The sequence below is a fragment of the Stenotrophomonas sp. PD6 genome, assembly GCF_049199305.1.
Lineage (GTDB): Bacteria > Pseudomonadota > Gammaproteobacteria > Xanthomonadales > Xanthomonadaceae > Stenotrophomonas.
Map to the genome: position 1 here is coordinate 1 of NZ_JBLZQD010000001.1, position 115,343 is coordinate 115,343.

Annotated in this window: 87 protein-coding genes; 42 read left to right on the top strand and 45 right to left on the bottom strand. The window is 67.7% G+C overall.

Annotated elements, in window-relative coordinates; genetic code table 11:
- Positions 1-229: 229 nt before the first annotated feature.
- The 6 genes from ACOZHM_RS00005 to ACOZHM_RS00030 all read right to left on the bottom strand — a co-directional run bounded on the left by ACOZHM_RS00005 (position 230) and on the right by ACOZHM_RS00030 (position 4,689).
- Entirely contained in the window at positions 230-526 is a 297-nt protein-coding gene (locus tag ACOZHM_RS00005; protein WP_421566831.1) for a hypothetical protein, read from the bottom strand.
- Between the two features lie 94 nt (positions 527-620).
- Positions 621-1,811 (bottom strand): methyl-accepting chemotaxis protein, encoded by a 1,191-nt coding sequence (locus tag ACOZHM_RS00010; RefSeq protein WP_421566833.1) that lies wholly within the window; start codon positions 1,809-1,811, stop codon positions 621-623.
- A 203-nt stretch (positions 1,812-2,014) separates the two neighbouring features.
- Entirely contained in the window at positions 2,015-2,629 is a 615-nt protein-coding gene (gene hflD, locus ACOZHM_RS00015) for a high frequency lysogenization protein HflD (RefSeq protein ID WP_421566835.1), read from the bottom strand.
- The gene (gene mnmA, locus ACOZHM_RS00020) at positions 2,626-3,765 is read right to left on the bottom strand and encodes a tRNA 2-thiouridine(34) synthase MnmA (RefSeq protein WP_421566837.1); all 1,140 of its coding nucleotides are present in this window, start codon (positions 3,763-3,765) and stop codon (positions 2,626-2,628) included. The genes hflD and mnmA overlap by 4 nt, the downstream gene beginning before the upstream one ends.
- A complete protein-coding gene (locus ACOZHM_RS00025) occupies positions 3,762-4,223 on the bottom strand; it encodes an NUDIX hydrolase (protein WP_421566839.1) in 462 nt (153 codons plus the stop codon). The genes mnmA and ACOZHM_RS00025 overlap by 4 nt, the downstream gene beginning before the upstream one ends.
- Position 4,224: 1 nt before the next feature.
- Positions 4,225-4,689, bottom strand: a complete 465-nt coding sequence (locus tag ACOZHM_RS00030; RefSeq protein WP_421566841.1) for a hypothetical protein — start codon at positions 4,687-4,689, stop codon at positions 4,225-4,227.
- A 94-nt stretch (positions 4,690-4,783) separates the two neighbouring features.
- Here ACOZHM_RS00030 and clpS point away from each other — a divergent pair, with 94 nt between their 5' ends.
- Positions 4,784-5,113, top strand: a complete 330-nt coding sequence (clpS, locus tag ACOZHM_RS00035) for an ATP-dependent Clp protease adapter ClpS (RefSeq protein ID WP_313341811.1) — start codon at positions 4,784-4,786, stop codon at positions 5,111-5,113.
- A gap of 325 nt (positions 5,114-5,438) precedes the next feature.
- Positions 5,439-7,721: an ATP-dependent Clp protease ATP-binding subunit ClpA gene (clpA, locus tag ACOZHM_RS00040; RefSeq protein WP_421566843.1), complete on the top strand. Its 2,283-nt coding sequence runs from the start codon at positions 5,439-5,441 to the stop codon at positions 7,719-7,721.
- Positions 7,722-7,774: 53 nt separating this feature from the next.
- Here clpA and ACOZHM_RS00045 read toward each other — a convergent pair whose 3' ends face one another.
- The 4 genes from ACOZHM_RS00045 to ACOZHM_RS00060 form a co-directional block, all read right to left on the bottom strand.
- Positions 7,775-8,152: a hypothetical protein gene (locus tag ACOZHM_RS00045; RefSeq protein ID WP_421566845.1), complete on the bottom strand. Its 378-nt coding sequence runs from the start codon at positions 8,150-8,152 to the stop codon at positions 7,775-7,777.
- A gap of 220 nt (positions 8,153-8,372) precedes the next feature.
- Complete coding sequence (infA, locus tag ACOZHM_RS00050) at positions 8,373-8,591, bottom strand: translation initiation factor IF-1 (protein ID WP_421566847.1); 219 nt, start codon at positions 8,589-8,591, stop codon at positions 8,373-8,375.
- Positions 8,592-8,736: 145 nt separating this feature from the next.
- Entirely contained in the window at positions 8,737-9,471 is a 735-nt protein-coding gene (gene aat, locus ACOZHM_RS00055) for a leucyl/phenylalanyl-tRNA--protein transferase (RefSeq protein WP_421566849.1), read from the bottom strand.
- On the bottom strand, positions 9,468-10,598 hold the full coding sequence (locus ACOZHM_RS00060; RefSeq protein WP_421566851.1) for a GNAT family N-acetyltransferase: 1,131 nt from the start codon (positions 10,596-10,598) through the stop codon (positions 9,468-9,470). Before ACOZHM_RS00060 ends, aat begins: the two co-directional genes overlap by 4 nt.
- Before the next feature lie 321 nt (positions 10,599-10,919).
- Here ACOZHM_RS00060 and ACOZHM_RS00065 point away from each other — a divergent pair, with 321 nt between their 5' ends.
- Positions 10,920-12,323: an N-acetylmuramoyl-L-alanine amidase family protein gene (locus ACOZHM_RS00065; protein ID WP_421566853.1), complete on the top strand. Its 1,404-nt coding sequence runs from the start codon at positions 10,920-10,922 to the stop codon at positions 12,321-12,323.
- Between the two features lie 70 nt (positions 12,324-12,393).
- On the opposite strand, the gene trxB is transcribed toward ACOZHM_RS00065, so the two are convergent.
- Complete coding sequence (gene trxB, locus ACOZHM_RS00070; protein WP_421566855.1) at positions 12,394-13,365, bottom strand: thioredoxin-disulfide reductase; 972 nt, start codon at positions 13,363-13,365, stop codon at positions 12,394-12,396.
- A 267-nt stretch (positions 13,366-13,632) separates the two neighbouring features.
- Between trxB and ACOZHM_RS00075 the strand changes: the two genes are divergently transcribed.
- The 6 genes from ACOZHM_RS00075 (at position 13,633) to ACOZHM_RS00100 (ending at position 21,012) form a co-directional block, all read left to right on the top strand.
- Entirely contained in the window at positions 13,633-15,999 is a 2,367-nt protein-coding gene (locus tag ACOZHM_RS00075; protein WP_421566857.1) for a DNA translocase FtsK, read from the top strand.
- 157 nt (positions 16,000-16,156) lie between these two features.
- Entirely contained in the window at positions 16,157-18,118 is a 1,962-nt protein-coding gene (locus ACOZHM_RS00080; protein ID WP_421567459.1) for a DUF3857 domain-containing protein, read from the top strand.
- A 64-nt stretch (positions 18,119-18,182) separates the two neighbouring features.
- Positions 18,183-18,821, top strand: coding sequence for an outer membrane lipoprotein chaperone LolA (gene lolA, locus ACOZHM_RS00085; protein ID WP_421566859.1), 639 nt, complete (start codon positions 18,183-18,185; stop codon positions 18,819-18,821).
- Between the two features lie 95 nt (positions 18,822-18,916).
- Positions 18,917-20,218 (top strand): replication-associated recombination protein A, encoded by a 1,302-nt coding sequence (locus ACOZHM_RS00090; protein ID WP_421566861.1) that lies wholly within the window; start codon positions 18,917-18,919, stop codon positions 20,216-20,218.
- Positions 20,215-20,622 carry a fluoride efflux transporter CrcB gene (gene crcB, locus ACOZHM_RS00095; RefSeq protein ID WP_421566863.1) on the top strand — a complete coding sequence of 136 codons (408 nt, stop codon included), beginning with the start codon at positions 20,215-20,217 and terminating at the stop codon, positions 20,620-20,622. The genes ACOZHM_RS00090 and crcB overlap by 4 nt, the downstream gene beginning before the upstream one ends.
- A gap of 117 nt (positions 20,623-20,739) precedes the next feature.
- Positions 20,740-21,012: a hypothetical protein gene (locus ACOZHM_RS00100; RefSeq protein WP_421566865.1), complete on the top strand. Its 273-nt coding sequence runs from the start codon at positions 20,740-20,742 to the stop codon at positions 21,010-21,012.
- Here the strand turns inward: ACOZHM_RS00100 and ACOZHM_RS00105 are convergent.
- From ACOZHM_RS00105 to ACOZHM_RS00120, 4 genes are all read right to left on the bottom strand, one after another.
- Positions 20,936-23,320, bottom strand: coding sequence for an ATP-binding protein (locus ACOZHM_RS00105; RefSeq protein WP_421566867.1), 2,385 nt, complete (start codon positions 23,318-23,320; stop codon positions 20,936-20,938). The genes ACOZHM_RS00100 and ACOZHM_RS00105 overlap by 77 nt on opposite strands.
- Positions 23,317-23,919, bottom strand: coding sequence for a response regulator (locus ACOZHM_RS00110; RefSeq protein ID WP_421566869.1), 603 nt, complete (start codon positions 23,917-23,919; stop codon positions 23,317-23,319). Before ACOZHM_RS00110 ends, ACOZHM_RS00105 begins: the two co-directional genes overlap by 4 nt.
- A 201-nt stretch (positions 23,920-24,120) precedes the next feature.
- Entirely contained in the window at positions 24,121-25,002 is an 882-nt protein-coding gene (locus ACOZHM_RS00115) for a LysR substrate-binding domain-containing protein (RefSeq protein WP_421566871.1), read from the bottom strand.
- Between the two features lie 68 nt (positions 25,003-25,070).
- The gene (locus ACOZHM_RS00120; protein ID WP_421566872.1) at positions 25,071-26,051 is read right to left on the bottom strand and encodes a helix-turn-helix transcriptional regulator; all 981 of its coding nucleotides are present in this window, start codon (positions 26,049-26,051) and stop codon (positions 25,071-25,073) included.
- 119 nt (positions 26,052-26,170) lie between these two features.
- Between ACOZHM_RS00120 and ACOZHM_RS00125 the strand changes: the two genes are divergently transcribed.
- From ACOZHM_RS00125 to ACOZHM_RS00185, 13 genes are all read left to right on the top strand, one after another.
- Positions 26,171-26,776 carry a glutathione S-transferase family protein gene (locus ACOZHM_RS00125; protein WP_421566874.1) on the top strand — a complete coding sequence of 202 codons (606 nt, stop codon included), beginning with the start codon at positions 26,171-26,173 and terminating at the stop codon, positions 26,774-26,776.
- A 113-nt stretch (positions 26,777-26,889) separates the two neighbouring features.
- Positions 26,890-28,326 (top strand): amidohydrolase family protein, encoded by a 1,437-nt coding sequence (locus ACOZHM_RS00130; RefSeq protein WP_421566876.1) that lies wholly within the window; start codon positions 26,890-26,892, stop codon positions 28,324-28,326.
- A gap of 228 nt (positions 28,327-28,554) precedes the next feature.
- On the top strand, positions 28,555-29,343 hold the full coding sequence (locus tag ACOZHM_RS00135) for a CS1 fimbrial subunit B flags: Precursor (protein WP_421566878.1): 789 nt from the start codon (positions 28,555-28,557) through the stop codon (positions 29,341-29,343).
- Between the two features lie 2 nt (positions 29,344-29,345).
- A complete protein-coding gene (locus ACOZHM_RS00140) occupies positions 29,346-29,840 on the top strand; it encodes a CS1 type fimbrial major subunit (RefSeq protein WP_421566880.1) in 495 nt (164 codons plus the stop codon).
- Between the two features lie 91 nt (positions 29,841-29,931).
- Positions 29,932-32,472 (top strand): CS1-pili formation C-terminal domain-containing protein, encoded by a 2,541-nt coding sequence (locus tag ACOZHM_RS00145; RefSeq protein WP_421566882.1) that lies wholly within the window; start codon positions 29,932-29,934, stop codon positions 32,470-32,472.
- Positions 32,469-33,707: a hypothetical protein gene (locus tag ACOZHM_RS00150; RefSeq protein WP_421566884.1), complete on the top strand. Its 1,239-nt coding sequence runs from the start codon at positions 32,469-32,471 to the stop codon at positions 33,705-33,707. The genes ACOZHM_RS00145 and ACOZHM_RS00150 overlap by 4 nt, the downstream gene beginning before the upstream one ends.
- A gap of 185 nt (positions 33,708-33,892) precedes the next feature.
- Positions 33,893-34,072: a hypothetical protein gene (locus tag ACOZHM_RS00155; protein WP_421566886.1), complete on the top strand. Its 180-nt coding sequence runs from the start codon at positions 33,893-33,895 to the stop codon at positions 34,070-34,072.
- 138 nt (positions 34,073-34,210) lie between these two features.
- Positions 34,211-34,972: a hypothetical protein gene (locus tag ACOZHM_RS00160; RefSeq protein WP_421566888.1), complete on the top strand. Its 762-nt coding sequence runs from the start codon at positions 34,211-34,213 to the stop codon at positions 34,970-34,972.
- A gap of 127 nt (positions 34,973-35,099) precedes the next feature.
- On the top strand, positions 35,100-36,044 hold the full coding sequence (locus tag ACOZHM_RS00165; protein ID WP_421567460.1) for an alpha/beta hydrolase: 945 nt from the start codon (positions 35,100-35,102) through the stop codon (positions 36,042-36,044).
- A 118-nt stretch (positions 36,045-36,162) separates the two neighbouring features.
- Positions 36,163-37,545 (top strand): YncE family protein, encoded by a 1,383-nt coding sequence (locus ACOZHM_RS00170; protein ID WP_421566890.1) that lies wholly within the window; start codon positions 36,163-36,165, stop codon positions 37,543-37,545.
- Positions 37,546-37,598: 53 nt separating this feature from the next.
- Positions 37,599-38,651 carry a heme/hemin ABC transporter substrate-binding protein gene (locus tag ACOZHM_RS00175; RefSeq protein ID WP_421566892.1) on the top strand — a complete coding sequence of 351 codons (1,053 nt, stop codon included), beginning with the start codon at positions 37,599-37,601 and terminating at the stop codon, positions 38,649-38,651.
- Between the two features lie 58 nt (positions 38,652-38,709).
- The gene (locus ACOZHM_RS00180) at positions 38,710-39,702 is read left to right on the top strand and encodes a FecCD family ABC transporter permease (RefSeq protein WP_421566894.1); all 993 of its coding nucleotides are present in this window, start codon (positions 38,710-38,712) and stop codon (positions 39,700-39,702) included.
- A complete protein-coding gene (locus ACOZHM_RS00185; protein ID WP_421566896.1) occupies positions 39,699-40,475 on the top strand; it encodes a heme ABC transporter ATP-binding protein in 777 nt (258 codons plus the stop codon). Before ACOZHM_RS00180 ends, ACOZHM_RS00185 begins: the two co-directional genes overlap by 4 nt.
- 140 nt (positions 40,476-40,615) lie before the next feature.
- Here ACOZHM_RS00185 and ACOZHM_RS00190 read toward each other — a convergent pair whose 3' ends face one another.
- On the bottom strand, positions 40,616-42,817 hold the full coding sequence (locus ACOZHM_RS00190; RefSeq protein WP_421566898.1) for a TonB-dependent siderophore receptor: 2,202 nt from the start codon (positions 42,815-42,817) through the stop codon (positions 40,616-40,618).
- A gap of 580 nt (positions 42,818-43,397) precedes the next feature.
- Between ACOZHM_RS00190 and fusA the strand changes: the two genes are divergently transcribed.
- The 5 genes from fusA to ACOZHM_RS00215 all read left to right on the top strand — a co-directional run bounded on the left by fusA (position 43,398) and on the right by ACOZHM_RS00215 (position 51,512).
- Entirely contained in the window at positions 43,398-45,434 is a 2,037-nt protein-coding gene (gene fusA, locus ACOZHM_RS00195; protein ID WP_421566900.1) for an elongation factor G, read from the top strand.
- A gap of 302 nt (positions 45,435-45,736) precedes the next feature.
- Entirely contained in the window at positions 45,737-46,657 is a 921-nt protein-coding gene (locus ACOZHM_RS00200) for a peptidase (protein ID WP_421566902.1), read from the top strand.
- 248 nt (positions 46,658-46,905) lie between these two features.
- Complete coding sequence (locus tag ACOZHM_RS00205) at positions 46,906-48,330, top strand: basic amino acid/polyamine antiporter (RefSeq protein WP_421566904.1); 1,425 nt, start codon at positions 46,906-46,908, stop codon at positions 48,328-48,330.
- A 33-nt stretch (positions 48,331-48,363) separates the two neighbouring features.
- A complete protein-coding gene (locus tag ACOZHM_RS00210) occupies positions 48,364-49,791 on the top strand; it encodes a basic amino acid/polyamine antiporter (protein ID WP_421566906.1) in 1,428 nt (475 codons plus the stop codon).
- Entirely contained in the window at positions 49,776-51,512 is a 1,737-nt protein-coding gene (locus tag ACOZHM_RS00215; protein ID WP_421566908.1) for an alpha/beta hydrolase, read from the top strand. The genes ACOZHM_RS00210 and ACOZHM_RS00215 overlap by 16 nt, the downstream gene beginning before the upstream one ends.
- 7 nt (positions 51,513-51,519) lie before the next feature.
- Here ACOZHM_RS00215 and ACOZHM_RS00220 read toward each other — a convergent pair whose 3' ends face one another.
- The 3 genes from ACOZHM_RS00220 to ACOZHM_RS00230 form a co-directional block, all read right to left on the bottom strand.
- A complete protein-coding gene (locus tag ACOZHM_RS00220) occupies positions 51,520-52,071 on the bottom strand; it encodes a TIGR00645 family protein (protein WP_421566910.1) in 552 nt (183 codons plus the stop codon).
- A gap of 13 nt (positions 52,072-52,084) precedes the next feature.
- Entirely contained in the window at positions 52,085-52,579 is a 495-nt protein-coding gene (locus tag ACOZHM_RS00225; RefSeq protein ID WP_421566912.1) for a DUF6491 family protein, read from the bottom strand.
- A gap of 78 nt (positions 52,580-52,657) precedes the next feature.
- On the bottom strand, positions 52,658-53,119 hold the full coding sequence (locus ACOZHM_RS00230; RefSeq protein WP_421566914.1) for a glycine zipper 2TM domain-containing protein: 462 nt from the start codon (positions 53,117-53,119) through the stop codon (positions 52,658-52,660).
- A gap of 310 nt (positions 53,120-53,429) precedes the next feature.
- Here ACOZHM_RS00230 and arcA point away from each other — a divergent pair, with 310 nt between their 5' ends.
- From arcA to ACOZHM_RS00260, 6 genes are all read left to right on the top strand, one after another.
- A complete protein-coding gene (gene arcA, locus ACOZHM_RS00235) occupies positions 53,430-54,680 on the top strand; it encodes an arginine deiminase (protein WP_421566916.1) in 1,251 nt (416 codons plus the stop codon).
- Between the two features lie 79 nt (positions 54,681-54,759).
- Entirely contained in the window at positions 54,760-55,920 is a 1,161-nt protein-coding gene (locus ACOZHM_RS00240; RefSeq protein WP_421566918.1) for an efflux RND transporter periplasmic adaptor subunit, read from the top strand.
- Complete coding sequence (locus ACOZHM_RS00245) at positions 55,917-59,072, top strand: multidrug efflux RND transporter permease subunit (protein ID WP_421566920.1); 3,156 nt, start codon at positions 55,917-55,919, stop codon at positions 59,070-59,072. The genes ACOZHM_RS00240 and ACOZHM_RS00245 overlap by 4 nt, the downstream gene beginning before the upstream one ends.
- A complete protein-coding gene (locus ACOZHM_RS00250; protein WP_421566922.1) occupies positions 59,065-60,483 on the top strand; it encodes an efflux transporter outer membrane subunit in 1,419 nt (472 codons plus the stop codon). Before ACOZHM_RS00245 ends, ACOZHM_RS00250 begins: the two co-directional genes overlap by 8 nt.
- A 37-nt stretch (positions 60,484-60,520) precedes the next feature.
- Complete coding sequence (locus ACOZHM_RS00255; protein ID WP_421566924.1) at positions 60,521-61,987, top strand: DcaP family trimeric outer membrane transporter; 1,467 nt, start codon at positions 60,521-60,523, stop codon at positions 61,985-61,987.
- Between the two features lie 9 nt (positions 61,988-61,996).
- Positions 61,997-63,406, top strand: coding sequence for a MipA/OmpV family protein (locus tag ACOZHM_RS00260; protein WP_421566926.1), 1,410 nt, complete (start codon positions 61,997-61,999; stop codon positions 63,404-63,406).
- On the opposite strand, the gene ACOZHM_RS00265 is transcribed toward ACOZHM_RS00260, so the two are convergent.
- Positions 63,403-63,990: an HdeD family acid-resistance protein gene (locus tag ACOZHM_RS00265; RefSeq protein WP_421566928.1), complete on the bottom strand. Its 588-nt coding sequence runs from the start codon at positions 63,988-63,990 to the stop codon at positions 63,403-63,405. The two genes, ACOZHM_RS00260 and ACOZHM_RS00265, sit on opposite strands and share 4 nt — an antisense overlap.
- 210 nt (positions 63,991-64,200) lie before the next feature.
- On the opposite strand from ACOZHM_RS00265, the gene ACOZHM_RS00270 reads away from it, so the two are divergent.
- Complete coding sequence (locus tag ACOZHM_RS00270; RefSeq protein WP_421566930.1) at positions 64,201-65,529, top strand: amidohydrolase family protein; 1,329 nt, start codon at positions 64,201-64,203, stop codon at positions 65,527-65,529.
- A 67-nt stretch (positions 65,530-65,596) separates the two neighbouring features.
- Here the strand turns inward: ACOZHM_RS00270 and ACOZHM_RS00275 are convergent, their stop codons facing one another.
- Entirely contained in the window at positions 65,597-69,874 is a 4,278-nt protein-coding gene (locus ACOZHM_RS00275) for an ATP-binding protein (protein WP_421566932.1), read from the bottom strand.
- Between the two features lie 9 nt (positions 69,875-69,883).
- Complete coding sequence (locus ACOZHM_RS00280) at positions 69,884-70,522, bottom strand: response regulator (protein WP_421566934.1); 639 nt, start codon at positions 70,520-70,522, stop codon at positions 69,884-69,886.
- A 753-nt stretch (positions 70,523-71,275) separates the two neighbouring features.
- On the opposite strand from ACOZHM_RS00280, the gene ACOZHM_RS00285 reads away from it, so the two are divergent.
- The 4 genes from ACOZHM_RS00285 (at position 71,276) to ACOZHM_RS00300 (ending at position 76,372) form a co-directional block, all read left to right on the top strand.
- On the top strand, positions 71,276-71,818 hold the full coding sequence (locus ACOZHM_RS00285; RefSeq protein ID WP_421566936.1) for a fimbrial protein: 543 nt from the start codon (positions 71,276-71,278) through the stop codon (positions 71,816-71,818).
- Positions 71,819-71,918: 100 nt separating this feature from the next.
- Positions 71,919-72,692, top strand: a complete 774-nt coding sequence (locus ACOZHM_RS00290) for a molecular chaperone (RefSeq protein ID WP_421566938.1) — start codon at positions 71,919-71,921, stop codon at positions 72,690-72,692.
- Positions 72,693-72,758: 66 nt separating this feature from the next.
- Positions 72,759-75,323, top strand: a complete 2,565-nt coding sequence (locus ACOZHM_RS00295) for a fimbria/pilus outer membrane usher protein (RefSeq protein WP_421566940.1) — start codon at positions 72,759-72,761, stop codon at positions 75,321-75,323.
- Positions 75,314-76,372: a fimbrial protein gene (locus tag ACOZHM_RS00300; protein ID WP_421566942.1), complete on the top strand. Its 1,059-nt coding sequence runs from the start codon at positions 75,314-75,316 to the stop codon at positions 76,370-76,372. Before ACOZHM_RS00295 ends, ACOZHM_RS00300 begins: the two co-directional genes overlap by 10 nt.
- On the opposite strand, the gene ACOZHM_RS00305 is transcribed toward ACOZHM_RS00300, so the two are convergent.
- A complete protein-coding gene (locus ACOZHM_RS00305; RefSeq protein WP_421566944.1) occupies positions 76,373-76,747 on the bottom strand; it encodes a hypothetical protein in 375 nt (124 codons plus the stop codon).
- A 202-nt stretch (positions 76,748-76,949) separates the two neighbouring features.
- On the opposite strand from ACOZHM_RS00305, the gene ACOZHM_RS00310 reads away from it, so the two are divergent.
- From ACOZHM_RS00310 to ACOZHM_RS00320, 3 genes are all read left to right on the top strand, one after another.
- Entirely contained in the window at positions 76,950-77,387 is a 438-nt protein-coding gene (locus tag ACOZHM_RS00310) for a hypothetical protein (RefSeq protein WP_421566946.1), read from the top strand.
- Positions 77,388-77,524: 137 nt separating this feature from the next.
- Positions 77,525-82,984 carry an autotransporter outer membrane beta-barrel domain-containing protein gene (locus ACOZHM_RS00315; RefSeq protein ID WP_421566948.1) on the top strand — a complete coding sequence of 1,820 codons (5,460 nt, stop codon included), beginning with the start codon at positions 77,525-77,527 and terminating at the stop codon, positions 82,982-82,984.
- A 544-nt stretch (positions 82,985-83,528) separates the two neighbouring features.
- Positions 83,529-86,723: an autotransporter outer membrane beta-barrel domain-containing protein gene (locus ACOZHM_RS00320; RefSeq protein WP_421566949.1), complete on the top strand. Its 3,195-nt coding sequence runs from the start codon at positions 83,529-83,531 to the stop codon at positions 86,721-86,723.
- A gap of 259 nt (positions 86,724-86,982) precedes the next feature.
- Here ACOZHM_RS00320 and ACOZHM_RS00325 read toward each other — a convergent pair whose 3' ends face one another.
- Together ACOZHM_RS00325 and pgaC are read right to left on the bottom strand one after the other, a co-directional pair.
- A complete protein-coding gene (locus ACOZHM_RS00325; RefSeq protein ID WP_421566951.1) occupies positions 86,983-87,390 on the bottom strand; it encodes a hypothetical protein in 408 nt (135 codons plus the stop codon).
- A 47-nt stretch (positions 87,391-87,437) separates the two neighbouring features.
- On the bottom strand, positions 87,438-88,694 hold the full coding sequence (gene pgaC / locus ACOZHM_RS00330; protein WP_421566953.1) for a poly-beta-1,6-N-acetyl-D-glucosamine synthase: 1,257 nt from the start codon (positions 88,692-88,694) through the stop codon (positions 87,438-87,440).
- A 156-nt stretch (positions 88,695-88,850) separates the two neighbouring features.
- On the opposite strand from pgaC, the gene ACOZHM_RS00335 reads away from it, so the two are divergent.
- Entirely contained in the window at positions 88,851-89,633 is a 783-nt protein-coding gene (locus ACOZHM_RS00335) for a CHAD domain-containing protein (RefSeq protein WP_421566955.1), read from the top strand.
- Between the two features lie 44 nt (positions 89,634-89,677).
- On the opposite strand, the gene ACOZHM_RS00340 is transcribed toward ACOZHM_RS00335, so the two are convergent.
- The 20 genes from ACOZHM_RS00340 to ACOZHM_RS00435 are packed head-to-tail and all read right to left on the bottom strand — an operon-like array spanning position 89,678 to position 115,318.
- Entirely contained in the window at positions 89,678-91,171 is a 1,494-nt protein-coding gene (locus tag ACOZHM_RS00340) for a DUF6519 domain-containing protein (RefSeq protein WP_421566957.1), read from the bottom strand.
- 19 nt (positions 91,172-91,190) lie between these two features.
- Positions 91,191-93,404, bottom strand: a complete 2,214-nt coding sequence (locus ACOZHM_RS00345; RefSeq protein WP_421566959.1) for a hypothetical protein — start codon at positions 93,402-93,404, stop codon at positions 91,191-91,193.
- 8 nt (positions 93,405-93,412) lie between these two features.
- The gene (locus ACOZHM_RS00350) at positions 93,413-96,577 is read right to left on the bottom strand and encodes a putative baseplate assembly protein (RefSeq protein ID WP_421566961.1); all 3,165 of its coding nucleotides are present in this window, start codon (positions 96,575-96,577) and stop codon (positions 93,413-93,415) included.
- Positions 96,574-99,075 (bottom strand): putative baseplate assembly protein, encoded by a 2,502-nt coding sequence (locus ACOZHM_RS00355; RefSeq protein WP_421566963.1) that lies wholly within the window; start codon positions 99,073-99,075, stop codon positions 96,574-96,576. The genes ACOZHM_RS00350 and ACOZHM_RS00355 overlap by 4 nt, the downstream gene beginning before the upstream one ends.
- A 22-nt stretch (positions 99,076-99,097) precedes the next feature.
- Positions 99,098-99,460 carry a GPW/gp25 family protein gene (locus ACOZHM_RS00360; protein WP_421566965.1) on the bottom strand — a complete coding sequence of 121 codons (363 nt, stop codon included), beginning with the start codon at positions 99,458-99,460 and terminating at the stop codon, positions 99,098-99,100.
- Between the two features lie 17 nt (positions 99,461-99,477).
- A complete protein-coding gene (locus ACOZHM_RS00365) occupies positions 99,478-99,840 on the bottom strand; it encodes a hypothetical protein (protein ID WP_421566967.1) in 363 nt (120 codons plus the stop codon).
- Positions 99,841-99,851: 11 nt separating this feature from the next.
- The gene (locus tag ACOZHM_RS00370) at positions 99,852-100,391 is read right to left on the bottom strand and encodes a phage baseplate assembly protein V (RefSeq protein ID WP_421566969.1); all 540 of its coding nucleotides are present in this window, start codon (positions 100,389-100,391) and stop codon (positions 99,852-99,854) included.
- Positions 100,388-101,515 (bottom strand): hypothetical protein, encoded by a 1,128-nt coding sequence (locus tag ACOZHM_RS00375; protein ID WP_421566971.1) that lies wholly within the window; start codon positions 101,513-101,515, stop codon positions 100,388-100,390. Before ACOZHM_RS00375 ends, ACOZHM_RS00370 begins: the two co-directional genes overlap by 4 nt.
- A 3-nt stretch (positions 101,516-101,518) precedes the next feature.
- Entirely contained in the window at positions 101,519-101,842 is a 324-nt protein-coding gene (locus ACOZHM_RS00380; protein WP_421566973.1) for a LysM domain-containing protein, read from the bottom strand.
- A gap of 10 nt (positions 101,843-101,852) precedes the next feature.
- On the bottom strand, positions 101,853-102,506 hold the full coding sequence (locus ACOZHM_RS00385) for a hypothetical protein (RefSeq protein ID WP_421566975.1): 654 nt from the start codon (positions 102,504-102,506) through the stop codon (positions 101,853-101,855).
- A 7-nt stretch (positions 102,507-102,513) separates the two neighbouring features.
- Positions 102,514-102,942: a hypothetical protein gene (locus ACOZHM_RS00390; RefSeq protein WP_421566977.1), complete on the bottom strand. Its 429-nt coding sequence runs from the start codon at positions 102,940-102,942 to the stop codon at positions 102,514-102,516.
- Between the two features lie 29 nt (positions 102,943-102,971).
- Positions 102,972-107,408, bottom strand: a complete 4,437-nt coding sequence (locus ACOZHM_RS00395; protein WP_421566979.1) for an eCIS core domain-containing protein — start codon at positions 107,406-107,408, stop codon at positions 102,972-102,974.
- Complete coding sequence (locus tag ACOZHM_RS00400) at positions 107,405-107,650, bottom strand: hypothetical protein (RefSeq protein ID WP_421566981.1); 246 nt, start codon at positions 107,648-107,650, stop codon at positions 107,405-107,407. The genes ACOZHM_RS00395 and ACOZHM_RS00400 overlap by 4 nt, the downstream gene beginning before the upstream one ends.
- A complete protein-coding gene (locus ACOZHM_RS00405; protein ID WP_421566983.1) occupies positions 107,647-109,710 on the bottom strand; it encodes an ATP-binding protein in 2,064 nt (687 codons plus the stop codon). The genes ACOZHM_RS00400 and ACOZHM_RS00405 overlap by 4 nt, the downstream gene beginning before the upstream one ends.
- 4 nt (positions 109,711-109,714) lie before the next feature.
- On the bottom strand, positions 109,715-110,998 hold the full coding sequence (locus tag ACOZHM_RS00410; RefSeq protein WP_421566985.1) for a DUF4255 domain-containing protein: 1,284 nt from the start codon (positions 110,996-110,998) through the stop codon (positions 109,715-109,717).
- On the bottom strand, positions 110,995-111,798 hold the full coding sequence (locus ACOZHM_RS00415; RefSeq protein ID WP_421566987.1) for a hypothetical protein: 804 nt from the start codon (positions 111,796-111,798) through the stop codon (positions 110,995-110,997). The genes ACOZHM_RS00410 and ACOZHM_RS00415 overlap by 4 nt, the downstream gene beginning before the upstream one ends.
- On the bottom strand, positions 111,795-112,550 hold the full coding sequence (locus ACOZHM_RS00420; protein WP_421566989.1) for a hypothetical protein: 756 nt from the start codon (positions 112,548-112,550) through the stop codon (positions 111,795-111,797). The genes ACOZHM_RS00415 and ACOZHM_RS00420 overlap by 4 nt, the downstream gene beginning before the upstream one ends.
- A gap of 11 nt (positions 112,551-112,561) precedes the next feature.
- Positions 112,562-113,086 (bottom strand): phage tail protein, encoded by a 525-nt coding sequence (locus tag ACOZHM_RS00425; RefSeq protein ID WP_421566991.1) that lies wholly within the window; start codon positions 113,084-113,086, stop codon positions 112,562-112,564.
- A 24-nt stretch (positions 113,087-113,110) separates the two neighbouring features.
- Complete coding sequence (locus tag ACOZHM_RS00430) at positions 113,111-115,015, bottom strand: phage tail sheath family protein (protein WP_421566993.1); 1,905 nt, start codon at positions 115,013-115,015, stop codon at positions 113,111-113,113.
- Between the two features lie 21 nt (positions 115,016-115,036).
- Entirely contained in the window at positions 115,037-115,318 is a 282-nt protein-coding gene (locus ACOZHM_RS00435; RefSeq protein ID WP_421566995.1) for a hypothetical protein, read from the bottom strand.
- Positions 115,319-115,343: the final 25 nt, after the last annotated feature.

The following is a 115,343-nucleotide window of genomic DNA, read 5'->3' on the forward strand; positions in this document are numbered from 1 at the left end:
GTGTTCATGACCCCTGAACGGAGAGCCGCCGGGCAGAGCCCGGCGCTACCGTTGGCTTCGGTACGTCCAAACGTCGGTAGGTTGGTCGCGAGCCGTCATCGAGCGGCTTCGGATGCTTGTGCCGCGCTGCGCGCGGTTTCCGGCCAACGTTATGCCCGCCGTCCTGGCGGGCACCCTTCGGGCCGGCGCGATGCGCCGAAGAGAACGGCTCCTGCCGTTCTCTTCGGGGCTACGAACCGTTACGGGCCCATTGGGATCGGGATCTGTCGACCTCGTCTCCGCTCAATCCCAAATCCCACGCCAATGCCGCGAACGCGGGGTCTGGATGCGGCGCGGCCATTGCCGGCTGCGTGGCGACAAGGGCGGCCAGCTCCCGTTGCGCCAGTTGCTCCAATGCCACCAGCAGCGCGCGCCCCTTGGGCGGCGTGAGCGGTGCCGCAGGCGCCCGAACAACATCGGCCACGCCGTCGGACGCCAGGCTGTTGCTGGCGGTTGCGGCATGGCTGGAAAGGGTGTTCAACAGCATGAGGCGGTCATCTGCGGCGGGGGCGGGGTGAACGCACGAAAGCCCCGGGAGTGCCGGGGCCGTCGTGGATGCCGTTGCCGGCACGCATCAAGGGTCAGAACAGTTCGACCGCGCCAGCGGCCATGCTCTGCTGGCTCACCGGCTTGTGCGGCGGGCGCTCCCATTCGCTGCGCATTTCACGCAGGCGGCTGCCGGTGCGCTGCAGGGCGCTGGCGACCTCGGCGTCGAACACGCCGCCATTGCGGTGCAGCAGTTCCTGCAGGGCCACGGCTTCGCGGTTGATCGAGGTCAGGCGGTCCAGGTGGGTGTGCACGCCGCCCAGGGCCTGGGTAGCGATGTCCTCGAACTGCAGGGCGCGCACCGCTTCGGCCACGCTGCTGTCGATGGAACGGCCGCACTCGGAAATCTCGCGCATGCCGTCGCCCAGCGACGCGTTGATCTGGGCCACGTTGTCCAGCATCTGCGCCGCTTCGTGGCGGGCTTCGCGGGAGCGGTCCATGTCGCGGGAGGCCATGTTGGAGACCGTCTCGCGCACCTTGGCGATGGCGTCCTTGGAGCTGTGCGCCAGCTTGCGGATCTGCTCGTTGAAGGTGGTGGAACGCTCGGACAGGTTGCGGACCTCGTCGGCGACCACGGCGAAGCCTCGGCCTGCCTCACCGGCACGCGCGGCTTCGATGGCGGCGTTCAGGGCCAGCAGGTTGGTCTGGTCGGCGATCGACTTGACGTCTTCCAGCAGCGCGAAGATGCCATCCAGGTGCTGCGCCATCTGGTCGATGTGCTGCACGGTGGTGCTGCTCTGGCCGCTGACCTGTTCCAGCGCCTCCACCAGCTGTTCCATGCGGTGGCTGGCATGCTGGGCGAAGCGGGCCACGTCGACCCCGGCGCCGCCGTCATCACCGGCGCGGTCCACGATGCGGGCCAATGCCTGGCTCTGCTGGCGGGACTTGCGGTTCATGGCCTCGAAGCTGCCACCCAGGCCGGCCACGGCCTGGCGGATCAGGTCACGGGCGCGTTCGATCTCGCCGCGCGACCCATCGATTTCGTTGCCGACAAAGGCGCGCAGATCGGTCAGCAGCTGGTCCTGCTCCCGCATCATGCGGGCATGCTCGGGCGAGCGCTGGGTCTGGGCGCGGGCGGTCCACCACGCGAACCCCAGCCAACTGAGCGTCATCGTGGTCAGGATCGCCCAGCGCAGAGCGGCGGGCCACTCGAAGCCGATGGCGAAGGGGAGCAGCAGGGTCAGGACCAGGGGGGCGGCCAGACTAGTGAAAATGCGTGAGTACATGGACGTTCTCGGGGAGGTGCACGGAGGATGTATCGGCCGTACCCCCGTTTGCTTTAGGCACAGCGCACATTTTTCGTGCACCTGCCGTCCGCAGCCACGCATGGCGTGGCTCTACCCCCAACGCGCGCGTAGTGCCACGCCATGCGTGGCAACCCGACACCGTCTCCCGGTAGGTGACGACCGTTGGTCGTCACTCCTTTCCGTCAGCGCAGCTGACGGTCAACAGCCTCGATCATCGCCTTGCGCGAAATCAGGAAATCCCAATACTGCCCGCCGGTCTGCCGCCACAGCACCGCCGAACGCACGGCGGCCAGCAGCAGGGCGCGGATCTCGGCGACCACGCCGGCCTGGCCCAGGTAGTGCGGGTTGCCCTGCACCATCACCCGCGGCTTGAGGTGGCTGATGGTGTCGGCATACAGGCCGCCCAGGGCGGCCAGCACGTCCGGATGGGCGCTGTCGCCCAGCTCGATCGACTGGCGCCGGGCGCGTTCGATGCCCTGGCTGACCTGATCGACCACCGCCTGCTCACGGACGAAGCGTCGCTCCAGCTGCAGCACCGCCAGCGCCAGCCGCGGCAACATCTCGTCCTGGCCCTGGTTGCGGAAGTAGTTGTGCAGCAGGCGCAGGCCCGGCGCCACGTTGGTGGCGCTGCCGTAGATCGCCTGCGGGCTGTCGGCGTCGATCCTGAACACGCTGTCGATCGCCGTGCGGACCACGCTGGCCTCGGAATGGCCGGTTTCGGCGATGCGGCGCACCTGCTGCAGCGCCTGGGCGATGCCGGCCAGGGCAAGAACGCGGTCGTCGACGGAAAAACTCATGCAGCAGATACCTCAAAGGGGGAAGGGGTGGTGCGCAGGCGCTGCTCCAGCGGCGCGTCGGTGGCGGCGATCACCGCGCCACCCAGGCAGACCTCGTCGTCATACAGCACCAGGGATTGACCGGGGGTGACGGCACGCTGCGGCCGCGCGAAGCGCACCTCCAGCGTGCCGTCGTCGCGCACGCGCACCGTGCAGGGCTCGTCGGGCTGGCGGTAGCGGGTCTGCGCGGTGCACTCGAACTGCCGCGCGGGCGGGGCGCCGGCGATCCAGTGGGCGGTCTCCGAGTGCAGCCGGGTGGACTGCAGCCACGGGCTCTCGCGGTCCTGGTCCACATACAGCACGTTGCTGGCCACGTCCTTGCCCACCACATACCACGGCGCCGCCGGACGGCCGCGCACGCCGCCGATGTTCAAGCCCTCGCGCTGGCCCAGGGTGAAATAGAACACGCCGGGGTGTTCGGCGATGCGGTTGCCGTCCGGGTCCTGGATCTCGCCGGTACGGGCCGGCAGGTAGCGGCCCAGGAACTCGCGGAAGTCGCGCTCGCCGATGAAGCAGATGCCGGTGGAATCCTTCTTGGCATGGGTCGGCAGGCGCGCATCGCGGGCGATCCGGCGCAGGTCGTTCTTCTGCAGGTCGCCGATCGGGAACAGGGTGGCGGCCAGCTGGGTCTGGCCCAGCTGGTGCAGGAAGTAGCTCTGGTCCTTGCTGCGGTCGGCGCCGCGCAGCAGCGCCCAGCGCCCGCCCAGCTGCGCCACGCGGGCGTAATGGCCGGTGGCGATGCGCTCGGCACCCAGTTCACGCGCGGCATCCAGGAAGTGCTTGAACTTGACCTCGCGGTTGCACAGCACGTCCGGGTTGGGGGTGCGCCCGGCCGCGTATTCGGCCAGGAAGTGCTCGAACACGCCCGCCCAGTACTCGCCGGAGAAATCGCGGAAATGGAACGGGATGCCGAGCAGGCCGCAGACCGCCACGGCGTCGCGGCGGTCGTCCTCGGCACGGCAGTCGCCGCTGCCGTCATCGGCCCAGTTCTGCATGAACAAGCCGGCTACGGGCTCGCCCTGCTGCACCAGCCGCCAGGCCGCCACCGACGAATCCACGCCGCCGGAGACGCCCACCATGATCCGCGGCGTGCTCATGCGGTCTCCCTCACCAGCGACAGCGGGTGGCGCTGGCCGGCCAGATAGTCGGCCACCACCGCCCACACCAGCGGGCTGCGAAGGCGCGCGGCCTCGGCCTTCAGGGCGTCGGGTGCCAGCCACAGGGCGCGCAGGATCCCGGCGTCCAGCGCGCGCGCCGGGTCGTGCGAGACCGGTTCGGCCGCGTAGGCGAAGCGCAGGAAGGGCGTGCCGTCCGGGGCGGTCCACTGGTAGGTGCCGATGAAGGCGGTCAACGCCACCGTCCAGCCGGTCTCTTCCAGGGTCTCGCGCACGGCCGCCGCCGCCAGGCTTTCACCCGGTTCGAGGTGGCCGGCCGGCTGATTGAGCACGGCACGGCCGTCAATGGATTCCTCCACCAGCAACAGCTGACCGTCGCGCACCACCACGGTGGCCACGGTGACGTGCGGTGCCCAGCGCGGGTCCTGCGCGGCGTTCACCTCAGTATTCGTCCGTCTTGGTGAGCTCGGCTTCCATTGCGTCGGCGGTGCGCATGGCCGCGTCGATCGCGTCGCTGAGCGCGTCGGCGCTGGCATTGGCATCGACCTTGACCACGAACATGGCCATCTGGTCCTGCTTGACCCATGCGCCCAGCTTGGCGTCCTGGGAGTCTTCCAGCAGGCGGTTGGCCACGGCGGCCGAGAACTGCTTGCCCGGCGCGTTGTAGCCCGGCGACCAGATCTCGCGGATCTTGTGCTTGCCGTATTCCTCGACCGTCGAGCGCACGAACACCAGCTGGGTGCGGTCGCCTTCGACGTCGAAGACCATCTTGTAGTCGCCGTCCTCGTCCACCTCATAGGGGTACTTCAGCGTGTCCAGCACGCGGCCGACGGCCTTGTCGGGCGCAGCGGCCTGGGCCCCGAAGACGGTGGCGGTCAGCAGCAGCGCGGTGGCGATCCTTTTCATGAAATCCCTGTGAAAGTGTGTACGGATGAGTGGATTGTGACGGGGGCAGGGGGGCAACGTCCAATCTGGCCGGTCCGGCGTTTATAATGTCCGGATGCCCCGCGAGCCCTCCCAAGAACCTCATCACGACCACGGCGTAGCGCTGGAACCGGCCCGGCCGGAGGTCGCGCCGCCGCCGTTCTACCAGGTGATGCTGTTGAACGACGACTACACCCCGATGGATTTCGTGGTGACCGTGCTGCAGAGCTTCTTCGCCATGGACCTGGACAAGGCCACCCAGGTGATGCTCCACGTCCACACCCGTGGCCGCGGCGTATGCGGGGTGTTTACCCGCGAAGTGGCCGAATCCAAGGTCGCCCAGGTCAACGAATTCTCGCGCATGAACCAGCATCCGCTGCTGTGCACGATGGAAAAGACCGGATAGAACGGGTTCCTGCCGTCCGGTTGATTGATCCCGGATCAACGGGTGGGACAATCCATCCGACGTGTAGACCCGCCGAAGCCCACCGGTGGCCGTTCCCGGCCCTTCAGGCCGTCCATGATGGGAAAGAGCACCCGGGGGCCGCCTGCGGGCGGGGGTGCTTGCAATGGGGCGATGACGTCGCCATCACGGGTGGGCTGCCAATGCTGGCGGTGTCTGGGGCATGATCGTGGAAGTGATAACGCCATCTGAACGCACCGATCCGCTAGGGTGATGGAAATTGCGCTGCAAGGCCGCATATTGTTCTCAACTGCCGCCGGAGTAGAACATGTTCAGTAAAGACCTCGAACACACCATCGGTCAGTGCTACAAGCGCGCCCGTGAGGCCCGGCATGAGTTCATGACGGTGGAACACCTGCTCTTGGCACTGCTCGACAACCCGTCCGCCCAGGCCGTGCTCAAGGCCTGCGGGGCGGACGCCGAACGCCTGCGCCAGGAACTGGAGCAGGCCATCGAGGCCTCGGTCTCGCGCCTGGCTGAAGACGATGGCCGCGACACCCAGCCCACGCTGGGGTTCCAGCGCGTGCTGCAGCGGGCCGTGTACCACGTGCAGTCCTCGGGCAAGAAGGAGGTCACCGGCGCCAATGTGCTGGTCGCCATCTTCGGCGAAAAGGACTCTCATGCCGTCTATTACCTGAACCAGCAGGATGTGACCCGGCTGGATATCGTCAATTACCTCTCCCACGGCATCGCCAAGCTGGGTGAGGACGGAGAGGTGCCGCCGTCGGCCGATGCCGAGGGGCGCGCCGAAGGGGGCGATGGCGAAGGCAAGGGCGATGCCCTGGCCGAGTTCGCCAGCAACCTCAACGAGGCCGCGCGCAATGGCCGGATCGACCCGCTGGTCGGCCGCCGCGACGAGATCGAGCGCACCATCCAGGTGCTGTGCCGCCGCCGCAAGAACAACCCGCTGTACGTGGGTGAGGCCGGCGTGGGCAAGACCGCCATCGCCGAAGGCCTGGCCAAGCGCATTGTGGAAGGCTCCGTGCCCGACGTGCTGGCCGATGCGGTCATCTACTCGCTCGACCTGGGCGCGCTGGTGGCGGGCACCAAGTACCGCGGCGACTTCGAGAAGCGGCTCAAGGGCGTGCTCACCGCGCTGAAGAAGATGCCCAACGCGGTGCTGTTCATCGACGAGATCCACACCATCATCGGCGCCGGCTCGGCGTCGGGTGGCACCATGGACGCCTCCAACCTGATCAAGCCGGCGCTGGCGTCGGGCGAGCTGCGCTGCATCGGCTCCACCACGTTCCAGGAATACCGCGGCATCTTCGAGAAGGACCGGGCCCTTGCCCGTCGCTTCCAGAAGATCGACATCGTCGAGCCGACGGTCGGCGAGACCTACGAAATCCTGCAGGGCCTCAAGCCCCGCTACGAGGCGCACCACGGCGTGACCTACGCCGACGATGCGCTGCAGGCGGCGGTGGACCTGTCGGTCAAGCACATCGGCGACCGCCTGCTGCCGGACAAGGCCATCGACGTGATCGACGAAGCCGGCGCGCGCCAGCGGCTGCTGCCCGAGGGTGAGCGCAAGGAACTGATCGACATCGAGGAAATCGAGACGATCGTGGCCAAGATGGCGCGCATTCCGGCCAAGCAGGTCAGCGCCACCGACAAGGATGTGCTGCAGCACCTCGAGCGCAACCTGAAGATGGTGATCTTCGGTCAGGATCCGGCGATCGAGACCCTGGCGTCGGCGATCAAGCTGGCGCGTTCCGGGCTGGCCAACCCCGAAAAGCCGATCGGCAACTTCCTGTTCGCCGGCCCCACCGGCGTGGGCAAGACCGAGGTGACCAAGCAGCTGGCGCTGCAGCTGGGCATCGAACTGGTCCGCTTCGACATGAGCGAGTACATGGAGCCGCATTCGATCAGTCGCCTGATCGGTGCGCCCCCGGGCTATGTCGGCTTCGACCAGGGCGGCCTGCTCACCGAGAAGATCGTCAAGACCCCGCACTGCGTGCTGTTGCTGGACGAGGTGGAGAAGGCCCACCCGGACATCTTCAACATCCTGCTGCAGGTCATGGACCGTGGCGTGCTGACCGACACCAACGGGCGTGAGGCCAACTTCAAGAACGTGGTGCTGGTGATGACCACCAATGCCGGCGCGGCCCAGGCCTCGCGGCGTTCGATCGGCTTTACCCGGCAGGACCACGCCACCGACGCGATGGAGATCATCCGCAAGAGCTTCACGCCGGAATTCCGCAACCGCCTCGATGCGGTGGTGCAGTTCCAGCCGCTGGGCTTCGAGCACATCCTGCGCGTGGTGGACAAGTTCCTGATCGAGCTGGAGATGCTGCTCCAGGAAAAGCACGTCAGCCTGTCGGCGACCCCGACCGCGCGCGACTGGCTGGCCCGCCACGGCTTCGACCCGCTGATGGGCGCCCGCCCGATGGCGCGTGTGATCCAGGACAAGGTCAAGCGTCCGTTGGCCGACGAGCTGCTGTTCGGCAAGCTGGTCAATGGCGGGCGCGTCAGCATCGACGTGCGCGACGACGAGCTGTTCGTCGAGACCCAGGCCGAGCCGGAGCGCCGCCTGCCGGCCACCGTGGAATAAGGGCAGGTCACCACATCAAAAAAAGCGCCCCAAGGGGCGCTTTTTTCATGCGCTCAACGCCGCGCGCGGCTCGCGAATGCGTCGGCCGTGATCGGCTCCAGAGCGGTTACATCGCAGAACTGCGTGTCGGTGCGCAGCTTGCTGGCGCGGGCGCCGCACAGCTGGTCTTCCCGGCCGGGCGTGACGAATTTCAGCTTTTTCGAAGTGCTTGCGCTGCCGCAGGAGTTGGCGAAACGCACGATGTAGTGGTCGCTGCCATTGCGCAACAGGATGCTGCGATCGGCGTCCTTGCGGACCACCTGCTGGTCGCTCGAGAGCGCGATGCAGTCCGACCCCGGCTGTGCTGCCGGTGCCGCGGGTGCGGTCTGGGCCGATGCCGCGCCGGCAAGGCAGGCGGCGGCAAGCAGGCCAATGGTAAACAAATTCTTCATGACGGGGCCAGGCGATGACGATCCGGAGTGGACCGGACGTCACAATGCGCCCCCTGGGTCACGGGCGAATCTGCACCAAGGCAGCCTGACCGTCGGCAGGGTGTGGAGGGTCAGGGTGCCGCTTGGCAGGGGGAGCCAGGCTGAATGGCGCCCACGCAAAAAGGCCAGCGTATAGCCGGCCTTCTGGCGTGACTTCTGTTGGGAAGCCGCCCCGTACCGCTTACTTCATGCGGTAGGTGATGCGGCCCTTGGTCAGGTCGTAGGGCGTCATTTCGACCTTGACCTTGTCGCCCGTCAGAATACGGATGTAGTTCTTGCGCATGCGGCCGGAAATATGGGCGACGATGATGTGCCCGTTTTCCAGTTGGACGCGGAAAGTGGTGTTAGGCAGCGTCTCTTTGACGGTGCCTTCGAACTCGATGGAGTCGTCTTTCGACATGTAGTCCTGTGCAGTTCAATAAACGGCCGAGCTGGCCTTAAGAGCGGGCATTTTACGCGCACTTCCCTTTGGATGCAAAGTTTGTGTTAACCGCCCGTGCGGCGGGCGCGCCGGCCGTTGGCCGGCCTTCACGATATCGGGCGACTCAGGCCAACGATGCGGCGGAAAGCGCCCCGAACCGCTCCGTCCATGCGCCGACCGGCTCAACGGCATTTACCTGTTCGCGCACCACCCCCAGGAACCGCTCCCGCGCCCAGTGTTCCGCCCCCATCCGCAACAGGTGGTCGTTCTCCACCTGCGCATCGATCAATGGCCAGCCCCAGTCGCGTAAACGATGGGCGAGCCCGGCCAGTGCCACCTTGGAGCCGCCGCTGGCGGCGCTGAACATGCTTTCGCCGAAGAACATCCGGCCGATGGCCACGCCGTAGATCCCACCCACCAGCCTGTCGCCGTCGAATGCCTCGACCGAATGCGCGTAGCCCAACGCATGCAGCGCCACATAGGCCTCGACCATGGTGTCGGTGATCCACGTGCCGTCCTGGCCGGGCCGGGGGCTGGCGGCGCAGGCCTGCATGACCTGTTCGAAGCAGGTGTCGGCGCGCAGGGTCCAGGTGCTGGAGCGCAGGCTGCGCCGAAACCGTGCCGACAGGTGCACGCCGTCGGTGCGGAACACCATGCGCGGGTCCGGCGACCACCACAGCAGCGGCTGCCCGGCAGAGAACCACGGAAACACGCCGCCGGCGTAGGCGTTGAGCAGCCGCACCGAGGAAAGGTCGCCGCCTATCGCCAGCAGCCCATCCGGATCACGCAGCGCGGTTTCCGCCGGGGGGAACGGGGCGTCGGGGCGTTCGTCCAGCAGCCAGGGCAGGTGCCGGCTCATGCGGCGTCCGGGGCCTTGAAGGGGCTGTGCGCGGCCAGTGCGTTGGCATACTGCGCGACCTCTTCGCGTTCCTGGCGGCACCAGCCGGCCAGTGCGCCTGCGAAGTCCGGCTCGGCGATCCAGTGGCGACTGCGCACGGTATGTGGCAGGAAGCCACGCGCCAGCTTGTGCTCGCCCTGGGCGCCGGGTTCAAACCGGCTCAGCCCTTCGCGCAGGCAGTACGCGATGCCCTGGTAGTAACAGGTTTCAAAGTGCAGCCCGGGCAGGGTCGCGCCGCCCCAGTAGCGGCCATACAGCGTATCGCCGCCGCGCAGGCACAGCGCGCCGGCCACGGGCGCGTCGTCGAGCATCGCCAGGAAGATCACCAGTTGGCGCGGCATCGTCGTGGCCAGGTGGCGCAGGAAAGGCAGGGTCAGCGCCGGCGAGTTGCCGTACTCGCTGAAGGTCTGCAGGTAGAACTGATGCATGGCCAGCAGGTCGGCCTCGGTGGCCTCATCGCCATGCACGATCCGATAGGTGACCCCGGTGCGGGCCAGCTTGGCGCGTTCCTGGCGGATGTTCTTGCGGTGCTTGTGGTCCATCGCGGCCAGGAAGCCGTCGAAGTCCTGCCAGTGGCCCGGGTTGTGCCACTGGAACTGGATGTCCTCGCGCAGCAGCCAGTCGGCGCCGAACGCCGGGTCGTCGGTGGCCGGATGGAAGTTGATGTGCGCCGACGACCAGCCCCTCCGTGCGACCTCGCTGCGCAGTGCCTGGACCAGTTGCGACCGGCCGGCGTCGTCGGCCGCCAGCAGGCGCGGCCCGGTCACCGGCGAGTACGGCACCGCCCCCAGCCACTTCGGGAAGTACGCCAGCCCGTGCCGCTCGTAGGCATGGGCCCAGGCGTGGTCGAACACGAACTCGCCGTGCGAGTTGTCCTTCAGGTAGCCGGGGATGGCCGCCCGCAGCGTCTCGCCGTCCCACAGCGTGAAGTGGCGCGGCCGCCAGCCCCATTCCGCACGCAGACACCCGTACTCCTCCAGCCCCGAAAGAAAGGCGTGGCTCACAAACGGGTTGCGGCCGTCGTGCAGGGCGTCCCAGTCGGCGGCGGGGATGTCGGACAGGCGATGGAGAAAACGTGGATCGGGCATGGCTAGAGGATAGGGCAGGGCGATCGGAAAGGGGTGATTTCAGACGTGGTCGATGGGGTTCTGGAATGCGATCAGAACGTTGTTCCGCGACGAGGAAGAAGCGTGCGTTGGCGCGCCTCGCCAAGGGCGTGAAGCGCGCAGATTGCGCGAACGCATCCGGTGATGCGCCAACGACATTCAAGGAGAAGCACGATGGTAAGAAAACACCTGCCGCTGATTGCGGCGAGTTTTGGAGTGATGCTGGTGGCCAGTGGCGCCGCTCGGTCAGAGGCAGGTTCAGCGCTTGGAGGTGAAGGTTGGCGGCCCACGGCAGGGGCTGAGATGTCCTCGACGACGTGGCATGTCGATGCCGAGCTGATCCATGTGCTCGAAAAGGAGGCATCAAGAAAGGTGTCGGCCTATCTGCAGGATCGTGGAAGGCTTCGCGTTGTCGATGTCAGCGTTTCCATCAATATGATCGACAGGATGATCCTCGCGGATTTTGGTCCGGGATTTCTGCCCGGTCCTGATGAGGCGGACCTGTTCCTCCATGAGCTGGCCGTAACGCTTCGGCACTACGCGGAGCAGGCGGGGTTGCCCATCACCGGTGTGGATTTTCACTATCAGGGAAAGCCGCTCAAGTACTACTACCCAGTGGAGCTTGCCGTGCCGCCCCGGGCCCGCATCGACGCGCGAAATCAGGCCGTGCTTGTGTCATCCAGTCATGGCTTGATCCGGGTTCATCCGGCGCTGAATTGGGACTATCAACGCCCGGACGCGTTCGGCTTTCGCGAGGACATGATTACGCCAGCTTACGGTGACGCGCTGCAGCTGCTGTTGGAGGAACGAGGTGGTTCAACTGTCACGCGGGCACGAAACCGCTCGCAGGATCTTCACTCGGAATCGAACCGGCCGTGGGAATACCTGTCCTCGCGATATCACTTGAAAGCGCTGATGCCAGATCGTACCGACATCTGGAACTCGCTTCCAAACGACACCGACAATGATCGCGAGGTAAAAGAAGACATCCGGACCCGGCCGCTGTACGCCAATCATCTTGGCGTTGGCACTCTGATCAGCCTGCATACCAACGGCCACGAACTTGGTACGGTTCGGGGCGTCGAGGTCTATTACCACGGTGACAAGCCAGATGACCGTCCTCTGGCAGAAAACGTCCTGTGCGGAATGCGTGAATTGATTCGAGCGCAACCGGGCTACGAGAGTTTCCCCGCGAGGCAGACGGCCAGTCCGGGCCGTCATGGCGAAAATCGCATCGGCACCATGCCCTCGGTTCTGGTGGAGATTGCCTACCACTCCAATGCGGAAGACTCGGCCGCCTTGCAGGATCCGGTATTTCGGGCGGCTTCCATGAAGGGGGTGGAGAAGGGCGTCCGCCTGTTCCGCGCGGGCAAAACCTGCGAGCCCTTCGTGCTGCAGCCCATTCCCGATGTCTCGCTGGCTACCGGCGCGTCGCAGCAGATTACGCTGCCCTTTGCCGGCCATCCGCAGTTTCCGGTCACGATGGAGTTTACGACGGCCAACTGCAGCAGTCCGGGCGCCTGCACGCCCAGCAGGACCACATTCGCTGATCCGAATGCACCCATCACCGTAGTAATGCGCTGCGCGGGCAACCTGGCCGGCACGGCGCGCTGGAGCGTGGTGCTGCGCGATGGGGACGGCGTGGCCACGGCGCCGGTCGAGTTTCAGCAGACCTGTTCCCGGCCCGGCGCGTCGCCGGCGGCGTAGGTGGCATTGGAGCGAAAGAAAGGCCGGCGATCGCTCGCCGGCCTTTCGGGTCGAAACGGAGCCTGTGGTCTCAGCCCAGCTCGCCCTTCGCATCCAGGTAGCGCTCGGCATCCAGCGCGGCCATGCAGCCGAAGCCGGCCGAGGTGATCGCCTGGCGGTAATGCTGGTCGGCCACGTCGCCGGCCGCGAACACGCCTTCCACCGAGGTCTCGGTGGCGTTGCCGCCCAGGCCCGAGCGAATGTCCAGGTAGCCGTTGTTCATGGTCAGCTGGCCGTCGAACAGGCTGGTGTTGGGGTGGTGGCCGATGGCCACGAAGAAGCCGTGGGCGTCGATGTCGCGGGTGCTGCCGTCCAGGGTGGACTTCACGCGCACGCCGGTGACGCCGGCGTCGTTGCCCAGCACTTCCTCGACCTGGTAGTGCCACACCGTTTCGATCTTGCCGGACGCGACCTTGGCGAACAGCTTGTCCTGCATGATCTTTTCCGCCTTGAGCGTGTCGCGGCGGTGGACCAGGTAGACCTTGCGGGCGATGTTGGACAGGTACAGCGCCTCTTCCACGGCGGTGTTGCCACCGCCGACCACGACCACGTCCTGGTCGCGGTAGAAGAAGCCGTCGCACGTGGCGCAGGCCGACACGCCGCGGCCCTTGAAGGCCTCTTCGGTCGGAATGCCCAGGTACTTCGCCGTGGCGCCGGTGGCGATGATGAGCGCGTCGCAGGTGTACTCGGCGCTGTCGCCGATCAGCGTGAACGGGCGCTTGGACAGGTCGGCAGTGTGGATGTGGTCGAAGATCACCTCGGTCTCGAAGCGCTCGGCATGGGCCTGCATGCGTGCCATCAGGTCCGGGCCCATCAGGCCGTGCGCGTCGCCCGGCCAGTTGTCCACCTCGGTGGTGGTCATCAGCTGGCCGCCCTGCTGCAGGCCGGTGATGACGACCGGCTTCAGGTTGGCACGCGCGGCATAGACCGCGGCGGTCCAGCCGGCGGGGCCGGAGCCGAGGATGACGAGCTTCTGGTGGCGGGAAGGCTTGGAATTGCTCATGTAGACTCGCAAAGAGATGGCGGGGCGGGGCGCTGGCGGAGGATTGCCGGGCGTCCAAGACAGGTCATAGAGTGGCGGCAGGGGCGGGCCGATTCAAGGCGAGCGGTGGAACGGCGCAACCCGACGGGGTGGTCGATCGCCAGCGCGCCGGGGATTTGACGCTTGCCGGCGCCTTCGGGCGTACCGACCAAGGTCGGTACCTACCTTGGGGGGCGTCAGTCGTTTATTATCAAGCACTAACAGTGCATTCCCAAGGTCTGGTCTAAGGTGGCGAAGCAGGTCCCGGAACGAACCAAGTCTCCCGACGGCAAAGCGGCGTCGCGCCGTGCTGCGGCTGCGGCGCCGGTCGAAAACCCGCGCAAGCAGCGGCTGTGGCGCGATCTTGGGCTGATCGCCATTGCGCCGGCGCTGCTGTACCTGGTGGCCAGTCTGTTCACCTATTCGGCCGCAGATCCGGGCTGGTCGCACACCGGCAGCGTGGTTGCGCCGATCCACAACATGGGCGGACGGGTCGGAGCATGGATCGCCGACGTGCTGCTGCAGCTGTTTGGCTACATCGCGTTCGTGCTGCCCATCGTGCTTGGCGCGTTGGCCTGGTTCGCGATGTTTGGCCTCAAGCGCGAGAGCAAGGGCGAGCATGATCTGGATCCGGCGCTGCGCCTGGTGGGTCTGGTCGGCTTCCTCATTGCCGGCACCGGTTTCCTGCACCTGCGCCTGTTCAGTGGTGACGTCGCGCATGCCGGCGGCATCCTGGGGCGGCTGGTGGGCAACTCGCTCAGTGCTGGCTTCGGCGCGCTGGGCGCCAACATGTTCGTGCTGGTGCTGTTGCTGGCGTCGATCACCCTGGCCACCGGCATTTCGTGGTTCGTGGTGATGGAGAAGATCGGCCGAGCGGTGCTGGCCTTGCCGCCCTTGCTCAACAAAAAGAAGGAGCAGGCCAGCGAATGGCAGCAGACCCGCGCGATGCGCGAGGAGCGCCAGGAAGTGCGCAAGGTCGATGCCGAGGTCCGCGCCAAGCGCGAGCCGGTCAAGATCGAGCCGCGCCCCGAACCGGTGCTGGAGAAGAGCGACCGTGCCAAGCGCGAGACCCAGATTCCGATGTTCCGTGGGGTCAATGGCGATGGCTCGGACCTGCCGCCGTTGGCGCTGCTGGACGATCCCAAGCCGCAGCCCAAGGGCTACGACGAAGAAACGCTGGAAACGCTGTCGCGCCAGATCGAATTCAAGCTGAAGGACTTCCGCATCGAGGCCCAGGTGGTCGGCGCCTATCCGGGTCCGGTGATCACCCGGTTCGAGATCGAGCCTGCGCCGGGCATCAAGGTCAGCCAGATCAGCTCGCTGGACAAGGATATCGCCCGCGGCCTGTCGGTGAAGTCGGTGCGCGTGGTCGACGTGATTCCGGGCAAGTCGGTGGTGGGTCTGGAAATCCCGAACGTCACCCGCGAGATGATCTACCTCTCCGAACTGCTGCGTTCGAAGGAATACGACAAGTCGACCAGCCCGCTGACCCTGGCGCTGGGCAAGGACATCGCCGGCCGGCCGACCGTGGCCGACCTGGCCCGCATGCCGCACCTGCTGGTGGCCGGTACCACCGGCTCGGGCAAGTCCGTGGCGGTCAACGCGATGGTGCTGAGCCTGCTGTACAAGGCCTCGCCGAAAGACCTGCGGATGCTGATGATCGACCCGAAGATGCTCGAACTGAGCGTCTACCAGGGCATTCCGCACCTGCTGGCGCCGGTGGTCACCGACATGAAGGAGGCCGCCAACGGCCTGCGCTGGTGCGTGGCCGAGATGGAGCGGCGCTACAAGCTGATGAGCGCGGTGGGCGTGCGCAACCTGGCCGGCTTCAACAAGAAGGTGAAGGACGCCGAGGACGCCGGCCAGCCGCTGATGGACCCGCTGTTCAAGCCGAACCCGGAACTGGGTGAGGCGCCGCGCCCGCTGGAGACCCTGCCGTTCATCGTGATCTTCATCGACGAATTCGCCGACATGATGATGATCGTCGGCAAGAAGGTCGAAGAGCTCATCGCGCGCCTGGCACAGAAGGCACGTGCGGCCGGCATCCACCTCATCCTGGCCACCCAGCGCCCGTCGGTGGACGTCATCACCGGCCTGATCAAGGCCAATATCCCGACGCGTATCGGCTTCCAGGTCAGTTCGAAGATCGACTCGCGCACCATCCTGGACCAGTCCGGCGCCGAAACGCTGCTGGGCCACGGCGACATGCTGTACCTGCCGCCGGGCACCGCGCTGCCGGACCGTGTCCACGGCGCGTTCGTGTCGGACGAGGAAGTGCACCGCGTGGTCGAGCACCTCAAGGCCAGCGGGCCGGCCGATTACATCAGCGGTGTGCTGGATGAAGTGCAGATGATGGGCGATGGCGTCGTGGTCGGCGCCGGTGGCCTGCCGGAGGCCAGTGGCGGGGCAGGCGACGAGTCCGACCCGCTGTATGACGAGGCGCTGCGCATCGTCACCGAGACCCGCCGCGCGTCGATCTCCGGCGTGCAGCGCCGGCTCAAGATCGGCTACAACCGCGCCGCGCGCCTGATCGAGGCGATGGAAGCGGCCGGCGTGGTCAGTCCGCCCGAGCACAACGGCGACCGCAGCGTGCTGGCCCCGCCGCCGCCCAAATAAGTGCATACGCCACGCCCGCGTGGCGGCACAATCCGTAACGCCACGCCCTGCGTGGCCACGCACTCCGTAACGCCACGCCCTGCGTGGCTGAACAACTTGTAGAGCCACGCCATGCGTGGCTGCGCACCCAGGGAACGACATGAACCGCTTGATAGGGATGACGTTGTGCGCACTGGCATGGCTCCCGCTGCAGGCCCACGCCCAGACGCCCGCACCGGCGCAGGTGCCCGTACCGGCCATGACCCCGCCGGCCACGCCACCCGCACCACCCGCAGCAACGCCCGCCAGCGACACCCAGGCCAGCAACAACTACAGCTTCGTGCGCTACCGGGCCGATTACGTGGTGCGGCCGGATGCCGGCAACGTGCAGACCGAGGAATACGAGATCCTGCTCAAGACCAAGGCCGCGGTCGAGCAGTTCAGCCAGGTGCGGCTGAGCTACAGCGAGAAGATGGAAACGCTGGAGGTGCTGTCGGCCTACACGCTCACGGCCGACGGGCAACGCCGCGACGTGCCGGCCGACCGCATCTACACCCAGGAAAGCTATTCCAGCGCGGCCGCGGCCATGTATGCCGACCGCAAGGTGCGGGTGGTGGTGTTCCCGAACCTGGCGCCGGGCACGCGGGTGGTCTACCAGACCCGCCGCACCCAGACCACGCCTTACTTCCCGGGCTACTTCGGCCTGTGGGAAACCTTCAGCGTGTTTGCCCAGTACGACGATGCACAGGTGACCCTGACCGCACCATTGAACCTGCCCATGTACGTGCAGGCACGCGGCGTGGAGGGCGGCACATCGCCCAGGCGCCATGACGGCCAGGCGAGCTGGACCTGGCGCTACCGCCGTCCGGATCCGATGCAGGTGCAGAACTGGTCGGCGGCCGCGTGGGAATTCAGTCCCACCATCATGGCCAGCACCTACCGCGACTGGTCACAGGTGGCGCGCGCCTACCAGGTGAAGGGGGGCGAGGCGGCGCGCGTGACGCCGGGCATCCAGGCGCTGGCCGACGAGGTCACCCGCGGCATCGACGACCGCCGCGAGCAGGCTGCCGCGCTGTACCGCTGGGTCTCGCAGAACATCCGCTATGTGGCGGTGTATCTCGGCAACGGCGGGCTGGAGCCCAACCCGGCGCAGAGCATCCTCGACAACCACTACGGCGACTGCAAGGACCATGTGGTGATCCTGGAGGCGCTGCTGGCCGCCCGTGGCATCGACAGCACCCCGGTGCTGATCGGCGCCGGCGGCGGGCCGACCCTGCCGGCCATTCCGCTGTTGGGGCGCTTCAATCACGCCATCACCTATGTGCCCGAGTTCGACCTGTATCTGGACTCCACCAGTGCCTATGCGCGGTTCGGCCAGCTGCCCGAAGGGGATCTGGGCGCGCCGGTGCTGCACACCCGCCAGGCTGTCGTGGCCCGCACGCCGGACAGTGACGGGGCGCGCAATGGCAGCGGTTTCGAGGTCACGTTCCGCTTCGACCCCAGCGGCAGCCTGGCCGGCCAGACCGTGCAGCAGCCGCGCGAGGTCGCCGAGATCGGCCTGCGCGGCTCGTTCGCACGGCTCAACGCGCAGAACCGGGCGCGCGTGGAGGAGTCGATCATGGCCTCGTCGGGCTTCGATGGCAGCGGCACGCTCACCCTGTTGGGCGACCCGCAGGACCTGACCCAGCCCTTCAACTACCGCTACGACTTCCACGCCAGCGACTACGTGGACTTCGGCGTGGTGGGCGGGATGACGCTGCCGGATGCGCCGGGCGGCGACTCTTTCCGTGACATCTACACCACGGCCTCCGCGCCCGAGAACGGCACCCCGTTCTACTGCAACGACAACGAGCGCGAGGAGACCTACCGGTTGGAGTTCCCGGCCGGCGTGCCGATCGTGGCAATGCCGCGCAACCTGCAGTTCCGCAACGCGGCCGGCGAATACGCGCTGACCTGGTCGCGCGAGGGGCAGGCGATTGTCGCCCGTCACCGCCTGCACCAGCGCGCCGTGCGTGGTGCGCAGGCGCTGTGCGAGCCGGCCGATTACCCGGCCTTCCGCGAGCTGTACCAGCAGGTCCGCCGCGGCTTCCGGGGGCAGGTGGTGTACGGCGACCTGCGCACGGTTCAGGCCGGCCCCTGATTGCCCATTCAGGATGGCATCGGCACACTGTCGGCCATCTCCAACTTCGTCACTGGATCCCCGCATGCACAGCTCCCTTCGCCGCTATCTCGTTGCCGCCACCCTGGTCTGCGCCAGCGTGGGTTCGGCCAGTGCATGGGCCGGCGCCCGCGACGAGCTGAATCGTTTCAGCCAGGGCCTGAAGGGCCTGGACGGGCAGTTCAGCCAGCAGGTGTTCGACAGCAAGGGCAAGGTGAAGGAAACCACCAGTGGCCGTGTGGCGCTGTCGGCGCCGCGCCAGTTCCGCTGGGAGTACCTCAAGCCGCACGAACAGCTGATCATTGCCGACGGCAAGAACGTGTGGGTGTACGAGAAGGACCTGGAACAGGCCACCAAGCGCCCGCAGGGGGCCGAAGAGCAGAACAGCCCGCTGACCGCGCTGATCAACCCGAAGCTGCTGGACCAGCAGTACGACGTGAGCGAAGAAGCGGCTGCCCGTGATGGCCTGCAGTGGCTGTCACTCAGCCCCAAGCGTGAGACCGAGACCTCGTTCCAGTACGCGGCGCTGGGCTTCAATGCCCAGGGGCTGGCGCGGATGGAAGTGGTGGATGCGGTCGGCCAGCGCACGGTCATCAACTTCAGTGGCTGGAAGCGCAACCCGGGCTTCGCGGCCGGGACCTTCAGCTTCGCGCCGCCGAAGGGCACCGACGTCATCGGGGAATAAGTGCAGCCGGGCATGGCCCGGCTCTACAATGACGCGTGGCTAGAAACCGAACGACATTCAACGGGCCGGATCTGCTGGCGGTGGATCGGGACAGCATGCGCCCGCTCGCCGAGCGGATGCGCCCGCAGACCCTGGACGAGATGGTGGGACAGAAGCGCCTGCTGGCACCGGGCAGCGCGCTGCGCCGCGCGGTCGAATCCGGGCATGTCCACTCGATGATCCTGTGGGGTCCGCCGGGCTGCGGCAAGACCACGCTGTCGCTGTTGCTGGCCCATTACGCCGACGCCGAATTCCGCGCGATCTCGGCCGTGCTGTCCGGACTGCCGGAGGTGCGCGTGGTGCTGGCCGAGGCCGCGCAGCGCTTCGCCGAAGGGCGCCGCACAGTGCTGTTCGTGGACGAGGTGCACCGGTTCAACAAGGCCCAGCAGGATGCGTTCCTGCCGCATATCGAGCGCGGCACGATTGTATTTGTCGGTGCGACCACCGAAAACCCGTCGTTCGAACTGAACTCGGCGCTGCTGTCGCGCTGCCGCGTGCACGTGCTGGAATCGGTATCGCCGGCCGACATCGTCGAGGCACTGGAGCGTGCCCTGCAGGATCCGGAGCGCGGCTTGGGCGGCGAATCGCTGCAGGTCAGCGCCGAGGCGCTGCTGGAGATCGCGACTGCCGCCGACGGCGACGTCCGTCGCGGCCTGACCCTGCTGGAGATCGCCGCAGAACTGGCCGGCGGCGAAGGCGGGCGGATCAGTCCGGAGATGCTGGTGCAGGTGCTGGCCGACCGCACGCGCCGCTTCGACAAGGGTGGCGAACAGTTCTACGACCAGATCTCGGCACTGCACAAGTCGGTGCGCAGCTCCAATCCCGATGCCGCGCTGTACTGGCTCACGCGCATGCTCGACGGCGGCTGCGATCCGTCCTACCTGGCCCGGCGGCTCACCCGCATGGCCATCGAGGACATCGGCCTGGCCGATCCGCGCGCGCAGTCGATGGCGCTGGAGGCGTGGGACATCTATGAGCGGCTGGGCAGTCCGGAAGGCGAGCTGGCCTTCGCCCAGCTGGTGCTGTACCTGGCCAGCACCGCCAAGTCCAACGCCGGCTATGCGGCCTTCAACCAGGCCAAGCAGGAAGTGCGCGAGACCGGCACCCAGGAGGTGCCGCTGCATCTGCGCAACGCGCCGACCAAGCTGATGAAAGAGCTGGGCTACGGCAAGACCTACCAGTACGACCACGACGCCGAGGGCGGCATCGCGCTGGACCAGACCGGCTTCCCGGACGCGATGGGCGAGCGCGTGTACTACCAGCCGGTGGCACGTGGGCTGGAGATCAAACTCAAGGAAAAGCTCGACCGGCTGCGTGCCGAGCGCGAGCAGGCGCGGGCGCGCAAGGGGCAGCAATGAGCGGTGGTTTCGGTGCGTGGTGGCAGCAGTTGGGGCTGGTGATGGCCGGAGGTGCACTGGGCGCCGCGCTGCGTTTCATTATCGGCGACGCCATGCTGCGCCAGTTCGGCAACGGCTTCCCGTGGGGCACGCTCACCGTGAACCTGATCGGCGCGCTGGCGGTCGGCTATGTCGTGGTGTGGTTGCAGACCCGGGGCAGCGCAGCGCCGTATTGGCGCGCCTTTGCCATCGTCGGCATCATCGGTGGCCTGACCACGTTCTCCTCGATGATGCTGGAAGCGGTGCTGCTGGTCCGCAACGGACGCGGCTGGGTCATGCCCACCTATCTCGGCATCAGCCTGTTTGCCGGCTTTGCGCTGGTGTGGCTGGGCGCAAGGTTGGCGGAGTGGCAGATCGCCCGGTGAAGGTCGGTTGAGGTTGCCAGGCAGAGCCTGGCACTACGATCTCACGTAAATCCGCTGGATTTCCGTGAGATCTCACGATATTGTTCCGGCCCCCGTTTTGCGTTCCCCCCGTCTGTCATGCGTGATGAAGAAGACCCCGGCACCCTGGAGCTGATGCTGCCGCGCAAGCGCGGTCGGCCGCCCACGTTCGGCTACGCCATGACCGATGCGCAGCGTGCGGCCCGCTACCGTAAGCGGCGCGCGGGCCAGACCGGCAAGGCGGATGTGCGTACCTGCAGCGACATGGTGCTGCTGGACAAGATCCGTGCGGCGATCAGTGGAAAGGATCCGGAGTTGACCGGGTTTCTGGTGCATGTGCTGTGGCAGCGGTATCCGTTGCAGCTGAAGTAACCTCGCCACGCACCATCAGCGCCACCGCCGGACGCAGGTAGCCCAGCAGGCGCTCGGCCTCCTGCCAGTCGCTCGGGCGGTCCAATTCGAGTTCGTACAGGTCACCGGCGATCGCCGCCAGCGCAGGCTGTCCCAGCATGCGCAGAATGCCGGCCAGGCGATGCGCATGGTGGCGCAGGGTCTCGGCGGCCTGTTGTCGCAGGGCGTCGTGCAGGGCGGTCTGCTCCTCCTGCAGCGACTGCAGGAACTGCAGCCACATGGGATCCGCGCCGGGCTCGGCACCGATGGCCGCCGTCGACACGGCCGGTGCGGTGTCGTCCACCCGTAACACCTCCAGCAACTGGCGGGTATCGAGCGGCTTGCACAGTACGGCATCCATGCCGCAGGCGCGGCAGCGTTCCACATGGGCGGTCGAGTCGTTGGCCGACAACGCAATCAGCAGGGCCGGGATCGCGCCGCGCTGCTGCTCCAGTTGGCGCAGCAGCACCGCCAGCTCGTAGCCGCTCATGTCGTCCAGCACGCAGTCCAGCAGCACGACGCCGCACGGCTCGCTGGCCTGGCTGCGCAGCGCGGTGGCGCCGTCGGCGCAGCTGGTGACCGACGCACCGAGCGCCGCCAGGTGGCGGCTGACCATGCTGCGATTGAGTGCATGGTCTTCCACCAGCAGCAGGGTGCGCCCGGCCAGCGGCTGCCCCGCCGGGCGGGCGCCGGCACCTTCAATGACGACGGGCATGCATGCCTCGAAACAGCTGCCCTGACCCGGTGCGCTGCGCAGCGTGATCTGCCCGCCGAGGGCGCGGACCAGATCCGCGCAGATCGACAGCCCCAGGCCGGCCCCGCCCGCGTGTCGCGAATGCGAGCCATGCGCCTGCGCGAACGGCTTGAATACCGTGTCCTGGTGTTCGCTGGCGATGCCGATCCCGGAGTCGCGCACCGCCACCCGCAGGTGCGCGCTGTTCGTGCCCAGCTGCAGGCCGACACTGACCTCGATGTACCCCTGGTCGGTGAACTTCAGCGCATTGCCGAGCAGGTTGCTCACCACCTGGCGCAGGGCATCGCCGTCGATCCATACCCGTGGCATCGGGTCGGTGGTCTGCTTGAGCACCAGCACCAGACCCTTGCCTTCCGCCGCCGGACGCACGACCGACAGGCACTCGCGGGCCAGCTGCCGCACGTCTTCCCAGCCCGGGGTGGGGTGGTACTGGCCCGCGGCCAGGCGCGAATAATCCAGCGCGTGGCCCAGCAGGTGGCGCAGTCCGTTGCCAGCCGCGCGCGCGGCGTTCACCAGTTGCCGCTGGCCCTGGTCGAGCCCGGAGTGGTGGAGCAGGTCCACCGAGGTCACCAATGCCTGCGCGGCATTGCGCACCTCATGGCTCATCATGGCAATGAACTGGGCCTGCTGGCGCTCGCTGCGCCGGGCTGACTGCTGCGCGCGCCGCAACCAGAATCCGGCCACCAGCAGCGCCGCCAGGATCACACCCATCGCCAGCAGTTCCCAGCCGAAATGCCGCGAGAGCACCGCAAGCGACGGCCCGCTGAGATACGTCGCCTTGGTCCAGCGCTGCATCAGCACGGCGTGTTCCTGCGGGCTGATCGAACGCATGGCCTGGTGGATCTGTTCCAGCAGCGGCCGGTCCTGGTGGCGCACGACCAGGTGCAGGCTGCCCGGCAGGGTGCTGGGGCCGCCGTGCAGCAGCAGGCTGTCGCCGTGGTCGCGGCGGACCAGGGGCCGCATCGCCACGTCCAGCCCCACGGCCACGTCCACCACGCCGGTTTCCACCGCCGCAAGCGCCTCGCGCAGGGTCGGCAGCGCCACCACCTGCAGGTGCGGGTAGTAGGCCGCCATCCATTCATCGTGGCGGCTGCCGCGGACCACGGCCACCCGGCGCAGGTCGGCCAGATCCGGCGGGTTGGGCACGGTGTGGCGGCTGGCCAGCAGGGTCTGCCCCCGGTAGTAGGCGGGCGAGGTCGCCAGCGCGGCGCAGGGCGCATTGTCGAGCGGGCCCAGCAGCAGCATCAGGTCGGCACGCCCATCGCACAGGTCCTGCAATGCGGCCTGGGTGGACTCCACCTGCCGCTCGCGGAACTGCAGGCCGGTCTGCTCCGCGACCAGTGCCGAGTAGCCGCTGATGAGGTTGGAATCGCGCGCGGCGCGGCTTTCGGTGGCCAGCAGGCGGTGCTGTGAGGGATCGGTCGCCACCCGGACCACCCGCGGGGTCGGTGCTGCTGCCGTGGTCGCCGCCGGTGGCAGTACGGCGGCCAGCATCACCAGCAGCGTGCTGGCGCGCGCCCAGTCGCTTCGACTCACAGAACCGCCAGTTGATGGCGCAGGGTAAACAGGTCGCGATCGGTGCGCAGGCCCAGCTTGCGGAACGCCGCGTGCTTCTGCGTGCTGATGGTCTTGATGCTGCGGTGCCGTTTCAGCGCGATGTCGGTGACGGTCATCCCGCTCAGGCACATCTGCAGCACTTCGCGTTCGCTCGGCGACAGGCGATGGGCTTCGTGTTCGTCGCGGTAGTTGATCGGCAGGTGGATGTGGCCCGCCGCGACACGGCTCACCGCCCGGGCCAGTGCCTCCAGCGACTCGCCCTTGGACACCACGCCGGCGGCACCTGCGGCGATGGTGTTGGAGATCATTACGTGATGCACATTGGCCGAAAACATCAGCAGCTTCACGCGGGGGAACCGGCGGCGCAGCAGACGCAGCAGTTCCATGCCCTGCAGGTCGCCCTCGGCCAGCGCGTAGTCGATCACGGCCACGTCCACCGTGTGCTGCATGAGGGTGTTGATCAGCGCCCGGCTGCGGGCGTGGTTGCCCACCACCTGCAGGCGCGCATCGGTGGCAAGGTGCATGACGCTGCCGCGCCGGACGACATCATGGTCGTCCAGCAGGGCGATCTTCAGCACCGGTGGGCGGACCGGTCCGAGCAGGGGGCCTGGAGGGCGTGGAGACAAAGTAGGCACGCAGTCATGGGGTCTGCGCCATTCTCTCCGGTTCGCCGTGCGCGGAAGATGCCCTGACGTCAGATTAGGACTATTCCTATAACCGGGACGAGAGACGCGTCACTCTCTGAGGTCGCTGACACGCGCCGGTTGCCGTGGCGCGGGTCAGCGCCGCTCGCGGTGGAGCAGGCGCATGAACTGTGACGCCAGTTCAAGTACCAGCGGTTCGGCGTTGCTTCGATGCAGCATCGCGATCTCGATGCTGTCTATCGGTGGCAGGCCTTGGCGCGCGGTCAGGGCGCGATGCTCGCGGGTCATGGCGCGGGCCGGCAGCAGGCTGATGCCCATGCCGTCGGCCACCGCGCCCTGGATGCCGCTGAGGCTGGAACTGGTGAAGCTGATCCGCCAGCGGCGGCCCATGCCTTCGACGGCGGCGATCAGCTCGTCGCGGTACAGGCCGCGCGGCGGGAAGGTCACCAGCGGCACCGGGTCCAGGCCGATGCAGGGGGTGCGGGCGCTGTCCACCCAGCGCATCGGCTCGGGCCAGCACGCCACACCCTGGCGGCTGTTGCGGCGCTGCTTGACCAGCACCAGGTCCAGTTCGCCATGGTCGTAGGCCGCGGCAAGGTCGCGGCTGAGGCCGCTGGTCACTTCCAGCTTCACCTGGGGATGGCGGCGGTTGAAGCGCCCCAGCAGCTCGCTGGTGCGTGCGTTGACGAAATCCTCCGGCACGCCCAGGCGCACGGTCACCGCGACGGTGGCGCCGGCCAATGCTTCGCGCATCTGGTCGTTGAGCGACAGCATCTGCCGCGCGATGCCGAGCAGGGTCTGGCCGGCGTCGGTCGGATGCACGTCGCGGTTGCCGCGTACCAGCAGCGGCCGGCCGGCAATGGCTTCCAGTCGCCGGATCTTCTGGCTGATGGTGGACTGGGTGGAATGCAGGCGCGCCGCGGCAGTGGTGAAGCTGCCGCAGTCGGCCACCATCACCATTGCACGCAGCAGATCCAGCTCGAACAGCGTGCGATTGGTATTGCCACTGGTGGGCATTGCAGTATCCGGAAAACGAATGCTGACCGTTGTAGCACGCGCCCATGCGCGCGACAAAATCCCTCGGTTCAATCGGCAACGGCCGCCTCGGCGCGTGCCAGGCTGCGCCCCAATCGCGCGCCCGCATCGCGCATCATCACGTGCAGGGCCGGCGGCCCCAGAATCTCGAATTCCAGTTCCAATGCCAGCAGCCAGTACACCACGGCCCCCTGCGGATGGCCGCCACACCGCAACAGGCAACGCTGTGCGTCCACCACCTCCAGCAGCCCCGCCGAACTCGGCATGCGCTCGCGCACCGTCTCGATCGGGGCGTGCAGGATCACGCGCGCCTCGTCACCGTAAGGGCCGAGCGACAGCGACTGGCTCACGAATGCACGCAGGTCGCCATTGGCCGGCGAGGGGCGGGGGCGGAAGTGCGCGCCCACCTCGGGCGTGCTGGTCATGCGGTCGATGCGGAAGGTGCGCCAATCCACCCGCAGCGTGTCCCACGCCACCAGATACCAGCGGCGTTCGGCATGCACCACGCCCTGCGGCTCCACCTGCCGGTGGCTGGGCTGCCCCTGGCGGTCGGCGTAGTCGAAACGCAGCTGCAGCTGGTCGCGGCACGCGTTGGCCAGCGTGGCCAGCAGCCGGGCGTCTACCAGCGGCCCGCCCTGGTCGATCGGCAGGATCGCGGTGCGCAGTGCATCCAGCCGTTTCCGCAGCCGCGCGGGCATCACCTGCTCCAGCTTCACCAGCGCGGTGATGGCGGTCTGCTCGATGCCGCTGATGGTGCCGCTCACCGCCATGCGCAGTGCGAGTGCGGCGGCCAACGCCTCTTCGTCGTCCAGCAGCAGCGGCGGCAATGCGCGCCCGGCGCGGAACGCGTAGCCGCCGGCCACGCCGCTGCTGGCCTGGATCGGGTAACCGAGTTCGCGCAGGCGTTCGATGTCCCGGCGCAGCGTGCGCGGGTGCACGCCGATGTCGGTGGCCAGCGTGTTGCCGGGCCAGTGTGGTCGGGATTGCAGCAGCGAGAGCAGCCGCAGCAGGCGGGCAGAGGTGGTGAGCATGGGTGCAGGGTCGCGCCTGTCGAGGACAGGATCTGTCCGCAATGGTGGCTAGCCTGTGTCCACGGTGCAAGGCCCCCGGCGGCGCACCTTTCCACACCGACAACCACAAGGAGTTCCACATGTCCGTCGTCTTTTACTGGCACCCGATGTCCAGCGCCACCCCCGTCGCCTGCGCACTGGCCGAGCTGGGTGTTCCCCACGACCGGGTGAGGATCGACATCCGCAACGGCGAGCAGCGCACGCCGGAATACCTGGCCATCAATCCCAACGGCAAGGTGCCGTGCCTGGTGGTGGACGGCACGCCCATCTTCGAAGGCCTGGCCATCCATCTGTGGCTGGGCGAGCGCTTCGGGGTTGCCCGCGGGCTATGGCCGGCGGCCGACACACCGGAGCGTCTGCAGGCGATGTCGTGGTGTGCGTGGGCCTACGTGACCTACATGGCCGTGATCGGCCGACTGCGCCTGGCGACCGCCGATGAAACGCTAAGTGACGCGCGGCACGCCGCAGCGGCGGCTGCGGACGCCAAGGGCCTGCTGGATGTACTTGAGGGGCGCCTGGCTGGCCGGGCGTGGATGCTGGGTACGGAGTACTCGCTGGTCGATCTGGTGGTTGCGCAGGTGGTCGGCTACGGCACCTACGTCGGGGCCGGGGTCGAGGGGCATCCCGCCGTCGCGGCCTGGCTGGCGCAGGTGCAGGCCAGGCCGGCCATGCAGGGCGAGGTGTGACATGCATTTGAATAATGAATGCAGTACATGATGAAATTTAACTGGTGAATGCCAACCGCCGCACCGTAAGGTGCGGTGGTCTTTCCTGTTCTGCGGTTGCCATGAAATCCATCGTGCTTTCCACCGTCCCACTGCTGCTTGCGCTGGCGCCCGTCGCCCTGGCTGCCGAGCAGGCCGACCTGATCATCCGCCATGCCACCGTGGTCGACGTCGAACATGCCACCACGCACGCCGACCAGGCGGTGGTGGTGCGTGGCAACGACATTGTGGCGGTCGGCGAGGACCGGGTGATTGCGAAGGCGTGGAGCGCGTCTCAGCGCATCGATGGCAAGGGCCGCTTCCTGATTCCGGGCCTGTGGGACATGCACGTGCACTTCGGCGGCGGCCCGGAGCTGATCGAGGAAAACAAGGCGCTGCTGCCGCTGTACATCGCGCACGGCATCACCAGCATCCGCGACTGCTCCGGCGACCTGCCCGAGCAGGTGCTGCAATGGCGCGGCGAGATCGCCGACGGCACGCTTGAGGGCCCGCAGCTGTTCAGTTCCGGCGCGAAGATCGAAGGCATCAAACCGGTCTGGAAGGGCACGATGGAAGTCGGCAGCCAGGCGGACCTGGATGCGGCGCTGGCGCGCCTGAAGCGCGACCGGGTGGACTTCGTCAAGATCACCGACAGCACCCTGTCGCCGGCGTTGTTCCTGTCGGCGGTACGCGGCGCGCGCGAGAATGGCCTGCGCGCGTCCGGGCACATTCCGATGGCGCTGACGGTGCAGCAGGCAGTGGATGCGGGCATCAGCTCGATCGAGCACCTGGACTACGCCTACAAGGCGGGGGTGAAGGACGAGGCCGCCATCGCGGCGGATTTTGCCGCCAAGCGGATCGACCGCGCCGAGGCCAATCGGCGGCTGGACGCCGGCTTCGACCACGACACGGCGATGAATGCCTATCGTGGCTTCGCCGCCAAGGGCGTGTACGTCACACCCACCCTCAACGGCGGCCGCATCCTCGACTTCCTCGACCAGGACAGCCATGCGCAGGATCCGTACCTGGCCTACATCGGCCCGAAGCTGCAGGCGACCTATGCCTGGCGGGTGGAGCGTGCGGCCAAGGCAACGCCGGAACAGATCGCCGCACGGCACCAGAACTACCACCAGGTGGCGGCCGTGCTGCCGATGCTGCAGCAGGCCGGCGTGACGATCATGGCCGGCACCGATGCGGGGTTTCTCAATTCGTACAACTATCCCGGTATCGGGCTGCATGACGAGCTCAGCCTGTTCGTCAAGGAAGGCCTGACGCCGGCGCAGGCGCTGTCGGCGGCAACCCGTGCGGGTCCGGCATGGTTCGGCACGCTGGACCGCTACGGCGGCATCGCCGAGGGCAGGGCGGCCGACCTGGTGTTGCTGGACGCCAACCCGCTGCAGGACATCCAGGCAACGCGCGCGATCAACACCGTGGTGCTGCGCGGCCAGGTATACGACCGCAAGGCGCTGGATGCGCTGCTTTCGCAGACGCGCGCCAAGGTGGCCGCGTGGCAGGCGGCCACGACGAAGTAGATGGCCGTAGTGCATCGCATCGATTGAACAGGACGCCCCGCATTGCGGGGCGTTTTCATTTGTAGCCGGCGCGGCGATCCGAATGCGGATGGCCGCAATTTGTTGCAGTGACCATTGAAGCGAATTGCATTCGGTGGCTCCAGACGTGGGCGTATGTTCGCAGTCCTCGGCGACGGGCCGGTGCGATGCGCCGGACGCAGCGCCGCCGTCCCGTCGTGGAGTCCTGCAATGAAGTGTCTTCTGCTGCTTTCAGCGGCCGTTCTTCTTCCCGCCGTATGCAGTGCCGCCGCGCCGTCGATCCACGTCGGCGCCATGTACGAATACGCAGCGCCCGGCACGCGGGCGCTGCTCAAGCGCGTTCGAAACACAGGTGAGGCCACGGCGTTCGTACGTGTGCAGATCGCGGAAGTGCGCTACGCCGCAGACGGCACGTTTCAGGAAGTGCCTGTCGATACGGCCGCCTCGGGTGCGGCCGCAGGCCTGATCGCCAGCCCCTCGCGCCTGATCGTGCCGGCGCAGGGGCAGCAGGCCACCCGCCTGCTCGTGCAGGGCGACCGGAGCGCGGAGCGCTACTACCGCGTGCGCTTCGTTCCCGTGCTGCCGCGTTCCGAAGACGAGTTCGCCTTGACCGATGCGCAGCGCGACGACTACCGCAAGGAATTGTCGGCCGGCGTCAACGTGCTGACCGGGTACGGCGTGTTCGTGATCGTGCATCCCGATCAGGCGCATTACAGCGTGCAGACCGAGACCCGCGACGGGCACGTGAAGCTGCGCAATGCCGGCAACACCACCGTGGTGCTCGACGACGTGCGTCAGTGCAGTGCGACGGCCAAGGCGGCCGGGTGCTCGCCAGCGCGAAAGATCCACCTGTTGCCGCAGCGTACCGAACGCTTCACGCGGCATGCGGACCAGGTGTACCGCTTCCAGATCATTGAGGGGGATGCCCGCAAGGACGTCCTGCTCAGCCCCCTGGCTCCCTCCGGAGCCGATTCCACCCTCGGAGATGTACTGCAATGACCTTGAAAACCACCCTTCTGGCCGCCGCTGCCGCCTTGATGCTCACCCCGGGTGCCGCGATCGCCGCCACCGAGCAGTTTCCGCTGCAGGTCACCGTGGAAGCGGTTGTGCCGTCGGCCACCGGCCTGCAGATCTCGCCGGTCGGTGACTGGGCCGGCCAGACCCAGAGCATGCGCTGGAACATTGCCACCCAGCGCCTCGACCCGATCCAGCAGCAGGTCGACATGAAGAGCGGGTTGGGCGCGATCACTGCCTACCTCACCACCGACGCCATGCTGACCAGCGCCGGCAATGCGATCGACCTGACGGTCAATGTGGCCGGCCAGGCGCTGCAGGTCGGTGCCAGCAATGCCGTGGAAGTGGCCACCCCGGTCGAAGCCGCCGCCAGCAAGCGCGCGGCCGTGACCATCGTCGCCGCTGACGCCGATGCGGGCGGTTACGCGCACGGCACCTACCAGGGCAACGTTTTCATGATGTTCGAAAGCGGCACGCCGTAAGCGCGCACAGCGGCTGACAGTGCCACGGCAGCGCCTGCTGCCCCCGGAGGGGCGCCCGCGCGCCCCTCTCTTCATGCAGAGGAATGTTCACTTGCCGCGTCTGCTTCCCCTCGCCAGCGCCGTCATGCTCCAGTGCGCCAGCGCCGCCGTGCTGGCCGCGCCTGCCGCGCTGGAAAGCCTCACCCTGCTTGACCAGGCGGGCGGCTTGCCGGATGACTTTCGTGATCACTTCTTCGACGTACCGCTCGTGGTACGTGTCGAACGCGATGGCCGGTATCTCGGCGATGCCCGGGCCGTGCTCTCGCGCAGCAATACCCTGTCGCTGTTGGAATTCACCGACAGCCACGGCAGCGACCAGCCCGCCGGCGAGCGCGAGCGCTGGCTGAAGGTACTGGCGACGCCACATGCGTTGGGTGCCTGTAGGCAGGCCTGTGAGCAGGGTCTGGTTCGGCTGCACTACAGTCTCGAGAACTCGCTGTTGTCCCTCGCCACCGACACCGGCGGCCGGGCCGTGGCCGAGGTGCGCCACCATGCGCTGCCCGAAGGCGGAAGCCGCGGCCTCATCCTGCGCCACCAGCTCAATGCGTATGCGGGCGAGGGCATCGACGCGGCGGGCCGCTACGCGGTCGACGCGCTGGGCAGCCTGGGCGGGTGGACCCTGGTGGGCAACTACCAGGTGGACCGCGGTAGCGACGCAGGCGCCGAGCTGCGTCACTCCCTGCAGAACGTGTATGCGCAGCGCGAACTGCGTGACCACTTCCTGCGCGTCGGCTACTTCCTGCCGAATTTCCAGGGTGTGACCCGGCAGCCGCGCGGCGCCGGGTCTGTCAGTCGTACCGCGGTGGGCATGATGGCCGGTTCCTCCGACAGCCTTGCACGGGATTCCCGTACGCCCAGCCTGTATCCGGTCTACGTGACTGCCAATCGCGAGGGCAGCGTGGAGGTGTTCCGCGACGGCAGCCTGATCCTGACCCAGCCGCTGCAGCCTGGCCTGCAGCAGCTCGACACCCGGCGGCTGCCGGGCGGCATCTACGAGGTGGAGCTCCGGGTGATGGAAGACGGCCGCGAGAGCGCGCGCGAGACCACCGTGATCCACAAGCCGGGCAACTGGCGCGATCCGAGCCGACGCTGGCGGTACAGCGCATACGCCGGCCTGCAGCACACCCTGCTGGACGGAATTGGCGATCCGGGTGCGGGCGGCGTCGCCGCAGGTGGCATCCTCAACTACCTTGCCCATCCGCGTGCGGTGGTCGGACTGTCCGGGCAGCATCTGGAGGGGGCGCGTTCGTTTGCCGGCTCGGTCGACTGGCAGATCGATGGCAGGTCGAACCTCTACACCAATGCGTACACGGGGGGCCATGGCAGCGGGGTGGACCTGCAGGGAGTGTGGCGCTATCGCCATGGCAACGCGATCGTCTCGCACAATCGCAGCTGGCAGGAGCGTCGGCGGCCCGGCGACGACACGCTTCTGCCGATGCCGCCAGGCGCGCCGCCGCCGAAGACCCGCTCGGGTTGGTTGCGGACAAGTGCGCTGGGCATCAACCATCGGCTGAGCGACAGCAGCCATCTCGCGGCACGCATCTCGCATCACACGGGTATCAGCGAGGGCGTTGGCGTGGACCTCTCGTTCAGCCGCCGCCAGCGCCTGTTCGGCAGCGATGCCAGTTGGCGTGCCTCCGTGTTCGACCGCCCGGCCAACGCGAGCAGCGGCATGCAACGCAACCGGGGAATCGACTTCACCCTGAATATCGCGCTTGGCCGCGAGGGGCGTCGGTACACCGGCAGCCTCGGCAGTCGTGGCACCACCGATGGTGGGCGCACCCTGTACGCCAGCGCGGGCGCGCAGCAAAGCCATGCGCGCGGCCTGCTGCGCAGCGTGGCCGGCCAAGCCACGCTCGACAGCGACGGGTTGGGATTCAGCTCAACCACGCTGTTCGAGCACCCGGCATTGCGAGGCGACGTGCATGCGCAGCGATCCTCGCTGGGCGGCACCCTGAGTGGTGGCCTGAATCTCGACAGCACCCTGGCCATCGGCGGGGGCAGGCTGGCCATGGCCGGCGGGGGGCAGGTGGGCGGCGTCGATACCGGGATGATCGTGGACGTCAGTTCGGAGCTCGTCGGTGTCGCCCTGCGCGCGTACGACACGCGCGGGGGCGCTTACCCGCTGCTGCCGGGGCGCAACTTCCTCCCGGTCTCCGCCTACCGTAGCGGGGCACTGCAGCTCGACTTCGAGGGGCGGGAGGCGCCCGCCGCGACGATCCAGCCCACGACGCTGGACTACCACCTCAACAAGGGCGGAGTCGCCTACGGCACGGTCGAGGTGCTGCAGACCTTCACCGTTATGGGGCACCTAAGGGATGCGGCGGGTCAGCCATTGGCGGGGGCGCACGTGATCAACCACGCCGGACGCAGCGTTGCCGAGGCCGATGGGTTCTTTGCGCTGGAGATGAGTGCGCGGCAGCCGACCCTGGAGGTGCGCCACCCGCGCGTGGCCACGTGCAGCTTCGAGCTCGACGGCACCACCACGCGCCCGCAGGGTGATACGTGGCTGGCCGGCATCCTGCAGTGCCCACCGTCCCCGACCACCGTGCAGCGCGGCCTGGCCGCACCGGCTGCTGGAGCAACACCATGATCCGTCACCTATGTTCAACCGTCGCGCGACATCGCCTGCAGTTCGGGCTGGGAGTGCTGGCCCTGCTTGCCGGCCTCGCCAGTGCGCAGGCGGCCGACATCTACATCACGGCCGACTTCAAGCCTGACATCGACAACTCGAACCAGCGCGAGTTCGTCAATACCACCCCGTGGTCCGGTGTGTGCGTGGGCACCCACCAGGCGGCGTGCATCAACAACAACTGGTGGAGTATCGATACGAAGGTCCGCGGCACCAAGCAGGGGATCCGCGAGGCAACCTACGGCCCGAACGGTTTCTACATCGGCATGCCCGCGCCACGCACGGTACGCGTCACCTCGGAGGATGGGCTGCACACGTTCGACCTCGGCTTCAACATCATCGGCGCGGCGATGCGGTTGGTGGACGCGGACGGTGACGGACCCCGCGAGCCGGCCTCGTCGGGGAATCCCAGCAACTGCGACCTGGGGCTGAAGAATACCAGCGCCCTCAATCGCACCGTCATGCGCATGTTCCTGCGCCGCGACGGTGGGGACGGTGTCGTGGCCTGTGCACTGCACTGGATTTCCACCAACAACTATCTGATCACCGAGTTCGACTTCACCTACAAGCTGACCACGCCGGCGCCGCTGGCGATGCGCAGTGGGCTGTACACCGGCATGACGACGTTTCGCGTGGGCGGCACCGGCGAGGGCGCGGATTTCGATCTTGGCAACGGCGTGGCACTGGACGACAACCTGGTGAACGTCCACTTCCGGCTCGATGTGGAGCACGCCTTCCAGCTCGACCTTCCGCCCGGCAGCGATCGCGCCGTGCTCGCGCCGAAGAGCGGGTGGACCCAGTGGAGCGATCACGGCATCGTGCCGACGCGGCTGGAACGCGAGCTGCCGTTCGCGCTGAGCAGTTCGGGGCAGTTCAGCGTGTCGCTGCAGTGCCAGCATCCGCTTGCGGACGGGCGTTGCGCGATTCGCAACATGACGGTGGATGCCGAGGATGCGCCGTTGGATATCCGGCTCACGCTGCCGGGGTTCCACGATGCGGTGACCGGGGCGGATGCGCTGGGGGTGGCATTGACCACGACCATGGTCCCGCCCGTGCTGACCGCGGATGCATTCGTCATTCGCCGTCCCTCGCGTCTGCACTTCGCGGTCAACGGCGAGGCAGTCACCACCATGTTGGCGCATCCGGGCAGTCATTACCGGGGTGATGTCACCGTGATCTTCGACGCCACGCCATGATCACGCTCGCCCGCATGTCCACGCTGCGACAGTGATGTGACGACAGCAAGCCAGGTAATGAACTGTTTACCGACATGTGTGAGGTGTCTATGCGCTGGTCGCTTGAACGCACGCTGCGGTAACGCGGCGTTGCCTAGTGTGGGTTCACCGGCATCACTCTCGACGCCGAACATTCGGAGACAGTCATGGGTAACCAGCAGAATCCGCAGCAGGGCCAGCAGAATCCGCAGCAAGGCCAGCAGAACCAGCAGAACCAGAAAGACCAGCAGGGCGACAAGCAGCGGCAGGGCCAGCAGCAACAGCAGGACGCTGACCAGAAGCGCGAGCGCAACCAGCAGGGCGGCCAGCAGGAAGAAGAAGAATAAGCTCCTGCCAAGATGGAATAACCAACGTCCGGCCCGTGGCCGGACGTTTCGTTTGTGGGAGGTGGTGGCGTGGCCGCTGGCGTATCATTCGGCTCCCTGTGGCGCGCCTCTGGCGTCGCCGTCCGCAAAGGAATGTTGATGAAGTCTGCTTCGTTGTCGTGCGTGCTGGTTGCCGGTGTCGCGTTCTCGTCCAGTGCTGTTGCTTCTGACAGGCCCGAGACCCTCGAGGCGCTGATCGAGCGGAGCGCGCGCATCACCATCACCCAGGCCTTGCCTTCCGGCGGTGCGGCGGATCATGCGGTGATCGAGCAGTTCGCCAATGGCGACATGCTGGTGCGGCACGGCAGCGGGGGCGGCGTGCCGATCGTGCTCACGATCTGCAAGCGCGCCACCTTCCTCAACACGGCGCCGGACAAGGCGGGCGCTGCACCGCTGGCGGGCAACCAGCTGCGGGCCATCCGCGGCGCCCAGTACATGGGAGCGCTTGCCGGGATGGCGATGCTGACCGGCGTGGCGGGCAGGGAGGCCGAACTTCCGGCCGCCGGGGCGTCGATCCGCACGGAGAAGACGACGTCATGGGCGTACGGCAAGGAGCGATATGCGCTCGAGGTTTCCCGCGACGCCGACGGTCAGGTCCGGGTGCAGGCGACCAAGATCGCGACCGAGACCACAACGCCAGCGTCCGGCCCCGGTGATCTGTTCAGTACCGACGACGATCGCGCGGCGCGGCTGGCCGAGCTGGAGCCGGTGGGGACCCGGCGCGAGATGGTGGTGTCCCCGCAGGCGCGTGCTGCGGAACTGTCGGCGACACTGCCGCTGCTTGGCTGGGTGGACGCCAGCGGTGACACGTACGCCAGCGTGGCCGAGGCGCGGGACGGAGAGTCGGGTTGCGGCAAGTGATACCCATTCGCATTTACGGTACACTGGGCTGATCGCCTTGCCGTGAGTCTTGCCTGTCGTGCTTTCCTGCCTGATACCTTCGTTGTCCCCCTGGCTTCGCACCGTTGGCGTGGCGGCGGCACTTGGCATGGTCGCGGCGGCACCGGTCGCCGCGCAGCAGCGCAATCCGTTGCAGAAAGTGGGTGAGACGGTCCTCGACCAGCCCGCGCAGAGTTACCGCTTCGAGCGTTTCGTGATCGAAAGCGGTACGCCGGCACGCCGTTGGCGGGTGAACGTTGGGGTGCCCACGCAGAAAGCCGCCAAGGCAGCGCCGGTGCTGTACATGCTGGATGGCAACGCGGCGGCCATGGTCTTCGACCAGGCGCTGCTCGCCGACCTCGCCGCGCATGCGGCACCGGTCCTGGTGTTCATCGGCTACGACAACGACCTGCGCATCGATTCCCCGGCGCGCACGATCGACTACACCGCCTGGGTGGATACCGCCGACGATGAGAACGGCGCGCCGCAGTCCAGCGGTGGCGGTGCGCAGGCCTTCCTGGACGTGATCCAGCAGCGCATCCAGCCGGAAGTGGAACGCCGTGCCCGGGTGGACCTGAAGCAGCAATCGCTGTGGGGCCACTCGCTGGGCGGGCTGTTCGTGCTGAGCACGCTGTATACCCGACCGACGGCATTCCAGAATTATGTGAGCGCCAGTCCGTCGCTGTGGTGGAGCCAGGGTGCGCCGCAGGGCGCGATGGAACACCACTTCATTGCCGAACCATCGCCGGCACGCGTGTGGCTGATGCTGGGCGGCGACGAGCGCAGCGGCAACCGCGGCGTGCGCGACATGACCAACCCGCGTGTCGTGGCGCATCTGCGCCGGATCGCGGGCGCAACGCCGGATGCCGCGTACACGTTGAGCCAACGCCTGGCGCGCGTGCCCGGCGTGCAGGTCAGCTACCGCGAATTCCCCGGGCTCGGCCACGGGCCGATGCTGCCGGCGTCGCTGAAGGCGACCCTGGCCGCGCTGTATGGCGCGGCCGACCGCAGTGCCGCGCCGTCCGCTACGGCGGCGGACGCACCTGCCGATTGATCGAGTTCCTCTTACCCAGGCAATGCGTGGCCACGCGCCACCGCCGCAGCGATGCGGCCACGCCAAGGCAACCCTTGTGACACGCGCCGCTGGCGCGCCCCTACAGAAGGAGTCTGCTATGTCCCGATTCGTTTCCCTCCCGCGCGTTGCCGCGTTGAGCCTTGCACTGTCGCTGCTCACCGGTGCGGTGTCCGCCCAGCCGGTGTTCGACGCGCCGGCCAATGGCTTCCGCGGCACGGTCAGTGCCCGCAATGAGAACGTGGTGGCCGGCAGCACCGCCGAAGTCACCGGGCGCGCGTTCGTGCCTGGCCAGCAGGTGACGCTGCTGCGCGGCGAGACCGTGCTCAACGCCACGCCCTATGTGGTCGACGCGCAGGGCAACTTCAAGGCCAGCGTGGTCGTGCCGCTCGACGCCGTTCCCGGCCAGCACCCGCTGGTGGTGCGCGCCAGCCAGCCGGCGGCCGCCACGGTGGTGGCGCTGCGGGTGTCGCCGAATCTGCCGCTGAGCGGGCAGCAGGACTTCAGCCAGCGCTCCGCAAAGCTGGTGCAGGGGCTGTACCAGAGCAGCTACAGCGCTGCCAGCAACGCGTTGTTCGTGACCTCGGCGGTGGGTCGTCCGCCGGTAACGCAGTCGCAGTTGCTGAAGGTGGACCCGAAGACGCTGAAGGTGATGAAGGCGATCACTCCGGCGCAGGTGCCCGATGCGAAGGGCGGCAGCGTGTTCGCGGTCTACGGCGTCGGCGTGGACGACGCCAACGGCAACGTGTGGGTCAGCAACACCCGCCAGGACACGGTGGCGGTGTATCGCCAGTCGGACCTGTCGCTGGTGCACCAGTTCCCGGTCGGCGCGGTGCCGCATGCCCGTGACGTGGTGGTGGATGCCAGGCGTGGCAAGGTGTTCGCCTCGGCGGCCGGTGAAGACCATCTGTCGGTGTTCGATGCGAAGACCTTCGCGGCGCTGACCCCGATCCCCCTGGCCTCGGGCGTGGACGGCGAGAAGTTCGTGCCGATGAGCCTGGTCCTGGACGAGGCCGGCGGCAAGCTGTTCACCGTGAGCATCGGTACGCCCGAGGCGGCCGTGATCGACGTCGCCAGCGGTCAGGTGGACAAGGTGATCGACCTCGGCAACGCGATCAGCGCGTCCGGCGTTGCCTTCGATGCGAAGCACAACCGCCTGTACGTGGCCTCGCAGGGCACCGACAACCTGCTGATCGTGGACGTGGCCAGCGGCAAGGTGCTGCACGATGTCGCGGTGGGCGCGGGCGCACTGAACGTGGCCTTCGATCCGGTCGCCGGCCTGGCCTACGTCACCAACCGCGGCGCCGGCACGGTGACGGTGGTGGATGGCGCCGGCAAGGTGGTCGGCAACCTCGACGGCGGCACGTTCCCGAACCACGTCCGTGAGGACGGGAAGGGCAATGTGTTCGCGGTCAACAAGTCGCGCGGCGCGGAAGACCCCAAGGGCGACCGCATCACCCGCATCACGCCGACCCGCCGTTGAGGGTCCCTGCGCGCGCGGCAACCGTGCTGCGCGCGCGCCAGTGGAGAGGTTTTATGTTGAGTCTTTCGTCCGCACACCGGAGCGTGCTCGTGCTGGCCTTGGCGGGTGTGCTCGCCGGCTGTGGTGGCAAGCCCGCCGATGAAGTTGCGCCCGGTGCCGCGGTTGATGCGCCGGCTGCTGCGGCGGGATCCACTCCCGCGGCGTTGCCACAGGGCTGGCTGCATCTGGTCGGCACCGATGTGCCCGCCAGCACGGGCCTGACGCCGGTGCTGCCGGTGACGGTGCGCTCCGACGATGGCGAGCAGGTCACCGTCACCGATACCGCGCGGATCGTGGCCGGTGGCGACGATGTGATCGCGGTGATCGAGGCATTGGGCATGGGCGGGCAGGTGTATGCGGCACCGATGCGCTCGGCCACCGAGGCCGGCCGCAAGGCGCCGAAGCAGTTCCTGTTCAACCGTACCACCGGCGTGGAGGGCGTGCTCAGCCTGGAAGGCTCGCTGTTCCTCGGCAACAGCCTGCGCCGCCACACCGAACTCGCGAAGAAGCTGCGCGGTGCGGGCGAGGCGGCGGTCGTGATTGATGATCTGCAGCCGGCGCCGGACAAGGTGCGCAAGGTGGCCGCGGCACTGGGTGTCGCGGCGGCGGGTGAGGCGCTGGCGACGAAGGTGCAGGCGCAGCTGGATGAGGCGGCGGCGATTGCGGCCGCCAGCACACGCCATCCGCGCGTGATCCATCTTTCGGCGACCGGTGCCGGCGGCGCGCCCACAGTGGCCGGCGCCGACAGTGCGTCCGGTGCACTGATCGCACTCGCCGGTGGCGTCAACATCGGCACCGAAGCGGGCGTGGCCAATTACTCCGCGCTGAGCAACGAAGGCGTGGTGGCGGCGGCACCGGAGGTGATCCTGGTGACGGAGAACGATCTGCAGCTGTTCGGCGGCGAGGCGGGGCTGTGGAAGGCCTACCCGACGCTGAAGCAGACGCCGGCGGGCGCGGCCAACCGGGTGTGGGTGATGCCGGACGTGCAGCTGAAGTCGGCCAGTGTCGGCTCGGGCAGCGGTGCGGTGGTGTTGGCGACGGCGCTGGCGGCGCTGCCGACGCCGTGAGGGGGCGGCAGTGAGGGCGCGCAACAGGCGCCGCGCAGGTGGCTGGGTGCTGGGGATGATGGCACTGGCACTGCTGGGCGCAATCCTGGCCTCGTTCGCGGTCGGGCCGCTGCGCTTGCCGCCGCTGGAGGTGGTGCAGGCGATGGCGGTCAAGCTGGGGATGCTGGATCCGTCGCAGGTGAGCCAGCGCGATATGGCGGTGGTCTGGAACCTGCGCATTCCGCGGGCGCTGTTGGGCGCGTTGGTGGGGGCGTCGCTGGCGATGGCCGGGGCGAGCCTGCAGGGCCTGTTCGGCAATCCGCTGGCCGATCCGGGCATCGTGGGGGTGACGCAGGGGGCGGCGCTCGGCGCGGTGGCGGCGATCGTGCTCGGTGCGGGCAGCGTGGGTGGCTTGACCCTGCCGCTGGCGGCGTTCGCCGGGGGCGCGGCGGCGATCAGCCTGACCTATGCGCTGGCGCGGCCCGGGCGCAACGGCGGCACGGCGACGCTGCTGCTGGTGGGGATCGCGATGGCGGCATTTTGTTCGGCGGCGATCGGGTTCCTGACCTACATTGCGAGCGAGAGCGAGCTGCAGTCGCTGGTGTTCTGGCAGATGGGATCACTCGCGCAGGCGGATTGGGCGGACGTGGCGGCGGCGTTGCCGGTGTTCGTTCTGGGCACGTTCGCGCTGCTGCGGCTGGCGACGCCGCTGGACATGCTGGCGCTCGGGGAGCGCCAGGCGCAGCACCTGGGGCTGGATGTGCGCCGCACGCGGCTGAAGCTGATTGCGTTCAGTGCGCTCCTGGTCGGGGCGGCGGTGGCGTTTGCCGGCTCGATCGGTTTCGTGGGGCTGGTGGTGCCGCACGTGGTGCGGATGCTCGTGGGGCCGGGGCACCGCTGGTTGCTGCCGGTGTCGGCGGTGACCGGTGCATTGTTGATCGTGGTGGCCGATACGGCGGCACGTACGCTGGATCCGCCCGCGGAGATTCCGCTGGGGCTGTTCTCGGCGGCGTTGGGGGCGCCGTTCTTCCTGTGGCTGGTGCTGCACCAGCGCCGGCGTGGTGCGGTATGACGGCACCCTTTCTTCAGCTGGACGGAGTGGGGGTGCGCTATGGAGAGCGCGACATCCTTCATGACATCCATCTGGGTTTCGTGCCTGGGACGCTGACGGCGTTGGTGGGGCCGAACGGGGCAGGCAAGTCGACGCTGCTGGCGGTGGCCAGTGGCGATGTGGTGGCCGATGCCGGCAGGGTGGTGCTGCACGACCGGCCCATCGCGCAGTGGAAAGCGATGCTGCTGGCACGCGAGCGCGCGGTAATGCCGCAGGACCATGCGGTGCGTTTTGCCTTCACGGTGGAAGAAGTGGTGGCGATGGGGAGGCTGCCGCATCCGGCCGATGCGACGCGTGATGCGGCGCTGGTCGAACACGCGCTTGGCCAGGCAGAGATGCACGCGCTGCGCCAGCGCGAGGTGCAGACGCTGTCCGGTGGCGAGGCAGCACGGGCAACGTTCGCGCGGGTGCTTGCACAGGACACGCCGTTGCTGCTGCTGGACGAGCCGACGGCGGCGCTGGACCTTCGCCACCAGGAGCGCACGCTGCGCGCGGTACGCGGGCTGGCCGATGCGGGCGCGTGCGTGATCGTGGTGGTGCACGACCTCAACCTGGCCGCAGGCTATGCGGACCGTATCGTGCTGCTGGAGCAGGGCAGGGTGGCGGCCGATGGCACGCCGGACGAGGTGTTGACGCGCGAGCACATCGAGCGCGTATACCAGCAGCCGGTGCTGGTGCTGCGACATCCGCAGCGCAACGTACCGCTGGTGGTGGTGGCTGACCCGGCGTTGTAACGCCGTCTGGCTATCGCCGACTGGGTAGAGCCGACTGTTAGTCGGCTGCTGCTCCTTGGTTGCCACGCATGGCGTGGCACTACGGGCTTTCGTTCGGCACTGCTTGGTTGCCACGCATGGCGTGGCACTACGCGCGCGGATTACCAGCCGAAGGTGGCCGTGGCCGTCACGGTACGGCCGCTGCCGTAATAGCACGACGACACACCGGTGCAGGTCGACACATACCGCTTGTCCGCCAGGTTGCTGGCGTTGAGCGCCAGCTGTACATGGGTGTTGCCGTGCTGGCCGAGGTCATAGCGCAGGGCGGCGTCGAACAGGGTGTAGGACGGAATGCGGTACAGGTTGGCGCTGTCGCCGTAGCTGACGCCGTTGTAGCGCGCGCCCGCAGCCAGGCTTAGGCCACGCAACGCGCCGGCCTGGAAGGTGTAGTCGGCCCAGAACGAGGCGCTGTAGTCGGGCACCATGGCCAGCTGCTTTCCCCTGTATGCCGCTGATTCCAGCATTTCGGAGTCCATGCGCGAGGCAGCGCCGATCAGGCTCAGGCCATCGATGGGGGTGATGCGGCCTTCCAGTTCAATGCCGCGCACGCGGCCCTCATCGCCCTGGATGGAGCAGGTGGCGGTGCCGGTGGCGCCGCAGTTGCGATGGCTGGCGACGGGGTCGTCGACGATCATGTTCTCCTGGCGCAGGTCGTACACGGCCAGGGTCACGAGGCCGTCAACGCTGGCCGGCTGATACTTCAGGCCGGCCTCCCATTGCGAACCGGTGACCGGGTCGAACGCGGTCTGAGTGAAGCTGTCCAGTGGCGATTTGGTGGAGGGCTGGAAGGATTCGGCGTAGCTGACGTACGGGGTGAGGCCGTTCTCGAACACGTACAGCACGCCCGCGCGGCCGGTGAACGCTTCGTTCTTGATCACGCTGTGCGCACCCGGCTGGGAGATGCCGGTGGCGATGTTGCGGGTGGCGCTCAGGGTATCGTCCTTGGTCCAGTCGTAACGACCGCCCAGGGTCAGCCGCCAGTTGCCGGCGGCCAGCTGGTCCTGCAGGTACACGCCGCTCTGCCGGTTGATGCCGGCGGTGGGTGTTTCGGTGGTGACGGTGGGCTGGTAGGGGGAGTAGACCGGGTCGAAGATGTCGATGGCGCGCGGGTTGGTCATCGCGCTGCGCACGCCTTCCCAGTCCGCCCGCTGCCAGTCCCAGCCGAGCAGGACGGTGTGGTCGACGGCACCGGTGCTGAAGCGCGCCTGCAGGCGGGTGTCGAAGGTGTCGCCGTCGGAATCGCCGGTGCCCTGTACGCCGCGGCGGTTCTGGGTGCGGCCGTCGGCGTTGAGCGCGCCGAAGGTCACTACACCGCGGTAGAGCGAATCGACGTGGGTGCGGCGTGCGTTCTGGGTCAGGGTGAGATGGTCGTTGAACTGGTGTTCGAACATCCAGCCGGCGGTCCACAGGGTGCGGTCGAAGGTGTTCCAGTCCGGCTGGCCGATGAAGGTGCTGTTCTTCATGTGGCCGTAGGGCGTGGCGTTGAGGGTGCCGGCCATGGGCAGGAACTGGTAGGTCGAGCCGCCGTTGTCCTTCTGGTACATGCCGAGCAGGGTCAGGCGGGTGCGTTCGGCGATCTGCCAGGTGTAGCTGGGCGCCAGGAACCAGTGTTCCTGCGCGGTGTGCTTGATCTGGGTATCGCCGTCGCGATACAGGCCGACCAGCCGCAGGAGATGGGCGTTGTCGGCGGTGCCGGTGCCGACGTCGAACGCGGCGTTGTACTGGCCGTTGGCATCCACGCCCAGTCGCAGCAGCTGCTGCTGGTCCGGGGTGGGGGTCTTGCTGACCTGGTTGACCATGCCACCGGGTGCGACCTGGCCGTACATCACGGCGGAAGGGCCCTTGAGCACTTCGACCCGCTCGAGGTTCCAACTGTCGAACATGCTGCGGTTCCACTGGCTGCCCTGCGGTGCGCGCATGCCATCCAGGGTTACGTTGTTGGCCCAGCTGCCCGCATCGAAACCGCGGATCCGGAAGTCATCCACGCGGTTGTCGATACCACTGCTTTCCAGGCTCACACCCGCCAAATAGCGCATGGCGTCGTTGAGCGACTGCACGCCACGCGCATCCAGTTCGGCGCGTTCGATCACGGCGACGGATTGGGGCGTTTCCGCGATGCTGGTGCTGGTCTTGGTGGCGCCGCTGGTGCTGTTGGCGGCGCGGTAGGCGTTGACCTGTACGGCATCCAGCGCAGTGGCGTTCTGCGCGAGGACGGCCGGTGCCGCGGTGGCGCTGGCGATGCAGCAGGCGAGAGCGAGCAGGTTGGGGCGCAACCGGCGGGGCGAAACGGGGAAGGCAGTCATGGGGGATCCGGTACCAAAAGAACGTTGGCGCTGGCCAACCGCACGTGGCCCGGGCCACTGCCAGCGTCGTTGTTGTCGCGAAGCGACGTTGGCTGGGTATTCTAGGGACTTTCGGGCGCAATGCAATTGCGACCTATTCGCATATACGAGACTGGAACGGGCAGGGTTTGTTGCTCCAGGTGTGGGTTTTCGTCGGCGGTGGCCGTCAGTGTTCCATCTGTGTGGCGCAAAACCGCTTGCAAGCGACGATAAGAGGTCTAGAATTCGCCGCAGATCCTCTCAACCACCGCCATGAACTCGATGCCGCTCCTGACGTTTTTTACCCTTACCCGCGCTTTCGCGGGACGGGCGCGTCTGCCTCGCGGCTCCTCTGGCGGCTGATCGATACCGATCACCGCAGGACCCCAGACAGAGCGCCCATCGGGCGCTCTTTTCGTTTCCGGGCTTCACGGCCCACCGTTGCACAACCGCATGAAGGAGAACGTGCCATGCACCAGATCGCCGAGCCCCAAACCTGGCCGCACGCCCGTTAGCCAACGGCGGCGTGCGGCTCCCTGATGTTGGCAGCGAGATCCAAATCATGAACACCCAGACCCAGAACCTTCGTCGCAACCTCGGCATCATTGCCCATATCGACGCCGGCAAGACCACCCTTACCGAACGCCTGCTGTGGAAAACCGGCGAGATCCATCGCGTCGGCGAAGTCCACGATGGCGCAGCGACCACCGACTTTTCGGCGATCGAGCGCGAGCGCGGCATCACCATCGGCGCAGCAGCCGTGCAGGCGCATTGGGCGCCGCGTGGCGAGGCCATCCATCACCTCACCCTGATCGACACCCCGGGCCATATCGACTTCGCCATCGAGGTCGAGCGCTCGCTGCGTGTGCTCGACGGCGCGGTGGCGGTGTTCTCCGCCGTCGATGGCGTACAACCGCAGTCCGAGACGGTATGGCACCAGGCGCGCCGCCACGGGGTGCCGATGATCGCGTTCGTCAACAAGATGGACCGCATCGGCGCCTCCTTCGACCGCGTGCTGGCGCAACTTGAAGACAAGCTGCAGGCGCGGCCATGGGCGCTGGGCGTGCCGTTGGGCGCCGAAAGCCAGTTCAGCGGCTGGGTCGACCTGGTCGACCGCATGACCGTGCGCTGGGACGATGCCGGTACGCCGACGCGTTCGCCGTGGACCGACGACGAGCGGGCCGAGTGGGAGCCGCGTCGGCTGCTGCTGGTCGAAGCCGTTGGCAATCACGACGACGCGCTGGCCGAGGCGTGGCTGGACGGCGCCGACATCGACGCCAGCACGCTGCGCGCTGCGTTGCGTCGGGCAACGCTGGCCGGTGCAGGCGTGCCGGTGCTGGCCGGCGCCGCGTTCAAGAGCAAGGGCATCGAGACGCTGCTGGACGCCGTGGTGGATTATCTGCCGGCACCGGAAGATCGGCCGGCGGTAGTGGCGGCTGCGGCGGACGGCGAGGTGAGCCTGCCGCCGGACCCAGCCGGTCCGCTGGCGGCACTGCTGTTCAAGATCACCCACCAGAACCACGGTGCGTTGAGCTTCGTGCGGGTGTACTCGGGCACGTTGCGGGTCGGCGATGCGTTGGCCAGTTCGCAGCATGCGCAGGGTCGCCGGGTCAGCCGGCTGGTGCGCGTGCAGGCCGACCAGACGCACGACATCAAGCAGGCGGTGGCCGGCGACATCGTGGCGGTGCTGGGCTGGAAGGACGCGGTGAGCGGTGAAACGCTGAGTGCGCCCTCACGCCCGCTGCTGCTGGACACCATCCAGGCGCAGCAGGCGGTGTTGGCGTGGCGGTTGACGGCGGAGAAGTCGGCCGACCTGATCCGGATCAGCCAGGGTCTGTCGAGCCTGGCCCAGGAAGATCCGTCGTTCCGTGTCGACACCGATCCGGACAGCGGTGAAACCCTGGTCTGGGGCATGGGCGAATTGCACCTGGAGGTGATGGTCGAGCGGTTGCGCACGGAATGGAACGTCAACGTCACCACCGGCGCGCCGCGCGTGGCCTACCAGGAAACCCTGCGGCAGGCGTTGCGCGGGGTGGAAGGCAAGGTGGTCAAGCAGACCGGCGGCCAGGGCCAGTTCGCCCGGGTGCTGATCGACGTGACGCCGCGCGAGGACGGCGAGGTGCACTTCGTGGACCGTACCGTGGGCGGGGTGATTCCGCGCGGTTTCGTGGCAGCGGTGGAGAAGGGCGTCCGTGCGGCGTTGTCGGAAGGGCCGAAGGGCCATCCGGTGGTCGGTATCGAGGTGACCCTGGTCGACGGGCAGACCCATGCCAAGGACTCGTCGGACATGGCCTTCCACCGCGCCGGCAGCGAGGCCGTCAAAGCCGCGTTGCTGCAGGCCGGTACGCGCCTGCTGGAGCCGGTGATGGAAGTGCAGATCCACGTGCCGTCGGTGAATGTCGGCGACGTGGTCGGCGACCTCAACCGCCGCAGCGGCCGCATCGCGTCCATCGAGGACCAGGGCGGCCGTGCCGAGGTGGTGGGCTACGCGCCGTTGGCGCAGTTGTCGGGCTACACCACCTCGCTGCGCTCGCTGACCCAGGGCCGCGCATCGAGCGACATGCGCCTGAACGGCTACGAAGAGGTACAAGCCGCTTGAGATAGAAGGAAAAGGCAGGGGAGCCGGTTTACCGGCTCCCCAACGCAGCCACCCATGGGGTGGCTCTACGGAGGTTGATTGAAATCCCGATGGGCCCGTAACAATTCGTAGTGCCACGCCATGCGTGGCAACCGCGCGCAGCGTGGCACAAGCGCCCGAAGACGATTCCCAACCGTCTGCGTCATTGCAACCAACGTTTAGACCAACCGAAGCCACCCCACAGACCTTCATGACCGCGGCCAAGGCAAACATCCCAAACAACCGGTCAATTACACTACGTGCATCTGTTTCAGGAGCACGTCATGACCACCCCCCATTTCTATCCTGTCGGCACCCCCGGCCAGCCCTGGGGCGACACCGAACGCGCGGCCTGGCGCTCGCGCCAGGTGGTGCAGCGTCATTACGCCGCCGATGTGGTCGCGGTACTGAACGCGCTGCCCAATACGCTGGACGTGGTCCAGTACGGCCAGCTCGAATCCATCACCGACACCTATCCGCTGTTGCTGGCCATGAGCCGCGACTGGGACCCTGCATTGCCGACCGCCCTGGTCACCGGCGGCGTGCACGGCTACGAAACCAGTGGCGTGCACGGCGCGCTGCAGTTCCTGCGCGAACACGCCCACGAATATGCCGGTCGCCTGAATCTGATCGTCGCCCCGTGCGTATGCCCCTGGGGCTACGAGCGCATCCAGCGCTGGAACCGCGATGCATTCGATCCCAACCGCAGCTTCCGTGACGGTGGCCTGATCGTCGAGTCCGCCTCGCTGATGAACTGGATCGCCGCGCGCGATGACCAGTTGCTGGTGCATCTGGACCTGCATGAGACCACCGACAGCGATGCCAACGAATTCGATCCCGCACTGGCCTCGCGCGACGGCAAGGCGTGGGTGCCGGAATCCATCCCCGACGGTTTCTATGTGGTCGGCAACAGCGAAAACCCGGAACCGGCGTTCCAGAAGGCGCTGATCGACGCAGTGGCGCCGATCACCCACGTTGCCCCGGCCGATGCGCACGGCAACCTGGTCGGCCTGCCGCTGCAGTCGCCGGGCGTGGTGTGGGGCGAATCGCGTTCGATCGGCGCCTGCGCCGGCTTCACCCATGCGCGCTTTGCCACCACCACCGAGGTGTACCCGGACAGCCCGCGCACGACCCCGGCACAGTGCAACGCGGCCCAGGTGGCGGCGGTGCGGGCGGGACTGGATTTCGCACTGGCAAACGGCTGAGCCGGCGCAACGGCGACCGGCAGCATCGCCGGCGCCGACACTGTCCAGGATCCGACCTGGCAGGGCTTTGCCGGTCGTTGTCTGGGCAGTAGGGGGTGCCTGCAACAGGATGAACAGGGCTGTTTGACGGATATCGGATAGTCGCTCCGCAAGTGCGCAGATATGCGGGAAATACTGAGCCGCATCTCACGTCGACGTTACGATTTATTCGCCATCCTGAATGCCCAACCTGCATGCGGACGCTGGCCATGTCCTCGAACGTCGTGAAGATGACGCGCACGCAACTGACCGCCATGGTGGTAGGCGGCATGATCGGCGCAGGCATATTTTCCCTTCCCCGCACCTTCGCCAGCGCTACCGGGCCCCTGGGCGCGGTCGTCGCCTGGACCATCGCCGGCCTGGGCATGTACACGCTGGCCCGCGTCTTCCAGATGCTGGCCGAACGCAAACCCGACCTGGACGCGGGCGTGTTCGCCTACGCCAAGGAAGGGTTCGGCAACTACCCGGGCTTCCTTTCCGCATTCGGTTACTGGATCGGCAGCTGTATCGGCAACGTTTCGTACTGGGTGCTGATCAAGTCCACGCTCGGCGCGTTCTTCCCGATCTTCGGCGACGGCAATACCGTGGTGGCGATCCTGGTGGCATCGGCGGGCATCTGGCTGTTCCACTTCATGATCCTGCGCGGCGTGCAGCAGGCCGCCGCCATCAACAAGATCGTCACCATCGCCAAGGTGATTCCCATCGTGGTGTTCCTGGTCATCATGGCCTTCGCGATGAAGATGGACGTGTTCCAGTTCAACTTCTACGGCGGTGGCCTGGAGGGCGGCATCTTCGAGCAGGTCCGCGCGACGATGCTGGTCACCGTCTTCGTGTTCCTGGGCATCGAGGGGGCCAGCGTGTACTCGCGCTACGCCAAGGAGCGCAAGGACGTGGGCGCCGCCACCATCACCGGCTTCCTGGTGGTGACCACGCTGATGGTGCTGGTGACCCTGCTTCCGTTCGCGGTGCTGGAGCGGGCCGACATCGCCGGCATGCGCCAGCCGTCCATGGCCACCGTGCTTGAAGCCGTGGTGGGCCATTGGGGCGCGGTGTTCGTCAGCGTCGGGTTGATGGTGTCGGTGCTGGGCGCGTACCTGGCGTGGTCGCTGATCTGCGCCGAGGTGCTGTCGGCGGCGGCACGCACCAAGGACATGCCCGCGATCTTCGCGCGGGAAAACGCCAACGGGGTGCCGTCGGCGGCGCTGTGGGCGACCAACATCATCATCCAGCTGATCGTGATCAGTACCTACTGGTCACGCGATGCGTTCTCGCTGATGCTCAACCTGACGAGTGCCATGTCGCTGATTCCGTTCCTGCTGGTGGCCGCCTACGGCCTGCAGCTCACGCGGCGCGGCGAGACCTACAACGAACGGCCCAACGAGCGCGGGCGCGACCTTACCCTGGCGGTGCTGGCCACGATCTACACCACATTCCTGCTGTATGCCGGTGGCATCAAGTTCATCGTGCTGTCGGCGGTGCTGTACGCGCCCGGCAGCCTGCTGTACTTCTGGGCGCGCCATGAGCAGGGCCAGAAGATCTTCACCAAGGCATCGGACTGGATCATCCTGATCGTGGCGGTGGTCGCGGCCGTGGTGGGCGTGTACTGGATCGCGACCGGGTATATCCAGATCTGATGCGTTTCCCGCCCGAATGAGGATCGAGCCGCGATGAGCCCCGCCGTGGGAAGCCGCAAGCTGTCGCTGCTGGAGCTGACCGCGCTGGTGGTCGGCTCCATGATCGGGTCGGGCATCTTCGCGCTGCCCGCGGCGTTTGCCGCCAATACCGGCGTCAACGGTGCGCTGCTGGCATGGGCCATCGCGGGCACCGGCATGCTGATGCTGGCGTTCGTGTTCCAGTCGCTGTCCCGGCTGAAGCCGGAGCTCGACACCGGCATCTACGCCTACGCCCGCGCCGGCTTCGGCGACTACGCCGGCCTGCTTTCCGCGGTCGGTTACTGGCTGGGCTGCTGCCTGGCCGACGTGGCCTGCCTCATCCTGATCAAGGCCACGCTGGGGCAGTACTTTCCTGCCCTGGGCGACGGCACCACGGTCGCGGCGATCATCTCTGCGTCGGTGCTGCTGTGGGGGTTCCACTTCCTGATCCTGCGCGGCATCAAGGAGGCCGCGCTGATCAACACCATCGCAACCGTGGCAAAGCTGGTGCCGCTGGCGGTGTTCATCGTGTTCCTGTTCATCGGCTTCCGTGCCGACGTGTTCGCGCTGAACCTGTGGGGCGGCGAACCGCCCGGCATCGGCACCTTGTGGGATCAGACCCGCGGCACGCTGCTGCTGACGGTGTTCGTGTTCGTTGGTATCGAGGGTGCCAGCGTGTATTCGCGGCACGCGCGCCGGCGCGAGGACGTGGGCATCGCCACGATCGCCGGCTTCCTGGGCGTGCTCTGCCTGCTGGTGATGGTCACCATCCTGTCGTACGGCGTATTGCTGCGCCCGGACCTGGCCGCGTTGGCGACCCCGTCCATGGCCGGGGTGATGCAGGCCATCGCCGGGCGCTGGGGCGGACTGTTCATCAGTGTGGGCCTGCTGATATCGGTGCTGGGCAACTACCTGTCCTGGTCGCTGCTGGCGGCCGAGGTACTGCATTCGGCCGCGCTGAACGACGCCATGCCGCGCGCCCTGGCCCGCGAGAATCGCGCCGGGGTGCCGGACGCGGCGCTGTGGCTGACCAACGGCGTGATCCAGGCGTTCCTGCTGGTGAGCTGGTTTGCCGACTACGCCTTTACGCTGGCGTTGAAGATGACCAGTGCGATGACGCTGGTGCCGTACCTGCTGGTGGCGGCTTACCAGCTCAAGTTGTCGTTCGGCGCGGGGGGCGGGCCAGATGTCGCGGCGCACGCACGGATGCGCTGGATCGCCGGCATCGCCACGCTCTACGCCATTGCCATGCTGCTGGCCGGCGGCAGCCGCTACCTGCTGCTGTCGAGCCTGCTGTATGTGCCCGGCTCGCTCCTGTTCTGGGCGTGGCAGCGCCACCGCGGCATCGCCTTCCGACCGCTGGAATGGGCGGTGCTGGTTCTGCTGTGTGCGATGGCGGCCACCGCCGTGGTCGGGCTCGCCAGCGGATGGCTGCGTCTGTGAGTGCGGTGCTCGGCTATTCGCCGCTGCGCTCCCTGCTGGCCCGCCTGACCGCGCCGTATCGCGGCCCGCTCTGCCGGACCGGGCAGGTGATCGGCTCGCTGTGCTTCATCGCCTCGCTCACGCCCAGCCTGGTGCCGCGCGGCTACGTCGCGCAGGGGCTGCTTTCCGGGGTGTGCTTCGCGGCGGGCTACCTGATCGGCGTCGGCTTGGCCGCGCTGTGGCGCCGTCTGCAGCTGCCCGAGCTGGGCACCGGCCGCCTGCAGCGGGTGCTGCGCTGGTTGCCTTGGGTGAGCCTGCTGGCGTGCGCGCTGACCGCGTGGTGGGTACGGCCCTGGCAGGACTCCGTGCGCGGCGTGATGGGGCTGCCGCCGATGGACGAGGGCTTCTCGCTGCGGCTGCTGACCATCGCCTTGCTGGTGTTCCTGCTGCTGCTGGTGGTCGGGCGCGCGTTCGCCTGGGTGGCCCGCCGCGTGGGTGCGCTGTCGCGGCGGATCATGCCGGCACCGGTGGCGCGGCTGCTGGGCCTGGTGGTCGCCGCCGTGCTGTTCTTCAACATCGCCAACGGCGTGCTGCTGCGCGGTGCGCTGCATGCCGCCGATGCGTCGTTCCGCAAGGCCGATGCGCTCATTCCGCCTGACGCACTAGCGCCCACCCGTCCCGGCAGCACCGGCGGCCCTGGGTCGCTGGTGGTCTGGGAGCAGATGGGCAGGGCAGGGCGCGACTATGTGTGCGCCGGGCCGGACGCGGCGCAGATCGCGGCGTTCACCGGCCGCCCGGCGCTGCAGCCGATCCGGGTCTACGCAGGCCTGCCGGCTGCCGGCGATGCACGCGCCCGTGCACGCCTCGCGCTGCGCGAACTGCAGCGGCAAGGTGGCTTCGAGCGTTCGACGCTGGTGGTGATCACCCCCACCGGTACCGGCTGGGTGGACCCTGCCGCGGTGGACAGCCTTGAATACCTGCTGCACGGCGACGTCGCCAGCGTGGCGGTGCAGTACTCGTACCTGTCCAGTCCGCTGTCGCTGCTGGTCGAGCCGGAGTATGGCGAGGAGACCTCGCGGCTGCTGTTCGCCGAGGTGTACGCGTACTGGCGCACGCTGCCGGTGGCGGCGCGGCCAAAGCTGTACGTGCACGGCTTGAGCCTGGGGGCGATGAACTCCGAACGCTCGGTCAACCTGTTCGACATGATCGACACCCCGATCGACGGCGCGCTGTGGAGCGGGCCACCGTTCGCCACGCGCACCTGGCGGCAGACCACCGACCAGCGCAACGCCGGCTCACCCGAATGGCTGCCGGTGTTCCGTGACAGCCGCGCGGTGCGTTTCATGAACCAGACCGGGACGCCCGTACCCGCGGATGCGCCGTGGGGGCGGATGCGGGTGGTCTACCTGCAGTACGCCAGTGACCCGATCACGTTCTTCACCCCCTACGATGCGTGGCGCCAGCCCGACTGGATGGCCGAGCCCCGCGCGCCGGACGTCTCCCCGGCCGTGCGCTGGTACCCGCTGGTGAGCATGCTGCAGCTGGCGCTGGACATGCTGCTGGCCGACCGCACCCCGATGGGCTACGGGCATGTATTCGCGCCCGCGCACTACGTGGCGGGGTGGCAGGCCGTGCTGGGCACGCAGGACTGGAGCGCGGTGGATACGCGGCGCCTGCAGGACCTGCTGGACCCGCTGCGTCGCCAGGAGATCGAACGGCGGCGCAGCGCTGCCGGCGGCTGAGCGGCGCTCAGGGCTCGCGTGGCGGCCGCGGCGTCCGGGTCTGCTGTGACAGGCGTTCGATGATCGCCAGGATGAGCGCCGACAGCAGCAGCATGCCGTGGATGACCGACATCCAGCGCAATATCTCCGGGTCGACCACCAGCCCTTCTTCCAGCTTCATGAAGATCCGCAGCAGCGCGATGGCCGAGATGGCAATGATCGATCCCATCAACTTGGTCTTCATCGCGCCGAAGTCGACGGTGCCCATCCAGGCCGGGCGGCGTTCCTGGCCGGAATCGATCCGGGTCACGAAGTTCTCGTAGCCGGCCAGGGTGACGATCAGCAGCAGGTTGGCCACCAGCGACATGTCGATCAGCGACAGCGCCAGCAGCACCGCGTCGGACGGTCCCAGATCGGCAATGTGCATTACGTAGGTGGCCAGCTGACGCAGGAACACGAACAACAGCAGCAGCAATGCCACCACCAGCCCGAAGTAGAAGGGCGCCATGATCCATCGCGCATCGAACAGACTGCGCGATACGTTGCGGCGGAAAAGGCCGCGTAGGCGTTCCAGCGGCATGGCGGCTCAGCCCTCAGTCTTCGAAGCGATCGGAGACATCCGGCCCGGTATCCTCCACCAGGTCGGCGGGACGGTTGCCGTAGATCGTGTTGCGCATTTCGCGGCGTGCGTCGCGGATCGCGGTGCCGTCGAGGGGACGAATCCGGATGATGCGGCAGGACTGTGGCATGGCCACGCTCATCGTGCGCGGAATCACGCTGTCCCAGCGCGCGTTGACCGTGCCGAACGAATTGGTGATCTCCACCGTGTGTACGATCCCCAGACCCGTGCAGCGCCCGCGCAGCTCCAGCAGATGGCCACGGCTCTGGCTGGTCCACACCGCCAGCGCGCGATCACCGAGCGGCGTCCATTGCGTCTGGCGTACGAAACGGGCGAGCTGGAACGACTGCACCGGCGGCCCGGCGTGCTGCACGTAAAGATTGAAGCGCTCCTGGGTTGACATGGAGGGCGTAGTGGCGCACCCGGCCAGGGCGGCCACGGCAAGCAGGGTCATCAGCAGGGATCGCATGGCGTTTCCTTGGGCTGAACTGCGCGGTGACGTGCCCGTCCACGGGGGACGGGGCAGGTCGTCAAAGGCGTGCCCGGGTCAGCGGGTGACGCGGGTCGTCGTGCCATCGCTGGAAACGCGGACGCGGTCGCCCACGCGGTAGTCGGTCGGGTTGCCGTCCTGTACCACGGCGACGGTGCGGCCGTTCTCCAGCTGGACGGTGATCTCCACCCCATTGCGTGCACCGCGTGCCATGGCGTTGCCCGCCGCGCCACCGGCCGCCGCACCGGCGATCGCGCCGATGGTGTTGGCCCGGCTGCCGCCGCCGATAGAGCTGCCGGCGACGCCGCCGATGCCCGCGCCGACCAGGGTTGCCACACCGCGCGAGTCATTCTGGATCTGCACGCCACGGATGGACTGCACCGTGCCCATCTGCACGTCCTGGGCCCGGCCTACCTCGGAGCGGTTGAACGTGCTGGGGGTGGTGTGGGTGGCGCAGCCGCCCAACAACAGGGCAGACGCCAGCAGCGCCGTTGCGGTGCCTGCATGTCGAAATTTCATCGTATTTCTCCATCGAATGAATGCGAGGTAGTGCGGACTGGACCGCCGTCCTGGCTGAAAAAACCTGCTCCATGAGGCAGCGATTAACTACGCGACCGGTAACGGCGATGTGAAAGCTGTCGCGGTGCGAGCAGGCGCAAGACGCGCCGGGTTTTCAGGGGTTTGCAGCGACTATCCAGATTCCGACGTTCACGTGCGCATTACCTTTTTGGGAATAGTTCTGCACGCATCGACGACGCATCCGGTGGCCCCCGCGCGACAGGCGGAGGCCGTGCTTTCCCTGTTTATTCTCGTGAAAGAGAGGTCCGCAATGTCCAGTTCAACTGTCTATGGCGTTCATTCCGAAGTCGGCGTCCTGAAGAAAGTGATGGTGTGTGCTCCTGGCATGGCGCATAGCCGGCTGACGCCTCGCAACAAGGACGACCTGCTGTTCGATGACGTGATCTGGGTCGACAACGCCAAACGTGATCACTACGACTTCATGACCAAGATGCGCGCACGCGGCGTGGATGTGGTTGAAATGCACGACCTGCTCGCCGAAACCCTCGAGAATGTCGAGGCACGCAACTGGATCCTCGACCATCAGATCAACGCCAACGAGGTCGGCGTGGAGTTCATGGCCGAGGTGCGCGCCTACCTGGAGTCGCTGACGCCACGCCAGCTGGCCGAGACCCTGATCGGCGGGTTGAGCGTGTTCGACCTGCCGGACGATTTCGCGGGCGAGACGCTGAAGGCGGCGCGGGCGCAGCCCGATATCGTCGGCTATCTGCTGCCGCCGCTGCCGAACACCCTGTACACCCGCGACACCACCTGCTGGATCTACCAGGGCGTGACCTTGAATCCGCTGTACTGGCCGGCGCGGCACGAGGAGACCATCCTCACCACGGCGATCTACAAGTTCCATCCCGATTTCGCCAAGGCCGACTTCCCGATCTGGTTCGGCGACCCCACGGCCGACCATGGCAACGCCACGCTGGAAGGCGGCGACGTGCTGATTCCCGGCAACGGCGTGGTGTTGATCGGCATGAGCGAACGCACCTCGCGCACGGCCATCACCCAGTTGGCGCAGTCGCTGTTCAAGAACGGCGCGGCCAAGCGCGTGATCGTGGCGGTGATGCCCAAGCTGCGTTCGGCGATGCACCTGGACACGGTGTTCACCTTCGCCGACCGCGATGTGGTGACGGTGTTCCCCGGTATCGTCGACCAGATCCACACGGTGTCGCTGCATCCCAGCGACAAGGCCCCCGGCTTCGAGATCGTGTTCGAGAAGAAGCACTTCAACGACGTGGTCGCCGAGGCGCTCGGCTTCAAGAAACTGCGCATCGTCGAGTCGGGCGGGGACCGTTATGCGGCCGAGCGTTCGCAATGGGACAGCGGCAACAACCTGGTGGCGATGGCGCCCGGCGTTGTCGTCGCCTACGACCGCAGCACGCAGACCAATACCGATCTGCGCAAGCAGGGGATCGAAGTGATCAGCATCGTCGGGGCCGAGCTGGGGCGTGGTCGTGGCGGCGGGCACTGCATGACGTGTCCGTTGATCCGCGACCCGGTGTCTTTCTAGGCACGGCGTTACCGACACTTCCTCGTACTGCGGCCGGCCCCGTGCCGTGCCGCCGTACGACACCGCGGAGGCCAGAAGGATGCAATCCATTGGGTGGATGGCGCGTGCATGGCTGCTGGCGGCGGTTGCGCTGGCGGCGGGCTGCGGGCGCGGCAGTGGGCCGGACGGCGGCGGGCGGCCCCCGACGTTGGTGGCGGTGGAAGTGGTCAAGGCGCAGGTCGTGCCCAACCTGGTGGAATTGCCGGGCAGGGTAGAGGCCAGCCGCTCGGCCGAGGTGCGTGCGCGCGCCGACGGCATCGTCGAGCGCCAGCTGTATGTGGACGGCACCGAGGTTGAGGCCAACGCGCCGCTGTTCCAGATCGACCCCCGCGATCTGCAGGCGCGCGTGCAGCAGGCCCGCGCCTCACTCGCCTCTGCAAAGGCCGCGCGTGCGCAGACCTCGTCGATGCGGGCGCGGTTGTCCATGCTGGTACAGCGCAAGGCGGTGAGCGTGCAGGAGTACGAATCGGCGCAGGCCTCGTTCCGCCAGGCCGACGCCGCGCTGATGGAGGCGCAGGCGGCGGTGGACCGTGCCACGCTGCAGCTCGACCACGCCACGGTGCGGGCGCCGATCAAGGGGCGCACCGGGCGTGCGCAGGTCAGCGAAGGCGCCCTGGTCAGTGCCGCCGCCGCGACGCTGCTGACCCGCATCGACCAGGTCGACCCGGCATTCGTCATCTTCAACCCCTCCAACATCGCCATGAACGAGTTGGAGCGCGGCGTCGCCGACGGCCGCATCGACGTGGGTGACGACAAGCATGTGCAGGTGACCATCCTGCTGGAGGGCGGCGAACGCCTGCCGGAGACGGGTGTGGTGGACTTCAGCGAGACCGCCATCGACCCGGCCACCGGCAGCCGCACGCTGCGTGCCCGCTTCGCCAACCCCGATGGCCGGCTGCTGCCGGGTCAGTTCGTGCGCGGCATCCTGGCCATGGGCAGCATCCGCAATGGCACCAGCCTGCCCGAGCGCGCCATCCAGGTCGGCGACGATGAGGCGTCCGTCATGCTGGTCAACGACGAGAACGTGGCCGTGCGTCGCGCCGTCACCCTGGCGGGCCAGGCCGGTGGGCGCTGGGTGGTGCAGTCCGGGTTGACGCCGGGAGACAAGGTGATCGTCGATGGCTGGCACAAGATCCAGCCCGGCCAATCCGTGGCGATCCAGCCGCAAACGGACGCAAAGGCCAAGGCCAAAGCCCCATGAGTGGCTATTTCGTCTACCGGCCGGTGCTGGCGTGGGTCATCGCGCTGTTCGCCATCCTGTTTGGTGGCATCGCGTTGAGCACCTTGCCGGTGGAGCAGTACCCGGACGTGGCGCCGCCCTCGCTGAGCATCTCGGCCACCTTCGTCGGTGCCGATGCGCAGACGCTGGACCGCACCGTCACCTCGGTGATCGAGAACGAGCTGAGCGGCGTGGACGATTTCCTGTTCATGACCTCCACCAGCCGCGCCAATGGCACCGCGCAGATCCGGGTGACCTTCCGCAGCGGCACCGACCTGGACATCGCCCGTTCGCAGGTGCAGGACCGCCTGGCCCGCGTGGAGCCGCGCCTGCCCGATGAGGTGCGGCAGATGGGGGTGCGGGTCACGCAGGCCAGCAACGGCTTCCTGATGCTGATCTCGCTGCAGTCCGACAAGGGCCGCTATTCGGCCCTCGAGCTGGGCGACTACGCCAACAGCAACATCGCCGACGAACTGCGCCGCGTGCACGGCGTGGGCGACGTGACGCTGTTCGGCTCCAGCTACGCGATGCGGATCTGGCTCGACCGCGAGAAGCTGGTCAGCTACGGCATCTCGCCGGGCGAGGTGATGGCCGCGGTGCGCGAGCAGAACGCGCAGACCGCCGGCGGCGGCCTGGGCCTGCAGCCGACCACGCCGTCCACCGAAACCACCGCGCAGATCGTGATGCGCGGGCGCTTCAGCACCCCCGAGCAGTTCCGCCAGGTCATCATCCGCGCCACCCCCGGGGCGGCGACGGTGCGGCTGGGCGATGTGGCGCGGGTGGAACTGGGCAACGACAACTACGCGTTCAACCTGCGCTTGAATGGGCAGGAGACGGCTGGCCTGGCGGTCTCGCTGGCCACCGGCGCCAATGCGCTGTCCACCGCCACCGCCGTGCGCCAGCGCATGAAGGACCTGGAGGGCAGCTTCCCGGACGGCATGCACTGGACCACCCCCTTCGACACCACGCCGTTCATCACCGAATCGGTCAACGGCGTGGCCGTCACCATGGTGCAGTCGCTGGTGCTGGTCTCCATTGTGGTGCTGCTGTTCCTGCAGAGCTGGCGTGCGGTGTTCGTGCCCACCATCGTGGTGCCGGTGTCGCTGCTCGGCGCGTGCCTCGGGTTGCTCGCGTTTGGCGTGTCGATCAACCTGCTGTCGCTGTTCGCCATGGTCGTGGCCATCGGCATCCTCAACGACGATGCCATCGTGATCGTCGAGAGCGTCGAGCGGATCATGCGCGAGGAGGAGCTTCCGCCGCGCGAGGCCACCGCCAAGGCGATGGGGCAGCTCACCGGCGCCATCATCGCCACCACGCTGGTGCTGCTGGCGGTGTTCATTCCGATGGGCTTCTTCCCGGGTTCGGCCGGTGGCATCTACCGCCAGTTCGCGGTCACCCTGAGCGTGTCGCTGGTGGTGTCCACCATTCTCTCGCTGACCCTGGCGCCGGCGATCTGCGGTGCCATGCTGCGTCCGGCCACGGAGCAGGTCGGCAAGGGCGGCCCCGGCCGCCGCCTGTTCGGCGCCATCAACAGCGGCCTGGACACCAGCACCCGCCGCTACACCGGGTGGGTGGGCAGCATGCTGCTGCGGCCCTGGCTATGGATCGGCGTGTTCGTGGGGGTGACGCTGCTCACCGGCGTACTGTACGCGCGCCTGCCCGGCGGCTTCCTGCCCACCGAGGACCAGGGTTACATCTTCGTGGCCTACAACGCCGCGCCGGGCGCGACGATGGACCGCACGCGCGCGGCAGCGGAGCAGGCCGAGGCGATCCTGCGCCAGCAGCCGGAAGTGCGCAACGTAGCCACCGTGATCGGCTTCAGCTTCTTCGGTCAGGGCCAGGCGGTCGGCATGTCCTTCGTCGACCTGCACCCCTGGGCAGAGCGCAGCGGCAGTGAGCGCAGCGCCATGTCACTGGCCGCGCGCATGAGCGCGGCCTTCACCCGCATCCCGCAGGCGCAGGTATTTGCGCTCAATCCACCGGCGATCCAGTCGCTGGGCAATGCCTCGGGCTTCAGCATGAAGATCGAGGACCGCAGCGGCATCGGTGGGCCGGGCCTGAACGCGGCGGCGATGGGCATCACCGCCCGCGCGGCGGCCAGCGACCGCCTCACCGGCGTGCGCCCGGAAGGCATGCCGCGCGCCCCGCAGCTGTTCGTGGACATCGACCGCACCCAGGCGCGGGCGCTGGGCGTGCAGCTGTCGCAGGTCAACCAGGCGCTGGGCATCATGTTCGGCTCGGCCTACGTCAACGACTTCGTGCGCCAGGGCAACGTGCTGCGGGTGTTCATCCAGGGCGACGCCGAGCAGCGCATGCGTGCCGAGGATGTGTCCGACCTGCGGGTGATCGGCAACAACGGCCAGTCGGTGCCGTTCTCCGCGTTCGCCACCACGCGCTGGACGGTGGGTGAGCAACAGGTGGAGCGCTACAACGGGTTCCTGTCGGCCACGGTGTCGGGGCAGGGCGCGCCGGGCGTGGCCAGTGGTGCGGCCCTGCAGGAGATGGAGCGCATCGCTGACGACGTGCTGCCACCTGGCATGCGCCACGAGTGGACCGGCACCGCACGCGAGGAGCGTGAGGCCGCCGGGCAGGTCGGCATGCTGCTGGGCCTGGCCTTCATCGTCGCCTTCCTGCTGTTGGCGGCGCTGTACGAGAGCTGGGTGACGCCGGCGATCGTGCTGCTGGTGGTGCCGCTGGGCATTCTGGGCGCCGTGGTGTTCACCGGGGCGCGCGGCATGTCTGCCGATGTGTACTTCACGGTGGGCCTGGTCACCATCATCGGCCTGGCCGCCAAGAACGCGATCATGATCGTGCAGTTCGGCCTGGATGAGGAGGCGCGCGGGGTGCCGGTCAAGGACGCGATCCTGCAGGCGGCAAAGCAGCGGCTTCGCCCGATCCTGATGACCAGCCTGACCTTCATCGTGGGCATGGTGCCGCTGGTGATCGCCACCGGTGCCGGCGCCGCCAGCCGCCAGGCGGTGGGTACCGGCGTGCTGGGCAGCATGCTAAGCGCCACCCTGTTCGGCATCTTCTTCACCCCGCTGTTCTACTTCCTGCTACGCCGCCGCGCGCGTGCCCGCACCGTCGATCCAGCATCCACGGCACCCGTACCGAAGGAGGGCGCCGATGGCTAGGCGCGTGCTCTGGTGCACGGGTGCGGTGCTGGTGGCCTGCCAGCTGTGCGGCTGCAACCTGGCGCCGGACTATGTACGCCCGGACGCACCGGTGCCTGCGCAGTTTCCGCCGGGTTCCGCCGCGGGTGCGGCCGCACCGACGATCGCGTGGCAGAACTTTTTCCATGATCCGGCACTGCGCGACCTGATCGGCCAGGCGCTGGTCTACAACCGCGACCTGGCCGGCGCGGCAGCGCGCATCGAACAGGCCCGCGCGCAGTTCCGTATCCAGCGCAGCCAGCGGCTGCCGGGCCTGGATGCCAGTGCGTCCGGGCAGCGGCTGCGCACGCCGCTCAGCTCGGCCGACGGCGCGCCCCGGGTCACGGTGGACAGCTACGCGGTGCAGGTGGGCATTCCATCGTTCGAGCTGGACTTCTGGGGCCGCGTGGCCAATCTCAACGAAGTGGCGCGGCGCCAGTATCTGGCCACCGTGGAAGCGCGCAACACGGCCGAGCTTTCGCTGGTGTCCAACGTGGCGGCGACCTACTACGCGGTGCGGGCGAGCGAGGAAGGCATCGTACTGGCCGAGCGCTCGCTGGCCAGCCGCAAGGAAACGCTGGAGCTGGCGCAGCTGCGCATGGACGCCGGGCTGACCTCGTCCATCGATTTCAATCAATCCTATGCGCTGGTCACCCAGACCGAGCTGCAGTTGGCGCAGCTGCGGCGCAGCCAGGGGCAGGCACTGCAGCTGCTGCAGTTCCTGGTCGGCACGCCGCTGCCGCCAACGATGCCGCCCGGGCTGCCGCTGGACCCGGACGCGCAGCTCACCCAGCTCGATCCTGGCCTGCCGTCGGCGCTGCTGGAAGCGCGCCCGGACGTGCGCCTGGCCGAACACCAGCTGCGCGCGGCCAACGCCAATATCGGCGTGGCGCGTGCGTTGTACTTTCCCATCATCGCCCTGACCGGGGCCGGGGGATACGCCTCCAGCGATCTGTCGGGACTGGTGTCGGACAGCAACCGGGTGTGGTCGTTCGGTGCCGGCGCCGTGCTGCCGCTGCTCGACTGGGGCGCGCGGCGCGCGCGCGTGGACGGCGCCAACGCTGGGCGCGACGAACGCGAAGTGGCCTACCAGTCCACCGTACAGAACGCGTTCCGCGAGGTCGCCAGCGGGCTGGTGGCCGCCGAGCAGAATGACCGCCAGATCGCCGCGCAGATGCGCGCCGTCGAGGTGCAGCAGGCGCTGGTAGTGACCGCGCACGACCGCTACGACGTCGGCCTGACCCCGTACCTGGAAGTGCTGGATGCCGAGCGGAACCACTTCGCCGCCGAACAGAACCTGCTGCAGCTGCGTGCCGCTGCATTGCAGGACGCCGTGAACCTGTACGCCGCACTGGGCGGTGGCCAGGACCAGCGGGACCTTCCCGCGGACTGATTTTCCTTTTGCATTCCATCCCAGCGAGGGCCGCCCCATGCGCATTCCCACCCGATCCATCTGCCTGGCCGCCGCGCTCCTGCCCGGCGCTGTAGCCGCGCAGAACCGCGATGCCAGCCAGGACGCCGAGATCCAGCGCCTGCGGCAGACCGTGGAGATGCTCACCGCCCGCATCCAGGCGCTGGAGACGGGGCAGGCCAGTGCCGCAACGGGCGTACCCGCCACGGCGGCGCCCGCCCAGCCTGCCACCAGCGTTGCCGGCTCGCCCGGCGCGGTCGTGGTGCCCGCGGCGCCGCTGGTGGCCGCCACGCCGGCCGCGTTGCAGGTGTCGCCTTCACCGTTGCCGGCGCGTGACACCTTCGATGAAGACGACCAAGCGACGGCGCGCATGGACAACGAGGTACCTCCGGGCGACGAACTGGACGGGTTCTTCCTGATACCAGGCACAGGCACCTGGCTGCGGCTGGGTGGCTACGCCAAGCTGGATGCGATGGTCGACAGCGGCGATGCCGGCGACAGCGACCAGTTCATCACGTCGGACATTCCCGTCGATGGGGGGCGCGACAGCACCCGCTTCAACATGCATGCCCGCCAGACCCGGCTGACCATCGAAGGTCGCCGCGACACCGGCGCCGGCCAGCTGCGGTTCCTGATCCAGAATGACTTCTTCGGCTCCGGCGGTACCTATGGCTACCGGCTGCGGCACGCATGGGGGCAACTAGGCAACACCTATGTGGGCTTCGGCTGGTCGGCGTTCATGGACCTCGACTCCGGCCCCGACACGCTGGATTTCGCCGGTCCCGGCGCGTCGCCGTCGGCCCGTGTGGCCAGTGTCCGCCAGTACGTCCCGCTCGGTGGCGGCAACCAGCTGATTCTTGCAGCCGAACAGCGGGCGCCCGAACTCCAGTTCACCGGCGCCACCCAGCGCTCGCGTACGGCCGCCCCCAACCTGGTGCTGGCTGCACGCCACGAAGCGGGCTGGGGCAACGTGCAGGCGTCGGGTCTGCTGCGCTACCTGGCTTACGATTCGGCGAAGGACAGCAACGAGGGCAGCGGCAGCGCCACGGCCGGCGGGCTGGCCCTCAGCGGTACCTGGGGCTGGGGCGACAACGGGGACTATCTCGTGTTCGGTGCGTTGGGCGGGCAGGGCATCGCCGCCTTCATCGGCGACCTCGGTGGCCTGAACGTCGATGGCGTGGTCGATCCGCAGGGCGACCTGCAGGTGCTGCAGCAATACGGCGGTTGGGTCGGCTATACCCACCACTGGACGCAGCGCTGGCGCTCCACCCTGGCCTACAGCCGCCTGTACCTGGAGCGCGACCCGTTGCTTGACCCGTCGGTGTTCCGCCGCAGCGACTACGCCGCCGCGAACATCGTCTGGCAGCCGGCGCCGAGCTGGAGCTGGGGTGCCGAACTGCTCTACGGCAAGCTGCAGGAACAGAGTGGCGCCAGCGGCGATGTATTCCGCCTGCAGACCTCGCTCAAGTACGACTTCGTGAAGTAGGAGGGGGTCATGGCCACACGCTCGAGACACCGCCGTTCCGTACCGCGCCGGCTGCGGCCCGCATTGCTGTGCGTGGCACTGGCCGTGGCCGGGCCATTGGCCGCGCAGGATGCCATGCTCGGCAACATCCTGGAGGAGCCCGGCAGCGCCGGCCTGGGGTTCCTGAGCCGCATCGAATCGTCCCCCTACAAAGGCGCCGACGACCGCATCGATCTGATGCCGTTGTACCTGTACGAGGGCGATCGTTTCTTCCTGCGCTCCAACGCTGCGGGCGTGCGCTTTGCTCCGCGCGAGAACCAGGGGCTGGAGTTGTTCGTCGAGCGGCGGCTGGAAGGCTACCCGGAGGATGAAACCCCGGACATCCTTGAAGGCATGGAGACGCGCAACAGCGAGGCCGATATCGGGGCGCGCTATTACTTCAAGCACGACAGCCATGCGCTCGATCTCACGGTCCGCCAGGACATCTCCAACACCTCCAACGGCACCGAAGTACGCGCCGCCTACGGCTACACCTGGCGGGGCGACCGCTGGGCCCTGCAGCCGGTACTGACCGTGGGCTGGCGCAGCGCCAAGCTCAACGACTACTACTTCGGCGTGGAGGACGATGAAGTCACGCCGGAGCGCAGCGCCTATTCGGCCGGCAGCGGCGTGGATGTCACCGCCGGACTGTATGGGCGCTATCGCATCCTGCAGAACTGGAGCCTCGTGGGCGGCGTGTTCGCCAAGCGCTATTCCAGTGCGATCCGCAACAGCCCGCTGGTGGACAGCGACATGCAGTGGGGTGGCATGGTGGGCGCCGCCTACGACTTCGGCAATGGCCAGGTGCGCTGGGACAAGGAAGACACCCCCACCTATGTGAAGGTGTTCTACGGCCGCGATTCGGCCGACGGCTGCCACCTGGTCAAGATCATGACCTTCAGCTGCATCAACTTGAATGACGATGACCCCACCGATATCTGGGGCGTGCACGTTGGCCGTCCGTTCGTGTCGGGCCTAAACGGCTGGCCACTTGACCTGGTCGGCTACGTGGGCGTGCTCCGTCATGAGGAAAAGGGCTACCAGCCCGATGCATGGCAGATCGACGCGTACATGAAGGGGTTCTACTACGGCTTCCCGTGGTCGCACCGGGTCAAGACCCGCATCGGCTTCGGCTTCGGTGTCTCGTATGCAGAACGCGTGCCCTATACAGAGGTGCAGTCGCAGGCGCAGCGGGAACGCAATACCTCCAAGCTGCTCAATTACCTGGACCCCAGCATCGACGTGAGCCTGGGCGACATCTTCGGCAGCGAACGCTGGCATGAGCTCTACTTCGGCTTCGGCGTCTCGCACCGTTCCGGCATCTTCGGTTCGGCCCAGATGCTGGGCACCGTCGACGGCGGCTCCAACTACATCTACGCGTACCTGGAAGGCGCGCTCTAGCGCGCCACAGGGGGATCGCGGTCCTGGCGGAACAGCAGGGCGATGGCGATGTAGGCCGCGCCCATCGCCAGCAGCGCCAGGCCCACGCCCCACGACGCCGACGCACGACCGGCCCAGGCCACGCCGCTTACGCTGATCGCCGCCGCGCCCAGTGCCACCACGCCGGAGGCCAGCGAGATCCAGCGCTTGCCGCCGGGCTTGAAGCGGAACGCCAGGCTGATCTGCGCGATCGCCTGCACCACCAGGACGGCCGCCACCGTGGCGGCCACCGCATACCCCGCCCAGCCGGGATGGGTATAGATGGCGATGCCGCCGATGACCTGTGCCGTGCCCAGCAGGATGGTCATGGCGAAACTGGGCAGCCCGCGCACCAGGAAGGCCTCCGTCAGCTGGATAGCGCCGGCGATTACCAGCACCCCGGCCACCAGTGCCGTCATGGTGCGCAGCATCAGCGATGAGGCATAGATGCCGAATGCGCCCACGGCCAGCAGCAGGATGCCGACGATCAGCAGACGTGGCCAACTGGACTTCATTGCCACGCCGATGGAGTCGCGATCATTGCCAAAACGGGAGAACACGGTCATGACAGGCCACTCCTGGAGAGACCCTCCAATTACCCACCCGGCGTCGTTATGCAGCGGTGAATCCGGCACCAGTAATTCCCGCAAACACATGGCACTCACGCGCACGCTCCTATACCAGCGCAACAACCGCTATGGGGGCGTAGTGCCATGTTGCAGCGACTGACGGTTCGACTCCTGACTGCCGTGGTTTCCCTGGGTCTGGCTGCTTCAGTGGGCGCGCATTCCGTGATCCAGGACGAGATGGGCGGCAGTGAGCCGAGCGCCGCTCCCGCGGGTGCGCCAGCGCCCCCCACGCTCTTCACCAACGTGCGCATCTTCGACGGCACCCACGGCCGCCTGTCCGCGCCCAGCAACGTGCTGGTGCAGGGCAACATCATTGCGCGTATTTCCGCCGGTGCCATCGATGCTCCCGGCGCGCGGCGCATAGACGGCCGCGGCCGCACCCTGATGCCTGGCCTGATCGACATGCACTGGCACAGCATGTTCGCCGGCATCCCGATCCAGACGCTGATGACCGCCGACACCGGCTACATCAACATCGTCGCCGGCGCCGAATCGCGCAAGACCCTGCTGCGCGGCTTTACCACCGTGCGCGATGTGGGTGGCGCGGTATGGGGCCTGAAGGCCGCCATCGACGCCGGGCATGCCGAGGGGCCCCGCATCTGGCCTTCGGGCGCGATGATCACCGTCACCAGCGGGCACGGGGACTTCCGTGAGGCGTCCGACCTGCCGCGCACGGTCGGCCAGCCCGGTTCCCGCCACGACGTCATCGGCGACAGCGCCATTGCCGATACGCCCGACGAGCTGCGCGTGCGCGTGCGCGAGCAGCTGATGCGCGGCGCGAGCCAGATCAAACTCACCGCCGGTGGCGGCGTCTCCTCGCCGCACAGTCCGCTGGATGTGGTGACCTTTACCGAGCCGGAGCTGCGCGCGGCGGTGGACGCGGCGACCGACTGGGGCACCTACGTGACGGTGCATGCCTACACCCCCGAGGCGATCCAGCGCTCCATCCGCGCCGGGGTGAAGTGCATCGAGCACGGCAGCCTGATGGACGACGCCACCGCGCGGCGCATTCGTGATACCGGCACGTGGCTGAGCACCCAGCCGTTCCCGCCGGAGCTGGCCAACGCCTTCCCGAAGGGCTCGGAGCAGTGGCAGAAGGCGCAGGAAGTGTTTGCCGGTACCGACCAGACCTACCGCTTCGCCATCAAGTACAAGCTCAAGACCGCCTTCGGCACCGACGTGCTGTTCTCCAGCGCGCTGGCCTCCCAGCAGAACCGCATCCTGGCCAGCCTGACCCGCTGGTACACCCCCGCCGAGGCAATGATCATGGCCACCGGCACCAACGCCCAGTTGCTGGCGCTGTCGGGCAAGCGCAGCCCGTATGCCGGGCGCGTGGGCGTGGTGGAGGAGGGCGCGCTGGCCGACCTGCTGCTGGTCAACGGGGACCCGCTGGCAGACATCAACGTCATCGCCAACCCGGAGGCCAACTTCAACGTGATCATGAAGGACGGCAGGATCTTCAAGGACGAGCGTTGAGAGCGGTGCCACGCTGATCGATGAAGCAGGTGAGCTGGCGCACTGAACGCAAGGTGCGTAAACGGAGCTAAGCCCCAAATACCAGCGCTTTGAGCGCGGCCACGCCATCCAGCACGGACTGGCGTCTAACGCTGATTTCCACCTTGTCGCTGGCCATGTTGGACGGGCGACCGGTGAGCATCAGCAACACCCCCTCCATGCTGTGCAGCAGCTCGCGCTGCCCGTCCCTGTCGCCACCGGATTCCAACTGGTCCAGTCGGTGCATGTCGCGGTCCACTTCGGCAAACCATTCCGTGAGGTGCATCCGTGCCGCATCCATGCCGCCAAACAGGGTCAGGAGATGCGCTACGTGTGAGCCGCTCGCCGGCGGGCCAGGGAGCGCAGAGGGTGTCGCCTCTGCTGCCGGGATCCGCGACAGCGTCTGCATGATCTTCTCGTCGAGTGCGGCGATGCGAACGGGCTTGGCAATGAAATCATCCATGCCGGCTTCTCGGCAGCGTTCAACCTGTTCCGGGAGCGCCGCGGCGGACAGGGCAATGATGGGGAGATGGCGCCCGGTCGTACGCTCCATCCCGCGCACACGCCTGGCCAGCGCATACCCGTCCATCTTGGGCATCTGGCAGTCGGTCAACAGCAGGTCGTAGCCGGCACCCGCGAGTTCCTGCAGCGCTTCTTCACCCCCTGCGACCAGGGTGAATGCGTAGCCGAGACGTTCGAGCTGCCGACCGATCACCAGCCGGTTGATGGATTGATCCTCCGCAACCAGGATGCGCGCCCGCGGCTGCCTATGCGTAGCCCCAGGCAACCGCCGCACGGAGGGCGCGAGCGAGTCCATGCCGAACGCCGCGCGGCAGGCATTGGCGGTGGCACGTACCCGCAGGGGCTGTGTGTGCAGGACCAGGCGTGGATCAACGCCTTTCGGATCGCGTGATTCCGCGCCCCCTATCAGGTGCAGGGTTGGCACGCCCGGCGGTAACGCGGCAAGGTCCTCCGTGGCATCCACCACCAGCAGCTCCGGGGCCCATGCAGCGTCAGCGGTAGTGCACGTTGCGGTGCCAACGTCGAAGCCAAGCGCTGCCAGCGCCTGTACGACTTCGCGCCGTGATCGCTCGTTTTCGCTGCACACCAATGCCTTCTTTCCAGCAAACGGTGAATCGCCGGTGGTCGCTGCAACGACCGGCAGTGCAACGGACAGCGTTGCCACCGTGCCTGATCCTGCTTCACTCGTCAGGTCGATCCGCCCACCCATCAGTGTCGCCAGGCGGCGGCAGATGGTCAGTCCCAGGCCGGTTCCACCGTGGCGGCGGGATGTGGAAACATCGGCCTGAACGAACGGGCTGAACAGGTTGCCAAGCTGTTCCGCCGCGATACCGATGCCCGTGTCGTGTACGGAGAACACCAGGTGATCCCGGTCGCCGTCGCGCTGGCGCCGCTCCACCTGCAATTCCACGCCACCCGACTGGGTGAACTTGAGCGCGTTGCTGATCAGATTCGTGACAATCTGGCGGATGCGCATCGCGTCGCCGCTGTAGGTGTCGGCCAGACGCCCATCCAGTACGCAGGAAAACGCGAGCCCCTTGGTGCGGGCGCGGGTGGAGAACAAGCCGATGACCATATCCATTACCGCGCGCAGGTCGAACGCCTGCACGTCCAGCTCGACCAGTCCCGACTCGATCCGGGAGAAGTCCAGGATGTCATCCAGGATCTGCAGCAGCCCGTTCGCCGAATCCTGCACAAGTGCGAGCGTTTCGGCCTGCTCCGGGTCCTGCGCATCGGCGGTGGCAAGCTCCACCAGACCAATGATCTCGGCCATCGGCGTGCGGATTTCATGACTCATCATGGCGAGGAACGCGCTTCGCGCCGCAACCGCCGCCTCGGCCTGGAGCTTGGCCTGCTGCAGCACCTCGGCCTGCTGGTGCGCGCGGGTGACGTCAATCCAGTAACCGCTCCATTCCACGCTTCCATCGTCGGTTCGACGGGGTTGTCCGCCGGCAGTGCGTATCCATTTGAGGCCCTGGTTGGTGTACATCCTCAATTCAAACTCCGGGACCGGCGTCATGGTCCGGATGCCTTCCAGCAGCATCGCCTCGGTCAGTGCGCGGTCGTCGGGATGCACCTGCGCGAACGCAAGCATCTCATCACCGGTGATCTGTTCGGGCGTCAGACCGATGGTGGACAGGGTGTCGCCGGCGACGTAGGTAAAGATGCGGCGGCCTGAAGGGGGCGCACGCAACTGGAATACTACGGCCGGCAGCGTGCTGGTGATCTCGGCCAGCCGTTGCTCGTACAGCCGCGCCTTCGATTCGGCGACCTTGATCTTGGTGATGTCGACGGCAGCGCCGATCAGGCCCGGCTGTCCTGGCCGAAGCTCCAATCGCTTCAGCCAGAGCAGCTCGTGATGAAGCTGGCCGGTCACCGGCGACACGATGTTCAGTTCGGCAGCGATGGCCTCGCTCGTTCCCATCGCCTCGGCCTCGATCGCATCGAGCCTATCAAGGTCATCCGCGGGGTGATGGCCGACCTCGAACTTGGTCCGGCCGATCAGGTCTGCAGCGCGCACGCCGAAGCGCTGCTCATAGGCAGGGTTGACGGAGACGTAGTGGCCCAATGCGTCCTTCACGAAGAGTGGATAGGGGAGGGCATCCTGCAGGGCGCTCTGGAAGCGCAGCTGGCCTTCAAGCGCCGTTTCGGCGGCGCTGCGTGCACGCACTTCCCGGCGCGTCCGCCAGTAGGCCAATCCCAGCAGACCCACGACGGCCAGTGCGGCAAGGGCCACGGCTGCCGCCCATGGCCAGGGGAGCCCGTACTGGTAATCGATGGTCAGCCAACGCCGACGGATCTTCTGGCGCTCCGCATCGCCGATATTGCCCAGGGTGCGGTCGATCAACGGCATCAGGGGCGCGTACTGGGGACTCACACCGATGCTCAGCTCCTTGTCCAGCTCCGCAGGGCCGACCACACGCAGCTTTCCGGCGTATCGTCCGCGGATGAGGGGGTCGATCGCCGGCAAGGTGCCGATGTAGGCCTCGACGCTGCCGGCATCCAGCCGGGCCAACCCTTCCTCATTGGTCTGGACGTTCACCAGCGTGGTGCGCGGCAACGCCAGCCGCAGCTCGTCCAGCAACGAGGCTTCGGTACGCGTTGCCACGCGCAGTCCCTTGAGGTCCTCCGTGCCTGCGATGCCCGGTCCGCTCACGCGGGCCACGATGACCGTCGGGAAGCGCTCGTAAGGCCGGCTGATCAACATGGTCTTCGGCGAAAAATCCCCCGGTGCGGCCGCGGCAATCATGTCCACCTCGCCGTCAAGGACCATCTGCTGCAGGTGCCCCCAATCGCGCGCCGGGACCAGTTCCACCCGGATGCCCAGCGATACCTTCAGCAGGTTGACGTAGTCCGCAGCCAACCCGTCGAACTCGCCCGCGGAGTTGCTGAAGCTGAAGGGCGGGCGGTCGCTTTCGTAGCCCAGCCGCAGGGGCGGAAGGTGTGCCAGGAACGCTCGCTCCGTTGGGCTGACCACGGCCGTCGGCAGGGAAGACTCCACGCCGTCATACAACCCCCATCGGCCACGCAGGCGGGACAACTCATCCGGCTTGACGCTGCTCTCTGCATGCTTCAGCAGCTCGAACAATGCCGGCTGCTGGTTGGACACCGCCAGGCCGATCGGAAACGAGGGCAGCGAGAGCGGTGCGAGCATGACCAGATTGTTGGTGCTGCGCTGTCGCAGCAGCGTCTGGGTGCGCGCTGAGGTGGTCCCGACGTAGACGTCGGCCTCGCCCCGACTCAACATGTCCAATGCCTGCCTGCCGTCATCGGCAAGCAGCATGACGGCGTCGGGAAAGCGCCGGGCCAGATCGGCGGCGGTCTGACGGAAGTGCCGCTCCACGACGATGCGCGCGTGGGCCAGGTCTTTCTCGCGGCGGATTCGAAGGTCCCCTTGGCGCGCCACGATGTACAGGCGCCCGACCGCGTAGGGCAGCAGAAAGTGGTAGTCCGCACTACCCGCGGGCTGCTGCCGCTGACCGACCAGTACCGGATACTCCGCCGCCCGGGTTGCCGCCGGCATGTTCCAATCGTCGAAGGGGATGAAGGCGATCTTGAGCCCGGCGCGGCTCGCAAGCAGGCGGGCATAGTCCACCCCGAGCCCCTGCGGCTCACCGGCGATCCATGCCTCGAAGGGAAGGTGATCGCCAGAAAAGACCCCGACCCTGACCACGGGGTGCCGCTCCCGCCATGCGACAGCATCGTGCGAAATAGTCGCCGGTGCCGGATGGGCGGGCAGCATCGACGCGAACAGGACCAGCGCGCACGCGCACAGCGTTCGCCAACCCGGCAGCATGGCGATCATCACGCGCCCCTAGAGTTTCTCGCTTCGGAGTCGCTCGAACAGTTCGACCTCATTGCCGATTCCGAGCTTCCGCTTGGCATTGCTCTTCTGGCGGCTGATGGTGGTGATGCTGCGATGCAGTTTCGCGGCGATCTCGGTGACGGTCAGCCCGGACGCAAGCAGCCTGAGTACTTCCATCTCGCGGGGCGAGGGAATGCGATTGAGCAGGCCGGTCTCAGTGGCGCCGGAACTGCTGGCAAACCGGTCCTTGATGCCGGAGCCGATGTAGGGCAGGCCGCGGTACACCGTCTGGATCGCCGTGCTCAGCTCACTGGTCGTCGAGCCCTTGTCCAGCAGGCCCAGGACGCCCACCGAGCGGGCTGCGCGCAGCAGGCCCAGGTTGGTGGCCGCCGTGAGCAGCAGGATCGGAAGGTCGGGATGCCGCCTGCGCACCACCGTGATCATGGACAGGCCGTCGGCCTGTTGGCCATCCGGCATGGCAAGGTCGGTCACCAGGACGTCGCAGGGATGCTCCTTCAGGACATTCAGGAGCTCTTCGGCGCTACTGGCCTCGGCAACAATCGTGCCCACTCCACAGAGCTCGATGACGCGCCGGGTCCCAAGCCGGATCAGGGTGTGATCATCGGCGATGATGATTCGCAGGCTCACAGCGATTAACTCCCGGTCGATGCAACATTGGAAATAGGAAGCGTCGCGATTCGGGCTCGCACGGAAGCCCGAACGCCAGCCGGCCCTGCTGACAGTCCGTCATCGCGAATCTCATGTTACTGCCGCAATCAGAGCTGCGCACCGGAACGCACGAATCCCCGCCATGCTGGCCGGAATTCTCTTGTTTCTCCGTTTGGTCGCCACCGCCATTGGGCGGGCACCTGGGCGTTCACGGCGACCCAATCAGCACGCCCGCAGATGATGCGCAATGTCGCAGCATATGAGACATACAATAACTACGATAATGAAGGTTTCGCGCTTCGCGGGCGCGCATGCATTCATCTGTGGTGCGGATTGGCGGGCAAAAAAAATCGCCGACAAGGCCGGCGATTCAAGTTTCTCCCCCTGTCCGGGGTAGGCCGGGGAGAACCGCCGTGGCAGGGAGTCGGCCACGGAGACCAGATCATTGTTTTCTCGGTGACGCACGTCAGAGGCAAGGCGCATGGAGAAATGCGCGACCCCAGTCTGCTGAGCGCGCCGTTCCCATGCAATGCAATTCCTGTTGTTCTAACCAGCTGCTGAATGTGTTCGTGCCCATGGTGCAGTGCGCACACGTATCGTAGGTATTGCATGGTCTGTGTGGCGAACGATTGATAGCCTTGTTTTGGTTGCGGTGATACGGGTCACATATTCATCGGCCCGCGTCATTTCACGCACCACTTCCGCTATCTACAGAAACCAGGCAGGCCACCCATGAAGAAACACATCCTCGGCACTTTCGTACTGCTCACCGTTGGCGCGTTCGCTGCCCAGACCGCATCCGCCTCCGACGGCACCATTACCTTCACCGGCGCCGTCACGTCGCAGACGTGCGATATCGATGGTAATGGGGGTGGCGTCTCGGACTTCGAAGTCGCGCTTCCTACCGTGTCCATCGGCACGCTTGCGGGTACTGGCTCGACCGCGGGCGCGACGCCGTTCACGATCAAGCTGACGAACTGCACGCCGGGTACCGGCAACGTTCACACCTACTTCGAGCCCGGCGCCCTGACCAACGCGGCCACCGGCAACCTGGCGCTCGAAGCGGGCGGCGCGGTCGATGTGGAGATCGGGATCTTCGACAACAGCACGAAGATCATGATGGGTGCAACCGACGCGGACCAGAGCTCCCCGGCCGTCGCGCTCGTGGGCGGTGCCGCGTCGATCAACTACATCGCCAAGTATGTCTCCGTCGCCGACACTGTCAGCGCCGGTGCGGCCAATAGCCACGTGGCTTACACGATCGTTTACGAGTAAGCCCATCCCCTGATCGACCAAGGGCGACGAGACGCTGTGAATGCGCCCGTCGCCTGCGGTCGCGCCATGCCCAGGGATCGGGAAGGAATCCTGCTGATCCATGCATATGAACTGTAAGCCACGACTGCTTCTCCACGCGCTCGCGCTGACGCTCGGGCTGGCGACGATGCTCCCCGCGAACGCCTCCGTCGTGATCGCCAATACCCGGGTCATCTACAACGCGGAGGACCGCGAGACCACGATCAAGCTCAATAATGCGGGCAGGGCGCCGGCACTGACCCAGAGCTGGATCGATGCCGGCAACCCGAAGGCGTCGCCCTCGGATTCGAATGCCCCCTTTACTGTGACGCCACCGGTGGCACGTATCGACCCCGGCAAGGCGCAGACACTGCGCATCTTCTACACCGGTGAGCCATTGCCGAAGGACCGGGAGTCCGTGTTCTGGCTCAACGTGCTGGAGGTTCCGCCGAAGGCAACCGGTGCGGATGCCGACCACAACAAGCTGCAGATGGCATTCCGTTCCCGCATCAAACTCTTCTTCCGCCCCATGGGGCTGAGTGGAACCCCGGAGCTGGCTGCGCAGCAGCTCGAATGGCGTCTCGTGCGCGACGGCAAGCAGGTCGCGCTCGAGGGGCGTAATGCCGCTGCCTTCCACGTAACGGTCTCAGCGCTGAGCCTGGTGGGCGACGGCGGCACGGTGCAGGCCAGGGAGGGCGGCATGATTGGGCCGGGTGAAACGAAGCGCTTCTGGCTGACCGGGGCGTTGCCTGCTGCGACGCCGTCCAGCGTCCACTACGAAACGATCAATGACTACGGTGGCGCGACGAAAAGCGATGCCGCGCTCCACGCTTCGCCGTCGGCAGGCACCGACTGAGTTGCCTCCGTACTCCAGGACGAGACCGTCCCCACGCGCGCTCTTGACGGCTGGAAGGCTTGAAGAATGAAAAAGTTGCCGAAGTCACCGCCGGGCACCTGCTGGTTCAGGGCAACAGGCGCGGTGGTTCTGTCCATGTACGCCGGTGTCTGCGCGCAGGCCGAAGGCCTGCCGGACAATGACAGTGATGCGCCTGCGGAAGTGGAATTCAACACGGCCTTCATCCGGGAGTCCGACGACACTGCGATCGATCTTGCCCGCTTCAACAAGGGCAACCAGGCACCCGCCGGAACCTACCTGGCGGATGTGACGACCAATGGGAACTGGTCCGGCCGCGCGGACGTGGAACTTCGCGCACGAAGTGAACGAAACGCTGCTGTCGTCGCCTGTTTCGATCGAGCGCTGCTGGAGCTGGTCGGTGTGGACCTGGGCAAGATCGCAACGGGTGTCAATGTCCCCTCGGGCGGCGGCGCGTCGCCCTGCGTGCCCCTGGCCGACCTGGTGCCCGGTGCCTTCGCCACGTTCGACAACGGCGAGCAGCGGCTGCTGGTCACCGTGCCGCAGGCGTTCATGCGCCGGTCTGCGCGTGGCTACGTCGACCCCCAATACTGGGACGAGGGCGTAACGTCCGCACGGCTCCAGTACAACGCGAACGCCTACCAATCCAACGGTGCAGGCCAGTCCGTCACCCGTGGCTACGTGGGGCTGGATGGCGGTGTCAACGTCGGCGCGTGGCGTCTTCGCAGTACGGGGGCGTTGACCGCGGACAAGACGGGGGCGGAGTATCAGGGTATTCAAACCAATCTGTCACGGGCAATCCCGTCGTGGAAGAGCAGGTTGGTGCTCGGGGATACCTTTACCGATGGCATGGTCTTCGACAGCGTCGGCCTGCGTGGCGCGGTGCTGAGCAGCGACGATCGCATGCGTCCGGAATCCCAGCGTGGTTACGCACCCACCATTCGCGGTATCGCCGAAAGCAACGCGCTGGTTCAGATCCGCCAGCACGGCAACATTCTGTATGAAACCACGGTGGCACCGGGGGCCTTCGAGATTGATGATCTCTACCCGACCGGTTACGGCGGCGAGTTGGAGGTGGTCGTGACCGAAGCCGATGGCCGCGTCCGTATCAGTACCGTTCCCTTTGCGAGGGCGGTGAATGCACTGCGGCCGGGGGTGACACGCTACAGCGCCGGCGTTGGCCAGTACCGCGATGCGAGCGTTGCCGCCGACCGGTTGGTCTCGCAGTTCACCCTTCAGCACGGCTTTTCCAACCTTGTGACCGGGTATGGGGGCGCGATCGTGGCCGACGGTTACACGGCAGGGGCGGCAGGTATTGCACTGAACACGCGTATCGGTGCATTCAGCGCCGATGTTACGCATGCCGTTACGCGCGTTCGCGACGAGTCCCAGCGCGCCGGGCAGAGCTATCGCCTGGCATACAGCACGCTGTTCGCGCCTACCGATACCAGCCTGACCTTGGCTGCCTATCGCTACTCGAGCAGCGGTTATCTTGACCTTCCCGCCGCGATGCGGTTGCACGCGGGGGCGAACATCGGAACTTCAGGAGAGCCGGGCGTTCGCCGTGACACGTTTCAGCTGGCTCTGAACCAGCGCCTGCCCGCAGGTTTTGGCGCCATCTATGCGTCCGGCTCTGCCCAGGCGTATTGGGGGCAGACCCAGTCGGAGGTGCAGTACCAGGCGGGATACAGCAACAGTTATAAGCGTCTCAACTACGGCGTGTCGGCCTCGCGGCAGTTTCTGCCTGCCACCGGGCGCTGGGACAACGCCATGCTGCTGAATCTGAGCCTGCCCCTGGGCAGCAGCGCACACGCTCCTTACACCACGACCAGCGTGCAGAGCGGCCCCGCCGGTGCCACGAGCGTCCGTCAGGCGCTGACCGGCGTGGCGGCCGTGGACGAGGCCTTGACGTACGGATTGAGCGCGACCAGGACCACCGGTGATGGCAGGTCCACGACCCGGCTGAGCGGCAATGCAGCTTACGTGCTCCCCAAGGCCACGCTCTCCGCAAGCGTGGGCAGCATCGGCTCCAACCGCCAACTGAGCGCAGGTGCGTCCGGCATGGTGGTGGCCTATTCGGGGGGCGTTGCCTTCTCCCCCACAGGCGGCGACACCGTTGCGATCATCGAAGCAGTGGGCGCGGGCGGTGCACGCGTTGCCAATGGCAACGGCTTGCTGCTCGATTCACGTGGGCGCGCAGTGGTGTCCAATCTCATTCCCTTTGCCAGCAACAGCATCGAGATCGATCCCAAGGGACTGCCGCTGAGTGTGGAGCTCAAGGGCACCGAGGCACGCGTGGTGCCCACCGACGGTGCGGTGGTGCTGGCCAGGATCGAAACCGAGAGCGGAGGCCGATCCGCATTGATCCAGGCTCAGAGCCTCACGGGGTCGCCGCTGCCGTTCGGCGCCGAGGTTCTCGATGCAGAGGGCGGCAACGTGGGAACGGTCGCCCAGGCCGGCCGCATTGTGGTGCGCAGGCTGAAATCCACCCACGGAACGTTGACTGTCCGCTGGGGGCAGGGCGCGGAATCCACATGCCAGCTCAACTACACGCTTCCCGATGCCATCGGGAACAACACTGCAATGACCATGGTGAACAGCGAATGTCGGTAAATCCTCTCCGTGGAAAGCGTCTCGGCCGCCTGGTTGCAGTCCTGTCCTGCGTCGCGCTGATTGCAGGCATTGCACCGTCCGCCCTCGCTGCCGTCACCTGTAGCGGCGGCAACCGCACCGTGCAGATCCAGGTGCCCACCAGCATCACGGTTCCGCGTGATGCGCCGGTTGGCACACAGCTGACCGGTTGGATCCTGTCGCCGGGGTATTCGGATCTGTTCAACTGTACCGGTGCAACCACGGCGGACGCGGTGGGGGTCCGCCTGGATTCGATGATGACCTCGCCAACGGGGCTCACCCTGATCGACAGTGGGTCAACGTACAAGGTTTTTGAGACCTCACTGCCCGGCATCGGCATCGCGGCCGGCTACCTCACTTACGCCAATGGCTGCGGCTGGCAGGCGAGTTGGTCCCCGCTGAGTATCAATGGCGCGCGGGCATGCAATTCACCGAAGTACACGGCGAACGGAGCGCAGCTCAGGCTCCTGTTCGTCAAGACGGGGCAGATCGCGTCAGGGGTGGTCAGCGGCATGTCGTTGGCGAAGGCAGGGCCTTATATCAATGGCGCATTGGACACGTCACAGAGCGTTTTGTATTCGATGGGACCCGTGCGGATCGACGCGCTCGCCTGCACGACACCGAACGTCACCGTGCCGCTGGGGACCCATATGTCAACGGAGTTCAAGGGCAAGGGATCTTCGACGCGCCTGGTTCCCTTCAAAATCGCGCTGATGGGGTGCCCGGGGCCGACGGATCTGGGCGCGCTCAGCCGTATCACCTATCAGATCGATGCCGTGACGCCCATCGTCGATGCAGCGCAATCGGTGGTGGCGCTTGGCGCCGAGGCGGGTGCGCGCGGCATCGGCATTCAACTGCTGGACAAGGCGGGCAACCCATTCCCTCTGGGAACGGCGACGCCGCTGTCGGGGTATGGCGGCGCGCAGGGTGACTATTCCATCGATTTCGGTGCACGCTACATCCAGACAGACACAGCGGTAATGCCAGGCAGTGCCGACGGCGCCATGACATTCACCCTCAACTACCTTTGATCAGCCGCCGGGGTTCATGCTCATGCCTCCGCCGGCCTTGAAGTACAGGACGAGGTAGACCACGCGCCAGAAGATGAACGCATAGGCGCCGCAGACCAGTATCTGCAGGATCAGGTGGGACTTCATCCGGCTGAGCCGCCACAGGCCGTCCATCAGGTTGAGCAGCAGCAGGCAGGCACCGATGGCGGTGACCACGTAGCCCACGATGGTGGGGTTGACCAGGTCCAGGTCACCGGGCCCGGCGCGCACCACTTCCAGTCCTGCGGCGGTGATCAGGGTGGAGACGGCCATGTTGCGCGTGTTCTCGAAGATCAGGCGCAGCACGCCGTTGTCGAACAACTGGATGGCGATACGCCGAATGAACGGAGGCAGCATGGTGGACGTCCTTCCGATGCGGATGTCGGGCCGGCACAGAGTTGCCCCGGCCCCATGAAGGCGGCGTGGATGGCCCCGGCCGGGCCCGGCGCACCGGGGGGTAAGTAATACTACGCAGTCGCGGCACGCGGCTTTACTGATGCGCATGACGGGGCGGCCGGCCAGACTTTGTTCCGTGGAAACACTCTGCGGGCGAGCGACGATGGCAAGGCTGATTTCAACGCGTGGTGTCCTGGCGATGGGGCCGGTAATCGGCGAGGGGCAGGGCAGCCTGTGTGGGATTTCCGACGTGGCGATCGGCAAATATTGCCGGCTGCCCACGACCCGCGTGGCACGCTTCGGCAGCCATGCGCCCGACCAGCCTGCCGAGCCCGCACGCACCGGCCCCGCGCGCGACGATCCGCCGCAGACCCCGCGCAATCCTGTGGCCAGTGCCACCCTGGATGCGGCCTACAGGAAGCAGGACTATCACGTGACTGCCTGGCAGCCGCAGGGGAAACCGGCGTTCGTTCTGCTCATCGCACTGAAGGACCGGCAGTGGATCCAGCCTGACGTGGTCGAGGCGGCGGACTTCGACGAGGTCTTCCGGAACGCGGTGGCCTTCATTGAGCGGGTACTGGATGGAGAGGCGGAGAGCTAGGGCTGTAACGGCGGCGGTGCGCGGAAATATGAACCGGTCCCGTCCGCCGGGCCTGGTAGCGACCTTATAGGGATCGCCTGATTGGGCGGACGATGCCTGCCGACTAACGTTGCGCCTGGAATCAACTGGGCATAACCATGAACACCATCTACCGCCTGATCTGGAACACCTCCCTGGGCGCCTGGGTCGTCGCATCCGAGCTGGCCACGCCGCGCAGGAAGTCGTTGCGTGGACGTGCCTCCACGGTTCGGGGCGCCGGTGCTGTCTCTCTCCTGATCGGCGGGTCAGTCCTGCTTGCGATGACCCTTCCCGGAGCGGCGCAGGCGCTGCCCCCGTTGACGGTGTCCACGACGGTTACCGAGAACGGAGTGAGTCGCGACTCGGCCACCACGCCGGCGCTGACTGTCGTCCCCGGTGGCGACTATACCGGCATCGGCGTCACCTTGACTTCGCAGGCCCCGGCGTCGGGCGGGAACCAGGCGGCGGCTTTCGTCAGGGGTGGCCATGCTTCATTCGATTCCACCAGTACGATCACGATGCAGTCGACCTCGGCCGCCACGGTCTGCTGCACGTACGGCATCGTGGCCGATGCAGGCGGCACGGTTGAGACGGCAGCCACCGTCTCGGGCAGCACCGGTGGGGCCGGCGCATACGGCGGCAGCCACATCACCCTGAACGGCGGCAGCCTGTCCGGGCTGTTTGGCATCGTCTCCAGTGGGACTGGCAGCCTCATTTCCGGTACGGCAGACATCAGTGGTTCCGGTACCGGCAGCGGGGTGCGGGCCGAACTGGGCGGTCATGTGGAGCTGTTGGGCGGCAGGGTGCTCTCCAACGGCATGACGGCCAACGGTACTGGTAGCGCCATCACCGCGACGGGTGTGGGCATTACCGGACCTGTGACCGCCCAGAACGGCGCTACCGTCAGCCTTGACGGTGGCAGCGTGACGGCCAGCGGCTTTGGTGTGTTCGGCGCTTCCGCGGTGGGTGCCACGCCCAGCCAGGTCACGACCTCGGCCGACATTTCGGTGTCCGGCGGCGGCGGCGGCGGTGCAGTGAGCGCGCAGAATGGGAGCCGCGTGGATGTTGTCGGTGGCAACCTCGCCGGTTCCATTGTGGCGTCCGGTGCCGGCTCCCTCGTCACCTTCCAGGACGCGGTCCTGACCCAAGGCGGCGCGCAGGGGTCGGTCGGCGTGTACGCCGCAAACGGTGGCCAGGTCAACTTGAACGGCGGTACCGTGCTGGCCCCGTTCTGGAACAATGTCACGGTTCAGGTGAGTGGTGCCGGCTCCCTGATCCGCAATGACGGCGCGATGATCCAGGGTACGCCCGGCAGCAGCGTTGGCGCACGCGCCCAGCAGGGCGGCATGTTCATCCTGGGCGCTGGCGGAACCATCGCTTCCAGCAACACCGGCGTGCAGGCCTTGAACGCCGGCATCATTGAGAGCGGAGGCGCGATCAGCGCTGTACAGACGGCCGCTCATGCGTCCGGCGCCGGCAGTATGGTGAGCGTCAGCGGCGGGTCGCTCACCACCACGGAATATGCAGCAACCACCGCCGGCATTGTGGCCGACAGCGGTGGCGTGGTGAACGTATCCCCGTATCTTTCGCCCGGCGTGGGGCAGTTCGCCGGCAATGGCGTGCTTGCCCAGAATGGCGGCACGGTGAACCTGGCCGGGGCTGCCTTTGCGGTCAACGCGGACTACGCGGCTGCCCTGTCCATTTCAGGCGCAGGGTCCGCCATCAACAGCAGCACGAATCTGACCGTCTCTGCACAAGGGACGTCGGGCCGGGCAATCCTGCTTTCCAACGGCGCGAACCAGTCCTTCACGCAGCTCGACGCGAACGCGTATGGCAGCAATGGCGCGGCCGTCTACAGCGCCGGAGTGGGGAACGTGCTTACGGTTACCGGCAGTTCGCTGTCGGGCACCAACGTGATGGAAGACGATGGCAATGGAATGCAGCTCACGGCTATCGGCGGAAGCGTACTGCGAGGAGGCCTGAACGCAGCTGCGTCGTCTCTTGCGCTGAGCAACGGGGCGGCGTGGAGCTCATCGGGCGAGCAGTCCGCGATTGGCACGCTGGCGTTGGATGGAAGCTACATCAATGTGTATTACTCCGACACGCCCGGAACCGTACAGATCCGCGACGGGCTGGTCCTGGGCCCCGCGGGCGGCACGATCGGCACGCGGGGCAACGACTTCACCATCAACGGCGGCACGGTCACCGGAACGGGCGACCTGATCGTGAGCGACGCTGGTACCTTGACGGTGACGAGCGGCGTTGACTTCACTGGCGATACCTTTGTCTCCGATGCCGGCGGTACCCTGCAGATTGGCAACGGTGGTGCAATCGGCACAGTGGCCTTGGGTCAAGTGCACAACGACGGTGCGCTGGTACTCAATCGCAGCGACGTTGTTACCGTCGACCATATCGATGGCACTGGCCGTGTGGCCCAGGCCGGCACAGGCACGACGGTCCTTTCCGGCGACAACACCTACGTCGGGCAGACCTCGGTGGAAAGCGGCACCCTGCAGCTGGGAACCGGGAGCACCACGGGCAGCGTAGTCGGCGCGGTTGACATCGGCAGGGCCGGCACCCTGGCGGTACGGCGCAGCAATTCGGTGACTTTCGACAATGCGCTCACCGGTTCGGGTGTGCTCGACGTGGATACGCAGGGTGAGGTGTTCGACTTCGGCGCCAATACCGGCTCGGCTTTTGCCGGCACCGTCGCGCTTGGCAGGAGCACCTTCCAGTTGGGCGGTTTCAATGCAGCGTCGCTTGGAAACGCAACGCTTCGCGCTGGCGTGGACAGCATGGTCACCGTTGCCGACGGCACGCAGAGCCTTGGCGGCCTGAGCATCCAAGGCGGGACGCTGCGCTTCAACGCCAGTGTGCCCGACCAGCAGGTGGGCATCAGCAACATCAAGGTCGGTCTGCTCGACGCCAGCGGAACCGGCACCATTGTGGTCAATGTGCCCGCGCCATACACCCTTTCGGCTCCGGACACGCCCAATGCCACGAATCTGCTGGCCCAGGATGATGGCAACATCGGCACCCGCCTGGTCGACGCTGGCAGCGTCGTGGGCAGCGGTGGTGCACTGGCGCTTGTGGACCAGGGCGGCAACGTGCTGTCCGATGGCCGCAGCGTGGATATCGCGCAGGACGGCAACGTCGTGGCGCGGGCCGACTACGACTTCCGCCTGACGACCGCACCGGGCGACGGCCTGTACGTCAACTATGGCCTCACCACCCTGGACCTGGTTGAGGGCCAGACGCTGACGCTGGCGCCGGACAGGGGTGCCGACGCGACTGCGCGGGCGGCCGCGGTGGCCGTGACCCCGGCCTCGGACATGTCCGCGCGCATCACCGGCCTCGGCAACCTGGCCATCGAAGCCGGTGTGGGCGTGGTGTCGCTGTCCAACGCAAGCAACGACTACAGCGGAGTCACTGCCGTGAACTCGGGCGCCCTGCGCCTGGATGCGGACAATGCGCTCGGCAATACGAAGGTGCTGGCGCTGGTCGGCGGCACGTCGGCGCAGATCAACGGTACCTCACAGTCGATTGGTGCCATCGATGTGCAATCCGGTGCCACGTTGGACGTGGGCGGCGGCAGTCTGACCCTTGCCGACGGCGGTCGCGCAGCCGGTGCGTTGGGCGGCGCGGGCACTGTGTCCGTGAACGGTGGTGCCTTGGTTGTTCAAGGTGCCAATGCAGGTCTTTCAGCGAGCATCGGCATTGCCAACGGCGCAACGGTCCAGCTCGACAGCGCTGCGGGGCTGGGAAGCGGCGACATCGCCAATGAGGGCCTGCTGGCGTTCGGCGGCGCCAGCGACGATGTGGCGTTCTCCAATGCACTCCGTGGCACCGGCACGGTTGCCCTTGATGACCAGAGCGACCTGGTGGTGAAGGGCGACAACAGTGGCTACGCCGGTACGTTTGCGATCGGTGGCGGCGCCAGGCTTACCGCAGCAGATGCGCGGAACCTCGGCACTGCGGCCATCATCGATGACGGCGACCTGCTTATCGATACTGCGAGCGACTGGGTGCTCGCCAACGCGGTCAGCGGTGCAGGCAATGTCACCAAACAAGGCGCCGGCGTGCTGTCTGTCGTTGAGGGTCTTGCCTACACTGGCACCACCACCGTCAGCGAAGGCGTGCTGCGCGCAGGGCAGGCCACTGCCTTCAGCCAAGGCTCGCTGCACACCGTGTCGGCGGGCGCGACGCTGGATAGCGCAGGGTTCAGCCAATCCGTGGCCGGCCTCACCAATGCGGGTGTCGTCAACCTCGCCAGTGACCACGCGGGTTCCACCCTGACGGTCGCCGGCAACTACGTCGGCAATGGCGGCCGGCTGGTGCTCGGCACCGCGTTGGGGGGCGACGATTCGGCGACCGACAGGCTGGTAGTGCAGGGCGATACCGCCGGGAACACCCGCGTCAGCGTGGTCAATATGGGCGGCGCGGGAAGCGCGACCGACAACGGCATCAAGGTCGTTGAAGTCGGCGGAGCGTCCAACGGCACCTTTGCGCTGGAGGGCCGCGTGGTTGCGGGCGCCTACGAGTACGCCCTGAAGCAGGGCGGAAAGCTGACCCCGTCCGATGGCAACTGGTACCTGCGCTCTGAGGCCGATGACATCGTCGGTCCGGTGCTGCGTCCCGAGCCGGCGGCCTACCTCGGCAACCAGCAGGCGGCGGTGCGCATGTTCCGCCAAGGTCTGCACGACCGGGCAGGTGAGCCGGGGCTGGGTGCTGCTGCAGACGATGGCCACGGGATATCGTCGTGGGTGCGCGTACAAAGCAACCAGCTGAGTGCGTCGACCAGTGCGAATCAGGTGGATACGGATACGCGCGCCGACACCTTCCAAGTGGGTGGCGACCTCCAGTTCAACGCCGGCTCCAACGGCCGCCTGCATCTGGGTGTGATGGTAGGCCACGGCCGGGCGACCACCGACGGCATCTCCCAGGTCACCGGCAATGCATCGCAGGGCAGGGTGGACGGCGACAGCGTGGGTCTGTACGGCACCTGGTACCAGAATGCGGCCAGCGGCACCGGCCTGTATGTGGACGGTTGGGCCCAGTACGCGCGCTTTGACAACACGGTGCAGGGCGACTCGCTGGCACGTGAGGCGTATCGCTCGCATACCGTGACGGGCTCGCTGGAGGCAGGCTATGCGACCCGCCTGCATACCAGCAAGCGGGGGGTGGGGGTGTATCTGGAGCCTCAGTTGCAGGTGATCCACACCGACTTCAACAGCGATGATGTGACCGAGCAGAATGGCACCGTCGTCGAACGCATGACGGCCGGTGGCACCACCTCCCGTGTCGGCGCGCGGTTGTATACGCGTCCGATGGAGCGTGACCACAACCGGGTACAACCTTTCGTGGCGGTGAACTGGTGGTCGGGTGGCAATGCAGCGGGCGTGGCGATGGACGGCGAGTACCTGCAGCGCGACCTGCCGAAGGATGTCTTCGAGGCGAAGGCCGGCGCCCAGTTCGAGCTCGGCCGCGGCTGGAGCGGTTGGGGACAGATCAGCCGGCAGAGCGGCAGTTATGGGTTCAGAGATGTCAGCGCGCAGATGGGCGTCAAGCTCAACTGGTGAGGTGGTCCCCGCCATCGGCGTAAGCCGGGGCAGCTTCTTCATCGGTGTCAATCCGGACGCTGGCGCGCTGCTGTCGCCGTCACCTATGACTTCATTGAGCCTCGCGACGAATAGGACGACGCGCACCTGTACGGACTTGTCGATATCGACCGCGCCACCCACGCCCGCAGCCCCTATGCGGGGCGCGTGGGCGTGGTGGAGGAGGGCGCCCTGGCGGGGACGGCCATGAAGTCCTCAACGGACCAGCGGTTACGGTGGGCGGCGCTTTGGAGCGACGAATAAAAGAAGGTTCCCGGGGGTTCTGGTACTTCGTGGCGAGCGCGTCGAGGCCGACGTAGTCCTTATGGCGAGCTGCGCACTGGGTTGATCCTGGCGTATGAAGGGGATGTCAGCGCCAGGCAGGCGCTGCGGACGGCGAGCGTCGGTAATTTTACTGGCGTCGACCGCAGTTTCTACGCTGTTCACTCCGGCAGAGCAGGCGCAGCATTTCCCCAGGGTGCAGTGGTCAGCTCAACGTCGGGCAGGCCGTATCCGGGAGCTGTCAATGGCAGGTGCGTTCAGGTCGCTGGTACAGGGCACGTTGGTCATGGCCGGCGCATGCACGCTGGTGGTGCCACGGGCGCAGGCGCAGCCCTGTGTGGTCACCGCCAGTCGCATTGCCATGACGTCCGGGCAATGCGAGGTGGTGCCCGGCACGGAGCTGCACGCGGCCATAGTCAACGCGGCGGTCTCCGCAACGAACGTCGACACCCAGATCGACCTCAGGCCGGGGGCTACCGTCATCGCATCAACGCCTCTGGTCGCGCGCGGCGTTGAAATGATCAATGGCGGCAAGGTGCTGTTGGGCCCTGACAGCCGCATCCAGCTGGAGTCCGCCGGGCAGGGCGTGCTTGGAATCAGCATCAGCAACAGCCGCTTCGCCACGCCGATCGGCACCGGCATCCCCGTGGACATGACCAGGGCAGTGGGGAACAGCGGCACCGGCTACGGGGTGCGCGCTGTTCTCAACTCGGACGTCACCCTTGGCCTCAACCTCACGTCGAGCTTCTCTAACAGCGCGTTCGGGGTACGCGCCGATTCCGGCAGCCGCGTGGTGCTGGTCGACAACAGCAGCATCGCACTGAGTGGCACGAACGTATCACCCGGGGGCGCAGCGGTGATGGCGGTTGACGACGGCAGCATCATCGATGCACGCAATGGAACACGCCTGATCAACGTCGGCCGCGATGTGAGTGCCATCTACATGTCCAACGGCGGGCTAGTCCTGGCCGACGCCACCACCCAGCTGAGCCTGACCAATCTGGCACCCATCAATGCCGGGGCAGCGGGTATCGTGGCCGACAACACGGTCGTCCCTGCGGGTACGATCGACGGCGTGTCCATGGGTTTCACCGGCATCGCCGGCACCGGGATCACGGCGACGCGCGGCGCGAGCGTCACGCTGCGCAACGCAACCGTACAGGGCGCGGGCATGGGCGTGGTCGCCGATACGCTTTCCAGCGTCGACATCCGTGCCTCGCACCTGAGCATCACCGATACCAACGGCGGCATTCTCCGCACCATCGAGCCCGGACTTTCGCCGTACTCCACCACGTACCTGCGCCAGGGGGCGGGCCTGCTCGCGCTGGGCGGGCGGCTGGACGCCGATGGCGTGGGCATCCTCGTGCCGGCCAACGATGCCTACGGCGTATACGCGACCTTCTCGCCATTTTCCCCGTCAACCACAGGCACGTTGACCTTCGCGAACGGCACCATTGCCACCTCCGGGGTGGGTGCCTACGGCGCTGCCGCAAACGGGAGTCCCTTTGTCGATGGCATGCCCGCGGTAGTGCTGAGCAGAGCGACCGTCACCACCGGCAATGCCGGCGCCCACGGGCTGGCCGTCACCTCCGGCGGTGGCATTACGGCCAGCGACAGCGTCATCCGCGCGGAAGGGCCCGGCAGCAATGGGCTCTACTCCAGCACGGCCAGCACCACGCGCGCCAATGTCGCAACGATCTCCGGTGGCAGCCTGACCAGCGTGCAGTCCACGGCGGTCCAGGTGGCCGGCTCGCAGCTGACGCTGTTGCTGTCCAATGGTGTGGATGTCGCCGGCGGAAATGGCACGCTGCTCGACGTGGCGGCCGTGGGCAGTCGCGTCGGTACGCTGTTCATGACCGCCAACGCGGCCATGCTGCAGGGCGCCGCATCGACCCAGGCGGGCAGCCGCGCGGACATGATCCTGCAGGCCGGCACGCAGTGGAACATGACCGGCAGGTCCAACCTGAGCACGCTCATCAATCAGGACAGCGCCATTGCGTTCGGTGCCCCCAGTGGTGCACCTGAACGTCTGGACAGCTACAAAACGCTCACCGCGGGTGCCTATGCGGGGGAGGGCGGAACACTAGCCCTCCACACCTACTTGGGGGGCGACGGATCCCCGTCCGACCGTCTCGTCATCGATGCAGGCACCGCAACCGGGCAGACGGGGCTGCACATTCTGCGTGCGGGCGGGGACGGTGCGGTAACGCTGGGCAATGGCATTCCCGTGGTGGAGACCCTCAATGGCGCAGTCACCAGCGCGGGGGCATTCACGCTGCGTCAGCGCGTGGTCGAAGGTCCCTACGAGTACCAGCTTGTGCGCGGCAGCCGCGACGGGTCCCAACCGCAGGGGTGGTACCTCACCTCGCTGCGCCTGCCTGAGGAGCCGGCGCCGGAACCGCCTCCCACGCCGCCCGCACCGCCGAATCCGCCGGTGCCACCGCCAACAGAGCCGGAGGCGGAGTTGCCGGCGGTCGCTCCGCTCTACCGTCCGGAAGTGGGCGGCTACCTGGCCAATCAGCGCAATGCCGCAGGCATGTTCGTGCACAGCCTGCATGACCGGCTGGGCGAGCCCGGGTGGCCGGGTACGGAGCGCGCAATGACTGCCGGGGACGCACCCTCCATGTGGCTGCGCGCGGTGGGCAGGGACGGCAGAAGCCGCAGCGAAGATGGCACGTTCGACGTCGACACGGAGGCCAGCCTGATCCAGCTAGGTGCAGACCTTGGTCACTGGCAGGCAAAAGAGGAGGGCGGCAGCGTGCATGTCGGCGGCATGCTCGGGTACGGCAGTGCCCGCAGCGGTGTGCTGGCGGCGGGCAACCCCGCCCGGTCCCGTGGTGAAACCAGGGGATGGAGCATGGGTGCCTATGCGACCTGGTACCAGAACGCACGCGATGCGCGCGGCTGGTACATCGACGGCTGGGCGCTCTACGGTGGGTTCCGCAACACGGTGCAGGGCGACAACCTGCCCGACGTCCGCTATGACTCGCACACCTTGGCGCTCTCGGCAGAGACCGGGTACGCCGCCACATGGGGACAGGGCAATGCATGGGCCGTGGAGCCCCAGTTGCAACTGGTCCACCTCCGCTACGACGAAGACACGGTCACCGAGGTCAATGGCACTCGCGTCAGCGACAGCACGGGTACGGGTTGGGTATCCCGGGTGGGCGTGCGCACCCATCGCACCTGGTCTGACCGCGGCACGGAGATCCAGCCCTACCTGACGCTCAACTGGTGGCACGACCACATTCCAGACCGCCTGGCTTTCAACGCGGTGACCCTGGACGCGCTGTATCCGAGCGAGCGCTACGAAGCCAAGTTGGGGATCAACGCGCAACTGGGTGCCGACTGGAGCGCGTGGGGCAACCTGGGGTTCCAGTGGGGCAGCCAGCACTTCACCGACACGAGCGTGCGTGTGGGTGCGCGCTACCGTTGGTGACGGCGGGCAAGTAGTACTACACAGTCCCGACAGGCGGCTTTACTGATGCGCGGGGCGGCGCGGCCCGCCAGAATCTACCGGGTGGGCACACTCGGTGGGCAGGCAACGATGGCCAGGCTGATCTCCAACCGTACGTGATCGAAGCGGCCGACTTCGACGAGGTCTTGCGGAACGCCGTGGCCGCATCATGGACATCTTCTGCGCACTGATGGTCTTGGGGCTGCGCGCCAGCGCAACCGCAATCTCGCTGACCTTGCATTCATCGAGCGGCTCCTCGATGGGGAGGTCGGGCAGGGCTGACGACACCTGCGTCGGCGGTGTTGACCGTTGCCAGGGGCGCAGCGCGAAGCGCGTCCACGAGCGTGATGGGAACGCCGAATGCCGTTGCCTGGTCCACTGCATCCAACGGTGCCGGCTCGCTCGCGGATCGCAGGCGGTTGGTGAGCAGTCGCCACCGCACGATGGAAAACACGACCAGCCAGAGCACCAGCATCCCGACGACTTTCAGGAACGGCAGCGTGTCGCGCCACATTTCGCCGGATTGCCAACGGGGCGCGACGCTGACATGCAGCGCCGCCAACCCCCAGTACGCGACCATCCACACCAGGTCCCGAAGGAAGTAGAGCAGCAGCATCCATGCCAACAGGGTCAACAGCACGTCGCGCACGACGGCCCACCAGGGCAGGGGTGCGGTGCCAAGCAACGGTGGCCATTTCATGGTCGGAACCCGCGGTCGGGGCTGGTCCAACGCCCGTGCCGGCGCCGGCCGGCAAGGGCACGCGGAAAGCCCACGACCGCCGTTGCCGCCTGCAGTGTCCAGAACACCAGCGGATACCAGACCACCCAGAACAGCGCTCCGACCACGCCCCGCTCATACTTTCGGTCGAGCGCCGCGGCCACCACGGCCTGCATGAAGTAGTGCGCGGCAAGCAGCATGCCGGCCTGGCCGGGCACGAATCCGAATCCCTCAAGGTGCATGAGGTGACCAATCTGCAGGCCGTTGAAGGCCCAGATCAGCATCATTGCAAGAATCGAATATCCCCATACGATCGAGACCAGCCAGTTGAGCCAGAGCGGCCACATGCGCATTCCGTTTGCGCGGAAGAGAGCGGGGAACACGCGCATCGCCACCTCGCTCCCGCCCTCGCTCCAGCGCAGGCGCTGACGCCAGAGCCCGCCGATGGTCTCGGGCGTCAGTATCCAGGCCAGCGCCTTGGGTTCGAACGCCAGCCGCCAGCCCGCCATCTGCAGGCGCCAGCTGACGTCCACGTCATCGGTAATCGTGTTGGGCGACCACCACCCCGCATCCTGCAGCGCCCGCTTGCGGAAGGCGCAGATCGCGCCGGAAACGGTGAACAGTGCGCCGTAGACGTTCTGCGCGCGCTTGATCAGCCCCACGATGCTGGAGAATTCGCCCACCTGGAGGCGGCCGACGATGCTGGACCTGTTGCGGATACGCGGATTGCCGGTCAGCCCACCCAGCTTCGGATCGTTCTGGAAGCGGCGTGCGAACCAGGTCAGCGCGGCAGGATCGACCAGGGTGTCGCCATCGATACAGACCACGATCTCGTGCAGCGCAGCCAACGCGCCCACGTTCAACGCCGTGGACTTGCCCCGGTTGTGGGTGAGATGCAGTACACGTAGCCGGGGATACCTATCGGCAAGGTGATCCAGAAGATAGGCGGTACCGTCGCTGGATCCATCATCAATGGCGACGATCTCGAACGCCGGGTAGTTCACCCGATCCAGCGCACGCAGCGTCTCTTCGATCTGCCTGATTTCGTTGTGGCAGGGCACCAGCACCGAGATGGGAGGCGGCTCATCCAGCGGCGGCGGCTGATCGTAGGGCGGCTCGTGTGCCTCGCGAAGCAGGTGGAACAGCACGCCGCCTACCATCCAGTACCACGCCAGCACGTACGGATATCCGAAGCACAGGCCGGCAATCAGCGGCTCGAAATCCGCAGCGTTCACGGGACGGGCGCTCCTGTTCTCATGTGGCAACGGGCGGGTCGACGCCCTGAGGGTAGTGAGGCCGGGCGGCTCGGGATATTGGCCCTTGGCCCCACCTTTCTATGGCCGCCGGGCGGGGCGCTACAATCAGCCCAGCGTCCGGACCTGGGGTGTGCGATGGCGGCAGAGGGGGCAGGGTATGCGGCCAGAGACCTGCTCATCCAGGAGGGTCAGGCGATCCTGGCGGCGTTATCCGCCACGGGCGACCAGAACGCCGCCATCCATGCCGCGCGCAAAGCCATCCGCCGGATGCGTGCCGTGCTGGCGCTGTTGAATGAGGATGCCCTCAGCCTGGAGCGCGACGACCTTGCGTTGCGACGGCTGGGGAAGGGGCTGTCGGACCTGCGCGACGCCCATGTCACCGTCGAGACCGCCCATCGGCTGCGGGCACTCCAGCCTGGCCCGGGGTGGGCTGCCATTGTGGCCTCTCTGGTGACGCGCCGCGACCGCATCCTGCGGCGCGAGCTGGCCAATGATTCGGGCTTCCGTCGCAGGCGGAAGGTGGTGGAGGCGGTGTCCCTGCATCTGGAGGCACAGCCCTGGGAATGCGTGCGACGCTCAGGCATTCGAGCCGCCCTGGCACGCAGCGAGCGGCGGGTGAAGAAGGCCGGCGCCCGTGCTGCCCGCGACGGTGACGCCGAGGCCGTGCATCGCTGGCGCCGGCGCGTGCGACGGCTGCGGATGCAGCTCGATGCCGCTCACGAACTGGGTGCGCTCCACGGGCAGGCGCACAGCGGCGTCGCCCGCAAAGCCAAGGCCCTGCACAAGATCAGTGACCGTCTGGGCTGGCGCCAGGACCTGCAGTTGCTGCGCAACCTGGTGCGGGCCATGCCTGCCGATGCCGGCAAGGCAGCGGTGCTGGGCCAGATCGACGCAGCGCTGGCGTCGACAACCCACTGAAACGGGCGCGGCCCGCCGCGAGGAGCAGCGGGACGCTCACCTGCTCAACCGTCTTTCCGCTTGCGTGGGGTCTTCGGGGTGCTGACCAGCCCGGCGCGCGGCTCACAGGTGCTGGCCGGGTAGACCAGGCAGGTGCACGGCGCCAGCACGCCCGGCGCGCCGTTCACCGACAGGCCGACGAAACCGAGCGGTGCATGGTAATAGGTGACGCCGTGCGGTGATTCCGCCAGGGGTTCGCCATCGCCATCGACCGGCCAGCCGGTATCCCCGGTGGTTCGCACCGCGGTAACCCAATAGTCGCCGCTGAGGTACTCGGCATCCGGGTCGAAGCGCACCTGCACACCGTCCTCCAGGTCGATCCAGTCGTCTTCCAGTCCGGACGACGGCCGTAGCGGCACCGCCCCATCGTCGAGGCTGACGTCGCCGCGGGCCTGCTGGTCCCAGCGCCGCACCTTGCTGGTCGCGTTCGCCTGCCGGGGTGCATCGCTCGCCAGCACCAGTTCGTCGCCATCGACGCTGCCCAGGCGGCAGAGCGTGCCCGGCCGCCCCTGCAGGTCATCGTCCTCGTCGCTCAGTTCTACCCACTGTGCGTCGGCGAAGCCGCGCGTGCTGGCCACGCGCAGGCGCTTGCCGCCGCCGGACACCCAGCGCGTCACCACGCTGCCGTTGTCGCGCGACCATTTGAAGGTCGGCGCCCCGCTGTCGCTGCCGCGATGGATCTCCACACGGTAAAGGTGATTCTCGGTGCCGCGGTAGGCGACATCGGGATCGGTCACGCAGGGGTCGTCCAGGCGCTCGGGCGGTTGCAGCCGCAGTGTCAGCGTCGCCCGGGGATCGCGCTCGAACAGGTGCAGCGGCACCGCGCAGGCCTGCTCCGGGCTCTCGCGCAGCAGGTCGCGCTCCGCCTGGAGTGTTTCCAGCTGTGCCTGCAGCTGCGTCCGCTCCGCCTCGTCTTCAGTCTGCTCGATGCGCTTCTTCAACCCCTCGATACGTCCCTGCAGGCGCTTGTCCACCTCGGCCAGGTCGAGCGCGCGCACCTGCCACACCACCTGCGCGCGGCTGCAGGTGTCCGGGCCGCCGAGCGCGACTTCGCGCAGGTGCGGCATCTCGAGGCTGGTGACGTGGCGCTCCCACACCCGGAGATACACCCAGAACCGTGACGCGTCGCGGCTGGCGCTGCCGAGCCAGCGGCGCAGCGCGTCGATCGGCCCGTCCTTGCCGTCGGCCGGGGTGTAGTGCGGCTGGTCCAGGTAGTTGCAGCCGTCGCTTTCGCACAGCACGCCCTGCACGTAGTAGCGGCCGGCACTGATCTGCAATGCCAGGCCGTGGTCGTCATCCAGCGCCAGGCCGAAACCCGGATGGCCGGCGGGCGCGGCGTACGGGCCGAAGAGGTCCAGCGCCATCGTGCGCAGGTAGTGCAGCAGGATGGCGCCCTGTTCGTTCGGATCGGCATCCAGGGTGACGCGACCCTGCTGCAGCAGCACCTGGCTGAAGTGATGGCGGGGATCGAAGCTGACCCGCGAGAAATCGCCTTTCATGGGGAGGTCCTTGTGTAGTTCAGTCCGCGAACAGGAGCCCGACGGTCATGCCGGCCGGTGCGTGTTGGTCCAGGCGCGCGCGCAGGTTGGCCTCGCGCTGGGGTTCGTAGAGATCGTGGTAGGCGCCCATTTCCGAGCCGTCGTCGGCACCGCGACGGATCTCCAGGGCGGTGTCCGGCGTCAGCCGCGCGTAGCCGGGCAGGCCATAGCGGCGCGACTGGAAGCGCGGGCGTACGCGCTGGCGTTCGGCGGCGATCAGGGTCTGCTCGGCCGCCGCCGGCAACTGGCGCGCGCGCACCGCCGCCGTCACCTCGTCGGGCTGGCAGCGGTAGCGCCGCGGCGAGCGGCAGTGGCAGGGGACGTGGCTGTAGCGCACGCAGCCGATCTGCCGCCGCGCCACGTTGAGGCAGGCGTCGAACACGCTGTTCTCGACCACATCGACCGCATGCACCTCGACCTGGCCCAGCACCGTGCTGTCGCGCAGGGTCAATCGGACATGCGCGACTGCTGCATCCAGTGCGCCGATCGCATCGCCGCTGCCGGCGGCGTCGATGATGCTGTCCTGGATGACGAGCGCGATCGGATCGGTGCCCACCTCATCCTGACGCACCTGGATCGAGCCGACGATGCTGTGTTCGATCAGAACGCGTGCCTGCACGCCGAGCAGTTCCAGGCTGGGTTCGGAGGCGCGCTCGGGTTCGCAATCGCAGCCGATCCCCCAGCCCGGCACCAGCGTGCAGTGGCGGATCGCCAGTTCGGTACCGCAGCTGGGGGTGGTCGCCGCCTGCTCGGCATGGGCCTGCGGGTCGTGCGGGGTGCTGACCTGCATCGGCCGCCCGGCCAGCAGGATGCCTTCCAGCGCGAAGCGGCTGCCGGCATCCAGTTCCACGCCCAGTGCATCGGGCAGGTCGGTCTGCCAGTCGATCAGGCGGATCACCGGCCGTGCGCCCGCCGCGGAACGCAGCACCAGCGACTGGCCGGGGCGCAGGCGCACGTGCACCGGTTCCACCCACACGCCGCTGTGCATCAGCTCGATCACCGCATGCGCGGGCGCCTCTTGCTCCCAGGTACGCAGGGCATCGCCAAGGCGCGGCAAGGACGAGGCGCCGCCCTGGCCGACCCGATACAAGGTGAAGGGTTCCGGTGGCCGCCGCGCTGGCCGCGCATACTCGCCGCCGCCCATATCGGCCGCGAAGCCGTAGTGGTAGCTGACCCGCACGCCCTTCTTCGGCACCTGATCGGGCGGGAACATCAGCCGCCCGCGTTGCGGATCAACCGCGACCGTGCCGCGCGCCGGGCGGTAGCGCCAGCCGCTCAGGTCCGCCACCACGATCGCCTCCACCGGCAGCGGCGCGCTGCCGTCCTGGCCGGCCCATTGCTCTGCCCAGATCGCCAGGCTGGCGTCCACGCCGTAGTCCTGCTGCAGGTGGTCGCGCAGATCACGGCGCCGCAGCGGCAGCGGCAGGTTCTGTTCGTCGGCCTGGTGGAACGCATCGGGCTCCGGCCGCGGCTTGCGGTACAGCGGCGCATCCTGGCCCAGCACGCTGAAGGTGAAGCAGTGCGCGCCGGCTTCCTCCACGCAGTAGGCCGGCGTGCGCGTGACCGGGTAGCTGCGCATGCGCCAGACATGCACGCCCACGCTGGGCACGTTGTAGCGGCCGCTGCGGTGGCGCGAGGGAATGCGGCGCAGGTCGACGCTGTGGGCAAGCGTGTCGAACGGGCCATCGCAGCGGTCCAGCGCACGCATGTCGCGCAGGTCCGCCGTGCCCAGGCGCTTGGCATGCAGATGGTTGGGATGCTGGGCGCGGTCGAGCAGGCGGAAGTATTCCTGCGCACGCGCCGGCCAGCCGCTCACATCGAAGGCCAGGTCTTCGAGCAACGAGACGGTGCCCTTGCGGCGCCGTTGCGCGATCAGATGCGCGACCTCGCGGCGCGGCACGCGGACCCGCTCCAGCGCCTGCGCGCCGGCGCCATCGCCCAGCGGCGCCTCCACCGGTTGATAGCCGAGCAGGTCGGCCAGGTAGGGCACGGCCCAGTCCTCGGCGGTCTCGATGAACCAGTTGTCGTACAGCCGCGCGATATCGTCCTCGACCAGGTTCACCTGCTCGGCGATCACCCGCAGCAACGCCTGCAGCGGGTAGCCCTGTTCGGCATCGCGGATGCGGTGCACCGCCGGCAGCAGCCGGTACAGGCGGTCTTCGCGGGGAAGCGTGTGCAGCGAAGGAAGGTCCATGTCTGCGCTCACGAGTCGGGGTTGAGGATGAGGGTGTCGGCGACGGACGCCATGAAGCAGGCGATCTGCGCGGGCCGGGCCACGCCGTTTTCAATGCGGCCCGGGCGTGCCTCCACGCGCGGCGGCGGGCGCTGCAGCGGGGCGCCAGCCTGCAGCGACTTGCCCGGGTCGTCGCCATGCAGGATCTGCTGTACCTGCGCGGTGATTTGCGCCTGGCTGACCAGCCGCAGCTGTCCGCTTTCTGAATTGATCTCGGTATCGGTGATGCCGCCGAAGCTGTCCACGTCGACCCAGTCGATGCCGGCGACCGATTGGATGGCGGCGATCACCTCGCACAGCAACGCCGGCTGCGCCAGCGCCCGCGCATCGAAGCCGAAGCGCGCCAGCAGCCGTGCGCGCACCTCGGCGGCCACCGCTTCCCAGCGGTACGCCGGCAGCAGCCGCAACCGCGCCTGCAGCACCAGGGCGATGCGCTCGCGCCAGACCAGCCGTACCGGCAGCGCGGGGTCCCCGAGAGTGCGCAGCGCCTGCGCGAGGTTGCGGTAGAGGTCCGAATCGATGTCGATCGGCATGTCGTCGACGCCGGCGTAGCTCACCTGCACGTAGTCACCCGCCGCGTCGGCCAACCGCCGCGCATCGGCCTTGGCGATGCCGGCGAACATGCGGGTGAAGTCGGCATAGTCCGAGACCGAGACCAGGCGGTCGAGCGCGATGATCGAGCGCGGCGCGTTCTCGCGGATCAGCGCGTCGGTCTCGCGGTCGGCGCCGCCGGAAGCGCGCAGCGGATTGACCACGTCCTTGAGCCCGAGCGGACGGGTGACCATCAACGCGACCTGGCCGGGGCGCACGTTGCCGCCCTTGCCGATGCCGTTGCGGTATTCCGCGCGCAGGTTCTCGAAGCCACTGGGCGGGCGCAGGCCGTGCTCGCCATCGCCGAACACCACGCGGGTGCCACCGTCGCCGTCGGTGCTGGTGACGAAGGCGCGGTCGTCCGGGCCGAGCATCGCCAGGCTCGGCGCCTCGGGCCAGGCCACATCGTTGACGTAGATCTTCAGGGTGCTGGTGGCGCCCAGCGCGGTCGGTGCCGGGCGCCAGGTCAGCGGCGGCTGGCGCAGGTCAAAGGACTGCAGCGGGAGCCGCGCATCGCTGCTGCCCAGTACCTCGCGCCGTGTCTCACCGTGGCTGGCGGCGACCACGTTGCCGCGGATGCGCAGGCCGGCGCGGTGGTAGCGGTAGGCCAGCGGCGTGGCAAGCTGCAGGGTGGTGTGCGGGCGGTCGCCGGGCAGGTTCGGGTCCTGGCGGTGGCGCAGGCCAGCCACCATCATCAGCTCGGCCGCGTTCACCCCGCGCACGCCGGCGATGTCGCTGCGCTCGCCTTCCACCACCACCCAGCGGCCCGAGGCCAGCTGCTCGTGCAGCGGCGCCAGTTCGAGAGTGTCGCCGAACACCTCGTCCAGGATCGGTGCCTCGGCCAGCACCAGTTGACGCCGCTGCGGATACAGCCAGGTGCTGCGCAGTTCCGTGATGCGCGCGCGTGATTCCTTGCCGCCCTGGACCTCGCGCCACTCGGTGGGGCCCTTGTCATCGCCGAAGTCGATCCGCGTGGTGTCGCCGGACAGGCCGTAGGCGCTGCGCGGGCCGTTGCGCGTACGCGCCACGCGCAGCACGTCCAGCCGGGGTGGATCGTCGAAGTCCTCGCCGGGGCGTGAGACCAGGATCAGCGCGCCGCTGGCCAGCAGCGGATCGGCGCTGGCAAGGAAGGCATTGCTCGTGGTCTCGTCGGTGGCATAGCGCCAATCGGGCCAGCTCTCCAGCGCGGGCAGCCCTTCCGAATCGGACGCCGGCACCGGGTGCGCCGAGGTGGCGCCGAACAACGTCTGGCCGGCGCCGAGCAGATAGACCGCCTGCAGGGCAACCGGCTTGGCGCCCGCATTGGAACCTCGCCAGGCGTCGTAGTAGGCGTCCTTCAGGCGCGGCGCGAAGCCGGTGATCAACTGCGGCTGCAGGTCGGCACCGCGTGCGAAGGCGGCGCCGAGGTCGCGGCGCAGGCGCAGGCGGTTGGCGGCCTGGACCTGCGGTGGCATCAGCAGCGCCTCGACCGCGTCGTCGGGGGTGGACACGACCGTTCCGCTGGGCGGCAGTTCCAGCGCGTTCAATGCATCACCGAATGCCGAGATCGCGTCGAGTGCTTTGCCTTCCACGCCGGTCTTCAGCTGCCCGGACCATTCGGCCAGCGGCCAGGCTTCAACGCCCAGGTACAGGCCATCGCGCAACCGGGTGACGTTGCGCAGGCCGCGCGCATCGCCGTGGCCGTTGTCCTGCAGGCGCTGCAGGTCGAACACCAACTGCTGCAGCAGCGGCAGGGCCTGTGGCACCAGCGGCCCCAGCGGCTGCAGGTGCAGGGTGGTGCGCTGGTCCTCGAAATCGATCTCCACCGCCAGCACGCGGCGCGCCTGGTAGCGCATTGCCTCGTCGGCGAACGCGAACAGCAGCAGGTCGCCGGCCTGTGCCTGGCTGTCCACGCCGGCCACGTACACCACGTTCAAGGCGGGCAGGGCGTCGGCGTCGATCCGCTGCGGGCGCTGGCGGCGGATGCCCAGGTCGTTCCACTCGCGACGTGCCTGCAGTGGCTCGTCGGTTTCGAACATCTGCGGCAGTTCGTCCGGCCCGGGGATCGACTGCGCGCGCGTGCCGGGCGGCACGTCCACCGGCTCGGCCTGCTGCGTATCCACGTTGTAGGACAGGTGCACGCTGGCCGACACGCCGGCGCGCGGCTGGTAGCCGACCAGGCGGGCCAGCTCCACCAGCGAGCGGCGCTGCACCGCCGTGCGCAGGTAGCCTTCGTTGGCGATGCGCTCCTGGTAGAAGGTCAACACGTCACCCACGCAGGCCCAGGCATCGAGCAGGGCCAGCGCAGGGTCGGCCGGGTCGCGGGTGGTCAGCGTCTGCAGCGGCCGGTGGGGCACCATCGTCTGCCCGTCGTCGCCGGGCGCGACCACTTCCATGCCGGGCAGCCGTGCCTTCATGCTGGCCAGGAACCTGCCATGGGTGCCGACGCGGTAGGGCAGGGCCGGCAACGCCGGGCGCGGCGAGATCTGCACCGGCGTCATCGTGATGACGCCGCCGCAGCAGCCACAGTCCGCGCCACCGCAGTGGCAATCGTGCGTGCTCATCGTCCACCTCCCACACTGATCGACAGCCGTCCGTGTTCGGGCTGGGCGGCATCGCCGTCCAGGCGTGCGATCTCGTTGCGTCTCAGCGTCAGCACGCCGTCGTCGAGCTCGCGGTTCGGCGGTTCGTACAGGCGCTGCAGGCGGGTGACCCGCGCGCACTCGACCCCGGGCACCGACATTGCTTCGGCTACCAGCGCGCTGACCCGCACCCCCTGTCCGAACTGCAGGCGGTCGGGGTGGAAGTAGCCGGGCTGGCCGTCGCGGCGGCAGCCGGCGCTGAAGCGATCGAGCAGCGCGGCCTTGATCGCGCCGCGCTCGTGGCCCGGCAGCGCGCAAACCTCAAGCTCCAGGTCCAGCGGCACGTAGACCGCCGTTTTCACGTGCAGGTCGTGGCCCATGCGGCGCACGCGCTCCAGTGCGCTCTGCACCTGGCCGGTCAACGTTGCCGACGCCGGCAACTGGCCGATGGGATCGAGCGCGACGTCGGCCTCGTACCAGCTGCCGGTCCACACCAGGTCGGCCGATGCGCGCTGCAGCCGCCGGTCGCGCTCGGCGATGCGTGCGTAGTCATCGGCGACGATGGCCCGCAGCAGGTCGGTGCGGAATGCAGAGGGCGCCAGCAGGCGTGCCTGCGCCAGTGGTTCCGGATCGATGCCGCCGCGTGCCGGTAGCGGGTTGCCCAGGCGCAGGTCGATGCCGCTCAGGTGCTGCCCGCGCACGTACAGGCGGTTGATGCTGCCCGCCCCGACGTTGCCGGCACTGCCGTTGCCGACCCGATAGCGCGCCTGCATGACCAGGCCGGCGCGCAGGCACTGGCCCAGGCTGCCGTCGCCGAAGCGCAGGCGGGCGCGGCCGTCGTTGTCGATCTCGGCCACCACATGGCGGTCATCGCCGTGGCTGGCCAGCAGGTCGAACACCGGCGTCCAGTGGGCGTTGTCGCTGTCGCTTACGTCCAATGCCGGCAGCGCATCGCGCGGATCGCCCCCGGTGCTGGCACTCGCTGCCGCGCTGGGCGCGGGCGCGGCATGCCGGTGGGTCAGCGGCGACTGCGCGAGGCGCCAGCTGACACGCGTGGCGCTGACCGCCACATCGGCCGGCTGGCCTTCGCAGATGCAGTCGGGCGAGGCCTCGCTTTCCGGCACCGTGCCAAGTTCTTCCGGACCGGTGCTGCGGCCATGATCGACCAGCACCACGTTGGCGAAGGCCATGGACACATCACGCAGGCGTGAGCAGTTCGGCGCCGGCCCGAGTGCGGACAGGCACAGCGGGAACGGCAACGCGTCCTCGGCATGCCAGTCAATCTGCAGCAGTGGCGTGGGCCGTGGGTCGTTTGGGCCGGTCGGGAACAGGCTGTCTTCGTCGGGCGTGACCCTCACCAGGCGCACCGGCCACACCCGCAGCGGGTCGGCGTCGGTCGCCAGGCCGCTGCGCGCGCCGACCACTTCGCGCAGGATGAGCACGTCGCCCACGCGCAGGTCGAGCACGCGTGCGTCGCCTTCGGCAGCGGCCCACGTGTCGCGCAGCACCGCCGTGGTGGCGCCGCGGTGCAGGCAACAGTCGTCGCGCCCCCAGTCGTAGAAGCCGATGCGGCTGTGCGCGGCGCGCAGGCGTATGCGGGCGTCTGAAGCACCAACCGGCTCGAACACGGCCAGCGCCGGTTCCACCAGGCCCGCCATGCGCGCGTCGTCCAGCACCGTGGGCAGCGGTGCGTCACCGGCGATGCCGCTGAGGAAGGCGAGGTCGGCGGCGGCCAGCTCCAGGTCGCTGTCGGTTTCCAGCGCCACCCAGGCGCGTGCGTTGCAGCCTTCGTGCAGGCGATAGTCCACCAGCCGGGCATGCCGGCGCACCGAGATGCGCTGGCGTGCCGTGCCCAGGTAGGCCTCGGTCGCGACCGCATCCTGGTAGTAGCTGAGGTAGTCGCCGGCGTAGGCCAGCAGTTCGGTCAGGGTGACCCCGATGTCGGGCACGTAACGCGGCTGCCAGGCCGGCGAGATCAGCGCCAGGCGGTCTTCGATCAGCCGCTTGAAGCTGGCGTAGTCCTTCACCAGGTAGGGCAGGGCGGGTTCGGCCGGCGCCGGTTCGACGCAGGCGGCCGCGCTGGCGCAGTCCAGGTCGGCGGGGCAGCCGACCTTGAACGAGAACGCCACGCTGGCATACATCGGGTCGAGCCCGCCCACGTCCTGCAGGTGCAGGCGATACGTGCCGTGGTCGCCACGCCGGTCCAGGCGCACGATCAGCCAGTCGTCGCGGTCGGGACCGTCGCTGAGGTGCGGATCGACATCGAGGATGGTGAGCGGGCGGTCGCTGCGACCGCCCTCCAGGCGCAGGTGGCGCGGCAGGTCCGGGCCGTCCTCGCGCAGCTCCGGCGGCAGCTTGCCGAGGAAGGTCACGAAGAGCGTCAGCTGGTCGTCGGAGACCTCGACGAAGTCCAGTCCAACCCGTCCCTGGAAGGCGCGGACGGCCTGGCGGCGCGGGTCACTGAGGCAGGAAAGGTGCATGGCATGGCTCCTGGTCGCGGCCCTACAGGTCGTGTTCGAAATCGGCGACGGCTTCCTCGCCCGTGCGCAGCACGCGGTACACCACGTGCACGCGCAGCGCGGCGTCGTCGGCGGTGACCTGCAGGGCGCGCAGTTCCAACACGTCCTGCAGCCAGCGTTGCAGTGCCGCCTGCAGGGTGAACTGCACCGTCGCCGCAAGTTCCGGGCTGTTGCCGGCGAACACCAGCTGCAGCAGGCCGCTGCCGAAGTCGGGGCGGTTGACGCGCTCGCCGGCCTGGGTGAACACCAACTGCTCGATCAGGTCGCGCACGTAGCCGTCAAGGTCGATCTCGGCGCTGCGGCCGCGGCCATCGACGTGGAAGGGGAAGTCGAGATGGAGGCTCATCTGCATGCTCCTGGCGGCTACATGGCGCTGACGCGCGCCTGCATCGCGCCGACGATCGGCGCGCCCTGCGGAATCTGTTCCGCGCTCTGGCAGATGCCCGGTCCGGGGCCCGGCGCCGGCGCCAGCATTACCGGCAGCCCCATCACCTTCACCCGCGTGCTCGGCATCGACCAGCGCACGGTCACGCAGGGCTGTGGCTTGCTCGGCGGTACGGTGAAGGGGCAGCCGGGCAGCACCGAAATGATGGGCAGGCCGGGCGGGATGACCGCCACCGGTTGTCCGCTGACCAGCACGCGGGCCTGGCCGGGCACGATCTTCGCCTGGCCGGCGGCGTGCTGGCAGGTCATGGCGGCGTTGGCGTGGAGCAGGAAACCAGGCATGGCGGTATTCCTCAGGTAATGGTCATCGCGACTTTGTTGAAGGTGATCGCCGGGCCGACGAGATAGATCGACGCGCCCTTGCCGTTGTCGATGTAGATGCCGCTGTCGTTCACCACCAGCATCGCCCCGGTGGTGCTCTTGAGCACGATGCCGCCGGTGACCGGCGTCGGTGGCATGTCGCTCACCATCACCATGTTCTGCAGCAGCGTCTGGATGACGATGTTGGGGTCGGCCGGATTGCCCAGCTTGGCCATCGCCGGCGCATCGCTGGGCAGGTCGAGGCGGCAGCCCAGCCATACCGGCTTGTTGGCGTTGCCCTGTTCGAACATCACCCATACCCCGGCGCCCGGTGGCGGCACCGCATAGATGCCCATGCCGGGACCCGGCGGGCCGGACAGCGGCGCGCACGGTTCGGCCCAGGTGGTGGGCACGAACGAGGCGACGTCGGCGATGGACAGCAGCAGCCGGCCGCGAAAGTAGGGGTCGGCATTGGTGGTGACGGTGCCGCGGTAGATGCCGGGGAACTGTCCGTTGCGATGCGATTGGCTCATACCGGCACCTTCGGGGTCAGCGAAATCAGGCCATCGCGGCTGAGCTGGAAGCTCTGCTTGTATTCGCCGCGCTTGAGTTTGTGGGTGACGCTGTCGACGTAGTACAGGCCGTCGTAGGCCATGCTGGCGCCGCGCACGCCCACCATCATCCGCGAGCGCAGCACGTGGCCGTAACGCAGCACATCGAGCGAGCCGGTGGCGGTGATGGCGTTGGTCGAACCCTTGAGAAGGCGGCCAAGCACCTTCTTGGCGGTGGACATCGTGTCGTCGCCGCCGGCCTCACGGAACATCGCCATGCGCAGTGGCGCAATCGGGCGCGCGCCGAGCGGCGGCTGGAAGATGCTCACCGCGGGGATCGGCAGCGGGATCGGGACGCGGCCGGTGGCCGGGTCGTAGACGGTGACCAGCATGTTCTCCTTGGCCAGGCCGTCCAGCGAGAAGCTCAGGGATTCGACGTTGGTGTGCGCGTCCATGTTCACGTTGAGCGCGGGCTGCGGCACCGGAATGCGGATGTCCGGGCCCAGGTAGGCAATGCTCTGCCCGGGCAACGGGCCGGGTTCGACGTAGAAGACGAAGCCGTTGTCGTCGGCAATGCGCCGCAGGTGGGTCAGGTCGGTGCCGTTCTGTGACTCGATGCGTTCGGTCATGATCGGCTGGGTGGGAATGAAGCCGGGGATCACGATCGGCGCCACGCCGAGGAAGGCGTACTTGGCCAGCACCGCGTAGGCCTGCACCGTGTCGGACATGTTGGGGTAGGGCAGCGCCAGTTCGATCAGGTCCATCGCCGCACTGAGGTCATCGCCGGTCACGGTGAGCGTGGACTGGCCGGGGTCATTGCTCGGCGCCAGGTCCTGGCGCGTCACCATGCCGTCCATCAGCACGTGCGGCATGCCGCCCAGCGTGACCATCACGATGACCCGCGTCACCAGCGGATCAAAGTAGCCGGCTGGCAGCAGCGTGGTCAGCAGGCTGGAGTTCTTGCCGACCGCGAAGGTCAGCTGGAAGCCCGCGCGGTCCCGGCCACTGGTCACTTCCACGCCCTGCAGCGCCTCCACCACGGCGCGCGGCGCCGGCACCGGCACGGCCGGCCCGATCATCAGCGTGAGGTGCACGCCCTGCAACATGGCTCACTCCCGCGCCGGCGGCGGCACGCCGTCGGGCAGGGTGATGCGCACGCGCTCGCCGATCTCGTCGGTGAGTTCATCGGGATGCATCACGCCGTTGGCATCGCACAGGCGCCAGAACGCTTCCGGATCGCCCAGCTCGCGTGCGGCGATATGGTCGGGCCGCTCGCCTTCCACCACCGCATGCTCGCGCAGCACGGTGAAGCCCTCCAATGCCGGCAGGAAACGCCGCTGCAGGTACGGCACCACGGTGCCGTCGGGCAGGGTCAGCGTGGTGAGCGGTACGTTGTGGTAGCGGCTGGTCGGGGGGAAGTCGTAGTTGGCCATGACGAGGTCCTCAATGGATGCCGGAAATGCCGAGCGCGCGGAAGTCGCCTTGCACCGCCTGCGCGGCGAGGCGTTCGCGCGCCTGCAGGTAACCCATGAACAGGCCGCCGCCGCGGCTGTCGAAACCGAGATCGTCCACATTGAGCACACGCAGGCCGAGCGTGACCTTGGCGCGGATCGGATTGAGCTGGGTGTCGAAGGCCTCTTCGACGATGCTCAGCTCGGTCACCCGTACCGGCACGATGCGTTGCGGCCCGAACACGAACACCGCCAGTGGCGCCATTGCCGGCGCGATTTCCAGCGAGCCGGTGGAAGCCACCGCATCGGCGCCGCGCAGCTCGGCACTCGTTGGCTGCACCAGGGCCTCGAGTGCTGCCAGTTGCGGATGCAGGCCCAGCACCACGCTCGGGCCGCGCCCGGTTTCCAGCGCGTCGGTGGCATCGATCTCGGCCTCCAGCTTGATGGTCTCCACCGCCGGGCCCTTCAGCCGCAGCGCCTCGCTGCGGTCGCCCTGGTCGGCCCCGACCCCGCGCACCTGCAGGGTGCGGGTGAGGGTGTCGGGGTTGTACTGCAGCGTGACAATACGCAGCACGTTGCCGGCCAGCGGATCCAGCAGGGCCAGCCCCCCTTTGACCAGTTTTGGCGTGCGCGTATAGCCGCTCATGTCATTCTCACTCGTAGCTCTCGGCCACGCCGCGCAGGTAGCCCGGGTGGCGGCGGTCCAGCGCGGCGGTGGCCATGGTCAGCGGACATTCCTCCGAACCGTCCTCCATGCGCACGATGGGCAGGCGGTAATAGACGTTGTCCGGGTCATCCAGGTCGATGTCCCAGGAGGCTTCGCCCAGCGCGAGCACCATCACCAGGCCGATGTGGCGGGCGACTGCGTCAAGCACCGCGCGGTGCTCCAGCGCGAGGGCTGCGTCGGGGTCAGGGAAGCGCGCGAGCAGGAACGCTTCGACCTCGTCGAGCGACGCCATGTCGCGGCCGGGGTCGCTCGGCATCAGCGCGTAGAGCTCGTCGCGCACTTCGACATCGCTGGCGAGCCAGATCTGGAAGTCCTCGCGCGAATGGAATTGGAAGGCGTGGAAGTCGTCGGTCATGTCGGTGGGCTCATGGAAGGAGTGAGGGTTCATCGCTTGGGCAGGTTGCGGCTGACGAAGGTGCTGTTGCCCTTGCCATCGGAGGTGCGCCGCTCCACGAGGATGCCATTGTCCAGCAGCAGTTTGAGTAGCGGTCCGCTGGGCTCGGTGTCGATCAGCATCCACTTGATCTTCCAACCGCGCTTGACCAGTTTGGCGTCGCGCAGGACTTCCGAGACGATCTCCTTGGTCGCATAGATCTCGCCCTTCTCGTAGGCTTTCACTTCGATGCCGATCTTCCTTTTCTTGTCGGCAATGTCGAGCCGGCGCACTTCGTCCTCGCCGGTCTCGATGGTCTGCTCGGTCTTGCCCAGGCCGAGCCGCTCGTGCTCGGCGGCGACAATCGCGTTGGCCTTGTTGGCACGGTTGACGTTGGCCTCGTAGACCTTCGACCAGCTCTCGTAGGGCAGGTCGCCGCCGATCAGTTCGTACATCGCGCGGCGGGTCCGCTTGTGGCCGGCGCCGCCCACCTCCTGGCCGCGCAGCTTGGTCTCAAGCTCGGCGTACTGGGCCTGCTTGGCCTTGGACAGGCCCTTGGCGGCGACGAACCCTTCGCCATCGCCGGCGAAGTCCGTGCCGATGTCGAGCGTACGCAGGTGCTGGTCGAGCTGCACCTGCAGGCTCTCCAGCTCGGCCATGGCCCGGCTGGCCTGCTCCGGGCCGAGCGTGCGCATGAACTCCATCTGCTGCTTGATGGCCTTCGGCAGCTTCTGGACTTCGAGCGTCGCCTCGTAGGAGGCGCGGTGTTCTGGCTTGACCGCGTCGATGCCGATCAGCCGGGCGATATCGGCGATGGCCAGCCTCACCCGGCCGGAGAAGCCCTGGTACTTCTGCATCGCGCGCGCCGTGTCGGCGTGCATGCCAACCGTTTCAGGACGCGCGTCCGGGCTGCAGCGGATGCTGATATCGGTGATCTGCCCGGTCTTCTCGTCGAGTTTGTAATCGACGCGGACGTCGTTGCCCTCGAGCGTTTCGTCGATGCGGGCCATCTTGCGCAGGTCCGGCGGCAGCTCGCGCGCCATCTCCTCGAGCGTGGCGCGGCGTTCGGCGGCAGGTTTTGTTCCGGGGCCTGCGGCCTCGGGTTTGGCTGAGGCTTCTTTGTCTGCTTCCCTGCGGCGGGCTTCATCGTCGGCGGCGTTCGACTTTTCCTTGATCGGGGAAGGCTCGCCCAGCTGTGGTTCGCCCGGCATGCGCTCAAGCGGACTCTTGGTGGTCGGTTCGCCCGGCGTGGTCGCGTGCTCCGGCGGCAGGGTTTCCTTCGCGCCTGCGCCCTTGGACGCTGGCTTGGCTGGCCCCTGCGCATCCTTGGCCGCCTGTTTCGCCTTCATCACGTTGCCGGCGATGAACAGGCCGTTGTTCTGTACCGCCGAGCCGATCGCCTGGGCGCGTGCGCGGCGGGCGGCGGCGTGGGTCATTCCACCGCTGTTCTCCTGCTCGGCGATGTCGACCATCTGGTCCAGGAAACTGAGGTTCCCCCAGAGCAGGCCACCGTAGTTCAGGGCCTCGTTGGCGATCTCCACGCCCTTGGCCACGCGCTCGGCGGCCTTCAGCGCATCGGTGGCGACGGTGACCTGGGCCTGGGTGAACTTGCCCTCCTGGACGATGGCGAACACCTTCTCGAAGCGCTGCACGCGCAGCGTGGCCACGGTCTGCCCGAGGGCGCCGACGCCACCGAGTACGCCCAGGGCGTCGCTGACGGTCTGCGCATCAAGGTAGAGGCGGCCGGCCTGCCAGCGCTGGATCAGCCGGGCGGCGGCGACGCCGGCGCCGATCACCGCGCCCGCCGTGCCGGCCGAGGCGACGAACAGGCCCACCGCAGCCAGCGTCATCACCAGGTCGTCCAGCCGCTTTTCGGCCAGTGCCCAGTTGGCCGGGGCGCTTTCGATGTACATCGTTGCGGGCGCGCCGTCTTCCAGCCCGAGCGTGCCGGTACGCACGCCGATTTTGCCGCGGCCGTAGGCGGCATGGCCGCCGAACTTGGTCAATGCCGACCGCAACGCTTCGCTCGGCGTGCCGCCCATGCCGACATAGGCGTCGCCATCGCGGTTGGTCACGTCGCTGACCAGCCAGCGGAAGCGGTCGCCGCTCTTCGCCATCGGCCCGGCAGACAGCAGCAGCGGGTACTGCTCGCCGGTGACTTCGGACATGAGCGTGGCATTGAGCCGGCGCATCGGCTGCAGGTCGGTGGCGCCGGCGGTGCGTTCGGCTTCGTGGCGCTGGTAACGCTTGATCTGGTCCTGCACCAGTTCCAGGTCGCGTTCGCGACCGTAGTCGGACAGGCCCGGTGCTTCCTTGCGGAAGTCGTCCAGCTCCTTCTGCTTCTCGGCCTCGCTCTTGCGCAGCACATCCAGTGCCGAGCCTTCGAAACGCAGTTCCGCCTGCGCCAGCAGCTCGCGCAGGTACTTGCCCTTGGCTGTTTCACCCGCGTTGTCGGCGATCTTGATCTGCGTGCGCAACTCGGCCAGCTGCGCACTGGGCTCATCCAGCGCCTCGTCGACGGCCTTCTCCATCGGCGTGACTTCGGTGATCTTGCTCGCGACCGAGGGCGGGCGGATGATCTGCTTGCCCTGGTGGTCCTCGTTGATGGCCGGCGTGGTGATGGTGCGCACCAGGTAGATGCCCTTCTTGGTGAAGGGGATCTCCTGCTGGGTGCGCGGCCCGGCGAACAGCTCGGCCACCCAGCTCAACGCTGCGCCGATGGCGGTGGTCAGCAACGAGACCGGGGCCAGCTCCAGCGCCAGCCGGTTGGCCGCCGCATTCGACATCCGCTCGCCCACGGTGTCGCCTTGCGGGTTGACCGTGCCACGCGCGGCGCGCCGATTGTCCTTCCACCAGTCGCCGAAGGCGCGGTTGAACTCATGGTTGGCGCCGCCCATGCCGGTGACATCCTTGCCGGCACCTCGCTTCGCATGTTTGAGTTCCTCGAGCTTCTCCTCGTAGTTGGGGCCGCTCTCGTCGACCTTCTCGCCGTTGTTTTTGGCGGCGTCCTTCTTCGCCTGCTGTTCGGCATACTGGGTAACGTCGAAGGATTCCCAGCGGTAATGGATGGTTTCGCCGATCTGCGAGATCGCCTTCGAAGCCATGTTCCAGTTGCCGTTGGCGCCCCAATCGATGGTCGCCGAGTAGGTGGGGTTCGCATCGACCGGCACCAGTTTCGGCCCGGTCATGCTCACCGGCCACGGCGGCGCGTTCGGTGGCTGGCCGTCACCACGGCCTTCGACCGGGCTGGCGTAGATTCCGGCGCCGCCGGTGCCTTCCTTGCTGCCGCTCCCACTGTTTTCGTAGGTGGGCACGAAGTAGATCACCAGTGGGTGCGGGGTGGCGTTGACCCGCTGCCGGAACGACCCCGCGTCCTGCAGGATCGCGGTGAGGTCCATGATCGGCAGGGTCTTCGGCGCGGGCGCACCGGCCGGGGCCTTCTTGGCCTCTTCATCGGCCTGCTTCTTTTCGTCGGCGGTGAGATCGCGCGAGACCACGGGGCTGGCACTGGACTCGATGTCGATGCTCTTGCCGCTCCGATCCACCGTCACCGCGCGCATCGCGTTGCCGTAATGCACGTAGATGCCGGGGGTGAACTTGAGCCCCTTGATGGCCTTGAAGGGCAGCTTGCCGCCGACCGCCTTGCCGCTGTCGTCGTACACCTTGAGGAACTTCGGGTGCAGGCCGACGAACACCATCTTACGCAGCTCTTCCCCGCGGAAGTTCAGTTTGTTGGCGCCCAGGTAGGCGGCCGCAGCGTCCATGCCGGTGCTGTGAATCTGCAGCCGGGTCCAGTCCGGGTCGTCCTTCTTCTTGTCGGCGTCGGGGCTCTTGGCAGGCGCGGCCTTGGGCGACGTGGTTTTGCCAGCCTCCGGCTTGCGCCGCAGCACGGGTGCGGCGCCACGGTCCTGGGCCACGTGGGCCAGTTCGTGGGCGATCAGGCGGCGGCCGTCGGGCTCGCGGGGCGCGTAGCGGCCAGCGCCGAAGGCAACATGGCCGCCGACGCTGTAGGCCTGCGCGCCCAGCTCGCGCGCCGACTGCGCCGCGACCGTATCGTGATGCACGCGCACATGCCCGAGCGAGGTGCCGGTCTGCGCCTCCATGTCGTCGCGCAGTGCGGGGTCCAGCGGCTGGCCGGGGCTGTCGAGCGTGCGCGCCAGCGAGACCGGCGGGGCGATGCGCGATGCGCGCGATGTGCCTGCAGTTGCACCCGGCAAGGAGGGCGCGGCACGGCCGGTTGCGTAGGCGTCGGCGAAGCGGTCGGCCTCGCGCTCGCGCGGGTCGTCGTGCTCGCCAAGTGCCACGGATCCGGCGTCATGGGCGGCTGCCGTGCAGGCGCCACAGCGGGCTTCGCCCATCGTATGGTTGCCGCAGGCGCAGCGCGATGCCACGCCCGCGCCGGGCGCCGGCGCCAGGCAGCTGTCCCGCTGGCGCAGCGCCTCGTTCATGGCCGCAGGCAGCCGAGCAGGGAGGTGGCGACGGCGCGCGCGCCATCGTCGGTGGCGGTGGCGCGGTCCAGCGCGACCGGTGCCGCGACGAGGTGCTCCTGCGCGACGGGGCGCGACAGCGGCCGCTGCACGAGCAGGGCACCGAGCTGCACTTCCAGTGCGGCGTGGAACTGCTGGCGTTGCCCGGCACCGAGGGCAACGCCATGCAGCACGACATGCTCGATGTGCAGGCGCGCGCTCATGCGGGTGCCCTCGCGGCCGCCGCGGGGGCGCCGACACGGAAGTCCGCCTCGTCGACCGGCCGGCCCAGCTTGCGCAGTTCGGCACGTACCGCGGCCAGCATGCGTGGCATGTCCACCGCATCGTCGTCGGCCGCGGCGGCGAAGGCGGCATTGAGCGCGATGGAATGGATGTTGCCGCCGCTGAGGTTGAAGCGCGCCAAGCGCTCAACGTCCAATGCGCGGCGCGGCACCTCCGCCGGCAATGCATTGCGCCAGATGCGGCTGCGCTCGGCCGGGCCGGGGTACGGGAAGTTCACCACGAAGCGCAGGCGGCGCAGGAACGCGTTGTCCAGCGAGGCCTTCATGTTGGTGGCCAGGATGGCCAGGCCGGAGAACGACTCCATACGCTGCAGCAGGTAGTTGATCTCGATGTTGGCGTAGCGGTCGTGGCTGTCCTTCACCTCGCTGCGCTTGCCGAACAGGGCGTCGGCCTCGTCGAAGAACAGCAGCGCGCCGCCCTGTTCGGCGGCGTCGAACAGGCGCCGCAGGTTCTTCTCGGTTTCCCCGATGTACTTGCTGACCACCGAGGACAGGTCGATGCGGTACAGGTGCAGCCGCAGTTCGTTGGCGATCACCTCGGCGGCCATGGTCTTGCCGGTGCCGCTCTCGCCGGCGAACAGCGCGCTGATGCCGAGGCCGCGGTTCATGCGCGCGCCATAGCCCCATTCCCGATAGACGCGGTGGCGCTCGCGCGCCTGCGCGGCGATCTGGCGCAGCAGCGCATGCGGCTCTTCGCTCAGCATCAGGTCGTCCCAGCGCGCCCGGGGTTCGAGCCGCTGCGCCAACTGGTCCAACCGCGGCGCGGCGAAGTCGCGGCACAGATCCCAGGCGGGAACGGCCCGTGTGCGTGCACCTGCGGCGGCCTGGCCGATTCGGCCCAGGTCAAGGTCGAAGTGGCTGGACAGGCTGGCGGCTTCGACTTCGTTGTCTTCTTCTTCCAGCGCCTCGCGCCACGCGTGGTACTGCTCGCTGGCGGTCGGCAGCGGCGCGCGGACGTGGCAACTGGGTACTTCCAGCGCCAATGGCGTATCCCGAAGACCGACGAACACCGGCCCCAGCGGGAGGGACAGCAGGGTCGATACGGCGGCCAACCGCTCGCCCTCGGCCTCGTCGGCCTCCACGTACACCGCCAGCGGCAGCAGCAGGCTCTCGCGGCGCCACAGGCGCGCCAGCGTCTCCAGTTCGCCGCGCTGCAGCGGCAGCGATTCAGCTGCGATGCGGTGCAACCGACGCGACAACCGCGCGCACACCTGCGAGGCGATCGCCAGGCGGCTGTGGCGGTCCTGGCCCAGCAGCTGGACCACCGGCGGGGTGTCGCCGGGCTCATCGTCCAGCGCCGCCAGGATCTGCTCCACGCTGGCCTGCTGCAGCCCCGACACGGGTTGCTCCGCGACTTCGGGGCCGATCCAGGCATGCAGACGCGCGTCGGCCACGTTGAGACCCTTGACGGCGTTGACGATGCGCTCGTCCGCACGCAGTGCGGCGGCAGTCAGCGCGGTCGCCCCGGGCTGGTTGATTTCCAGCAGACGCAGGTGGCGCAGCGGCCGGTGGGGCGACAGGGCATCCCACGCCGCATCGTCGAACAGGCGCAGCGCGAGCGCGAATGTCGGCACCGGTACGCCGTCCTGCGCGGCCGCAATCGCCGCAGGCAGCGTGGCATCCAGCTCGACCGCCACGCACAGCCAGAGAATGTCGGTCTCGAAGCGATCCAGGCCAAACCGCTGTGCCAGCGCCAGCAGTGCCGGCGGCGGGTCCTCACTGGCGATGGCGTCGCGGGCAGCGGCGACGTCGGCCAGTGTCGCAGCGGGGTCCGGTGCAGGCAGGGCAGGCAAGGCGGGTTCGTTCTTCTTCCAGCGCGGCCAGGCACGCGGCGACCCGCCGGCTGCCGGCGGTGCGGCAGCACTGGCAGGGGAGGGCGCCAACGCCTGCAGGCGCAGGTGCAGCCAGTCCAGCGACAGCGCCAGATAGCGCTCGTTGGCCAGGCTCCAACCGGGGTGGTCGTGGGGGGCGAGGGTGCGCATGGGGTCAGGTCAGCTCCACGCTCTGTTGCGGGTCGAATTGCGGCACACCGTCACTGAGCAGTACCGGCAGGCTGTCCACGCCCTCCACGCGCAGCGCCACAGCATGCACGCCTGCGGAGGCCATCGCCGCCGGTACGGTTGCATGCACCGTGCTGGGGAGGCTGCCATCTGCCGGCGTGTCGACGCTGCCAGTCGCCAGTTCCTGCCCCCCGAACAGCAGCCTCAGGCCGGCGTGCTGGGCGGGCAGCAGTTGTGGCATACAGTCGAGTGCCAGCGCGACATCGGCATCCGCGGCCGCCGTCACCGGCGTGAGCGTGATCCGCGGCGCCAGCATCCACGGCACCGCATCGCCGATCAGCTCAGGTTGCCCGGGCGTGCTGGTGCGCAGGCGCAGCGTATACACGCCGGGCGCCCATGCGGACGCAACATCCGGCGCGTCGGCGGCCGGCAGTTGAACTCGCCAGTGGCGGGGGCCATCGGCCAGCAACGGCAGCGACTGGCGCAGGCCGCTGCGCGCGTGTTCGAACACCAGCTGGGTAGTGGCACCGGCGCCGTCCGCATCGACCCGCAACAGGTCGCCGACGCGCCCGCCACGCAGCCCCGGCAGCGTGAGGTTCTCGACCGCGCGCAGGCGCGGCGGCAGCGCGGCGACGGCGCGGGGGCCACGGTCGTCGGGGCCGCGCCGCAGCACCGGCAAGGCGGCGCGCACGCTGGCCTCCGACTGGATCAGCACCACCGAGACCTGATAGGCCATCGACGCGCGGAAGCGTGCCTGCGCCGCCGTCCACAGCTTCGACAGCTCCTCGGCGCTCAGGTACTGCGGGGTGATCTTCAGCCACTCCACCTGGTCGGCCAGACTCTCGGCCGAAAACGCACCGAACGGCGTGGCCGGTGGCGCCAGCAGCGCACGCAGGCGGTCGCGGTCGAGCATGGGGGTTTCATGCAACGCCTGCATGCCGAGCCCGAACAGCGCATCGCGGCTCAGCTCCTGGTTGCCGAAGGCGGTGAGCAGGTAGTGCAGGTCCAGCGCGAGCGGCGGGTTGCTGACGCGCTGGCCTGCGCCGTCGCGGGACGCAAGACCGCTGTTGCGCCAGCCGCTGTTGGCGCTGACCTGGTACAGGAACAGGTTGATCTGGTTGGGCTCGTTGTCGCCGGTCAGCACGCGGTCCAGCGCCATCGCGCCGACGCTGACGCTGCCCAGCGCGGACAGGTCGAGCCCATCCAGGTGACGATCCACCAGATTCTTCAATGCGGCGGTCACCGCCGCGATGGCGAGCGCGTTGCTCATCGCGGGCCGCCGTGGCGCTGGCGCAGGTAGGCATCGAGGCTGGGCACCGCGGTGCCGCTGGCCGTGCGCGACGCCGGTCGTTGCGGCGCAGGCGCAGGCGCGTGGGCGCGGATTTCGACGCTGCCGATGGTGACGTGCACCGGCGTATCGGTCGCGGCAGGCAACGCCGCGCGACGCGCCGGATGGGCGACCGGCGTGGCGGCACGCTGGGTGGCCGGCAGACGCGGCGGCAACGGCAAGGCCGGCACGGGCGGTGGGGAAGGGGCGGGTTCGGTCGGCATGGGGCGCGCGCGCCGCAGCGGGGTGGGGTCGACCGGTTCGGCCGCCGGCTGCCTGCGCGGTGCATGGCGCTCCAGCACCGGGGAATCCGGCCGGCGTTGGGGCCGCTGCACCGAGGGATTCGGCGCAACGGCACTGGGGGCGACGGCGGGCACATTCCGCCGCGCTTCCGCTGCGGTGGGCGGGGCGGGCAGGGGGCGCAGCGACGGTGGCGCTGGCAATGCGGTTTGCGTCGGATGCGCCGCCGTTGTCGGCTGTGTGGTCACGCCCTCGGCACTTTGCGCGCGCGATGCAGGCTGTGCGTCCGCGCGAGGGTGATAACGGATTTCGTGACTGTGCACGATCCCGCCTTCCGAGCGCGCAGGCGGCACCGGCAGTGGCGGAGCGCCCACCGCATCGAATGCCATCAGCGAGGACGGCACGCTGTCGCGGGTCTCGAATACGCTCGGCCTGCGCCGCCGCAACGCGGTATCCGCCGGGCCCTGTACCCGGTCCACCAGCCGCTGGAGGAGGCCGCTCATGGCTGCACCAGGTCCAGGTAGAAGCGCCGGCGCACCGGCGTCAGCGCGAGGATGTCGTGTTCACGCCAGCCGTAGGCGCGCGCCAGCTGGTGGACTTCGGACAGCAGATCCTGGGCCCAGTCGTCGAGCGATTCCCACAGATACCCGCCGATGTCGAAGGCCGCCGCCCACGCCGTGGCGCAGGCCGGGCAGGTGAGCGTCAGGCGCAGGTCGGCCAGGGGATCGTGCTCGGCCATGCGGACTTCCAACTGCGCCACCAGCGCGGTCGGCAATTCGTCGGCGCTGGCCTCGCGCTCGCCTTGGCGCACGCGCAACACGCAGCGGCGCAGCAGCGCGGCGACCGCAAGTGCCGGGTCTACAGCTGCCTCTCGTAATGCCATGACGTCATTGCTGCTGGGGAGGCGGAACTCGATCTCCCAGTCCTGCTCGCGCAGCGCCAATGCCGCAGGCACCGGAACGGACGCCTCCCCGCCACCGAACTGCGCACAGTCGAATGCCGATTCCAGGGTTTCGCCGCAGGCCGGGCACTGCGTCAACGTGTGCAGCTCAGGCCCGAACAAGGCCGACTGCAGGCAGAACAGCGCCGCATCGCGGGTGCCCAGGCTCGCAGTGCTCCACGCGTCCACCTCGGGCTGCGGCCACACCGCCTGCAACAGGCCCACGGCGCGTGCGTCGGCGGCAGCGGCATGCAGCTGCTCCCAGGTCTGCAACAGCACCTGCTCGAATCCGGGGCCGTGAGCGTGAGCAGGCATCGGTGTCATGCTCAGGCCGGCTCGGTGAAGCTGGGCTCGGCCGGCTCGACCACGGCGGGGTCACGCTCCCAGCCTTCGTTTTCGAGCTTGATGTGCTGGATCGCTACCGCGTTGGCATTGGCGTCCAGATCGGGCAGCGCCTGGTATTCCGATACCCAGCAACGGAACAGGCGATAGGCGATCGCCAGCTGGCCGGCTTCGTTGTAGACCTCGATGATGAGGTCCTTGCGGAAGTCCTTCAGCGAGGTTTCCGAACCCAGGCCGGAGCCGAAATTCCACACCTTGTTCGCCCACTGCTCGAACTCCTTGTCGTGGGTCACCCCGCGCTCGAGCGTGATCGGCTCGGACTTGGTGCGGCCAGGCGACTTGCGGCTGATGCTGGGGTCGCCGCCTTCGCGGTGTTCCACCACCTCGGTGCTGCGCTTGAGCGCGCCCACCTTGCTGATGCCGGCCACGTACTTGTTGTCCCATTTCACCCGGAACTTGAAGTTCTTGTACGGGTCGAAACGCTGTGTGTTGACAGTGAACTGCGCCATGGACGTGCTCCAGTGAAGGGGTGATCAGGTCTCGATCGCGCCGGCGATCTGCTGCAGCTTCAACACCACGAACTCGGCCGGCTTCAGCGGCGCGAACCCCACCACGACGTTCACCACGCCCAGGTTGATGTCGTTCTGCGTGGTGGTGTCCTTGTCGCAGCGCACGAAGTAGGCGTCGCGGGGCGAGCTGCCCTGGAAGGCGCCCTGGCGGAACAGGTTGTGCATGAACGCGCCGACGTTGAGCCGCACCTGCGCCCACAGCGGCTCGTCGTTGGGCTCGAACACCACCCACTTCAGGCCGCGGAACAGGCTTTCCTCGATGAACAGCGCGGTGCGCCGCACCGGGATGTACTTGTACTCGTCGGCCAGCTGGTCGGCACCGCGCAGCGTTCGTGCGCCCCAGACCACGCGGCCGCTGGCCGGCATGGCGCGCAGGCAGTTGATGCCGCGCTGGTTGAGCTCGCCATTTTCGGCATCGGTCAGCGGCACCGACAGCTGCGGCACGCCGACCAGGCCGGCGTCGAGGCCAGCCGGCGCCTTCCACACGCCGCGCTGGGTGTCGGTACGCGCGAACACGCCCGCCACTGCGCCGCACGCCGCGAAGGTTTCGATGGCGTTGTTGCGCAGCAGGTTGGGCTGGCGCAGGCGCGGGAAGAACAGCCCGGCGTTGCGGCTGCGCGGCGAGGCGAAGTCGTCCAGCCCGTCCAGCGCGTCGGCCTTGGTGTCCCACGTGCTGGGCGAGTCGATGACATGGAAGGCGCGGCGCTGCTCGCAGTAGGCCGTGGCGGCCGCCAGTACGATGGCTTCGGCGTCGAAGTTCGCGCCGTCGTCGCTGCGGTAGGGCGGAATGCACAGCAGGTTGAACAGATCGGCCTGCTCCAGTGCATACAGGCCGCGCTTCAGCACCAGGCCGAGCTCGGGCAGGAAGTCGGTCGCGGCCAAGGCGCCGCCATCGCTGGCCCGGCGGTCAGCCTCGTCATACTCCACCTGCAGCGCTGCGCGCGCCTGGTCCATGGTCTGCTTCAGCGTGGTCGTGTCGACGCTGTCGCGCACGCCCTTGTCGAATGCGATCTTGGCCGCGGCCACCGCGTCTTCCGCCGCGCTGACGTCGTCCACCCCATTCTCCACGGTGGCCGGCAGGCTGCCCTGTACGCGCACCAGGTTGGATTCTGAGAGCAGCACCCGGTCCACGCGGCGCGCGCTTTCGACCACGGTGAGGTTGAGGTAGGTCTCGCTGCCACCGGCGGGCGAGGCATCGCGCACGGTCAGGTTGAACACGTCGCCGGCGCCCACACCCAGCGCGGCGGCGACCTCGGCATTGCCCGACATCGTGACGGCAGCGCGCAGCTTTCCGCCCCAGCGCCCCTCGTTCGCGGCCTGCAGGGACAACCCGCCGGCCTGCAGGGTCGCGCGCGAGGGCGCGGCGGCGTTGGCACCGGCGGCGAGCGCGGTGTCTTTGGTCGCCCCTGTTGCTCCCGAGGCGGCGGTGATGGCTGCGGCGACAGCTTTGGCCGCTGACAGCTCGGGTTCTTCGGTGAAGGTGGCGGCCTTGGTGCTGGCATTGGCGACCACCGTCGCCAGGTCGGCGCCAGCGGACGCAGCCGCCAGCACATCGGCGGCCGCCGCTTCGGCATCGGCGCGGTCAGCGTCGCTGGCGTAGCTGGGGTGGAACAGGCGCACGATCACCGCCTGCCCGCCGCCGTTGAGGAAGAAGTCGCGAACGGCGTAACCGAGTTGGCTGCCCAGCCATAGCCCGCCGAAGGTACGCTCGAAGTCACCGAAGCCGTTGATGGTCACCGCTTCATTTACTGGGCCACGCAGTGCGCGGCCAACGAATGCCGTGACCGAGGTGGCCACACCGGTAATGGTGCGCACGCCACTGGGGACTTCCTCTACATAAACACCGGGGTAGCTGAGGGCAGCAGGCATTTCGGTTCTCCTGGGTCTCGGTCAGTGCAGTTCGTCGGTGCGATCGGCGTCGGAGGCGACGTTCAATCCATACAGAAAATGTCCATCCGGAAGCATTCGAACCTGGAGGCGGCCACGTTCGGCGAGCGACGCCAGCACGGCCTCGATACGACCGCTTTCGCGGCTGTATCGCTGTTGCGGCAGCCACCATCGAACGATGCCCTGCAGTGTGTCGGCGGCTTCTGGATGCGCGCGCAGGTACGACAGCACCGCGTCGGCGACTTCCAGATCCGGATCGTTTCCCTGCGGCTCGAGCGTGACCATGCGAAGCATCCCGGTGCTTTGCCGG

Coding starts and splice junctions, on each gene's coding strand:
- ACOZHM_RS00005 (WP_421566831.1), bottom strand. CDS start 526: ATGCTGTTGAACACCCTTTCCAGCCATGCCGCAACCGCCAGCAACAGC.
- ACOZHM_RS00010 (WP_421566833.1), bottom strand. CDS start 1,811: ATGTACTCACGCATTTTCACTAGTCTGGCCGCCCCCCTGGTCCTGACC.
- hflD (WP_421566835.1), bottom strand. CDS start 2,629: ATGAGTTTTTCCGTCGACGACCGCGTTCTTGCCCTGGCCGGCATCGCC.
- mnmA (WP_421566837.1), bottom strand. CDS start 3,765: ATGAGCACGCCGCGGATCATGGTGGGCGTCTCCGGCGGCGTGGATTCG.
- ACOZHM_RS00030 (WP_421566841.1), bottom strand. CDS start 4,689: ATGAAAAGGATCGCCACCGCGCTGCTGCTGACCGCCACCGTCTTCGGG.
- clpS (WP_313341811.1), top strand. CDS start 4,784: ATGCCCCGCGAGCCCTCCCAAGAACCTCATCACGACCACGGCGTAGCG.
- clpA (WP_421566843.1), top strand. CDS start 5,439: ATGTTCAGTAAAGACCTCGAACACACCATCGGTCAGTGCTACAAGCGC.
- ACOZHM_RS00045 (WP_421566845.1), bottom strand. CDS start 8,152: ATGAAGAATTTGTTTACCATTGGCCTGCTTGCCGCCGCCTGCCTTGCC.
- infA (WP_421566847.1), bottom strand. CDS start 8,591: ATGTCGAAAGACGACTCCATCGAGTTCGAAGGCACCGTCAAAGAGACG.
- aat (WP_421566849.1), bottom strand. CDS start 9,471: ATGAGCCGGCACCTGCCCTGGCTGCTGGACGAACGCCCCGACGCCCCG.
- ACOZHM_RS00060 (WP_421566851.1), bottom strand. CDS start 10,598: ATGCCCGATCCACGTTTTCTCCATCGCCTGTCCGACATCCCCGCCGCC.
- ACOZHM_RS00065 (WP_421566853.1), top strand. CDS start 10,920: ATGTCCTCGACGACGTGGCATGTCGATGCCGAGCTGATCCATGTGCTC.
- trxB (WP_421566855.1), bottom strand. CDS start 13,365: ATGAGCAATTCCAAGCCTTCCCGCCACCAGAAGCTCGTCATCCTCGGC.
- ACOZHM_RS00080 (WP_421567459.1), top strand. CDS start 16,157: ATGACGTTGTGCGCACTGGCATGGCTCCCGCTGCAGGCCCACGCCCAG.
- lolA (WP_421566859.1), top strand. CDS start 18,183: ATGCACAGCTCCCTTCGCCGCTATCTCGTTGCCGCCACCCTGGTCTGC.
- ACOZHM_RS00090 (WP_421566861.1), top strand. CDS start 18,917: ATGCGCCCGCTCGCCGAGCGGATGCGCCCGCAGACCCTGGACGAGATG.
- crcB (WP_421566863.1), top strand. CDS start 20,215: ATGAGCGGTGGTTTCGGTGCGTGGTGGCAGCAGTTGGGGCTGGTGATG.
- ACOZHM_RS00100 (WP_421566865.1), top strand. CDS start 20,740: ATGCGTGATGAAGAAGACCCCGGCACCCTGGAGCTGATGCTGCCGCGC.
- ACOZHM_RS00115 (WP_421566871.1), bottom strand. CDS start 25,002: ATGCCCACCAGTGGCAATACCAATCGCACGCTGTTCGAGCTGGATCTG.
- ACOZHM_RS00120 (WP_421566872.1), bottom strand. CDS start 26,051: ATGCTCACCACCTCTGCCCGCCTGCTGCGGCTGCTCTCGCTGCTGCAA.
- ACOZHM_RS00125 (WP_421566874.1), top strand. CDS start 26,171: ATGTCCGTCGTCTTTTACTGGCACCCGATGTCCAGCGCCACCCCCGTC.
- ACOZHM_RS00135 (WP_421566878.1), top strand. CDS start 28,555: ATGAAGTGTCTTCTGCTGCTTTCAGCGGCCGTTCTTCTTCCCGCCGTA.
- ACOZHM_RS00150 (WP_421566884.1), top strand. CDS start 32,469: ATGATCCGTCACCTATGTTCAACCGTCGCGCGACATCGCCTGCAGTTC.
- ACOZHM_RS00155 (WP_421566886.1), top strand. CDS start 33,893: ATGGGTAACCAGCAGAATCCGCAGCAGGGCCAGCAGAATCCGCAGCAA.
- ACOZHM_RS00160 (WP_421566888.1), top strand. CDS start 34,211: ATGAAGTCTGCTTCGTTGTCGTGCGTGCTGGTTGCCGGTGTCGCGTTC.
- ACOZHM_RS00165 (WP_421567460.1), top strand. CDS start 35,100: ATGGTCGCGGCGGCACCGGTCGCCGCGCAGCAGCGCAATCCGTTGCAG.
- ACOZHM_RS00170 (WP_421566890.1), top strand. CDS start 36,163: ATGTCCCGATTCGTTTCCCTCCCGCGCGTTGCCGCGTTGAGCCTTGCA.
- ACOZHM_RS00175 (WP_421566892.1), top strand. CDS start 37,599: ATGTTGAGTCTTTCGTCCGCACACCGGAGCGTGCTCGTGCTGGCCTTG.
- ACOZHM_RS00180 (WP_421566894.1), top strand. CDS start 38,710: ATGGCACTGGCACTGCTGGGCGCAATCCTGGCCTCGTTCGCGGTCGGG.
- ACOZHM_RS00185 (WP_421566896.1), top strand. CDS start 39,699: ATGACGGCACCCTTTCTTCAGCTGGACGGAGTGGGGGTGCGCTATGGA.
- ACOZHM_RS00190 (WP_421566898.1), bottom strand. CDS start 42,817: ATGACTGCCTTCCCCGTTTCGCCCCGCCGGTTGCGCCCCAACCTGCTC.
- fusA (WP_421566900.1), top strand. CDS start 43,398: ATGAACACCCAGACCCAGAACCTTCGTCGCAACCTCGGCATCATTGCC.
- ACOZHM_RS00200 (WP_421566902.1), top strand. CDS start 45,737: ATGACCACCCCCCATTTCTATCCTGTCGGCACCCCCGGCCAGCCCTGG.
- ACOZHM_RS00205 (WP_421566904.1), top strand. CDS start 46,906: ATGTCCTCGAACGTCGTGAAGATGACGCGCACGCAACTGACCGCCATG.
- ACOZHM_RS00210 (WP_421566906.1), top strand. CDS start 48,364: ATGAGCCCCGCCGTGGGAAGCCGCAAGCTGTCGCTGCTGGAGCTGACC.
- ACOZHM_RS00215 (WP_421566908.1), top strand. CDS start 49,776: ATGGCTGCGTCTGTGAGTGCGGTGCTCGGCTATTCGCCGCTGCGCTCC.
- ACOZHM_RS00220 (WP_421566910.1), bottom strand. CDS start 52,071: ATGCCGCTGGAACGCCTACGCGGCCTTTTCCGCCGCAACGTATCGCGC.
- ACOZHM_RS00225 (WP_421566912.1), bottom strand. CDS start 52,579: ATGCGATCCCTGCTGATGACCCTGCTTGCCGTGGCCGCCCTGGCCGGG.
- ACOZHM_RS00230 (WP_421566914.1), bottom strand. CDS start 53,119: ATGAAATTTCGACATGCAGGCACCGCAACGGCGCTGCTGGCGTCTGCC.
- arcA (WP_421566916.1), top strand. CDS start 53,430: ATGTCCAGTTCAACTGTCTATGGCGTTCATTCCGAAGTCGGCGTCCTG.
- ACOZHM_RS00240 (WP_421566918.1), top strand. CDS start 54,760: ATGCAATCCATTGGGTGGATGGCGCGTGCATGGCTGCTGGCGGCGGTT.
- ACOZHM_RS00245 (WP_421566920.1), top strand. CDS start 55,917: ATGAGTGGCTATTTCGTCTACCGGCCGGTGCTGGCGTGGGTCATCGCG.
- ACOZHM_RS00250 (WP_421566922.1), top strand. CDS start 59,065: ATGGCTAGGCGCGTGCTCTGGTGCACGGGTGCGGTGCTGGTGGCCTGC.
- ACOZHM_RS00255 (WP_421566924.1), top strand. CDS start 60,521: ATGCGCATTCCCACCCGATCCATCTGCCTGGCCGCCGCGCTCCTGCCC.
- ACOZHM_RS00260 (WP_421566926.1), top strand. CDS start 61,997: ATGGCCACACGCTCGAGACACCGCCGTTCCGTACCGCGCCGGCTGCGG.
- ACOZHM_RS00265 (WP_421566928.1), bottom strand. CDS start 63,990: ATGACCGTGTTCTCCCGTTTTGGCAATGATCGCGACTCCATCGGCGTG.
- ACOZHM_RS00275 (WP_421566932.1), bottom strand. CDS start 69,874: ATGATCGCCATGCTGCCGGGTTGGCGAACGCTGTGCGCGTGCGCGCTG.
- ACOZHM_RS00285 (WP_421566936.1), top strand. CDS start 71,276: ATGAAGAAACACATCCTCGGCACTTTCGTACTGCTCACCGTTGGCGCG.
- ACOZHM_RS00290 (WP_421566938.1), top strand. CDS start 71,919: ATGCATATGAACTGTAAGCCACGACTGCTTCTCCACGCGCTCGCGCTG.
- ACOZHM_RS00295 (WP_421566940.1), top strand. CDS start 72,759: ATGAAAAAGTTGCCGAAGTCACCGCCGGGCACCTGCTGGTTCAGGGCA.
- ACOZHM_RS00300 (WP_421566942.1), top strand. CDS start 75,314: ATGTCGGTAAATCCTCTCCGTGGAAAGCGTCTCGGCCGCCTGGTTGCA.
- ACOZHM_RS00305 (WP_421566944.1), bottom strand. CDS start 76,747: ATGCTGCCTCCGTTCATTCGGCGTATCGCCATCCAGTTGTTCGACAAC.
- ACOZHM_RS00310 (WP_421566946.1), top strand. CDS start 76,950: ATGGCAAGGCTGATTTCAACGCGTGGTGTCCTGGCGATGGGGCCGGTA.
- ACOZHM_RS00315 (WP_421566948.1), top strand. CDS start 77,525: ATGAACACCATCTACCGCCTGATCTGGAACACCTCCCTGGGCGCCTGG.
- ACOZHM_RS00320 (WP_421566949.1), top strand. CDS start 83,529: ATGGCAGGTGCGTTCAGGTCGCTGGTACAGGGCACGTTGGTCATGGCC.
- ACOZHM_RS00335 (WP_421566955.1), top strand. CDS start 88,851: ATGGCGGCAGAGGGGGCAGGGTATGCGGCCAGAGACCTGCTCATCCAG.
- ACOZHM_RS00340 (WP_421566957.1), bottom strand. CDS start 91,171: ATGAAAGGCGATTTCTCGCGGGTCAGCTTCGATCCCCGCCATCACTTC.
- ACOZHM_RS00345 (WP_421566959.1), bottom strand. CDS start 93,404: ATGGACCTTCCTTCGCTGCACACGCTTCCCCGCGAAGACCGCCTGTAC.
- ACOZHM_RS00350 (WP_421566961.1), bottom strand. CDS start 96,577: ATGAGCACGCACGATTGCCACTGCGGTGGCGCGGACTGTGGCTGCTGC.
- ACOZHM_RS00355 (WP_421566963.1), bottom strand. CDS start 99,075: ATGCACCTTTCCTGCCTCAGTGACCCGCGCCGCCAGGCCGTCCGCGCC.
- ACOZHM_RS00360 (WP_421566965.1), bottom strand. CDS start 99,460: ATGAGCCTCCATCTCGACTTCCCCTTCCACGTCGATGGCCGCGGCCGC.
- ACOZHM_RS00365 (WP_421566967.1), bottom strand. CDS start 99,840: ATGCCTGGTTTCCTGCTCCACGCCAACGCCGCCATGACCTGCCAGCAC.
- ACOZHM_RS00370 (WP_421566969.1), bottom strand. CDS start 100,391: ATGAGCCAATCGCATCGCAACGGACAGTTCCCCGGCATCTACCGCGGC.
- ACOZHM_RS00375 (WP_421566971.1), bottom strand. CDS start 101,515: ATGTTGCAGGGCGTGCACCTCACGCTGATGATCGGGCCGGCCGTGCCG.
- ACOZHM_RS00380 (WP_421566973.1), bottom strand. CDS start 101,842: ATGGCCAACTACGACTTCCCCCCGACCAGCCGCTACCACAACGTACCG.
- ACOZHM_RS00385 (WP_421566975.1), bottom strand. CDS start 102,506: ATGAGCGGCTATACGCGCACGCCAAAACTGGTCAAAGGGGGGCTGGCC.
- ACOZHM_RS00390 (WP_421566977.1), bottom strand. CDS start 102,942: ATGACCGACGACTTCCACGCCTTCCAATTCCATTCGCGCGAGGACTTC.
- ACOZHM_RS00395 (WP_421566979.1), bottom strand. CDS start 107,408: ATGAACGAGGCGCTGCGCCAGCGGGACAGCTGCCTGGCGCCGGCGCCC.
- ACOZHM_RS00400 (WP_421566981.1), bottom strand. CDS start 107,650: ATGAGCGCGCGCCTGCACATCGAGCATGTCGTGCTGCATGGCGTTGCC.
- ACOZHM_RS00405 (WP_421566983.1), bottom strand. CDS start 109,710: ATGCGCACCCTCGCCCCCCACGACCACCCCGGTTGGAGCCTGGCCAAC.
- ACOZHM_RS00410 (WP_421566985.1), bottom strand. CDS start 110,998: ATGAGCAACGCGCTCGCCATCGCGGCGGTGACCGCCGCATTGAAGAAT.
- ACOZHM_RS00415 (WP_421566987.1), bottom strand. CDS start 111,798: ATGAGCGGCCTCCTCCAGCGGCTGGTGGACCGGGTACAGGGCCCGGCG.
- ACOZHM_RS00420 (WP_421566989.1), bottom strand. CDS start 112,550: ATGCCTGCTCACGCTCACGGCCCCGGATTCGAGCAGGTGCTGTTGCAG.
- ACOZHM_RS00425 (WP_421566991.1), bottom strand. CDS start 113,086: ATGGCGCAGTTCACTGTCAACACACAGCGTTTCGACCCGTACAAGAAC.
- ACOZHM_RS00430 (WP_421566993.1), bottom strand. CDS start 115,015: ATGCCTGCTGCCCTCAGCTACCCCGGTGTTTATGTAGAGGAAGTCCCC.
- ACOZHM_RS00435 (WP_421566995.1), bottom strand. CDS start 115,318: ATGGTCACGCTCGAGCCGCAGGGAAACGATCCGGATCTGGAAGTCGCC.